Genomic DNA, 106,751 nt, shown 5'->3' with positions numbered 1-106,751 from the left:
AACGGTCATCGGGAGACTTGCTCCGTGACAACGAGGGCGAATTATACGCACAAAATGGGGCAGTACAAGCCCTAAAGTGAAAAAAGATTGAAAAAAGTTCAATAATTTCAAATTGATGCGATCCAGACCAACGAGGTAACAAAACTTCATGTTATGGAGCTTGCTTTCCGGAGCTGAGCTTTTAATCTAGCTACTCCGGTTAACAGTGAGGTTGTTGTGAATCGTATTCTGTTAAAGCTGAAAGAATCAGCGCTTGTTCCTTTATTGCTTCTGTTGATCACCATTCCGGTAGCCCATTTTGGCTACAGCGCTTTCTCGCCAACGGTCAGAGACCTTATCTCTCTGGCCCCTTATATTGTATTTACTGCTGCAGCGACTCTTTGTTTGGTCTATGGCCGTCTTCGGGTATTAATGACGCTTTTGGCACTGGTAACTGCTTACTGGAGCTTTACCACCTTGCTCAGCACCGTTGGTCAAAGCTGGAGCAAGTTCAGTATCGAGATGGTATTTAATGCCGTGACGATTCTCGGCCCCCTTAATATTGTGCTGTTTGCCTTTTGGCAGGAAAAAGGGTCAATGGTCACGGATCTGCCCACCAAGCTGATGGTTTTGGGTGCACAAGTATTCGCAATATGGTTGGTTTGCGAATACCAGCATCAACCTACACTGTATTTTATGACGCAGATGCTATGGCCTGCCCTGCATCCCGACTGGGCCAATATCTCCCCAATCGCTTACTACATTTTCATTCTCTCTTTTTTAGCGATGACCGGCCTGATGCTCTGGCAACCTTCGACGATTAATGCTGCTCTGTTCTCAGCACTTATTATTCTGTTTATTGTTAGTCAGCAACTTCTGGTTCCGGGCTATCTCTCGGTCTTTATGTTCCTTGCGGGTCTGCTTCTTGTCGGCGCGATTATTCATGAAACCTTCAACATGGCCTTTAAGGATGACCTGACCGGCCTCCCGGGACGCCGCGCCCTCAATGAGCAACTGGCCAAACTGGGCCGTAACTACACCATTGCGATGATGGATGTGGATCACTTTAAGAAGTTTAACGACACCTATGGGCACGATATTGGTGACCAGGTACTGAAGATGGTTGCCGCCAAAATCCGCCGGGTAACCGGTGGCGGCAAAGCGTTCCGCTATGGTGGTGAAGAGTTCACAATTCTTTTTCCGAATCGTGATGTCCAATACGCCCTGCCTCACCTTGAAACCGTAAGAGAAACCATTGCGAACTATGCGATGAAGATCCGTGATGATAACCGGCCAAAAGACGACCAGACAGGAAAGAACAAGCGAGGCAAAAATGCCAAACAGGATAGCTCTACCGTTTCCGTGACCATCAGTATCGGCGTATCCCAACGGGAAGGGGCTAATAAGACACCAGAACAGGTAGTGAAAGCTGCGGATGACGCCCTTTATCGTGCCAAGCATGGCGGCCGCAATAAGGTGAGTACCTGATGCCCGGTCGTCTGATTGTCACTCCCTTTAATACTGAAACACTGTTAAACAAACCTTTGATGGTGAGGCAGCCACTGATTACCAGTTACAACCTTCCCCCTAAGGGCTTTGTCAGCATTATTAAGCAAGGGGTTGTGGATAAAGAACTTTGTGAAGGTTATTGGGGTTATAGCCCCCAATGGTTAACGGTATTGGATAACAGCCCTTACTCTGCGCGGGTCGAATCTCTGGATGAGAAAGCGATGTTTAAGGATGCACTGAAAACCCGGTGCCTGGTTCCTGTCTCCGGATACTACGAATGGCAGCAATACACCCGCCACAAGAGACCCTTTGCAATTCGTAGACCTGAGAACCGTACGTTCCTTTTGGCGGGCATCATGACACGCTACGCCACATCAGCCGCCACCGGTTACGATACGTTTGCACTACTAACGCTGCCCAGTAACCAGATGATCGGTAATATCGCGGCACGCATGCCGATCATTATCCCCAGAGAAGAAGCCGACAACTGGTTAAACCCTGCGACAGACCCCGCTCCCTATCTGGTTGCAGCAGAGAACGACTATCTTGACTATTACCCTGTTGCACCGCTGGTCAACAATCCCGCGAACCGCTCTAGAATTGTCTCTGAGCCAAGCGGACACCGCTTCCGCTACACCAATGAGTCTTAATTTCCGTAACAGTCCGAACAAAGAGCCAGATGCACGTATCTTGATCTTCTGCGAACCAGCCCCCACCATCGGGGTCAATAAAAGGACTTAATTGTATCTGTCACCGATCACGGCGGACATTCCGCTTGGACAAAAGCGAGTAACTCATGTCATCAACACGCTTTAAACAATCATTGAATCTGTTTCAGCGCCCCAAAAACTTTTGGCTCAGCTGCACCCTGATCTCTTCACTTTTGCTAACGGCCTGCAACCCTATGTCTTTACAAAGCACGACCGACACCAGCCCCACCAGTGCACAAACAGATGCATCTCAACCATTAATTTCCAGCCAGAACGATCAGCGTAGCTACCGCACTCTGACACTGGACAACCAGCTGAGCGTCATTTTGGTTTCTGATCCCAAAGCCGACAAAGCGGCAGCAGCCATGAACGTGGCAATCGGTAGCGGTCAGGACCCGGAAAACTTTGCCGGCCTTGCTCACTTTCTGGAACACATGCTGTTCCTGGGCACCGAGAAATATCCTGAAGCCGGTGAATATCAGAGCTATATCGGAAAGCACGGTGGCAGCCATAACGCCTTCACCTCATATAAAGACACCAACTATTTCTTTGAAGTCGATAGTAAATATCTTGAGCCAAGCCTTGACCGCTTCGCCCAGTTCTTTATTGCCCCTCTGTTTACAGAAGCCTACGTTAAGCGCGAAAAGAATGCGGTGCATTCGGAATACCAATCTAAGCTGCGGGATGACGGCCGAAAACAGTTTGATATCCTGAAACAAGCATTAAACCCGGATCACCCGTACAGCCGCTTCAGTACCGGCAGCCTTAAAACACTAGCCGATAAAGAGATCAGCGCTCGCGATGCCATGATGGCGTTCTATCGTAAATACTATTCAGCCAATCGTATGTCCCTGGTTATTCTGGGTAATAATTCACTGAATGAACTGGAAACGATGGCTCGGAGCAAATTTGCAGCGGTGGAGAATCACAATGCCGACGCCTTCAATGTTGATAAACCTCTGTTTACCGAGGGCAGCCTGCCCATTCAGCTGGATATCAAACCCCTACAGGCACGTCATGCACTGAAGCTTCAGTTTCCACTACCCGATCCCGCACAATATTTTCGTAAAAAACCAGCATCTTATCTGGCCAGTCTGATCGGCCACGAAGGCGAAGGCAGTCTGCTGTCTTATCTCAAGGCTCAGGGCTGGGCTACCGGTTTGTCCGCTGGAAGTGGTATCAGCACAGGCGAAGAGTCTCTCTTCTCCATCACGATAAACCTGACAGAAACGGGCTTCCAGAACAGCGATGCCGTAACCAATGCGGTTTTCGGCTATATCAATCTGCTGCAGGAAAAAGGGGTTGAGCAATGGCGTTTTGATGAGCAAAAAGCCCTGTCTGAGCAAGCGTTCAACTTTATGGAAGCCAGCTCGCCAATCCATTTTGTCAGTGGACTGGCCTTTAATATGCCGCGGTATCCGGTCCAACAAGTGCTGCATGCGCCTTATGCCATGGAAACATTTGCCCCCCGCCTGATTCATCAGTATCTGGGCTACCTGACACCAGACAACCTGCTACTGACCCGAATCAGCCCGGATGCTTCAACCGACCAGTTCTCCCCATGGTTTGAAGGTCGTTACAGCCTCAACACCTTCGACAGCCAGAAGGTAGCGCCCTTATCAACGGAACACTTTCGTCTGCCGGGGGCCAACCCCTTTATTGCCGATACATTGGGAATGAAGGCTGGCCTGAGCACCATGGATAAACCCGTCAATATAAGCAATACAGAGACCACAACCCTCTGGTACAAAGCTGATAACGAGTTCAATACGCCAAAAGCTCAGCAGTATTTCAGCCTGCAGTCACCGGTAAGTATCGAATCCGCCGAGACAGCAGCTCTGACTCAGCTGCTGGCCAGCTGGCTGAATGAAGCCAGTAACGAGTTTGCCTATCCGGCAAGTCTTGCAGGTCTTGATTACACGGTTTACAAACATGTGCGCGGCATCACCTTCCAGCTGGGTGGTTATGACGACAAGCAGGATGTACTGCTAAAAGAGCTTTTGAGCACCCTCACTGAAGCCAGCATTACGGAAGAGCGCTTCGCACTGGTGAAACAGAGCCTGATCAAGCGCTGGCAAAATGCCGACAAAGCGCCTCTGTACCGCCAGATTATTGGTGAAGTCAGTTCCGTACTGATGCAGCCGGGCTGGAATGAAAAACAGCTGCTGGCAGCTATCGAGCCCCTGACGGCCCAAGACCTGGAGCAGTTCCGCAGCCGCTTCCTGTCAGAACTGCATCTTGAAGCGATGATCGTTGGCAATATGACAGAAGCAGAAGCCAAGCAGAATCTACAGTTGGTAACAGCCACTCTGAAACCCGTGCTGACCGAACAACAGGTTCCACGTCTTACCGAGATGAGCCTTGAAGGTAAAAACCTGCAACACCAGCCGGAACTGAGCCATAACGACAACGCCTGGCTGAAATACTATCAGCCAGCCACCAGCGATGGCGCTGACAGCTATGCCTCTCAGGCACGCTGGATGCTACTGGCCCATATTCTGCAAAGCCCTTATTACCATGAGATGCGCACTCAGCAGCAGTTGGGCTATGTGGTCTTTGCCAGCTATCACCCGACCCTAAAAGTACCGGGGCTGAGCCTGCTGGTGCAGTCACCCAGCCATACACCGGAGCAGATTCAGTCTCTGAGCGATGGGTTTATGGCTAACTTTACCCAGGCTTTTGCCGATATCAGCGAACAGGAATTCACCGAGCAGAAAGCAGGCCTGCTGGCGAAGATACTCGACAGTGACGACCGTCTGCGGGAGCGTGCTCAGCGTCTGTGGCGGGAGATGGCAATGGATAAGACTCACTTTGACCGCCGAGAGCGCCTGGCAGAAGCCGTTAAAAGCCTGACGACTGACGACCTGCGCCAGCTGCTACAAAAGATCGCTGATGATAAAACCGGTGTACTCACCGTGCAGTACCAGTCCGGTAGCAAAACCTTTACCAATGCAGAAAAACTACGCGCGAGCCTTAAGGCCGTTAAGCGTTAAGTCTGACAACTGAAAAACCGGTACAAAAAAGCGATAACACGCCAGTGTTATCGCTTTTTTATTGTCCGGACGCCACAGCCAAATAAACGAGGTTGGAAAAGCGCCGTGGGCGCGCCTTCCGACGCTCTCCTATAAACCAAAAAGCCCCGACCTCATTGAGATCGGGGCTTTGTCAGCGTTAAGCGTCTAACCGGCGATTAAGCCTGCTGTGCTTTCAGCTTCAGACGGCAAGCATGCAGCAGGGGTTCGGTGTAACCACTTGGCTGCTTGGTGCCTTCAAATACCAGTTTGCAGGCCGCTTCGAAAGCAACGCCATCGAAGTTAGGTGCCATTGCTGTATAGGTCGGATCGTTAGCATTCTGACGATCTACAACACCCGCCATGCGCTTCATAGTCTCCATCACCTGCTCTTCAGAGCAGATACCGTGATGCAGCCAGTTAGCGATGTGCTGGCTGGAGATACGCAGAGTTGCGCGGTCTTCCATCAGGCCTACATCGTTGATATCCGGAACCTTGGAGCAGCCAACGCCCTGATCAACCCAGCGTACAACGTAGCCCAGGATACCCTGTGCGTTGTTGTCCAGCTCCTGCTGAATCTCTTCTGCAGACCAGCTTGGGTTTGGCTCAACCGGTACGGTCAGAATGTCGTCCAGATTCGCGCGGCCACGGACTTTGATCTCACCCTGACGGGCAAAAACGTCAACCTTGTGGTAGTGCAGTGCGTGCAGAGTTGCTGCAGTCGGAGACGGAACCCATGCGGTGTTGGCACCGGACATTGGGTGGCCGATCTTAACTTCCAGCATGTTCGCCATCTGATCAGGGATCGGCCACATACCTTTACCGATCTGTGCTTTACCGCTCAGACCACATTCCAGACCTACGTCCACGTTCCAGTTTTCGTAAGCACCGATCCAGGCAGCCGCTTTCATGTCACCTTTGCGGATCATCGGGCCTGCTTCCATAGAGGTGTGAATCTCGTCACCGGTACGGTCAAGGAAGCCGGTGTTGATAAATACGGTACGGTCTTTGGCAGCGCGGATACACTCTTTCAGGTTCACTGTGGTACGACGTTCTTCGTCCATGATGCCCATTTTCAGAGTGAAGCGCTCCAGACCCAGTGCGTCTTCGATGCGGCCAAACAGTTCGTTAGCAAAGGCCACTTCTTCAGGACCGTGCATCTTAGGCTTAACGATGTACATGGAACCTGTGGTGGTGTTGCTGAACTGACCCAGACCTTTCAGATCGTGCAGAGCGATCAGAGAGGTGCACATACCGTCGATGATACCTTCCGGTACTTCGTTACCGTCTTTGTCCAGAATGGCGTTGTTGGTCATCAGGTGGCCAACGTTACGCACGAACATCAGGCTGCGGCCTTTCAGTGCAATCGGAGAACCGTCTTTACCGGTGTACTCGCGGTCACCGTTAATGCGGCGGGTAAAGGTTTTACCACCTTTGGTCACTTCTTCGGTCAGGTCGCCTTTCATCAGACCCAGCCAGTTGCGGTAAACCACAACCTTGTCGTCTGCATCTACGGCAGCAACGGAGTCTTCGCAATCCATAATGGTGGTCAGAGCAGACTCCATCACCACGTCTTTAACGCCAGCCGCGTCGTCTTTACCGATCAGGTGAGTACGGTCAACCTGAATCTCAAAGTGCATGCCGTTGTTCACCAGCAGTACAGACTCAGGTGCATCAGCGGCACCGTTAAAGCCAACAAACTGCTCAGGTTTAGCCAGACCGGTTTCAGAACCGTCTTTCAGAGTCACAACCAGTGCGCCATCTTTAACCGCGTACAGGGTTGCCTGAGTGTGGTCGCCGGAAGCCAGAGGCGCTGCTTCGTTCAGGAAGTTACGGGCAAATTCAATCACTTTTGCGCCCCGCACCGGGTTGTAAGAGGTGCCTTTTTCCGCTCCACCCTCTTCAGAGATCGCATCGGTGCCGTACAGGGCATCGTACAGGCTGCCCCAGCGAGCGTTAGCCGCGTTCAGAGCGAAACGAGCGTTCATCACAGGTACAACCAGCTGAGGACCCGCCATAGTCGCCATTTCCGGATCGACGTTTGCGGTCGTCACGGAGAAGTCTTCACCTTCCGGCAGCAGATAACCGATCTCGCTCAGGAAGGATTTGTATTCGCTCAGGTCGAAGGCCTGGCCTTTACGGGCGCGGTGCCATTCATCAATTTGCGCCTGAAGCTGTTCGCGTTTTTCCAGCAGTTCACGATTACGCGGTGCCAGATCATGGACGATAGCGTCAAACTGAGCCCAGAACTGCTCAACATCAACACCTGTGCCGGGTGCTGCATCGTTGTTGATAAAATCGTAAAGCGTTTTTGCAACACTTAAGTTGCCAATCTGAACGCGTTCAGTCATGGAAAGTGCCTCTACTATCTATAGTTGTGCCTAAAAAGGTCAATGAGGACCTAAAAAGGTGCTGTCATTAGCAGGAATCGATTGCTGACCCATGTGCCGTGGGTAAAGCGGGATTCCTTTGTTATTCCTGTCAGGCTTTTTTGGCCGCCTGTTAGGGGAACTCCGTCTGTCCGATGTGCCGTCTTTCAGTGGAGTAATGTATGACGCAGGTCATACAGTGACCCGTAAAGATACCTGAAAGTGGCGGCATTTGTCCCTAGGTGTACGCCTAATGAATAACATCATTGCGACGGATAGGTCACAAAACATCCCCGTTCTGATGACGTTTTTTTCATAGGAGTTTTTTATAACCCCGGTATCTGAGGTAGGATGCTTTAGCCCGATGTTAACGAACTACCAACTGATCCAGGAAAACCGCTCAATCATGACCGCAAAAAAACTGAATGCTGACCCTTTTGATGCCAGTAATCTGCGCAAAAGCTTACTGGCGGAGGTAGCACCTGAAAAAGCGGTTATTGACGGGATTAAACAAACCTACAGCAGCTTTTACGGCTTAAACCGATTACCGTCAGCGCAACATCTTTGGGGTTGTGTACGCTCAGACAATTACGAGGTGGTCTACCAAACCTTCATTCCCAGGCTTGAAGAGAGCCAACGCGCACAAGGGTGTTTCTACCTGCTACACGGCTACTACGACCATATCGGCCTTTATACCCACCTGATACGCTTTCTGCTGGAAGAAGGCTACGAGGTCGTTGCTGTGGACCTTCCCGGCCACGGCCTGTCATCCGGGCCACGGGCTTCAATTATCTCCTTTGATGAATATAGCCGGGCGCTCTGGCAGGTACTGCAAATCAGTGCTCAGCAACGGACAAAACCTTTGAATCTGGTGGGGCAGAGTACCGGTGGTGCCGTCATTATCGACTGGCTTCTACGCAGTCCGTTTAAAGAAGAATTTGCGATTGAAAAAGCCGTGCTGATGGCACCTTTGATCAAGCCCTGGAGCTGGACGCAAGGCCTTATCAGCTTCTATCTGTTATCGCCTTTTATGAACCGACTAAAACGCCGTTTCTCTAAAAACAGTCACGATGACAATTTTCTGCGATTTCTTAAAGAAGAACCGCTGCAATACAACTATCTTGCGGTCGACTGGGTTCGGGCGCTTTCCCGCTGGATTCCGGCGATTGAAGTCGCTGATCCTGTTTCGGCAAACTGCCTGATTCTTCAGGGGGAAGAGGATCTCACTGTTGACTGGCAAAATAATCTGGCCACCCTGCAAAAAAAACTCCCCAATGCAGACGTCTGTCGGTATCCCGGTATGCGTCACCATATGGTGAACGAGACGGAACCGCTGCGCCTGCAATGGATGACAGACTTTCGCCGCTTTCTTGGTCAGAAATAGCGCAGGCTCCACAAAAGCAGAAGAACGCCAAGTCAAAGTAGTCGTAATTGACCGCTCATCAGACTTTTGCCTGCCCCATAAGCGGGCTAAACTATTTTGCTATTAAAGTTTATTTTCTACTACTTTGTCGGGTTGCCCGGAGCCACCGAAACATCGTGCTGACAGAAGGAATATCGACGTTGTTTAACCGCTTAAAATTCACCTACTACCATATGATGGGGTTTTCTTTACTAACGGTTAAACATCTGCTGGCACTGGCGCTTTTTGGTTTACTGGCTGGCTGCAGCACCTATGGTGACAGTGTTCAGGCTGTCCTGGATGATGTTCGCACCCAAAACTATGCCGCAGCGGATAAAGTCGCTAAAGAAACCCTATCCCCCAAAGGCAGTGATCGCCTGCTTTATTTCCTTGAGCGGGGCATGATTGCCCACCTCGATGGCCGTTATCAGGACAGCAATACGCTGCTGGAAAAAGCTTACCGCATCTCAGATACCCTCTACCGGATCAGTGCTGCAGACTGGCTGGCTTCAGCCATGACTCATCCGGGCAATGCCTCCTACAAAGGCCAGCTCTACGAACGCATCTATCTGCATTACACTAAGATGCTCAACTATCTGATGCTGGCCCAACAGCAAAAAGCCGGTAGCAAACAGGATCAGCTACTCGACAGCGCCCGGGTAGAGAACCGACGCATTCAGATTCTGCTGGATGAGAATGTGTTTAAAACCGGTGATTACAGTCAGGCAAAATCAGAGCAGGAAAAGCTCTTTAGCAAGATCGCCAAGGTGTTCCGACAGCTCAATGGTGACCCGATCAACCCCGATGAACTGAAATTCCGCGACCAGGCCTTCGCGCATTATGTCATGGGCGCACTCTACGAACAGTATGGTGAACTCGATAACGCCCGCATCAGTTATCAGCGGTCTGCCACCCTGTATGAAGAAGGCTATGCCAAGCAATATGGACTGGATCAGACCATGATACGTCAGGCCTGGAGCGATGTAGTGCGGGTCATGCAAAAAGCAGGCGGTTACGAAGACCGCTGGCGGCAGTTGGTCAAAAGCAAAAAACTGAATCAGACGACGGCCCCATCAGACTCAGGTGCTAAGAAGCTCAGGGCTAATAGCGATAATGACAGGACCGAAGCGGGTGAGCTTGTCGCTTCAGCATCCGGTGCCGTTACCGACAGTGGTGCTGTGGCAGCCTATACTTATCAGCCGGAAAAAGCAGAACTGCTGATTCTGCAGCATGTTGACCTGTCACCTCAACGCAAGGTGCTGAATATGCACCTGATGATTAACAGCGACAGTCGTCAGCTGGTCGTACGCCCTGTTCCGGTTGGCAGTAAACAGGATCAGCGTGAACAGGCCGCCTGGTTCTATCTGCTGTATGCCGATAAAGGTTTTTATAACATTGTTCGCGACTTTTCAGACGGCTCTATCCTGAATAGTGAAGGTGTATTATTCAACAGTCAGGCAACAACACTGCAGCCGGTCTGGCCGCTGGTTGAAGACACCGGTCTGGATTATGTACTGGGTAATGGTGGCGTTCGCATCGCCGTGCCTTATTATCCGATTCCCTATGCACCACTTAAGTCGGCGAAGGTCAGTGTTTCAACCGCAGCAGGCAAGATCAGCCGACCGATGATTAAAGCGGATTCCGTGGCAATGCTGGGTTTATTACAGCAGGTACTGGAAGCTCAGGCGGAACTGAACAGCGCCATGGCCCGGGAAACCCTGAGAAATCTGGTGACCCAGCAAGCGGTAAAAGATATGGGAGCCCTGGGTATTCTGGGTGGCAAGTTACTGACCGCAAGCACGACCAATGCCGATACCCGCAACTGGTTGTCCCTGCCCCATCATATCCGTATACAGCGCCTGCAGCTCGAACCCGGTCAACATACGGTGACACTGAACAGCGTTTCCGTTAAAGGGAAGAAAATCCGACAGGAATACACTGTCGACCTGAAAGCCGGGGAGTTGAAGATTCTGACCCTGAGAACGTTTCTGCCGTTTAAGAAAAAAGCGGACTAACTGAAAAAAGTTTAACCGTAGCGAACGATTTAATCCTGAACACTCAAAAAATAATCTTAAGTGTCACCGGGGACGAACCCGGTGACCAATCCAAGCTTTAAGGAGAAAGAATATGCGTATAATGGCTAAACTGGGCGCGGCAGCCCTGATGGGAAGTGCCCTTTTACTGGCCGGTTGTGGCGGCCCGTCCGTTGAGCGTGTGGATGCGAATAAGGAGATCGCTCTGACCGATCGCTGGAACGATGAAGATTCCCGCCTGGTGGCTAAAGAGATGATGCAGGATATGCTCACCTTCCCATGGCTGAGTCGCTACAAGCTAAGTACGAGTGACGATCGCCGTCCAACGGTTGTGATTCAGACCATCCGTAATAAAACCAGCGAGCACATCCCATCCGAAACCTTTATTAATGACATCAAGCGCGAACTGCTGCGCTCCGGTGATGTGGACTTTGTTGTTAGCGGTGATGAGCGTGACGACATCCGCGATGAGCGCCGGGATCAGGAGTTGAATGCCTCCTCTGAAACCCAGGCGCAAATGGGTCAGGAAACCGGTGCAAACTTTGCCCTGTCCGGCAGCATCAACAGCTTTGTTGATCAGCTGGATGATACCCGCGTAACCAGCTATCAGGTGGATTTGAAGCTGATCAACATGACTACCAACCGCGAAGTGTGGAACGGTCAGAAGAAGATCAAGAAAAAAATGAGCCGCTAAGCACTGCGACCCCATTAAGCAGCCCGAACAAACAACCCGCCCGTACAGGGATTCCACAGGAGAGAGACCTTGGCTTCTTTTAAGCAGATCACCGGAAAACAAACCGGCTTACTGTCTCTGCTGTTTGCTGCAGCCGTATTAACCGGCTGCTCATCGGCACCGGAGAAAAAAGAAAGTGGTATGCCCGCCTGGGTGAACACACTACCGGAACGATCCGGCTACGTTTATGGTGTTGGCAGTGCCGATAATACCGGTAGTGAATCCAACGCTATTGAGAACTCAAAAGAGCGTGCCCGTGCCGACCTGATCCGTCAGATGCAGGTGCAGATCAGCAGCGAATTTACCAGCGAGACCCAACTGCAGATGACTGGCGGCAAAACCACCGGCTTTGTCGAACAAGTTAACGATAAAGTTCGCAGCCGCATTCCTGCGATCGAACTTCCGGGACTCAGCTGGAGTGACAGCTGGGTCAATCCGGAAACGAAAACCCATTACACACTGGCAGAGCTGAACCGGCGAGCCGCTGAAGCCAAACTGGCAGAACAACTGTCTGCTATCGATCTGGAACTGGAAGAGAAAGCCCTACCGGCAACAGAGACAAACGATGGTCAGCCGATCAGTCAGATTGATCAGGTAAGGGAAGCGATGCCAGTGCTGGCACTGTTCGCCAAGCGGGACAAGTTGGTGGATCAGCTGAAATTTGTTGCTGAAACGGGCTTCAGTCGTTTTGCACTGGATGAGGATCTGGTGGAGTTACGCCGTGATCTGAACAGTCTGATCAGCTCACTGAAGATCACCCTATCTCCAGGTAACTCAGAAGCCCGTGCTCTTGACGCCTCGCTGGCGGAAGAGATGACAAAGCTGGGCCTTCGCCTGACAACCTCCGGTGATGCCGATGCCGACCTGCGCCTGACCTACTCGCTAACCCTGAGCAGCAAAGAGGTGAACCGCACTCATTATGTGTTTGCCCGTTCACAGGTGCAGATCCGTGACAGCAAAAACCGCATTATGGGCGCGTTTGACCGTGAGGCAAAAGGGGTCTCAGGTATGGAAGACCGTGCGCAGCATCTGGCCGCGAAGCAGTTGGGCAACATCCTGGCAAGAGAAGTGATCGACGCACTCTTTATTGCTGATTACTGATTATTGCCGATTTGCCGACTTCCACACTCTGTGTGGTAGCCGGCAGCTCTTTGCTAACGTCGCGCCATAAAAGCTCAGCCATTAAAAAGCCCGCCTTTCAGTGACTGAAAGGCGGGCTTTTTTGCTGCAGATAACGGAGCTAAAGATCAGCTCATATCGCCAAACGGATTATCAAGCTCAAGGGATACATCCTGAGCGTAACCCGGAATGTGTAATTTCTGATCCGTAATCTGCAGTTCAGGGCCTTCCAGCACGTCACGATCACCAAAGTGATAGACCACAGTGAAGCGACCAGCATCCACTTCTGCCTGATACTCAGCGGCGCGGGCTTTCTGCTGCTGTACCTTGTCTTCCCAGGCGCTGATCGCAGCCTGACCGTGTTTCTTAGCCAGCATCTGCAGCGTCACTTCCGGCGAGAAGATCACACCAGTGGCGTTGTTACCGCCGAAACCTTTAGCGTTGATAAAGGCGGTATCCATCGGACGGTCAGACAGATCAATCGCCTGCTGGGAGAACTCCAGATTGCTCTGGTGAACGTCATCGGCAATTTTATCGGTTGTCGCGATACCCGGAATCATCTTATGCGCCCAGGTGCCCAATGCACTGATGGTCTGATCACCGGCAGCAGTACCCTGAGAGTGGCCCACATAGCATTTGATCGCAGCCACAGGCCAGCTTTTAATATCAAACGCTTTAGCGACTTCGTTCAGCACATGGGATTCGGTAACGCGGTTTTTCGGGGTACTGGTACCGTGAGCATGAACATAGCTGCGCTCACGCAGAGATTCTTCACCCAACACCGAGCGAACCAGTGCGGCAGATTTTGCCAGCGTGACATAGTTACCGATGCCCGGTGCACTGATAGACTTTTTAAAGCCATCGGCATTCACAAACACTTCCGGTACCGAACCGAAGATCTGAGCACCCAGCTCCAGCGCCAGCGTATCGTCGGTCAGCATCAGATACTGAGCACCTTCAGCCATGGTGAAGCCACAGTTTTCCGCAAAGGGCCGACAGGCTTTCTGGTAATCCGCATCGGTCAGTTTTTCCAGTGCATCCAGTGCCATCAGGCTGGCATCGTCGGCCAGCGCACCCATCACACGGAAACCCTCAATCACTTCAGGAGTAACCGGCGCATCACTGGTACCGACAACCGCCAGGCGACGACGGCCCAGACGGATATCCGTTACCGCTGCCTGCAGGTTGTACAGAAAACTCGCACAGGCACCCAGGTGACCGGCAGTAGAGCCAACGCTACCCAACACATAAGCATTGATAAAGTCCGCAGGCATCTGGCCGTAGCCCAGAGGCATCTGCTTGGAGGTGGCACGCTTACCGTTAACAAAGCTCTGCAGCAAACCGCCCCAACCATACTGATCCAGCTGACCGATAGAGTTGCCGGCATACACCGCCATCTGATCCGGACGCAGCATATCTTTCACCGCATCCCAGTCCAGACCGGTATTACCCAGCATGTCAGAGGCGGCAAATACCGCCATCTGCAGACCGCGCGGATGGTGAACCGAGCGGTAGAATTTTCCCGGATTAAAACCGGTTGGTATCTGCGCTGAGGCCTTAACCCCCGCTTCACGACCATCAGGAATCAGGGCTTCGATATCCCCTGTGATGGTGATTTTGTAGTGACCGTTTTCCAGCGCCTCAACCTGCCAGTTATCCGGTGTGGTTTCCGGCATCTGACGGGGGCGCAGCGTAAAGCTGATCGCTTCCTGATCAGGCTTGATGGTGAGCCGTGTATTGGCAGGTATCGCATCCACATCAAACAGATCAGGGTGGGTTTTACGAATCAGGGTGTTGTACAGCACCTGCGAACGAACACGTTCAGCAGCCGTGTTCAGATCAAGGCTTTCACCTTCAGATGTGACCCACTGCCCTGCATTTTCCGTCAGCAGCCCCATCATGCAGGCAAGACTAACCAGCGTTTGGGCCTGTTGCCCATTATCAAGACTGTTTAAAACGGTGCGTCGAAAGCTCTGAAAACCTGAGCTTCGTCCTGCAGCATTAACGCCGCCAAAACCAATAATTACCGGTAACTGTGACAAGCCCCACTCCTCATTACGGTGTCGCAATTCATGCTGCTGCGACGATACTGGATAGCCCGTATGACCCAAAAGTCACGTGATAGCCTAGCTCGTTGGGGATGGCCAAAAGGTGATATACAACCTGGAAGCCAAACTCTGAAGAACCCTGTTTAAAACGAAACACGGCCCTGAAAAATTAAGCGAAGAATGTTATCACTTACCAAACAGCGCGGCTATGGCTGAATACCCGCCAAACGTGGATTTGTGAAGGTTTTTGTGACTTTAACTATCCAATATCGTAGCGGTATCTGTATCACTTTTTTCCAGAGGAATCGGACTCGACCCGCTGCCGGAAAATGAATACACTCAAAGCTTATGTTGCACTGCCGTAATCTTTAACGAGCTTAAATCATTAGTATTAACCTAAACCGATCAGAGCAGAGGGAAGGTCTATGATCCGCGTGATATTCAATCAGAAAGGTGGCGTTGGTAAATCCAGTATTACCTGCAATCTTGCGGCAATCAGTGCCAGTCAGGGACTGAAAACGCTGGTTATTGATCTTGACCCCCAGGGCAACTCCAGTCATTACCTCACCGGAAAAACAGTGCAGGAGATGGATGACACCCTGTTTGATTTCTTCGAACAGTGCCTGATGATCTCTTCTCAGCGCAAGCCGATGGAACAACTGATTCAGCCAACTCAGTGGGAAAACCTGCATCTGTTACCCGCTCACAGTGAGCTGGAGTCCCTGGAAGCCAAACTGGAGTCCCGCTACAAAATCTACAAGCTGAAAGAGATGCTGCTGGAGCAGGCTGACCTTTACGACCAGATCTTTATCGATACGCCGCCAGCGCTCAATTTTTTCTCCCGATCGGCACTGATTGGCGCTGAACGCTGCCTGATTCCCTTTGACTGCGACGCTTTCTCCCGTCAGGCCCTGAGCCAATTACTCAGTAATATTGACGAGATGCGAGCCGATCACAATCCGGATCTTAAGGTGGAAGGTATCGTCGTCAACCAGATGCAGCCCCAAGCCAAATTACCGCAACAGCTGGTGAATGAGCTGGTCGCTGAAGGCCATCCGGTACTCCCGGTCCACCTGATGTCTTCGGTTAAAATGCGCGAATCTCATCAGTTGAGCAAACCTCTTGTGCATTATGTACCCAAGCACAAACTCACAGGGCAGTTTATAGCATTGTTTGAGGCGCTTTCAGCCAAGGGTTAAGCCCCTGACTGAATAGCCTCTGATTCGGACAAGGCTTATTATCGACATCCGGCCTATTGATTATCTGGTCGGTGATGGTCGTTTTAGCCTGATATTTTTCTTTAAATCATCAAGCGTTTAAATATTTCTTTTTGCGCAGTCTTTATCACCCCGCCATAATCACACGCGCGGTTTATCGATACCCAAATAACGTCCGGTGGCAACCCGACCCACAAGGTTATGCTGACCAACCGGCAGGCCGCATGCTAACTGACAGCTCAATACCCTTAAGCAGCTGGCAACCAAAGCGAATCTATCCTGCAAGCTAACAACCTGGACATGAAGATGATTAAACGTCGTACCCTGATGGCTGCACTGGCGACCTGTCTGCTGATCAGCCCTTTCGCTCAGGCGGAATACAAAAAAGAATATACCGTTTCTACCGTACTGCCTTCTGCTTTCCCTTGGGGTCAAGCCGCAGATAAGTGGGTTGAGCTGGTTAAAGAGCGCTCTGAAGGGCGCATCAACATGAAGATCTACAGCAACGCTCAGCTGGTTTCCGGTGATCAGACCAAAGAGTTCTCTGCGATGCGTTCCGGCCTGATCGATATGTCGGTGGGCTCAACCATCAACTGGTCACCGCAGGTTCCGGAACTGAACCTTTTCTCTCTGCCTTTCCTGATGCCGGATCACGCGGCGATTGATGCCATCACTCAGGGTGATGCCGGTAAAGCGGTTTTTAAAGCGATTGAGAAACGCGGTGTAACACCTCTGGCATGGGGTGAAAACGGTTTCCGTCAGCTGTCTAACTCTAAACTGAAAGTGGATGAGCCTTCTGACCTGCAGGGTCTGAAGATCCGTGTTGTGGGTTCACCTCTGTTCCAGGATACCTTCACTGCTCTGGGTGCAAACCCGACTCAAATGAGCTGGGCCGATGCAAAACCGGCTCTGACCACAGGTGCCGTAGATGGCCAGGAAAACCCACTGTCGGTATTTGATGTTGCCCGTATCGATCAGGTTGGCCAGACCAATCTGACTCGCTGGGGCTACATGGCGGACCCTCTGGTATTTGCGATCAGCACCCGTGTGTGGCGCCAGTTCTCTCCGGAAGATCAGCAGCTACTGAAGCAGGCGGCTATCGATGCCGGTCAATGGGAGATCAAAAAGTCCCGCGCGGAGCTGGCGGAAACGCTGGAGAAGATCAAATCCCGTGGCGTTGAAGTGACCGATCTGACGCCTGAGCAGCACGCCGCTTTCGTTGCTGCGACTCAGTCTGTTTACAAAAAATGGACTCCGCGTATCGGTAAAGCGCTGGTAAAACAGGCTCAGGAAGCCGTTGCTAACCGCAACTGATCCCTGAATCTGATTACAAAAGCGGCTGCCTCAAAACGGTTAGCCGCTTTTGCTGTTTTTGGTAACCCAACCCGGTAAAACACCGTGTGGGTTTCACTAGCGTCTGTTGTTGTTTCCGCGGAGCTGTTATGTCCCGTCGTTCCAAATTCCGTCCGGAGGCCTGGCTGGCCAGTGTGGCGCTGATCGCCATCTGCCTGATCAGTCTGGGTAACGTTATTGTGCGTTACGCTACCGATGCCTCCTTTGCCTTCACCGAAGAGTTCTCGGTGTTTTTTCTGGTGCTGTTAACTTTTGCCGGAGCCGCTGTTGCTGCCCGTCATAACCAGCACATTCGTATTGAGCTGATTGAGCACCATCTGCCAAAACCGGCACTGAAGCTGGTGTATACCCTGCAATGGATGGCGGGAATGATCGTAATGGGTATCACCCTCTGGTATGGCGGCATGTTTGCTCTGGAAGAGTATCAGTGGGAGTCCTTGTCACCGGGCCTTGGCCTGCCGAACTGGATCTATGTGATCTGGCTTCCGCTGATGGCAGCGGCAATCATGATACGAACCACTCAAAACCTGATCGACCGTTTACGTGGCAAGCAGGACGAAGAGGTGATCCATGAGTCCTGATCTTCTGATGATTACCAGTTTTCTGCTGGCCTTACTGTTGGGTGCGCCAGTAGCGATTGCACTGGGTTTTGGCGGTGTGATTGGCATTGTGACCGGCTTATCGCCGGATATGCTGGCGACATTGGGTACGAACACCTATAACAGTGTGGCCAAATATCCATTGATTGCGATTCCGCTGTTTATTCTCACCGGTCTGATTTTTGAGCGCGCCGGGGTGGCTGCCAGCCTGGTCCGTTTTGCCCAGGCGATTATCGGTCCCCGCCATGGTGGATTAGCCGTTGTGGCGGTACTGGTTTGCCTGATCATGGGCGGCATGAGTGGCTCCGGCCCGGCTGATGCGGCAGCAGTGGCTATGGTGATGCTGCCGAGTATGCGTAAAGCCGGTTATCCACAACCCTTTTCCGCTACTCTGATTGCAGCGTCGTCATCCACAGCTATTTTGATCCCACCCTCTATTGCACTCATTCTGTACTCTATTGTGGTACCGGGCGTCGATCTGCGGGCACTGTTTGCGGCAGGACTGTTCCCCGGTGTGCTGGCAGGCCTGTCACTACTGGTTCCGGCGTTATGGTTATCCCGCAAACACGGTTGGGAAGACCCGAATGACTCAGAACGGCCACCACTGGGTGAGAGCTTTAAAGCGGCGATTCCGGCCTTACTGGCCCCTGTGATTATTCTGGGCGGCCTGCGCTCTGGATTATTTACCCCCACAGAAGCCGCTGTTGTTGCTGTGGCTTACGGTGTTTTAGTGGGTACATTGGTCTATCGCAATCTGAGCATTAAAGCCCTGTACGAGCTGGTCACAGAGGCCGCAGTTACATCCGGTGTGGTGATGTTTATTATCGCGCTGGCGGGTATTTTTGCCTGGGCAGGCACGACACTGGGCACCTTCCAGCATCTGGCAGAAGCCCTGCTGTCGCTGTCGGATAGCGGTTGGGTGTTGTTGCTTCTGGTGATGCTGCTGGTTCTGCTGGCGGGTATGCTGCTGGATGCCGTCTCCATCTACCTGATTCTGATTCCGATCCTGCTGCCGCTAATGCAGCACTTTGGCTGGAATCCGGTCTGGTTCGGTATCCTGCTGGCGATGAATATCGCCATTGGTCAGTTTACGCCACCGGTGGCGGTTAATCTGATGGTGACCACACGCATTGCGGGTATCCGACTGGAGCATACGATCGGCTGGGCGCTGATCTTTATCGCCGCTATGGCCTGCAGTCTGCTACTGGTGATGCTGGTGCCGGGTATCGCACTCTGGCTACCGGATAAGCTGGGTTATGTGGTGGGGGCCTGGTAAGTCGATAGATAGATTCAGGCCTTGCGGTTATTCGTGTCGGAAGGCGCGCCCACGGCGCTTTTCCAACCTATGGTGGTTTTCCCGGTGTAGGTTGGATAAGCGCCACTCAAAGAGCCTTCAAGATGCGAAGATCTTTAATGGCGCGCCATCCGACAAATGCTGATGGGCTTACACCCAGAGCATGGACGCCGGAATAACCCGTTTGACGCCCTGAAGGACGACCCACAACAAAACAGAGAACCTGTGGGTCGGGCTTTAAGCCCGTCAGACTTGCCTGCCTTCTACTCCCGGCCGGTCTCAATCGGGCGAACACTATCTGTGATCCACTCGCTCCAGGAACCTGCGTATAAACGTGGTTCCGGCAAACCTGCGATGCTTGCCGCCAGAATCAGGTGGCAGGCGGTAACGCCAGAACCACAATAAACCGCTGTCGCCTCGTCGGTATCCAGAACACTAAGCTTTTCTTTCAGCTGATCCGCTGGCAGGAACATACCCTGCTCATCCACCAGCTCAGTGAACGGCATACTTTGCGCTCCCGGAATATGTCCTGCAACCGGATCAATCGGTTCAACCTCACCCGCAAAGCGTTCAACGGCTCTGGCATCCAGTAAAACAGGCTTTTTCAGCAACAATTGCTGGGCGGTGATCTGCCTGTCATCCTGCCAGTTCAGCTCCGGCAGCTCGCTAAGGGCATAATCGCCACTTTGCTCGCCGGTTTCTGTCGCCAGTCCTTCCGCCAGCCAGGCATCAAGACCACCATCAAGCACCTGAACCTGCTCGATACCGGCATAGCGCAGCAACCACCAGGCACGGGCCGCTGCCATAGCCGCATTATTCTGATCGTAAACCACCACAGAACGCTCTGGAGTGATCCCCCAATGCTGCAGCTGACGGGCAAAGTTCTCTTTGGACGGCAGCGGGTGACGCCCCGTCACACCGGCTTCTACCGGAGCTGACAGGTGCTGGTCCAGATCAGCGTATTGAGCCTTAGCGATATGCAACTCCAGAAACGCTTCCTGACCCGCTGCCGGATCCTGCAAATAGGAACGACAGTCCAGCACGACAGGGGCATCAGAGGATTGCAGTTGCTGACACAGTTGTTGAGCATCAATCAGTGAAGGGGTTGTTGCAGACATGTCCAAGTCTCCCGATAAAATTTCTTCTTAGCATACCCTGCTGTTCCTTCTCCGCCTACTGCCTTGGCTCTGCTACGGGAAAAATTCATTAGCCTACTAGCAGGTAGTCTACTATTAACTCATTGTTTATTAGTTGTTTTTTCGATCAACTCCCGCGAATCATCTCGCGCTCCAGCCACAGCTAACAGACCTTTTTGCCCTGCATTGGGCACTAAAAAACAGAGGCCGTTCAGGGCATTGGCGGTGCGACAAGACGGACAATGAAATGGGCTTAAGGTACAATAGGCGCTTTTGCCCTTTCACAGGTCAGCGGGTGAAAAGAAGCGCTGACGACACTTACCGGATAGGTCTTGGCTCGGCTTAAGCTGGGTAGTGTTATAGGGCAGTTTCTCATTGTTTGTTGTCTCAGGAGTTCAGTAATGAAGTATATCGGTGCCCACGTCAGCGCCAGCGGTGGTGTCTTTAATGCCCCCTTGAATGCCAAAGAGATCGGTGCCAATGCTTTTGCCCTGTTCACCAAAAATCAGCGCCGCTGGCAGGCCAAGCCACTGGATGATCTGACCATTCGCAAGTTTAAGCACAACTGCGAAAAACACGGTTTTAAGCCGGACCAGATCCTGCCCCACGACAGCTACCTGATCAATCTGGGCCATCCGGAAGCAGAACCCCTACAGAAATCCCGGGATGCCTTTCTGGATGAGCTTCAGCGCTGCGAGCAGCTGGGGCTGACCTATCTGAATTTCCACCCTGGCAGTCATCTGAAAAAAATTGACGAAGCCGCCTGCCTGAGCCGTATCGCAGAATCCATCGACTGGGCGCTGGCACAGACCGAAAGTGTGATTGCGGTGATCGAGTGTACCGCGGGACAGGGCAGCAACCTGGGTTGGCACTTCGATCAACTGGCGGCCATTATCGATCAGGTTGAGGATAAAAAACGCGTGGGTGTTTGTCTGGATACCTGTCACATGTTTGCGGCAGGCTATGACATACGCACCGCGGAAGCCTGCGACAGCACCTTTACCAATTTTGAACGTACCGTGGGTTTTGAGTACCTGTACGGAATGCACCTGAACGATTCCAAAGGTGGCCTGAACAGCCGCCTGGATCGTCACCACAGTCTGGGCAAAGGTGAAATTGGTCTGGAAGGTTTCTGCTGGATGATGCAGGACAGCCGTTTTGATGGCATTCCTCTGGTGCTGGAAACCATCGAGCCGGAGATCTGGGCAGACGAGATCCAGATGCTGCGCCACTTTGAGCAGGGCCAGACGCCGGCATGAATATGAATTCACAGGTGAAGAAGCCAACAGGCTTCGTGGAGCCACAACGATGAAACATCGCCCCCACGGCAATAAGAGTTTTGGTAACTCCCGTGAAATACATACCACGCAGGATGGCCCCCATGAGGAGCTGGTTGATCGCGTGTTCAAACACTGTCGGGTGCCGTTCAAAAAGCCTTATCAGCAGCACAATCTTGATGCGTTTAACAAGGCTAACAACTGGCTGCGCGGTCAGAATAAACCCCTAATTCTGGACAGCTGTTGCGGTGTCGGTGAAAGCACCCGTCATCTGGCCGAAATGTTCCCGGATCATGCCGTCGTCGGCGTGGATCAGTCAGAAGATCGCCTCAGTCGAAAGCTAGGCGAACTACCGGATAATGCTCTGCTGGTACGGGCCAACCTGCTGGATTTCTGGCGTCTGGCGGTGGATGCCGGATGGCAGCCTGTGCGCCATTATCTGTTGTACCCGAACCCCTACCCGAAGAAGAGTCAGTTCAAGCTTCGCTGGCAGGGTGGCCCTATGCTGCCTTATATCGCTGAACTGGGTGGTCGTTTTGAATGCCGCAGTAACTGGCAGATCTATGTGCAGGAGATGGCGCAGGCGATCAGCCTGTTGCGTTTGCCGACCACGGAAACGCTGGATGAAGATCTGGGGGGAATAAAGGCTTCTATGCTGGAAAACGCAGCCGCGCAGGTTAGCGCAATCGAACCAGACCCAATACTGACGCCCTTTGAGCGTAAATATCTGGGCAGCGGCCAGCAGGTGTATCAGTGGGTGTTTGAACCACAGGACCATGAATAATCCGGCAGAATAAAACAGCAAAGGACAGAGACAATGAGCGGTCAGGATAAAAAACATATTGTGGTGTTAAGTGGTGCCGGTGTCAGTGCGGAAAGCGGTATTAAAACCTTCCGTGATGGCGATGGCCTGTGGGAAAACCATAACGTGCAGGATGTTGCCACCCCTGAAGCCTGGCAGCGAGACCCTGAACTGGTGCTGCGCTTTTATAACGAACGTCGTCAGCAGATCCGCAAGGCCGGGCCCAATGACGCCCATAAAGCGATCGCCCGTCTTGAACAGGGTTTTAAGGTGTCCGTCATCACCCAGAATATTGATGACCTGCACGAGCGCGGTGGCTCATCCGAAGTGCTGCACCTGCATGGCGAGATCGGTAAAGCCCGCAGCACACTGGATGAACGTCTGATAGTGAATCTGGGACAGAGCGATATCCACCCCGGCGATATGTGCGACAAGGGCAGTCAGCTGCGCCCGCATATTGTCTGGTTTGGTGAAGATGTGCCCATGTATCCCGTTGCCCATGAGATCACGCAAACGGCAGATCTGGTGATTGTGGTGGGTACATCGCTGCAGGTACAACCGGCCTCGTTTCTGGCCAGTGCCGCGCCTTATCAGGTGGCGCGTATTGTGGTGGACCCAAAAGCCTCGGCGGATACGCCAGCGTTTTATCTGCGCGAGCCTGCGGGAAGCGCCATGCCGGTGCTGGTGGATTATCTGCTGGAAAATGGCATTGAAGATCTGTCCGGCATTCCCGGTCTGCAGCATTCTTAATTTTCGGGTTTCTCTGTGTTAATTGAGGATGGAGCTAAAGTTGAAATTACTTCTTTGGCTCCTTTTTCAATTAAATCAGCTCTCTCTGTACTTGAGGATGTAAAAAGAATTAATAGACCGTAGAGGAAGATGGACGATAGAAATGCAGCCCAAATTCCAGCAAACCCTGAAATAGTCCAGTCTTTAAACCACGTTAGCTTGGATTTACAGCGGTAATGCTGGTGAACTCTTGCTATTTCATCTTGATGGGCTTTTATAAAATTAGCTTGAGCAGAATCAAACTCAGCTTGAAGAGCATGTTTTACTCGATCTTCCGTAGAGTCGACCAAGTCGTTAAGGATTGTAGAGGCCTTATCCCTATAATCTTGAAGAGCTCTTGGGTTGTTAACAGTTTGATCATGGAATTGTGTGAGGTAAGCATTTATCTCGTCTTCTGTTTTGCCTTCGGAGCGATGAGAATCCGCTAAGTCATGCTTTTGCAGTTTGTAAAAGGTGTAAGCGATAAAGCCAACGAAGTCTTCATCATTTTCCACAAGCTGCTGAAATACCCATTTTTTCTGAGCCATAACGCATCCGTGCGTTGTATTTAGCGTGAGGTTGCTACTCGGAAAGAGCGAGCAAAAATTCTATTGAGTTCCTTCTCATCTCGAGCGGTTGAAGTTTTTTTTGTACTTTTAGATGCAGCGCGAAAAGAAACAGAGCGAGCAATTTCGTTGCTGATCTTCTGTTTTTTTGCTGGTGATATAGAAATCATCATAGTGTTTCGCCTTTCAATCTAGTTAAGCGACAATCTACCACTAATCATATACAACTGGCTAATGAAAGAAATTTCGAAAATATAGCCTTCATTTGAGATTTATAATGTCCAAGCCGTTTTCTCTGCCCATGCCTCCTGCGCCGGATATGCCGCGTAAGCCTTTTTCCGCCCGTGGTTCACGGGTGAACCGCTGTACCGGTTGTCTGATGGCGAAGGATTTCTGCATCTGTGATCTGCGCCCGGAAAACGTCCATTGTCGTGCTCAGGTCTGGCTGATGATGCACCCGGAGGAGATCTACAAACCGACCAACACCGGTCGTTTGCTGGCGGACTGCCTGCCGGAGACTCAGGTGTTTTACTGGTATCGCACCAGCCCTGATCCTAAGTTACTGGCGCTGTTAGAGGATGAGCAATATCAGCCCTTTATTATCTTCCCGGATGATATGGACGATTACGCCCATCGGGTGGTGTCTTTTGAACCGGAGCGGGCAAAGTCACCGGAGAAGATTCCGGTGTTTATCATTCTGGATGGTACCTGGCGACAGGCGCGGCGGATTTTCCGCAAGAGCCCGTATCTGGATAACCTGCCGGTACTGCCGTTAAAAACCGACCGCCTGACCCGTTACGCCCTGCGTAAACCCGCCAGCGATCAGCACCTGTGTACTGTGGAAGTCGGCATCGAGTTGTTAAAACAGGCAGAGGAAAGTGAAGCGGCAGATGCCGTGGAAAACTACTTCGCCGCCTTTAACCGCCGCTATGCGGAATCCCGTGGTCTTCGGGAAGAGGTGGAAGCGCGGTTAAACCGCTGACCGGTTTTATTACGGGTAGCATCAGGTAAAAAACCGGGGAAGCCCCGGTTTAATCCTTTTGCTTCAGCAAAATTGTTTACGCCTCAGTGCTGATCTGGCCAAACTCAAATAAATGTTTCATCAAGACATCGTGCTCAGAGAAATCAAGGTATGCGGCATTGCCTGGGGCTTTTGGATCTGTGCCCTTGTAGTCGATGCTGTAGTATTCCCCATCGGGAAAAAGCTTTGAGCCAACCACCTGGTCAACAGCCTCTTTTTCCTTAAGAAACCAACTGGGCACATCCTGATGATCCATCACAATCTGATGGACATTAAGAGTCATGCCATAACCACCTGCTCCTGATGTTGCGGCAGAGGCTTCACGCACAGCATCCTGAAATGCCTGGAAAATAGCCTCTTTGCTATCCTGATTCAGGCCAAACCCCTTTCCCGACCAAGAGTCATAACCGAACATGTCTGCGACATAATCAACCAGTTCCGGGCCTGATACCATTCGGGGCTGATTCGGATCGGATACTTGGATGTCATTTTTAGCCTCTGAATTATTCATCGGCTTTACAGCACCTGTTTGAAGCGCTGTGTTTGCAGAGTCGATCTTCATAAACACGCCTTGTTTATTGGTATTCAGAAAACAGCGTCTTTACGCCTGTTCACTCAGTGGATTCTGTGCGTAAAGCTCTTTCATCAGTTCGTCCAGCTGACTGGCTTTCAGGCTGGCGGGAGAGAAACCACGGATCGATTCGTCGGTTTCTTTGGGCAATACAACGATGTATTCACCATTGGTAAAATGTTCATCAAAAGGCGTGTTTTTCTTTTCTTCCCGAAACCAATCCGGCACCTCCTGATGATCCATCACAATCTGGTGAGTATTGATATGGGCCGACATGGTTGTTACGGAATGCCCGCTCATCGCTTTATTTGCATCGCCAAAAGCCTGAAAAAGCGCTTCTTTGGTATCCTGAGTCAGTGTTAAGCCTCTGTCTTCCCAGTATGGGTAAGCCAACATACCGACAATCGCTTCAAAGGTTTCCTCTTTTGACATTAAAGGAACCTGTGTTAATGCGGAACTCTGTGAAACCGAGGTCGCTTCCTCACTGCTGGCAGAGGGCTTTACCGGACTGTTATAAACTGCAGGTGTTACCGGGGTTATTTTCATAAACACTCCTTGTTTATTGGTATTCAGAAAACAGCGTCTTTACGCCTGTTCACTCAGTGGATTCTGTGCGTAAAGCTCTTTCATCAGTTCGTCCAGCTGACTGGCTTTCAGGCTGGCGGGAGAGAAACCACGGATCGATTCGCCATCGTGCTCTTCTTTATCGGCATAGTAGTAATACTCACCATTCGGAAATTTCTCACTGCCGTACATTTCATCAATCATCGATTTTTCTTCCCGGAACCAGTCCGGTACCGACTGATGATCCATCACTATCTGGTGTGGGTTGAAAATGATGCCGTGCTTATCCTCAGGCTTGTTTTCAAGGGCGTCTTTAAAGGCAGCATACAGAGCTTCTTTAGTTTCCTGAGTTAATGTCAGGCCTTTTTCCCCCCATTTTTTATCCGCCATGACCTGAGCAAAATGCTCAACGGCCTCCTGACCAAACATAATATGAGGTTGTTCATTACTGACAGTCGAAGCTGGAGTATTTTTTTCCGTTGCGGCAGGGGGAGTTATTGCCGGGCTGTAGGCCGCAGGTGTTACCGGGGTGATTTTCATAAAAATTCCATTTTAGCTTGTCCATGTAGAGTCTTACTGATTCTTCTGTCAGATCAGGCATTGAGACTCAACCCATTTTTTTCGAATAACTGCTTCAGCAGTTCTTCAACGTCGTTAGAAGATAAAGCCGGAGGCGGATAAAGAGCACTGGAATCGACTTTTTGATCCTCAGTACCATAAGAATAATGCTCTCCATTGGGGAAAAGCTGATCCCCGTACAGGTCTCCTACCCTCTCTTTCTCATTCAGAAACCAGTCCGGCACCGGCTGATGATCCATAACGATTTGATGCACATTAATATTCACACTTACACCCGCAGCAGAAAAAGGGTTATTGGTTAATGCCGCATCTATAAAAGTGCTATGGATGGCCTCTTTGGTTTCCTGAGTCAGAGTCAAACCTTTATCTTTCCACTCAGGGTAGGCAAATAACTCCGCAAAGTGCTCAACAGCTTCCTGACCGGTCATGAAATATGGCTGGTCTTTATTTGACGCCTGAGGTGATGCTTCAGCTTTGGCCTGAGTTTTAACCGGGCTGCTGGTCGTGACGGGATGAGTCGGATTGATCTTCATAAAAATTCCATTTTAGCTTGTCCATGTAGGATTTTACTCACTCTACCGCGGGCGGTTGCAGGCAGCAAACAGACGTTGTTGTAAGAGATTGGCCCCCTGCCAAGTCAGCAAATGCGCTGGCTCAGCAGAGGCGGGGCGGGATAAGAAAAAAGGCTGTATCAGATCAGCTTTAGCAGGTTCAGCTGGGTAAACAGCCGGGACTGTTCCTCACCGGATAACTCGCCGATCATCGCCTGCAGAGGGGAGTCGGGCTTAAAGTGGGTTTCCAGCCAGCGGGTCAGCTGCTGCTGTACGGCTTCCTGCGGGGTCATATCACTGTCGGGTTGATCCGAGGTTTTTAATGCCTCACGGCTTTGTCCGGTACCCAGAAGTTTGCCCTCACCCAAGTGGAATGCCGGGGTATGCAGGAACGCCTTATTACCATCGCCGGTTCCGGTAATCTGCTGCATAAAATCCAGATCAAGAACCTGAGATGTCATACGAAGGTTCTTCTCCGGGCTTAAGGCATAATCCAGAAACTCCTGCTCAAACTGAACCACACCGGAGCCATCATTTGAGTAGATCGCCTTGGCCTGCTGTACCAGTTCGTCATCGTAAGCTGGGCGTTTGTCCGGATAATGCAGGCCGGGATATTTGACTGTATCCATACGATACGCCCCCAGCACTGATGCCAGATTATTAACCTGCTCGGTATCCAGATTATTCTCTTTGGCGTGGATATAAACATCGGTCAGGGCCTGAACATCTTTCTCTTTCAAATGATAAAAACTGGTGTTTTCATAAAAGAAGTTCTGCCGATTAGAGCCTTTCAGGGGGTTCTCGGTGGTGATGCCACTGGCTGCAATCAGCTGCTTTTTCAGCGCATCGCCGTCAACCGCTTCGCCATATTTGCTTTGCAAGGCCCCCACCTGCTGGTCAACCAGATACAGGTTGTAGCGACCAATATCAATTTTAGCATTTATACCAAAGTGACCGCGTTCTGGTTGGGTGAAACCTTCAAGCGCCTCTTTTTGCAGCAGGCTCACCGCCTTATCAAACTCATCCGACGCTATCATACCGGTTGAACTCAGATTAACCCCATCGGCTGGGCCGGTTTTATCGGTGGTTGGTGTACTGGTGGATTGCGTATGGGTGGACTGCGTCACCGATGTTGTTTTGGCGGGCTGCGGGTTTGATGTTGTGGCCGATGTTGAACCGGCGGGAAACTGTATATTCATCGGTTTCTTCCTGAGTGTGATGATGAAAGCCTTCATGGCTTTTTGAGTGATGGCGTTGTTTATTTCGCAATCACTAATACTCTATCGGTCACAAGGGGAGGAATGTTAGGTCTGGGAGCGTTATGTTTTGTAAGCCTTCACCGACAGGGGCTTTAAGTGCGGGGGCAGAGGTTTAGGCTGGGGCGTAAAAAAGCCGCTGGCATGAGATGTCAGCGGCTTTTGGTTATTATGGCAAAATCAGATGTTGGCTGATTAGCCCTGGCTGTCCAGGAAGCGTTCTGCGTCCAGTGCCGCCATGCAGCCGGTGCCGGCTGAGGTGATCGCCTGACGGTACACGTGATCCATAACGTCACCGGCAGCATAAACACCTTCGATACTGGTTTGGGTGGCGTTGCCTTCCAGACCGGATTGTACTTTCAGGTAGCCGCCGTTCATCTCCAGCTGACCTTCGAAAATGCCGGTGTTTGGCTTGTGGCCGATGGCGATAAACACGCCCATCACGCTGATCTCTTGGGTGGCATCACCTTCGGTGGCTTTCAGGCGCAGGCCGGTAACACCCATGTCATCACCCAGAACTTCGTCCAGTGTGTGGTTCCAGATCACTTCGATATTGCCGTTGGCAACCTTCTCCATCAGCTTGTCCTGCAGGATCTTCTCAGAACGCAGGCTGTCACGACGGTGGATCAGGGTTACTTTCTTAGCGATGTTGGACAGGTACAGGGCTTCTTCAACAGCGGTGTTACCACCACCCACAACAGCCACTTCCTGATTGCGGTAGAAGAAACCATCACAGGTTGCACAGGCAGAAACACCTTTACCCATAAAGGCTTCTTCGCTTGGCAGACCCAGATACTGTGCGCTTGCGCCGGTAGCGATGATCAGCGCGTCACAGGTGTAAGTGCCGCTGTCGCCTTTCAGGGTGAACGGACGCTGGGTCAGTTCCACTTCGTTGATGTGATCGAAAACGATTTCGGTGTCGAAGCGTTCAGCGTGCTTACGCATATCTTCAACCAGCTGAGGGCCCTGAATACCGTCAAATGCACCCGGCCAGTTATCTACGTCAGTGGTGGTGGTCAGCTGGCCGCCCATCTGCATACCTGAGATGATCACAGGTTTCAGGTTGGCGCGGGCTGCGTAAACGGCTGCGGTGTAACCTGCAGGGCCGGAACCCAGAATAATCAGTTTCTCGTGACGGTTTTCGCTCATGGTGCTCTCCCGGCGAGCCGTGTTTGGCTCTGGTTAATACGTCAATAATCAGGTGATGATCTGTGTCTGCAAGGCTATATGGGGTCAGCGGTGGTAAATTCCAGCTCGGATACCGGATTCCTCCTGCTGATGTCATAGCGTTGCCAGTGTGATGGCGAAATCTTAACAGAGTCTGAAAACAACCGTGATGCTTTCAAACAGATTTTAACCGGGCTTGAGCATCTTGGGCTAATGGGCGCGACAGATGAAGCTGATAGGTAAAAACAATGAATATTCTGTTTTAGACGTAGTCGTTCAGGTAGGCTGGCAGAAATAGGAAAGTCCCGGTACAGAGCGTCAAACCGGGACTTTTTAGTTGATGTGAAACATTTGCATTCTGTGCGGTACAGACTTGTTAGGCTGTACTTTGCTCATGGTGAAACACCGATCATTTAAGAGCGCCGATCAATGTTGATTACCTTGTAAATAGTGCGTCATCAAAAAATATCGTCTCCTCTTTTATACAGCAGTTAAGAGCGTTAACGGATTCTGAGTCTGAATTTCAGATTCCATCGCCATGTCAGTAAAGGATATCGCTTTTTTGATTCTGCTCCCTGTTGTCAGTTATATCGCAGATAACACGGGTTAACCTTTAGAAGGAAATCTCCTTCCGTGATAATGCTTAAGTCCGTTAGCTGGTGTCGAATGTCACAGTAATCACCTCTTTTCATTTCGTGTTGGTCATGTGTTCAGCTAATAGCCCTGAAAACAGTAGCTCCTGAAAACAGTGGCACCGGAATACAGCACCTGAAACAACATGGACAAAACTACGGGTGAAACGTAAAGCTTTGGTTTTTCGTGTCAGACAATCAATAAGAGTGAGTTCAATTTCAATTAAAAGGTTTAACGGTTAAACATTTAACAATCAGGAATCATCTTCCCGTTTTAGTTCAACACTGAGCAATTCTCCCTCCATATTCACGTGTACCTGCATATGTATAGGAGCGCAACAGGTCTGGCAGTCTTCGTAGTAATCCTGATCACCTCCTGTGGTATCAACAGCCGTTTCCAGTGCAGACCCGCAATAGGGACATTGCCCGTAAACTTCAGTGAGCATCGCCTCTAACATAAACGCTCCCTCCGGATCGTTTCCTGCTGCTTTTCTCTTTGAGCACCTAACGCGTATTCAGCACCTGGGAGAAAAGCCTAACGAATAAAAAAGACGTTGTGACGAATAAAGTCATTGTGTGTTCTAAAAACATCGTGTGTTTTAAAAGCATTGTGCACCCTTACCGCTTAACAACCGCTCTGATAACTATCAGAGGTCGCGGCTTGCGTTCACAACCTAACTATAGTCAGGATTGCAGACTGCGCTGTCTTTTTTTCACCATATTTTTCAGGCTAACCCTCGGGTTTTAATGAAAAAAATTCAGCCTGAATCGAGAATTTAGCGCTAGGGCGGCAAGGACTAGTTTTGATTGGGATCTGGCAGATCGACCGAGGCCATATCGGTCAGCTCCTGAGGCAGAGGCTTTTTGATATTGATATCCAGCTCGGCCAGCTGCTGCGCCTGCCCCACAAGACTGCCGCGCCCCTGGCTGAATTTATTCAGGGCGTTGTCGTAGGTCTGATGGGCGCTGCTGAGCTGGTTGCCCAATTTCTGCATATCTTCGGCAAAGCCACGCAGTTTGTCGTACATGCGTCCGGCGCGGCGGGAGATCAGTTGGGCGTTTTCATTCAGGCGCTCGTAACGCCAGATATTCTGAATGGTTCGCAGAGCGACCATCATGCTGGTGGGGCTGACGATCATGATGTTGTGCTCGAAGGCTTCGCGGAACAAATCCGGCTCGGCATCAAAGGCGGTCATAAAGGCGGCTTCCACCGGAATAAACATCAGCACGTAGTCGAGGCTGCGAACCCCTTTCAGCTCGCGGTAGTCTTTGGCAGACAGCCCTTTGATGTGGCTGCGGATGGCGGCAACGTGGGCTTTCAGATACTGCTGGCGTTCGGCTTTATCTTCGCTGTTGTGAAAGGACTCGTAGGCGTTGAGGGAAACCTTGGCATCGATAATGACATCTTTGTTGTCCGGCAGATGTACGATCACATCCGGCTGATAGAGCTGGCGTTCTTCATCCCGTCGGCTGGCCTGCAGTTCGTATTCGTGACCTTCCCGCAGGCCGGATTCCTCCAGCACCCGCTGTAGAATCAGTTCGCCCCAGTTACCCTGGGCTTTTTTGTCGCCTTTCAGAGCCTTGGTCAGGTTGAGGGCTTCCTGACTCATCTGCAGGTTCAGGGCTTTCAGGCTGTGGATCTCCTGCTTGAGCATGGCGCGCTCCTGCGCCTCTTTGCCGTAGCTGTCCTGTACCTGCTGGCGGAACTGGTTAAGTTGATCTTTAAAGGGATTCAGCAGGCTGGTAAGGGTTTGCTGGTGCTGATGGTTCAGGTGTTTGCTCTTGTCATCGAAAATGCGGTTAGCGAGGTTTTCAAACTGCTGGCTGAGTTTCTGTTCCGCGCTGTTCAGGATCTGAATTTTCTCCTGAGAGGCTTTCTGCTCTTCTTCTAAACGGGTGCGGGTGGTCGCGAGTTGTTGTTCCAGTGTCAGCAGTTGCTTCTGTAGCTGGCTGATCTGCTGATCTTTAGCCGCTAGCTGGCTTTGGCTGCGTTCCACCACTTCATGCAGGTTATCCAGCGTGGTTTGCTGAGCCGTGCTGTCCTGTTCCACGCTTTGCCGGCGCTGTTGTTCCTCTTCAAAGCGTTGTTCTATGCGGGCCAGTTTCTGTTGCAGCTCTTTGGTGTAGTGGCTTTGTGCCTGGGCATCGGCGATCTGTTGGCTTTGACTCTGCTGCAGTTGCTGCAGGCGGTTAAGTTCGGCGTCGCTAGTTTGCAGGCGCTGACGCAGGTCGTTGCTGGTTTCCTGTGTGTGTTGCTGCTGCAGCTGCATCTGTTGCATGGCGGACTGATAGCGCTGCTGAAGTTGCTCTGCCTGAACGTCCAGCTCACGCGCCAGCTGTTGCTGGTGACGATTACGCAGGATGGCGACACTGATAAGAGAACCTGCCAATGCAGATATCAGTAACAGTGAAGGTAAAAGAAGATTGGAAAGCGATGACATAGCCGGATGCACCTGATGCAGATAACGATCCGGCTAGTATAAGAAATCAAACTATATTTTTATACAGTATTTATTCGACCGACGGCTTCATTCAACTGCTGCTGACGGCAATCAGGTTTTCCTGCTCCATCTGCAGCTGTTCAATAATCAGCAGCAGCTTGTCCATCGACAACGGCTTGGTGAAGTATTCTGCAAAGCCTGCCTGCAGGTGCTGGTTAACGGTCTCTGGCTGAGTGTCCACCGCGATAGCCACAATAGGAATTGTTGCCGTTTGCGGGCTGGCCTGCAGAATTTCAATCACTTCCAGACCACTCAGGTCGGGCATGTCGGTATTCAGCAAAATCAGATCCAATGGATGCTTCTGCGCTAAGTCCACGGCGTAACTGGCGTTATTTTCGGTAAAGAGACGTATATCGTCCCGGCTAAGCAGGGCGTTTTCCAGCAACTGAAGATGAATAGGGTCGTCATCCACACACAGAATATTAAAGCGATGGCCTTTTTCGTCATTTTCGGGGTTTTTGCGATTATCCGGCAGATCAATCCAGAAGATGCTGCCGCCCTCAGGATTAGGCTTATAGCCAATCTGGCCATGCATCATTTCTGCCAGTCGTTTACAAAGCGCAAGGCCGATACCGGTGCCTTCTACATTGGTGCTTTCGGCCCCCAGACGATTGAAAGCCTGAAAAAGGTCCTGCTGTTTCTCTTCCGGGATGCCAACGCCGCTATCCACAACCTGAATGCGAACAAAGCCTTTATCCGCTGGTTTAAGGCAAATACTGACATGACCACTCTGATGATTATATTTAATGGCATTAGAGAGCAGATTAAACATCACCTGACGTAAGCGAACCCGGTCCGCAAGAATCTCCTGATCCGGGTTGGCGGTCAGATCCACATCAAGCTGCAGATTCTTTTTCTCGGCAAGTGGCTGCACCATTGCGAGACTGCTTTCCAGCTCCTGGGCGACGGAAATAACTTCGGTGTTCAGCCGAACCCGACCGGATTCAATACGGGCAAGGTCAAGGATATCGTTGACCATAGCCAGTAGATGGCGACCTGCGATATGAATTTCGCTGACAGACTCTTTCTGGTGCGATTCCATGGGCTCATCCTGCAGCAACTGAGTAAAACCCAGAATCGCATTCAGAGGGGTGCGCAGTTCATGACTGACACTGGAGAGAAGATTGGACTTAGCCTGACTGGCTTTTTCGGCTTTATCCCGGGCTTCAATTAATGCCTGCTCGGTCAGGCGCTTGTTGATTCCCATCCCCAGGACATGCACGATGCGGTGGATAAAGGTGCGGTTCTCGGTCGTACCCAAAACACGTTCCGGCAGGTAGAGCAACAATACCGAAGGCTGCCCGGCATGTTGCAAAGGCACAGCATAAGCCACGTGATCCTGCTCAATCAGGCAGTGCGTTTGTTCTTCAGGATTCATGGGCAGAATCTGTGGCGAGCCCTGATCAATTACCTTCTGGCACAACTCCAGGGTCATCGGAATTTTGATACAGGGATTGTTGGCACAACCACCGTGCTGAATCTGAGGTTTAAGCCCGATTGAGGTCGGCTGATAAAGAGCCAGAAAGCGCCACTGCCAGTTATGATGATGCATGATTCGAGCCTGAGACTGGCCCAAATATTCATGCATGGACACGCTATCAAGACTCAGCGCCATTAGGATGCTCAGCGAGGACTCTTCCTGCGCTTTACGCTCCAGATAGTGCTGCTGCTCATAGGTGACGGTCAGGTCTTCATAAAAAGCGACATAGTGGGTAAAGCGGTCATGATCATCCCGTACAGCGGTGATATTGACGTGATGGGGAACGTCCCCATTGCGGGTTTTATTCCACATTTCACCTTCCCAGAATCCCTCATCTTTTAGCCCGAGCCAAAGCTCTTTGTAAAAGTGGTCGCTATGCTTCTCTGATCGCAACATACGAATATTGCGCCCAGCCAACTCCCTCAGCGCATAACCGGTCAGATCACCAAAGGCATCATTGGCTTTGATGATAATGCCGGAGCGATCAATGATCGCAATAGGCTGATGTGAATTGAAAGCTGTTGCCAGCAATCTGATCTCTTCCGATGAAATATCCGTATCCGCAACGGCGAACATAGCTGCCTCTGGCTGGGTCATTGTAAGACCTTATATCTTATAGGGACTAAAGCTCTTTTGTCATACTTAAATTACTTGTTATCAGATCACTCAAATCGGGCACCCAAAAAAGCGGTCGCTATTGTGTCTGAAGCTGATGCTCCAGAGCATTGACCAGTGCCGTGTTTTTCTCGCTGTTTACCGAAAAACTGTTTTCATTCTGGTAAAGGCCAAACTCGTTGCCCTTGTAGGAGAAGTACTGATAACCAATATGGCGCTCGTCCAGCAGATCAATCAGGTCGTTGATCCAGCCCAGCGCATTCTTTGAGGAAAAATAGTCATCATTCTTCTGGCCAAACTCACCAATGCTGAAGGGGTATTTCTGAAACAGAGGGCGGTGCTCTTCGATCAGATCAAATAGCCCCTGAACAGATGCCATTCATTGCCATCCACCAGAATTCTGCTGATATCGGTGTAATCCGGCGTTGTACCGGTAATCATTGAAAGGGTGTAGGTTCTGCTCAGGCTTTCACTGGCATCAGGCTGTTTCAGATAGCCACGAATGATGTAGGTTTGCCCCGCCTTAAGCGTAGTATCGGCAGGTTGGTGAAGCAGGTGCTTAGCACCATAATAGTTCGCCTGTCGTTGCGTGATGCCAAGAGATTGACTACCGCTACGGGCATAGTTTGAGCGGGGTGCGGTGGTGACACCGTATGAATACCAGTCCGTATCCGGACTTTCAAAGCCAAAGGAAAAGCTGCCCACAAGCTGTTCACTGTTAAAGGCTGATGAATCCGGATCAGATTCTGAGGTATGCGGCTGGTCATCCCCACCGGAGCTTCCACCGCCATCGGAACCACCACAGCCACTAAGTACCGCGCTAAAGGTGCCGACCAAACAGAAAAACACAACGCCTCTGACAAAATTCTTCACGGAAATCCCTTCCATTTAGCGCTTCAATTCACTCGATGACAGCAACTGTATCATTCAAAAGCCATCATAGAGAGTATCCTTATGTAGCTTTCTGTGATGCAGCTTTTTCTATGTTATCGCTCAATAAGGCCTGCAGTAGCGGGTAAAGGGCCGGATTCGCGACCAGCATCTGATCACCATAGAGAGAAGGGGGAACATTATCCGGACAGCCATCGAGATGGCCCGCCAGAGCTCCCGCCTGAAGGGCAATCAGCCGGGCAGCGGCAAAATCCCACGGTGAAACCGTCTCGTAGTACCCATCTAACCGCCCCGCCGCCACATAACAGATATCGATAGCGGCAGATCCCATACGGCGGATATCCTGACAGTTATTCAGCACCTGATGCAGGCGCGGCAACAGCGTTGGAATCAGAGTCTTGTCGTACGGAAAACCGGTGGCAATCAGAGCTTTCTTCAGCTCGGTGGTTGTACTGACCTGAATCTCTTCTCCGTTGAGTTGGGCGGGCTCGCCTGCGACGGCTGTGAACATCTCATCAAGAAAAGGGTTATAGACCACACCGACTTTCACCTCACCCTGTTCAGCAAAGGCGATGGATATCGCAACCTGCTGCAATCCATGGGCGTAATTTACGGTGCCATCAATGGGGTCGATGATCCAGATGGACCGCTTCAGCGTTTCAGTATCCGAGTAATCCGGTGACGACTCTTCCGAGAGAATACCGTGATCAGGAAAAGACAGCTGTAACAGCGCACGAATCATCTGGTCCGATTTCAGGTCGGCACTGGTCACCAGCTCGTGACCCTCTTTGTAATCCTGCGAGAAGCTTTGCTCCTCTCGGGACCTTCGAATCAGATCACCAGCCTGACGGGCGATGGCAACAGCCTGGCTCAGATATTGCTGTAACTCAGAAGGCTGACTCGCGTTAGATGTTTCCACAATAATGCTCCATCTGCTGGCTTTCGTGTTGTGCGATACAAAGACTCTGCTAACACTGACGCTAATATTAAGTAAATCGCAATAAGACCTAAAGACCGTAAGCTGACAATACTGACAGGAAACAATCAGTTAGCTCAATTATAAGGCTCGATATGCTGCGCTGCATGGTGACCAATCGGTCATATTGTCTTGTCGCAGCAGGATAGGTTTGATAGCGTACCGGGCCAGTAACGCCATAATATTGCGAAGGTTATTCCATTGTTGCGTGCCAGATTAGGGAACGGATAAGCACAATGAGAACCAAAGGAGTGCAGAGGGGAGCGAATGAGGATGTCAAAATTCAGGCATAAAAAAAGCCAGACTCCGAAGAATCTGGCTTTCTCTGAATTTGGTAGCGGGGGCCGGATTTGAACCGACGACCTTCGGGTTATGAGCCCGACGAGCTACCAGGCTGCTCCACCCCGCATCAGATGCAGTGCATTATAGAGCTAAATAACTGAATGTCAAAAGTTTTTACGCCAAAAACCAAAATAAACAATTAAAAGGCGTATTTTGACGATCACATATGGATTTTGCCCATCCGGGCGCAATGCTGACTTAGCTGTCGGTTTGAGGCCCGGATAGTTCGGCAAAACCCTGTTTTGCTGTCACGGTCTTGTCACCGTGTATCCGTAAAACAGGGAATGCGAGAGCGACATCTACAAGCAGAGGGAATGTAAGATGAGTAAAAAGATCGCCTTAGTAACAGGAGGTACCGGAGGTATCGGTACCGCAATTTGCCGTAGTCTGGCCAATGATGGCTATCAGGTTGTGGCGGCCTCGACTAACCAGGAAAAAGCACAGGCTTGGAAGGAATCCGAAAAAGCCGCTGGTTATGACGTCGAGACCGTTCACATCGACGTCGGTGACTTTGAATCCTGTCAGCAGGGCTGCAAGCAAGTTGCTGAAACCATGGGGCCCATTGCGGTGTTGGTTAACAACGCCGGTATCACCCGTGATGGTTTCATGAAGAAGATGAGTTGGGATCAGTGGCATCAGGTACTGCAAACCAACCTGGACAGTGTTTTCAATATGAGCAAAGCCTGTCTCGATAATATGCTGGAAATGAAGTTTGGCCGCATCATCAATATCTCTTCGATTAATGGTCAGAAGGGTCAGATGGGGCAAACCAACTATTCAGCTGCCAAAGCCGGTATGCACGGCTTTACCAAAGCGCTGGCTCAGGAAACCGCCCGAAAAGGAATCACCGTCAACACCATCTCTCCAGGCTATATCGCCACCGATATGATTATGAAAATCGACGAACCGATTCGTAATCAGATTATGGAAGGCATCCCGGTGGGGCGTTTCGGTAAACCGGAAGAGATTGCGCGAACCGTTTCTTTTCTCGCCGCTGAAGACGGTGGCTTTATCACAGGTGCCAATTTAGCTGTTAATGGCGGTCAGCACATGTGTTAACCGCCTGATCCGATGAAAAGCCGGCACCTGCCGGCTTTTTTTGCATCTGTTACCGGATCATCCTGTATAATTATCTTAGTTCACATCTTTTTAAATATTTAACGGCAAATTCAGTGAGTTTTCTGTGCGACCAAATCAGCGGGAACAACAGGCGGCATTTCAGTTTAAAGGGGGTAATCTGACAATTACCACTCTGGAGCTGATGACAACAGACTGTTTAAAAATCGAACAGGAATTAAGCCGTCAGACTCAAAAAGCACCGGCATTTTTCCGTCAAACTCCGGTTCTGCTCTCTTTTGATCAATTGGAAGAACGCCCGATTGCTCTGGAGATGATCGTTGATGCTTGTAAGAGAAACGGCCTGATTCCTATCGCAGTACGCTGTGCTCAGGAAGGGATTAAAAAGTCCGCCTGGGCTTTAGGATTGGGCTGGTTTCCACCGTTAACCGAACGTCGCCTGAAAGAGGTCGAGAAAGAAAAGGGCTGTATTCAACGCCTGCCGACCCGCTTTGTTCGTGGCACCGTTCGCTCTGGTCAGCAGATTTACGCCAGCTGCGCTGATCTGGTCATCATTGGCGCTGTCAATGAGGGGGCTGAAGTGATTGCCGATGGTAATATTCAGATCTGGGGCACACTCCGTGGCCGGGCGATCGCGGGAGCACAGGGCGATACAGAAGCGAAAGTACTCTGTCAGCAGCTCAGAGCGGAACTGGTATCCATTGCCGGTGTCTTTCAGACGTTTGACACCTGTGAATGGCCGAAAAAGAGTGAACGGCCGATTGAACTGCATTTAGAAGATCAGAGCCTTGTTATCCTCTGATCTCAACCTTATTTAACACTGCTTAATAGAACCGATATCTGATGGAAATAAAAAATAATATTAAAGGGGGAAGGACCCGTGGCTAAGGTAGTCGTGGTAACGTCCGGAAAAGGTGGTGTTGGTAAAACCACCAGCTGCGCATCAATCGGAACCGCTCTGGCCATGCAGGGTCATCGCACGGTTCTGATCGATTTTGACGTGGGCCTTCGTAATCTGGACCTGGTGATGGGCTGTGAGCGTCGGGTCGTTTATGATCTGATCAACGTCACCACAGGTGAGGCCAAACTCAGCCAGGCGCTAATCAAAGATAAGCGTTTGGATGGTCTGTTTATGCTACCTGCGTCTCAGACCCGGGATAAAGATGCACTGACCTACGAAGGGGTTGGAGATGTCATCGACGCTCTCAAAGAAGAGTTCGATTTTATTATCTGTGACTCCCCTGCGGGCATTGAGCGCGGTGCTGTTATGGCAATGTATTATGCGGATGAAGCGATTGTAGTCAGTAATCCTGAGGTCTCCTCGGTACGGGATTCTGACCGCATTATTGGTTTGCTGGATTCCAAGACCCGCCGAGCAGAGCAAGGGGAGTCTGTTAAGGCGCATCTTTTGATTACCCGATATGACCCCGAACGCGTTGAGCACTCCGATATGATGTCGGTTCAGGATATTGAAGAGATTCTGGCGATTCCGGTTGTGGGTGTTATTCCTGAGTCACCAGCCGTTCTGCGCGCATCGAATCAGGGGATTCCTGTGGTGCACGATAGTGACAGCGATGCCGGGCAAGCCTATAGTGACACGGTTGCCCGCTTCCTGGGTGAAGAGCTACCAATGCGATTTACAGAGCTTGAAAGAAAAGGGTTGTTCAGCCGGATGTTTGGAGGTCGGCGATGAAGCGTTTGCGTAATTTTTTCCAAAAAGACAGTTGTCAGTCAGCGGATGTTGCCCGGGAACGACTAAAAGTAATGATTTCTCAGGATCGTATGCAGCGAAACCAGCCTGATTTTCTGCCTCGCCTGCAAAGAGAACTGGTTGAAGTCATTCGTCGCTACACCCAATCCGAGCAGGATGAGATTCAGGTAAGCTATCACAGCCTGCCGCAACGTTCTCAGATTGAATTAAATGTATCCTGGCCACGTAACCTGCCCTGATTCAACAACAGAATCTCAGCTCCGGCAGAGTCGGAGCTGATCAGGTTACAGGCAACAGGCCCTGATAAAAGTAAGGACCTGAACCTTGAGTTCTCAGCCCACATTGTTCTGGCACGATTATGAAAGTTTTGGTGCCGATCCCCGCCGCGATCGTCCCTCACAATTCGCCGGTATTCGCACCGACCTGGATCTGAATGAAATAGCAGAGCCGGTTGAATGGTTCTGCCAGCCTGCAGATGATTTTTTGCCTCATCCTGATGCCTGCCTGATTACAGGCATTACGCCACAGGATGCACAGCGAAACGGTATCCCTGAGGCAGAGTTTATAGCCAATATTCATCATGAACTGAGTCAGCCCAACACCTGTGCTCTGGGTTATAACTCACTGCGTTTTGATGATGAGATGACCCGTCATACCCTATACCGTAACTTCTATGATGCTTACGGGCGTGAATGGCAGAACGGCAATTCCCGCTGGGATCTGATCGATGTGGTACGCACCGCCTATGCCCTTCGGCCTGAGGGCATCGAATGGCCATTAAACGACCAGGGCTTACCCAGTTTTAAGCTGGAACATCTGACAGCGGCTAATGGTATTGCCCACGAAGGGGCTCACGATGCGGTTTCTGATGTTCGGGCAACGATTGCTATGGCGCGCCTGATCCGGGACAAACAACCCAAGCTGTATCAGCACCTGTTTGATCTGCGTAACAAACACAAAGTATCTGATCAGCTGGATCTGGTAAGCCGCAAGCCGGTATTGCATATTTCCGGCATGTTTGGTGCTGCCCGGGGCAATGCCGCTGTTGTTGTGCCATTAGCGCAGCATCCGACTAATAAGAACGGCGTTATCTGTTATGACCTGATGGCGGATCCCTCAGAGCTTGGCGGCCTGTCCGCCGAAGAGATTCAGCGTCGTGTCTTTACCGCTCAGAGCGAGCTCGATCAGCCCCGTATTCCTCTTAAGGTTATCCACATTAACCGCTGCCCTGTGGTGCTGCCGGTCAGCATGGTGGATGGAAACGTTGAAGCCCGTACCGGCATCAGCCTGGATACCTGCCGAGGGCACTGGAAGGTGCTGGCTGGATTGGGCGATCTGACTGCGAAACTGCAGGCGGTATTTAGTGCACCTGAGTTTGAAGGCGGTTCTGATGACCCGGATCTGATGCTTTATGGTGGCGGCTTCTTTGGTCATCATGATAAAGATCAGATGGAGATGATTCGGGAGACACCGGCAGAGTCGCTTCATGAGCTTCAGCCAACGTTTCAGGATCCTCGTCTGGAACAGATGTTTTTCCGCTACAAAGCCCGTAACTACAAGGATTGGCTAACCGGTGAAGAACAACAGCAGTGGGATGAGTACCGCTGGCAACGGATCAATGATCCGGCAGTCAGCAGCCTGACACCAGAGCAGTTCAATCAGCGTCTGGTGGAACTGAGCCAGACTGAACTCTCACCGCGGGACCAGAATATTCTGGAAGATGTGGTGCTGTATGTAGAGTCTTTGGTACCGTCGCACCTGTTTTAATCGGTCGCCTCAGAACGGATGTTCTCCGAGGTCGTCAATGATCCTTTTGACGACCTCGAAGGAATGGCTAAACACAGCCAGTAAAACCGTAACGCTAGACAACGGCCCCCTCCAGCACTAACAATTGGCGTTTACGGGCCACACCCCACCGATAACCCGACAGATCTCCGTTTTTCCGCACGACCCGATGACAGGGAATAAGCAACGCCAGCTGATTCGCACCACAGGCACTGGCTACAGCCCGCACAGCACTGGGCATGCCCAGCCTCTCAGCCAGCTGGCTGTAACTCAGGGTTTCACCATAGGGTATTTGCTGCAACATCTGCCAGACCTGCTGCTGAAAAGCGGTTCCGGCCAGATTCAGTGGCAGTTCCGGGAAAGGGGTTTTGTTGACCAGCGCAGAACAGATCTGCGCAAGATATGGCGTCAGATGATCAGACTCTTGCCAGTGCTGATCCGGAAAAGCGGCCTGTGCCGCCTTCATCAAGGACTCAGAAGCATCACCGATATACAGCAAAGACAAACCGGCTCCTGCCTTCTGCTCAGCAAGCATCAGATAACCTAATGACGATTCTGCGAATTGATAGAACATAGAAGCTCCTGACAATGAGTGTCGGAGCAGTAAGGCTGCACTTAAGCAGACTGAACCTGACAACGACCGTTAGCTTTAGCTTTATAGAGGTAGGTGTCAGCGGTAATGATACCTTCCTGCAAGCTACCATCCTGCGCCACCTTAACGACACCCGCGCTAAGGCTGGTGTTTATTTTACGCCCCAGCACAACCAAAGGCTGACCGGTCAGCAAGCTATTCAGGTATTGCAGCTGCTCAATTAACTCATCTTCTTTCATGCTGGATAGCAGGGCGAACTCCTCGCCACCCATGCGCGCCAGCAGCGCTTCAGGCTCAAAGTGATCGGACAGCATTCGGGCGATATGGACCAGAACATGGTCACCAATATCGTGACCATAACGGTCATTGACCTGCTTAAAGAAGTCCAGATCAATGATCACCAGTGTCTGAGATTCAAGCTCAAGACGACGAACGCCTTCTTCAAAAAAGGCGCGGCGATTAGACAGTCCCGTCAGAGTATCCGTGTTAGCCTGAAGGCGAAGATCATGTTCCAGTGAACGACGGCGATGAACCTCACGTTCAAGAATAGAATGCTCTTCAGCAAGGGCTTTAAACAAACGATAGTTAGGAAGTGTAATCAGAGCCGTGATGGACAAAGGCGTCAGTACCGGTAAAGCAAGGGCAACCGGAATATTAAAAGCCCCCGGATTCCAGACCAGATAGAAACCATAACAAAGTACGGTTGAGAAAAGTGTCGGCCAAACTGTTGCCCGCAAAAGATAACTCACCAGTCCTCGCTGGACAGTGCGTCGTGCTTTCTCGATCAGTAGCGCTCGGTTACCACTTGGCATATCGCCGCCTTATACCTGTTTTTATTAGTGCAGCATTATTCATCAATCCGCCCAAGGATGCATCCCTGCATCGGGTAAATGTAGTTCTAAGTCACATTTTTCTTGTATCTTTATCTTTACTAATTAAGTGCTTTTCCAGGTTGATAGACATCAAGCAAAAATGTTTCGTGATCAACCAATATTTCTGGTCATTTTCATACCAGAGCACTGAAACAGGCTATTATCATTAGATAATAAAATAAGTAGCGGGAAAAATAATACAACGTGAACGAACTATCTTCTATTTAACAGGATTCTGACGACTTCCCCACCCTACCGACATAAGGTATAAGCCATGCTGGTGGAGCATTAAGTCATAACTCCGCACCGACTTTTGCTACGAGGCCCCGATGAAACCTATCCTGAACCCACAGTTGGAAAATGAAGCACAGACGGCATCTCTGATCAGTGTCTACGATATTGACCAGATCTGCTCTGCGCTCTACCAGAATGGCTGGGGCGTCATTGAAAATTTTCTCAGCGAACCTTTTGTCGATCTTTTAAAGAGTGACCTTCTGGCACTGGATGAACAGGAAAAGTTCCATAAGGCAGGCATTGGCCGAGAGCTGGATTTTGTCCGCCGGGAGGATATTCGCTCAGACCGCATCTGCTGGCTGGACAATATTAATGAGACTCAGAATCTCTTTATGCAGATGCTCGATCAGCTGATGACCGCTGTAAACCGCCGACTGTTTCTGGGTATGAACCACTACGAAGCCATGTATGCGATCTATGAGCCGGGTCAGTTCTACAAAAAGCATGTGGATAGCTTTAAAGGCCAACGTAACCGCATTATGACGCTGGTGTTCTATCTGAACCATGGCTGGACACCGGAGAAAGGCGGTGAGTTTGTGCTGTATCCCGAGATCGATGAACAGGGTAAAAGCAGCGATGAGCCGATTACCACGCTTCTGCCCAAGGCAGGCACTGTCGCGGCATTTCTGTCGGAAGAGTTTCCCCACGAAGTGCTGACCGCCCACGATACCCGCTACAGTATCGCGGTCTGGTTCCGTATTCGGGAGGGAGAGATCCCACTATGAAATTGAGTTCTTAACGAACTTCAGATAAAACAGGTGAAGTCTATCCAATAAGTGCCTGCTCTTAGTCCGTAATAAGGTTAAGGATAACCATGAAAAAACTTCTCATATCAATTGTCATGTTACTGACTCTGGGGTGCAGTGGGTCTGACAACTCTTCCGGTTCAGATAACAGCCCGGATAATGAGAAAATACGGAAAACCGTTACCCAACATATAAAAATTGACCAATTCGGCTACCAACCTGATCAAACAAAGATAGCCATTATTACCGACCCCAAAATTGGCTTTAATGCCACCAGCACCTATTCACCGGGCAATTCACTGGAAGTGCGAAAAGCATCTGACGACACGCTTGTTTACACAGGAAAAGTCACTGCTTTTAATAATGGATTAACCGATACAGATTCAGGCGATAAGATCTGGCATTTTGACTTCAGCCAGTTCAGCAGCCCCGGTGAATACTACCTCTACGACAAAGCGCAGGAAAAAGCCTCATACACATTCAGGATATCCAATGATGTCTATGCATCGGTCCTGAAGCAGGCCGTCAGAACCTTTTATTACCAACGAGCCGGGTTTACCAAAGCATACCCTTTCGTTGATAGCCAATGGACAGACTCAGCCAGTCACTTAGGGCTGGAACAGGACAGTGATGCGCGCTTAATTTCCAATACCGACATCAGTACAAGCAAAGACCTAAGAGGCGGCTGGTATGATGCCGGCGATTTCAATAAATACGTCAATTTTGCCGATGGGGCTTTGCATAACCTGCTCTTTGCTTACAGTGAAAACCCAGCAATCTGGGGCGACGATTACAATATTGCCGAATCAGGCAACGGTATTCCCGACCTGTTGGATGAAGTTAAGTATGAGCTTGATTGGCTACTCAGAATGCAGAATGCTAACGGCTCTGTTCTACATAAGATTGCCTCTGTGAGCTGGGATGCAACGCCACCACCCAGCAGTGACAGCGTAAAGAGGCGGTACGGCCCGGAGAGTGCGTCAGCGACAATTTCTGCCGCGGGGGCTTTTGCCCACGCCGCGATAATTTTTAAAGAGAACAACCCAACCTACGCTACCACGTTGGAAAATGCCGCCATTAGCGCCTGGAACTGGGTAAGCAACAATGAAAGCACCCTCAGTGACGCCTTTGATAACTCACTTTTTGTAAATGCTGACTCTGAAGATAGCCTTTCGGATAAAAAAGCCAACCGCGTCAATGCCGCCATTTACCTTTTTGCCTTAACCGGGGAAACCGCGTACAAAAACTACATATCCACAAACTATAAAGATATCCCGATGTTTTCAGATGCCGGGGGCTATTTGGACCCGGATGGGATAATTGAAGAAAGTCAGAATGCCGTCAGTTATTACACAACGCTCACAGGTGCAGACAGTACCCTGGTCTCATTAATAAAAGACAAATATTTAGAGCTGCTGGAAAGCCCTTATAACGACTTCGCCCCCCTCCGTCAGTTCAAAACAAAGAAAGATGGCTATCTTAGCTATATAGACACCTATTATTGGGGCAGTAATCGGGTAAAAGCCCAAGCCGGAAACAGTGTTTACAACCCCGTTACGTATCATTTAGGGAGCGCAGACAACACCGAGCTGAAAGCACTTGCAGGAATCTATTTAAACTATTTGCATGGCCTCAACCCCATGTCGATGACCTATCTGTCAAATATGAGCCAGTATGGTGCTGAGAACAGCGTCGATGAGTTCTATCACATGTGGTTTGCGGATGGCTCTGACTGGGATAATGTAAACAGCTCTTACGGCCCGCCTCCGGGGTTTATTGTTGGCGGGGCGAATGAGAATTACAATCAGGCGGGGGTTTACATGGACGATGGTTTTTCACTGATTAGCGAACAGCCCGCCGCTAAATCTTACCGTTCATGGAATGGAGACGAACTCTCGTATGAAATTACAGAAAACTCCATAACGTACCAATCAGCCTACATAAGACTGCTGTCTAAATTTGTAAAGTAGGGAGCCTCTTCCATTATCAGAGATTGGGGATTAGCGTATTCGCCTTGATAAAATGACAGCATAGGGCTGAAGAATAGGCGAGCGACAAGCCCCCCATCCTGCAGAGCCAGCCCTTAGCTAACATCAGGCGTGTATCAGCGGTTCCGGCATCGGTTGGCAGGAAACATCAGCGCTTCCAGCAGGTAATCTTTAAAATCCTGCGGGTAGTCCTTATCTTTCAGTGCTTCCGCCATACATCCCAACCACGCATCACGTTCCTCTATACCGATATCCAGATGGGCATGCGCCTTTGGTATCGCAATGGACCCGTATTTTTCCCGGTACAGTTTAGGGCCTCCCAGCCAACCACAAAGAAAACGGTAGAGCTTGTCGCTGGAAATCGCCAGGTCTTCCTCATGCATACTCAGAATATGCTTCGCTTCAGGCATAGTTTGCATCGCCTGATAAAAATCATCTGCCAGCTTTTTCAAGCCAGTTTCACCACCCGCGGTCAGAAATGATTTATCCCCTTCGCCATAGGCGCGATTATCTTCCGGTTTATTCATAGTGCGGTACTCATAACGTATGAATGCAGCTCAAATAAAGAGAGCTCCTTTTATTAGAGCCTGCTGATAGAAAGCAAAGGCAATTATAAGCAGAGGTTAACCGGGTCGATACTCTTTTACGCCCCCTGCGCTATTTTGCCGCTGTTGGCGTCAAAGGGAATATACCCCTGATCGATCCAGTAAAGCTTGCGATTCCGTGATAACTGCTTAAAAGCATATTCAGCTTTCAATGCCAGACTACGACTGCCCAGCTTTTGCTGATGACGAAGCTGATAAATTTTACGCCCGCGCATAAAGCGCGCGCCCTTGCCGGACTCATGCTCGGCAAAACGGCGCTCAACATCCGTAGTGATACCGGTATAGAGGCGGCCTCCATCGGTTTCGATCACATAGAGAAACCAATCAGCCACCGGCCTTTTTCACCTTAAAGCCTTTATCGGTCAGCAGGGTCATCAGCAGATCCCGCTGATCACCCTGAATCTCAATCACATGATCCTTAACCGCACCGCCAACACCGCAGCGGGTCTTCAGCTCTTTGGCCAGTTTTTTCAGCTCGGCCGGGGTTGCCGGCACACCTTCAATCAGGGTGACGCCCTTGCCTTTACGGCCTTTGGTTTCCCGTTTAAGACGCACAATGCCATCGCCTTCCGGCACCACATCATCCGCCTGCTTGCAGGTGCAGCTATCCACCGGCTGTTCGCAGTCTGGGCACAGGCGGCCAGTTTCCGTTGAATAAACGAGGCTTCGTAACTTATCAAATGACATTGTTTTATCCACAGGCTGAAAAAATGAAACACAGGGCGCAAGTGTACTGAGACGGGGCTGTAAGCTCAATTACGGCTAATGTTCTTCGGCTGCAAACTGCTGGCTGATCTGTCGCACCAAAGCTGCAGGCATTTTCGGATGCGCCGTTGCCGACATCACCAGCGCAACGGAAACCGAGGTCAGCTCTGGCAGCAGTGTCCCCGCTTCGATCAGGGTCAGATCCTCCGGCGCACTGGAGCGAATCATGGCGCTGATCATGCCGTTGCGGCGCACCATCTCAGACAAAAACAACGTGCTGTTAGCCACCGCCAGCACCTGATAATCACGCCCCAGTTTATCCAGCCCATCAAGGGCGGTACTGTGGAATTTACAGTCCGGTTCCGCCAGTGCCAGCGGCAGGCAGTCATAATCCTCAGGGGATTTTCCCACGGGCAGCACCCAAACCCCCTGATCCTGGTACAGCAGATAGCCTTCATCAGATTCCGCACGCCGGGTCATCACCGACAGATCCAGTTCACCGGCATCCAACTGAGGACGCAAACGACTGCTGGAACCGCCAAACACCTGCACCTCAAGCCCCGGCAGGTGCTGATGAATCAGACCGATCAGCTTCGGCATCACGGTAACCAGATAATCATCCGGACAACCGATTCTCAGTGGGCGGCGTTCCGGTTCCTGCTGCAATTTCTGCAGGGCTTCATCATGCAGATTCAGAATCCGGCGAGCGTAACTCACCAGCGCTTTACCGTCGGCGGTTAACTCCAGCGCCCGACCCTCACGGTCAAACAGGGTTTTACCCAGACTCTGCTCCAGTCGTTTCATCTGCTGACTGACCGCCGCCTGAGTACGAAAAATTTGCCGTGCCGCCCGGGTAAAACTGCCGGTATCCACCACGGCGATAAAACTTCGGAGCAGTTCAGTATCCATAAGGTGCGCCTGTTCTGAGCTATCAAAATCATAAAAACAACAAGCCTGAAACCACGGGGCTTCAGCGCAAAAATGAAGCTGGAATAGTGGCAAAAAAAACGAGGCACAGCCAGCAGGATAAGAAAGCCTTATAGCTGAGTTAAATTTTATTCGTTTGTTGGGTAACCAAGGGCGCGGCAAACTCAGTGGCAAGACTCAGACGCTCTTATCAAACAAGGCACGGGTCAAACACTACACTGGCCAAACACTGAAACGGAGATTCCAATGAACAAACCTGTACTTGTCATCGGCAATAAAAACTACTCATCCTGGTCCCTTCGCCCCTGGCTGCTGCTGAAGCAGTTCGGTATCGACTTTGATGAGATCCGCATTCCTCTGTTTACCGAACAGATGCCACAACTGATGGCAGAGCATACCCCCTGCAACAAGGTACCCGTGATTAAAGAGGGTGACTTTGCCGTGTGGGATTCTCTGGCTGTGTGTGAATATATCAACCTGCGCTTTCTGGATGGGAAAGGCTGGCCGGAGGATCTGCAACTGATGGCTCTGGGCCGTTCCGCTGTTGCTGAGATGCACTCAGGTTTCCCGGACCTCCGCCACGAGCTGCCGATGAATGTACGCCGTAGTTACACCGGCTTTAAGGCCAGTGAAAAAGCGCAAAAAGATATCGACCGGATTGTCACCCTCTGGCAGCAGCTGCTGGAACGCTCCGGTGGCCCTTGGTTACTGGGCGAGTTTTCCATTGCGGATGCTTTTTATGCACCGGTGGCCAGTCGCTTTAACACCTACGGTATTGCGCTGCCGGAAGCGTTGCAGCGCTATGTAAAACAGGTACTGGAGCTTGAGGCTTATCAGGAATGGTTGACTGACGCCAAAGCAGAGAAGGAAGTGATTGTTGAGGAAGAAGTGGAGCTTTGATGGGCTGTCTGTGATGGCTGGGCTTTGATGGACTGGTTCAGATCGTAAGCTCTGACACAGGCATAAAGAAAAGCGGCTCAGCGTAGCCGCTTTTTGCGTTCACGCTTACGCTTCTGACTGGCTTTATGCCACTGCTGCATCTTCTGCAGATAAAAGGGGACAACCAAGAGCGCCAGCACCATTACGATGCCATTGATATGGTTGTGGATAAATTCTTCCATACTCGCCCTCGCTATACCTTTCATTATCAGAGCTCAGTTATACCCTGATCCCGGATATGAAAAAACCCGCACCGACTAGGCCGATGCGGGTTTCGGATCTTTCTTTTTTAAGGCCTATCGTTATTAACGATTATTTAACCTTAGGATCCAGCTCACCGGTCAGGTAACGCTGATACATCACTTCCAGAGACTGAGCGTTGATCTTGCTGGCGTTGCCCGCAGTACCGAAAGCTTCGTAACGATCCACACACACCTGAACCATCGCATCCATAGACGCTTTGAAGTATTTACGTGGGTCGAACTCAGACGGGTTTTCTGCCAGGAAGCGACGGATCGCACCGGTAGAGGCCAGACGCAGGTCAGTATCGATGTTGACTTTACGCACACCGTGCTTGATACCTTCAACGATCTCTTCAACCGGTACACCGTAAGTTTCAGGGATTTCGCCACCGAACTCATTGATCACCGCCAGCCACTCCTGAGGTACAGAAGAGGAACCGTGCATCACCAGGTGAGTATCCGGAATACGCTCGTGGATCGCTTTGATGCGGTCGATACGCAGTACGTCACCGGTCGGTTTCTTGGTGAACTTGTAAGCACCGTGAGAAGTACCGATTGCGATAGCCAGTGCATCAACACCGGTTTTCTTAACGAAATCTGCCGCTTCTTCCGGGTCAGTCAGCATCTGGTCCATATCCAGCGTGCCTTCTGCACCAACGCCATCTTCTTCACCGGCCTGACCGGTTTCCAGAGAACCCAGGCAGCCCAGCTCACCTTCTACAGAAACACCACAAGCGTGGGCCATTTCGACAGTGCGGCGGGTGACATCAACGTTGTACTCGTAAGACGCCGGCGTTTTACCGTCGTCCATCAGAGAACCGTCCATCATTACCGAGCTGAAGCCCAGCTGGATAGAACGCTGACAAACGTCAGGGCTGGTGCCATGATCCTGGTGCATACAAACAGGAATATGTGGAAACTCTTCAACCGCTGCCAGAATCAGGTGACGCAGGAAAGGAGCACCTGCGTACTTACGAGCGCCAGCAGAAGCCTGAACGATAACCGGAGAATCGGTTTTGTCTGCTGCGATCATGATCGCACGCATCTGCTCCAGGTTGTTGACGTTAAAGGCTGGTACGCCGTAACCGTGTTCGGCAGCGTGATCCAGCATCTGGCGCATACTAATTAAAGCCATGATTGTTTCCTTTTAAAATCGTCAAAGAATCAATAAAGAATAGCAAAGCGATACCCGGAGAATATGCTCAATTCAACACATTGCAGCTCCGGCGCATGAATGGCGCTAGTGTATCGCGAAAAAGCCGGTCTGGCTCGGTTCTCACCCTGAAAAAAGTCTCAGAATGATCAAAACCCAGCCACCGGCTTCCGTGTTATTTATTTAGGGTTGCGAATTAATCGCAGCAGCCATTGCCACAGCAGGTATCCACATCACCGGCCTGCAGCTTGGCGGCCAGTTCCAGCGCCGCAACTGCTGGCAGCGTTTTACCTTCTACATACTCCAGGAACGCACCGCCACCGGTCGAGATGTAAGACACCTTGTCTTCGATGTCGTACTTGTCGATAGCCGCCAGCGTGTCACCACCACCTGCGATAGAGAAGCCTTCGCTCTCAGCAATCGCCAAAGACAGGGCTTTGGTGCCATTACCGAACTGATCGATCTCAAACACACCAACAGGACCGTTCCACAGAATCGTCTTAGCATCTTTCAGCTGTGCAGCCAGCTGTGCAGCCGTTTCAGGACCGATATCCAGAATCATCTCGTCATCAGCCACTTCGTTAACTTTTTTAACGACCGCTTCTGCTGATTCACTGAACTCTTTCGCGACAACCACATCCACAGGGATCGGGATAGAGGCTTTGGCCATCATACCCTTCGCGACAGGAATCAGGTCTGCCTCGTACAGCGATTTACCGACGTTGTAACCGGCGGCAGCGATAAAGGTATTGGCAATACCGCCACCGACAATCAGCTGATCGCACTTGCCGGACAGGGCATTCAGTACTTCCAGCTTGGTGGATACTTTAGAACCACCCACGATTGCCGCCATTGGCTTAGCAGGGTTTGCCAGCGCTTTTTCCAGCGCATCCAGTTCAGCCGCCAGCAGAGGACCCGCACAGGCAACAGGAGCAAAACGAGCCACACCGTGAGTCGATGCCTGCGCACGGTGTGCCGTACCAAACGCGTCCATCACGAAGATATCGCAAAGTGAACCATAAGCGCGGGACAGATCGTCCTCGTCTTTCTTCTCGCCTTTGTTGAAACGTACGTTCTCCAGAATAACCAGCTCACCGTCGGCAATTTCAACACCGTTCAGGTAATCCTTTTCCAGACGCACTTCACGACCCAGAGCGTCAGACAGGTAGTTAGCAACCGGAGCCAGAGAGAACTCTTCCGCGTACTCGCCTTCGGTCGGGCGACCCAGGTGAGACATCACCAGCACTTTAGCACCCGCTTTCAGAGCACGCTCAATCGTTGGCAGAGATGCGCGGATACGGGCATCAGAAGTTACCTTGCCATCTTTAACCGGTACGTTCAGATCTTCGCGGATCAGTACGCGTTTTCCGGTCAGTTTCAGATCGGTCATTTTTAATACGGTCATGAGTTTGTCCTGCCGTTAGTGTCGTTTCAAAAATAGAGTGTCATTTCAGAAATCGTGGTCTTTGCATGCCACCGGCACCTTTCGGGGTGCCCATGGTTTTCCGGTATTGATCACCGGGAATCTTCTTTGGTTTGCTTTACAGGCAACCTTTAAAAGCCATCTGCGTCAAAACGTGTTAGTTGCTCTTCAGCCAGCTCAGGGCGGTATCCAGCATACGGTTGGCGTAGCCCCATTCGTTATCAAACCAGCATAGAATTTTTACCATGCGCTTGCCGGAAACCCGGGTTTGGGTGCCATCGACAATGCCGGAGCGCGGATCGTGGTTGAAGTCTACCGAGGCATGAGGCTCTTCGGTATAGCCCAATAGCCCAAACAACTGTTTCTGCGCTGCTTCGGCCAACACACGGTTTACCTCTTCAGCACTGGTATCGGTCTGTACACACAAGGTCAGATCCATCGCCGAAACGTTCATCGTTGGCACCCTAAGGTGCAGGGATTCAAACTTACCGGACAGATGCGGTAATAAACGGTCGATCCCTTTCGGCAGGCCGGTATCCACCGGCACGATGGAGCTCATCGCCGCACGGGTCAGACGCAGGTCGGTCTGATGATAAGCATCAATCACCGGCTGATCATTCATCGCGGAGTGAATCGTCGTGGTGACGCCATGGGCGATACCAAAGGCATCATCAATCAGCTTCAGAATCGGAATCACACAGTTGGTGGTACAGGATGCACTGGAAACGATGGTTTGTTGCTGGTTCAGCTCATCCTGATTCAGGCCATACACGATGGTGGCATCCACATCCGCTTCAGCAGGCTGAGAGAACAGCAGCTTTTTCGCTCCACTGTCGATATGGCGCTGAGCGCTGGCTCTGTCTTTAAAAGAACCGGAACACTCCAAAAGCAGATCCACATCCAGCTCACCCCAAGGCAGCTGCTCCGGCTCTGACTGGCTCAAAACGCGGATGGAGTGGTTGTTGATCAGCAGGCCGCGCGCGTCGGAATCCACCGGCACAGGAAATCGACCGTGGGTCGAGTCATAACGGGTCAGGTAGGTAATGGTCTCAAGATCAGACAACTCATTCAGCGCCACTACCTCAACATCGGCGCAATCCTGACGCTCATAACAGGCGCGCAGCACACACTGCCCGATACGCCCGTAACCGTTAATGGCCAATCTGAACTTAGACAAAGCTCCACCTGCATCAATTCAGTATGAGAAATCTCAGCGACTTGCCGGAATATCGTATAAATGACCGCGAACCGCTGAAAAAAGGTGCCGTATTTTCCCGCATATAGCGCTGCAGCGCAAACCCTGTATGGCAACAACCAAGGGACAGGACTATAGGAGCAGAGCAACCCGAACCGGAAAACCTTTTATTCCACCAAGATATAACCCTATAACCACAAGATATCTATGGATTATTGACAGGTGCGACAAAACGTCGTAGGGGATCATCGACTTATCTTCTGGTAGGCTTAGCGGATACGGACTGATCTCGGTCAAGATATGTCGACCCGGCATCAGCACTTTGCGTTTTTTTAAATCTTTCAAAGAGAGGGCTTGCTATGGAGCTTGATCCACTTCTGCTCTCCCGACTTCAGTTCGGGTTTGTGGTCTCATTCCATGCGATTTTCCCGGTGTTCACCATTGGCCTGGCGTCCTATATCGCGCTGCTGGAGGGGGTGTTTTATAAAACCCGCAACCCGCTCTGGGAGCGACTGGCGATTTTCTGGACTCAGGTTTTTGCCGTGGTTTTCGGCATGGGGGTGGTCTCCGGTATTGTGATGTCGTTCCAGTTCGGCACCAACTGGAGTAATTTTTCCTACGCCACGGCCAACTTTCTGGGGCCGGTGCTCAGCTATGAGGTGATTACCGCCTTCTTCCTGGAGGCTGCGTTCCTTGGGGTACTGCTGTTTGGCCGCAACAAGGTGCCGAAAGGGGTTCACCTGTTTGCTGCGGTGATGGTGGCCACGGGCACCTTTATCTCCTCCTACTGGATTCTGGCGGCCAACAGCTGGATGCAGACCCCGGCCGGGGTTGAACTGCGCGATGGCATCTTCTATGTCACCAGCTGGGGCCAGGCGCTGTTTTCAGACTCCTTTATCTGGCGCTTCCTGCACATGGCACTGGCGTCCTTCCTGACCGGTGGTTTTGTCGTAGCCGGGGTCAGCGCCTGGTATCTGCTGCGCAAGCGCGAGGTGGAAGCCAACAAAAAAGCGCTGTCGATGACGCTTTGGCTGCTGCTGATCCTGACGCCGACTCAGGCGCTGATCGGTGATTTCCACGGTCTGAACACGCTGAAACATCAGCCGATCAAGGTCGCGGCGATGGAAGGCAACTGGGAGCGCGGTACCGGTGTCCCGCTGCTGCTGTTTGCCATTCCGGACTCTGAAAATGAAACCAACCACTTTGAGATTGCGATTCCGAAACTGGCCAGCTTTATTCTGACCCACGACTGGGACGGCGAATTGCCGGGACTGAAGGATGTACCCGCGGCAGAGCGGCCACCAGTGGCGGTCGTTTTCTGGGCATTCCGCATTATGGTGGGTATCGGCTTTGTCATGATCGGCTTTGCACTGGTCGGCCTCTGGCTGCGTCGCGGTGACCGTTTCTGGCGTTCGCCACTGTTCCTGAAAGGACTGACCTTTATGAGTGTCTCACCGTTTCTGGCAGTACTGGCCGGCTGGTTTGTCACCGAAACCGGTCGTGCGCCCTGGATGGTCTATGGTCTGATGACACAGGCAGAAGGCCTGACACCATCACTGACCGGCGGCATGGCCCTGTTTACTCTGATCGGCTATATGGCAGTGTATGCCGCAGTCTTCTCCTCCGGTGTTTACTATCTGCTGCGCCTGTTCCAGGCGGGTATTGAAACGCAGGATGACGATCATGAACGGGATTTCGATCACGCGAAGCGCCCTTTCTCGGCAGCACACGTTTCTCTGGAAGAGGGAGGTAAAGCATGAGCACTCCGGTATTTGATTTAACGCTGATTTGGGTCGGCATCATCGGCTTCGGCGTCATCATGTATGTGCTGATGGATGGTTTCGATCTGGGCCAGGGAATTCTTTTCCCCTTCGCCCCGGATGAAGACGCCCGGGATGTCATGATGAACTCTGTGGCCCCCGTCTGGGACGGCAACGAAACCTGGCTGGTACTGGGTGGCGCAGGCCTGCTGGCCGCCTTTCCTCTGGTCTATTCTGTTTTTCTGCCCGCACTTTATATTGGAGTATTTCTGCTATTGGCAGGCCTGATCTTCCGGGGCGTGGCCTTTGAGTTCCGCTTTAAAGCTAAAAGCTCCCGCTATCTGTGGAACTGGGCGTTCGCTGGCGGTTCCATTGTCGCGTCTTTTGCTCAGGGTGCCGTTGTAGGCGCATACATTCAGGGCTTTGCCACTGAGAATATGCGCTATGTGGGCGGTGCGCTGGATTGGCTGACCCCGTTCACTGTACTGACCGGTGTGGGTCTGCTACTGGGTTATGCGCTTCTGGGCAGCACCTGGCTGATTATGAAGTCCGAAGGCTACATTCAGGACTGGGCCTATAAAATTACCCCGCGTCTGCTGTTGGGCGTACTGGTGGTATTCGCCCTGATAGGAATCTGGTCACCCTTTGTGGACGATATGATTCGTGAACGCTGGTTCTCTTCTATCAGCGCGATCTGGATTCTCCCCTTCATCGCCCTGCTGTTTGCTGTCTGGGTTTTCCGGGCGGTACAGAAACGCCAGGAAGGTCTGCCCTTTGTGGCAACGGTCGGCTTGTTCATCGCAACCTATATCTCTCTGTTGGTGAGTAAATGGCCCTATGTGGTTCCCCCTAACTACACCTTCTGGGATGCGGCTTCCGCCCATGAATCTCAGCTGTTCCTGCTTCTGGGTCTGCTGTTCGTGGTGCCCTTTGTCCTGATGTACACCGCCTGGAGCTACTGGGTGTTCCGGGGCAAAGTGAAAGCCGGTGAAGGTTATCACTGATCCCTGAGAGATCCGCCGGAGCTGTCCTGACAGCTCCGGCGTTCTGTTTCCGGCTCCGTTTGTTGCTTTACGCTTTTCCCGTACTCTCTTTTCTCCTTCAGCGCCTCCGGCAGAATGCTCATGTCTTCAGATCCTCTTGATGAAAAAGCCCGTAAATCGCGTAACCGGCAATGGTTGAATCAGCTGGCTACCGGTGAAAAAAAAGCTCTGAACAGCGCCCGTCTCTTTGGTGGTCTGCTGACACTGACCATCATCGGACAGATGGCACTGATCGCCTGGCTGGTGGACCAGTTGGTGGTGGCAAAGCAATCCCTGACCACACTGAGCAGCGGCTTTATCGCCCTGCTGGCTCTGATGCTGCTACGAGCCCTGTTGCAGGGGCTGCAGGAGCAGGCGGGCAACCGGGCCGGAAACCGGCTGCGGCTGAATGTCCGTCGGCAACTGCTGGCTAAAACGGCAGAACTGGGGCCGGTGCATCTGAGCAGTGACTCTCCGGCAGCGCTGAGCAGCCAGTGGTTGGAGCAGGTGGACAGCCTGCAGGCCTACTTCGCCCGCTTTGTGCCGCAAATGACGCTCTCCTGGCTGTCGCCGCTGCTGATTCTGGTGCTGGTGCTGTATCTGGATTGGTTGGCAGCGATTTTTCTTTTGATCTCAGCCCCGTTGATCCCACTGTTTATGGCACTGGTGGGCTGGGGTGCGGAGCGGCTGAATCAACAGCACTTTGTATTGTTGAAACGTCTGTCCGGTAACTTTCTCGATCGGATTCGCGGCCTGAGCACCCTCCAGCTGTTTGGCCAGACCGATAACGCCTGCAACGAAGTCGTCAGCGCCACAGAGGGCTACCGTCGGCTAAACATGAAAACCCTGCGCGTGGCATTTCTCTCCTCTGCGGTACTGGAGTTTTTTGCCTCCGTCGCCATTGCCGCTGTCGCCATCTATATCGGCTTTGGACTGCTGGGTTATATCGATTGGGGCCCGGCGGAAGAGCTGACCCTGTTCAGCGGCCTGCTGATTCTGCTGCTGGCTCCGGAATTTTTTCAGCCATTACGTACGTTGGCCCAGCAGTACCATGACCGGGCCGCAGCCCTTGGAGCTGCCGACAGTCTGGTTGATCTGCTGCAGCGCCAGCCGCCTCAGACACAAGCGCACCCCCAACAAACGCAACACCAGACAGCGCCAGAATCAGCGGCGGAGGCCTCTTCTGAAGCGCTGATTGAGCTGCATCAGGTCTGCCTGAGCTATCCGGGCCGGGGTCAGGTCTTGGGGCCGGTTTCTCTTAGTCTGCCTGCATCGGCTACCCCCCAAGCCCCGGGACAGGCGCTGGTGATCACCGGGCGCACCGGCAGCGGCAAATCCTCTCTGCTGCACCTGCTGGCAAGCTTTATTCAGCCGACACAGGGGCAGATCTGCATCCGGGGGGCCAAGCCCGGTACGGAACCTCTGATCTGGATGCAGCAGCAGGCCTTTATTTTTCAGGGCAGTTGGGCCGAAAACCTGCAACTGGCCGCCCCCGACGCCAGTCGGGAACAGATGCAGCAGGCGATTCAGCAGGTCGGCTTGGCCACTCTGTTAGCCCAGCAGCCGCAAGGGCTGGACTCTCCCCTGCTGGAAGGCGGTAAAAACCTATCCGGCGGGCAGGCGCAACGACTGGCTCTGGCCCGGGCGCTGCTGAGTCCTTCCCGCTTGCTGTTACTGGATGAACCCAGCGCCAGCCTGGATCAGGACGCCACGGCTGAACTGATCGCCCTGCTGCATACGCTGAAACAACAGGGCTGCAGCCTGATCATCGCCAGCCACGACCCGGCCTTTCTGACACTGGCCGATCAGCATCTGGTGCTGCCGGACGCCACGGTTTACTCGTCCGACAATCCACAAGGAGACTGCCATGCACCCGCTTAAACCCTGGCTGGCACTGCTGAAGCAGGAAGCGCCCCGGCTCTGGATGGGCAGTGTCCTGCTGTTGCTGACGCTGCTTTCTGCGCTGGGACTTCTGGGATTGTCCGGCTGGTTTATCACCGCCACTGGTGTTACCGCACTGGCCTGGGCAGCGGGCACTGCCATCGCTCTGGATATCTACACTCCCGGTGGCGGCATCCGCTTTTTTGCCCTCGCCCGAACGGTGACCCGCTACCTTGAGCGGGTGTACAACCATGACACTGTACTGCGCCTGTTAGCCCGACTGCGTCAGCAGCTGTTTGCCGGCATGACCCGCACCGACCCGATGACACTGGCCCGCTGGCGGGCCTCCCAATGGGTCAATCGCCTGATTACCGATGTAGAAACACTGGACAATCTTTACCTGCGCCTGCTGGCTCCGCCACTGGTCGCTGCAGCAGTATCCGCGCTGCTGGTGGCTGTACTGGCGATCTTCTCACCGGCAGCGGCTCTGCTGGCGGGGCTGGTACTGTTACTGCTGCTGGCCTGCGCCACCTTCGGCATGGCGCTGGCCGGGCGCAATCTGAGCGCCCGTCTGGCGGCACTTCAGGAGCAGGAGCGCAGCCAGCTGATTGAACACCTGCAAGCTTTAGGCGAATTGCAGGCCAGCCATAGCCTGACGACTCATCAGCAACAGCGTCTTGCCGCTCAGGAGCAATTGATCCGGAATCAGGCCCGACTGCAACAACTGATCGCCTGGGGACAAAGCTTACAGACCTTGTTACTGCAACTGGTCGTGGCCGGCGTACTGGTGCTTTTGGCTGCAGCCTACCAACAGGATGCGATCAGCGCTCCGGTACTGGTGATGCTGCCGCTGGCGATCATGGCGCTGCAGGAAGCTTATCAGGCTCTGCCGATGGCCTTTGCGAACTGGGGCGGCACCCTTGCAGCCGCTACACGCCTTAACCGGGCAACCGGACTGCAGCAACAGCCCAAACATCAGAGCGATGCAGCCCTTCTGCCTTCAGTGCAGAGCCAATCCTTGCTGCAAAACTGGCGGACGCTTGAGTTCAGCCGGATCTGCCTGAGCTATCAGCAACAGACGGTACTGGATGATTTCAGCCTGACTCTGAACCGGGGCGAAAGCGTTGCGATACTGGCGGCGTCCGGATCCGGCAAGAGTACGCTAGCCGCTCTGATGGCTGGTCAGCTGCAACCGAGCCAGGGACGCATTACACTGCAATCGGCAGACCAAAAGGAAAACTTCAACCTGACACAGCTACCGGATTCTCTCTGGTTGCAGCAGCTGGGCTACCTGACACAGCAGACAGGTCTTTTTGCGACTTCTATCGCAGAAAATCTGCGGCTGGCAAAACCGGATGCCCGCGACGACGAACTCTGGCAGGTGCTGGAACAGGTAGAACTGGCGAATGAGGTAAGGCATTTTGAGGATCAGCTGGAGACCTGGGTCGGTGAAACGGGTCGCCAGCTCTCCGGTGGACAAGCACGACGCCTGGCTATAGCCCGTATCCTGTTAAAAGATGCGCCGCTGGTAATTCTGGACGAGCCGTTCCGCGGTGTGGACCAGACCACCCGGGAGATCATCCGTCCCCGTCTGGAGCAGTGGCTGCAGGGCCGAACCGCGCTACTGCTGGGCCATCAGCAGGATCAGCTTCCCAAGGCTGACCGCAATCTGTCACTGTAAACAGATGTTGTAACCCGACAAAGATGTGTCGGATGGCCCGCCACGGCGCTTATCCGACCTACCGGAGATTGTTATTTATCCGCTACTAAAAACGCAAAAAGGCAGCCCGAGGGCTGCCTTTTTACGCTAAAAAGCGGGATAACGGATCGTTAAACGATTAGTCGTCCAGCTCTTCCAGCAGTTCTTCAACGGTGCCCACCACGTTTTCAGTGGTGAAACCGAACTCTTCAAACAGCAGGTTCGCCGGTGCGGATTCACCGAAGGTTTCCATACCGATGATGGCGCCTTCCAGACCTACATATTTGTACCAGAAGTCTTTGTGAGCCGCCTCAACAGCAACACGGGTGATTACGTCAGCTGGCAGTACAGATTCGCGGTATGCAGCGTCCTGAGCGTCGAAACGATCAGTAGACGGCATGGAAACAACGCGGATCTTCTTGCCTTTAGCAGTCAGCTCTTCAGCGGCAGACAGCGCCAGCGCCACTTCAGAACCGGTGGCGATCAGGATCGCATCGGCGGTGCCTTCGCAATCTTTCAGCACGTATGCACCACGGGCGATATTCGCCAGCTGCTCGTCGTTACGTGGCTGGTGATCCAGATTCTGACGGGACAGAATCAGAGAGCTTGGGCCATCGGTACGCTCAAGGGAGGCTTTCCAGGCTACAGCCGTTTCAACTGCATCACATGGACGCCATACACTCATGTTTGGCGTGCCGCGCAGACTTGGCACCTGCTCAACCGGCTGGTGCGTCGGGCCATCTTCACCCAGACCGATAGAGTCGTGCGTGAATACGTAGATAGCGCGCTGCTTCATCAGCGCCGCCATACGTACGGCGTTACGGGCGTATTCCATAAAGATCAGGAAGGTTGCGCCGTAAGGAACGAAACCGCCGTGCAGAGCAACACCATTCATGATGGCCGCCATACCGAACTCACGTACACCGTAGTGCATGTAGTTACCGGATGCGTCATCAGCAGTGATCGCTTTTGCGCCGTTCCAGAAAGTCAGGTTGGATGGTGCCAGATCCGCAGAACCGCCCAGCAGTTCCGGCAGCTCAGGGCCAAAGGCGTTCAGGCTGTTCAGAGACGCTTTACGGGTGGCAACGGTCTCGCCTTTTTCCTGGCAGGCTTTGATATAAGCATCGGCTTTATCAGCGAAGTCAGCTGGCAGGTCGCCAGACATACGACGCTTCAGCTCCGCTGCCAGTTCAGGGTAAGCCGCTTCATAAGCTGCAAACTGCTCGTTCCACGCGCTTTCTGCTGCGGCACCTTTTTCCTGTGCATTCCAGCCCGCTGCGATATCCGCAGGGATTTCGAATGGCGCGTGAGGCCAGTTCAGGCGCTCGCGGGTCAGTGCGATTTCATCATCACCCAGAGGTGCGCCGTGGCAATCTTCTTTGCCTTCTTTGTTTGGCGAACCAAAACCGATGATGGTTTTACAGATGATCAGGCTTGGCTTACCGGATTCTGCTTTAGCGGCTTCGGTTGCTGCCTTGATCTCGTCAGCGTTGTGACCGTCAACTTTGATCACGTGCCAGCCGTACGCTTCAAAACGCTGCTCAGTGTTGTCGGTGAACCAGCCTTCAACTTCGCCATCGATAGAGATGCCGTTGTCGTCGTAGAAAGCGATCAGTTTGCCCAGACCCAGCGTACCGGCCAGAGAACATACCTCGTGGGAGATACCTTCCATCATGCAGCCATCACCCAGGAAGGTGTAGGTGTAGTGATCGACAATCTCGTGACCGTCACGGTTGAACTGGCCCGCTAAGGCTTTTTCAGCAACCGCCATACCTACCGCGTTAGCGATCCCCTGGCCCAGAGGGCCAGTGGTGGTTTCAACGCCCGGTGCGTAACCGTACTCAGGGTGACCTGCGGTTTTGGCGTGCAGCTGACGGAAGTTTTTCAGATCGTCGATAGACAGATCGTACCCGCTCAGGTGTAGCAGAGAATACAGCAGCATAGAACCGTGGCCGTTAGACAGCACAAAACGGTCGCGGTTAACCCAGTTCGGGTTGCTTGGGTTGTGTTGCAGGAAGTCGTTCCATAGTACTTCAGCAATATCAGCCATCCCCATCGGGGCGCCGGGGTGACCGGACTTGGCTTTCTGAACGGCGTCCATGCTCAGGGCACGGATGGCATTAGCTAAATCAGAACGGGAAGGCATGCTTTCCAGACTCCAGGGTGTGTGGCAGGGCCACAAAAAATGTTTCATGGCCTGCCTGTTTATACAGATATCTGGCTAAGTCTTTGACACTGCTCAATTAATAAGCAGCTTCAGAAAAGAGACTCACCCAGATAGCCACACAATCGAAGCAAACCACCGGAAAATAGGCGCGTATTGTCGCTGATCTGGCCTCAGGCTTCAAACCCAAAGGGCTATTTATCTGCGGGTCAGCTGATTTAACGCCTCAGATGATCGGATAAGGCGGCTATCCGGTAAAGAAAGACCTGAGTTCATGACAAATGAATCCTGCGCAGGTGAATTTTAATAAATTTCACTGTGTATCCGATGAATTCAGTTGCTACAATTACTGACTAACTTTAAGCGCGTCCAACGGAGTGATTCCATCCCACATTTTTGTCTGTCTTTGCGATGTTCTGAGCAGGCCGAAGTGAGCTTCCTAGGTCAAACGCTATTACAGGCAGAACCGGCCAAATGCCGGGACTGCTAAATCAACCGACAGCTAAACGTCGTTAGCTGTTACAGGAGGTCGGGCCGTTTCCCCTTGAATTAACATTCAAACAAAACAGCCTTGGCTAATTCCTTATTTTCAACTCCTTTGAGGGTAATAAGAGAATCATGAGCGAATACTCTTTATTTACGTCTGAATCTGTATCTGAAGGCCATCCGGATAAAATCGCTGACCAGATTTCTGATGCCGTGTTAGATGCAATTCTGGCGGAAGATAAATACGCCCGTGTTGCCTGTGAAACCATGGTGAAAACTGGTGTTGCCATTGTTTCTGGTGAAATTTCTACATCCGCTTGGATCGACCTGGAAGATCTGGTTCGTGGCGTTATTAACGACATTGGCTATACCTCTTCTGATGTAGGCTTTGATGGCAGCACCTGCGGCATCATCAACTTGATTGGTAAACAGTCTGTGGATATTGCACAGGGTGTGGATCGTCAGAAACCGGAAGATCAGGGTGCTGGTGACCAGGGGCTGATGTTCGGCTATGCGTCTAACGAAACCGACGTTCTGATGCCGGCTCCTGTGACCTTTGCTCACCGCCTGGTAGAGCGTCAGGCTGAAGCCCGTAAGAGCGGCCAGCTGAACTGGTTGCGTCCGGATGCAAAATCTCAGGTCACCTGCCGTTATGAAAACGGTAAAGTGTCTGCGATCGATGCGATTGTTCTGTCCACACAGCACAACCCGGAAGTCTCTCAGAAAGACCTGCGTGAAGCGGTAATGGAGCTGATCGTTAAGCAGGAGATCCCTGCTGAGCTGCTGACCAAAGACACTCAGTTCCACATCAACCCAACCGGTAACTTCGTAATCGGTGGTCCTGTGGGCGACTGCGGTCTGACCGGCCGTAAGATCATCGTAGACACTTACGGTGGTATGGCGCGTCACGGTGGTGGTGCGTTCTCCGGTAAAGATCCATCCAAGGTTGACCGTTCTGCCGCGTATGCAGGCCGTTATGTGGCGAAAAATATCGTTGCTGCGGGTCTGGCGGATCGTTGTGAGATTCAGGTGTCCTACGCCATTGGTGTTGCTGAGCCGACGTCTGTATCCATCAACACCTTCGGCACGGGCAAAGTATCTGACGACACCATCATCAAGCTGGTTCGTGAGCACTTCGATCTGCGTCCTTTCGCGATCACCCGTATGCTGGATCTGTTGCACCCTATGTACCGCCTGACTGCGGCCTATGGCCACTTCGGTCGCAACCCGTTTGAGATGACGGTCGGTGATGACACCTTTACCGCCTTCCCTTGGGAAGAAACTGACAAAGCTGATGATCTGAAAGCCGCTGCCGGCCTGTAAGAGATAGACGCTTGTTATTGTGCCCGGGACTTTACGGCTTCGGGCACACCACGAAGCAGGAGCTTGCTCCTGCTTTGCTGTATCTGAATTTTGGTCTGTTGGCTGACTGTTTTCTGAGCAGCTTCCGGCAGATGGTCGCTTTCGGCAATTCCGCAAGCGACACTCACACAGGACTGAGGGGCGCTGCAACGGAGCCTTCTCCGCTACGCTCAGTCCCGTGCCAACTTTAATTGCAAGGGCGCCCATTCACCCGAATGGAGAAACCTATGAGCTTCAATGACTACAAAGTCGCTGATATCACTCTTGCTGACTATGGCCGTAACGAGATCCGCATCGCAGAATCTGAAATGCCTGCACTGATGGCGATCCGTGAAAAGTACCGTGCTGAGCAACCGCTGGCCGGCGCTAAAATCATCGGCTGTATTCACATGACCATTCAGACTGCGGTTCTGATCGAAACACTGGTCGCGCTGGGTGCTGAAGTTCGCTGGTCTTCGTGCAACATCTTCTCCACGCAGGATCATGCTGCTGCGGCTATCGCTGCCGGTGAGATCCCTGTATTTGCCTGGAAAGGTGAGACCGAAGACGAGTACGTTTGGTGTCTGGAGCAGACCATCAATAAAGATGGCAGCCCTTGGGATGCAAACATCCTGCTGGACGACGGTGGTGACCTGACCGCTCTGATCCACGAAAAATACCCGGCAATGCTGGACAGCATCCACGGTGTTTCTGAAGAAACTACCACAGGTGTTCACCGTCTGATCGAAATGATGCAGAAAGGCACCCTGAAGGTTCCTGCGATCAACGTCAACGACGCGGTAACCAAGTCGAAAAACGACAACAAGTACGGCTGCCGTCACTCTCTGAATGACGCGATCAAGCGTGGTACTGACCACCTGCTGTCCGGTAAAAAAGCGCTGGTTATCGGCTACGGTGACGTAGGTAAAGGTTCTGCTGCGTCTCTGCGTCAGGAAGGCATGATCGTATCCGTAACTGAAGTGGACCCTATCTGTGCGATGCAGGCCTGCATGGATGGTTTCGAAGTGGTTTCTCCGTTTATCAATGGCCGGTTCGACGGTACCGATGCGTCTATCAACGCACCGCTGCTGCAGAAAACCGACCTGATCGTGACCACCACAGGTAACTACAACGTGTGTAACGCCAACATGCTGAAAGCCCTGAAAAAAGGTGCTGTGGTATGTAACATCGGTCACTTCGATAACGAGATCGATACCGCTTACATGCGTGAGAACTGGGCGTGGGAAGAAGTTAAGCCGCAGGTACATAAGGTGTTCCGCGACGCTAAGCCGGGCACTGACGTGAATCTGGATAGCAGCGACTACCTGATCCTGCTGTCTGAAGGCCGCCTGGTTAACCTGGGTAACGCAACTGGCCACCCATCGCGCATCATGGATGGCTCTTTCGCCAACCAGGTACTGGCTCAGATCCACCTGTACAAAGCCGGTTTCGCTAACCTGCCTGCAGAAGAGAAAGCGGCGAACATCACCGTTGAAGTTCTGCCGAAGCAGCTGGACGAAGAAGTAGCACGCTACATGGTTGAAGGCTTCAGCGGTGTGATCACCCAGCTATCTGAAGAACAGGCTGGCTACATCGGCGTTCCTGTTGAAGGCCCGTTCAAGCCGGAAAGCTACAAGTACTAATACTCTGCTTCAGACAGTCCGGCCATGCCCTGCACAGCCGGACTGAATGACCAGAATAAAGTATCCAAGCCCCATTTTGCCCCAGGGTAAAACGGGGCTTTTTTATGCCCGAAGATCAGGAAAAATACCCAACACCCTCATCAATTAAGCCGCATCTTAAGTAATTAGTTTTCAACAGTTTTCCTTTTCTATGAGTTTTACTCATAAAGATAGAAAAAACTTTCACTGGCGCACCTGAAGCAAACTCTGTAAAAAGTAATAAGAAATAACGCAAACAAACTTTTTTGGAATATAGCCATGAGCCAGCCAGTCGATATCAGTTTTGAGTTCTTCCCTCCTAAAACCCCACAAGGCCAGGAAAAGCTGCGTGTTGTTCGGGATGAGCTGGCGGCTATGAGTCCTAACTTCTTCTCCGTGACTTATGGCGCTGGTGGCTCCACTCAGGAGCGCACCATCAATACCGTTCAGGAGATGCGTGAAGCCGGTATCAATACCGCACCGCACCTGTCCTGCGTCGGTAGCAGCACCGACAGCCTGCGTGATCTGCTGAACTTCTACATCGACAAAGGCATCGACCGTATCGTGGCCCTGCGCGGTGATCTGCCATCCGGTATGGGTTCTCCGGGTGAACTGCGTTACGCCAATGAGCTGGTGGAGTTTATCCGTAAGGAAACCGGCGATCACTTCCATCTGGAAGTGGCGGCTTATCCTGAGACACATCCTCAGGCAGCCAGCTTTGAAGCGGATCTGCTCAACTTTAAAAAGAAAGTGGATGCCGGTGCCAACAGCGCCATCACTCAGTACTTCTTTAATGCCGACAGCTACTTCTACTATGTTGAACGCTGCCAGAAGCTGGGCATCGAGATTCCGATTATTCCAGGCATTATGCCGATCACTAACTACAGCAGCTTGGCTCGTTTCAGTGATGCTTGCGGCGCTGAAATCCCACGCTGGGTGCGCAAGCAGCTTGAGTCTTACGGTGATGACAGCGCCAGCATCCGTCAGTTTGGTGAAGAGGTGATTACCCGCCTGTGCGAACAACTGATCGCCGGTGGTGCGCCAAGCCTGCACTTCTACACCATGAACCAGACCGAGCCAAACCGCGCGATCTGTAAGAATCTGGGCCTGTAATCAGACAGCGTTAACCCTCTTTCCTTTCATATTTTCTTGTTGTTTTCTGACAACTTTGACCGGTCACACAGAGAAATTTTCTGTTTGGCCGGTTTTTTTATCTCTGTGAAAAGTATTTCCGGAACAATCTCTCAAAAATACATTTAATTTGCCCTATTACTTCTCATTGGCAATATTTCATCTACAATGCTTGTTAAGCAATGTATCCCGCCTGTAACGATAGATAGGGATAAACAAGAGGTATTGATCATGAAAAAGCTACTGAGTGCCTGCCTGTTCCTTTTCAGCAGCCAAATCTTCGCCGCGAATTTAATTCCCCTACCAGAAACCGCTCAGGACAATGGCTGGGACATTCGTTTAGTGGGGGTTCACTATCATCAGTCCAGTGATCAGACCGAATTTTACTATCGCGTACGGGTCGATCAGGGAGCCGCAACCCTAACCAGTTGGCACCTGAAACTGAAAGAACGCTTTGCAGGCCTTGTGATGCTGAATAGCCGTAACCAGCAGCTTCACTGGCATAAAGACCTTAAGCCGGGCACGATTGAGCTGATTAGCTTTAAAGTGAAGGGTGAGCGAACCACCCGAGTATCCAATTACACGGTTCAGGCAGGGGAATTGTTTGCCGAAGGCACGATTGATGCTCCAAGTCTTGCGCCTCTGGCATCAACTCCGATGACAGCGTCTTATCCCTAAGACGCTTTAGCTTGGTCTGAATGACTAAGTCTTTGAATGGCTTGGCTCTGAAGGTGCCTGGGATGCTGAAGCCTGGGCATCTTCTCCCTTTTTCTCCGGTACCGGAAGCTCAGAAAGTCGGTCAACCTGACTTTCAAGCCACGCAGTCACCTCAGCATGCACCTCATTAACGTGTCGGCCTTCGGTCTGTATCAAAGGACCAAATACCACTTTAATCGTACCTGACTTCTTCACCAGAGGACTGGATGTCCAGTGCTCGCCACCATTGTGGGCCACAGGCAAAACCGGAACACCGGAATTCGTAGCCAACATGGCACCACCTTTTTTATGATTCCCCCGGGTTCCCGGTTGAGTTCTTGTCCCCTCAGGGAAGACCAGAACAGACATCCCCTCTTCAAGGCGGGCCTTGCCCTGTTTAAGAACCTGCTTCATCGCTGCGGCAGGTTTACCACGATCAACCGCAATGGGATTCAAAGCTTTCAGTCCCCAGCCAAAGAAAGGGATTTTCAGAAGTTCACGCTTCAGCACAGTACTCATAGGTTGTGCAACAAGCTGCAGGTAGATGGTTTCCCACTCAGACTGATGATTACTCAAAATCACCATTTGCTGCCCCTTAGGCAGCTTTTCCAATCCCTCAACCTCGGTACGAATACCACAGGTAATACGCAGCCAAACCAGGACAAACCAGTTAAAGCGGGTAATCAACCAGGCCCTGATAGTAAAAGGCATAAAGTAACTCAGAGGTGCCGTAATACAGCTGGTGAAGATCAGTGCGAACATATAGCCCACATAGAAAACAATGGCTCTAAGGGCTGTAATCATACTGATGGTTCCTCTTTTTCATCCGCAGCCTGTTGGTCAGCGTCTTTCTGGTCAGCGGCCTGCTCGATAGCCTCCACCAATGCCGGACGCCAGCTACGTTGTTTAATTCCGTAGTGATCCATAATTTTCTGGCAGCTCATCTCACGATGCAAAGCCTGCTTCCCCGCCAACCCCATAGCTGTCGCAGAAACACCACGCACCATTTCAGCACCGGTTAACAAGCCTCGCTCCTGCGCCAACTCAATCACCTGTTCTGCAAAATGAGCCCGGCTGATGGGTTCTACTCCGGCATAGTGATAAGTCCCCCAGCAGTCGGCACCGGCATCAAGCTGCTGAATTATCGCAGTGATAACGCGACTGGCATCAGAGAGAGCCGTTGGCGATAATGTGATATCTGCCGCTTCCTGCATATCCTGTGGTTTCTGAGCCTCATTAAGAATCTGAGAAACCCAGGCACTACCAGCGTCCCCATCGAAGAGCGTGCCAAAACGCAGAATGACATGACGTTTCAGAAGCTGACGGACAGCTTCTTCTCCCTGCCATTTGGTTTCACCGAAGGTATTCAGCGGGTGTACCGTATCTTTTTCGTGAAAAGTACCGTTGCGGACTTCACCAATCACTTCATCGGAAGAGATCTGTATCAAGGCAGCGCCCAGATCCAGACAGATGTGAGCCAAATGGTCCGGAAGAATAGCATTCAGCTGCCAGGCACGGTCGGGAGATTGCTCAACCAGATTCAGATCATCAAACTGCAGGGTATTAACGACAAAATCAGGACCTGCTTCAGTCAACTGACGCTGCAGTTCAACAGCATCATTCGCATCGCCATCAAACACACTGCAACGCAACCCTCGAATCCCCTGAGCATAACTGAGAAAGCCCTTGGCAAGTCCGGACTCTTTCTCCGTCAAAAAGATATGCATGTATCTCTCGCTCCCACAAACCAATGCAAGCGGCTAAGAGTTCACCCCGCCGCCGATTATTCAGATGTATCTCGCGCTATCGTCCGGATTAGAACGGGATATCGTCATCGAAGTCATCAAAGCCTTGAGCCGGAGCACTGGCAGGAGAGCCAAAGTTACCACCCTGTGGCTGCTGTGGTGCCTGCTGCTGAGGAGCAGGACGAGGAGCTTGCTGTTGAGGAGCTTGCTGTTGAGGAGCTTGCTGTTGAGGGGCTGGCTGCTGTTGGGGTGCCGACTGAGAGTAATCCGGCTGCTGATACGGGTTCGCGGCTTGCTGGGGAGCCTGCTGCTGAAAGTTACTCTGCTGAGGCTGCGCTATAGGCTGTGCCGCAGGGTTATTACCATAACCACCCTGATTGCCACCCATACCACCTTGAGCACCACCCATATTAGCACCAGCGTTGTAACCACCGTTGTTGTCACCACCACGGCCATCCAACATTTGCATCTGACCGTTGAAGCCATCTACAACAATTTCAGTGGTGTATTTGTCATTACCACTTTGATCCTGCCATTTCCGGGTCTGTAGCTTGCCTTCAACATACAGCTTAGAGCCCTTCTTCACATACTGACTGACAACATCCGCCAACTTGCCGAAGAAAACGATGCGATGCCATTCTGTCTTTTCCTGACGCTGACCACTATTTTTGTCCATCCAGCTTTCGCTGGTGGCCAGGGTTACGTTAGCGACCGCACCGCCATTTGGCATATAGCGAACTTCCGGATCCTGACCGACATTTCCAACCAGGATGACCTTGTTAATACCACGGGACATAACTTACTCCAGAATGCTGTATTCAGTTTTATCAGGCGATGGCTGCTGCCAGCGCCTGATCATCAAAATGTGCTTTATCAATTTTCATATAGGCTGCTTTCTCGTCAGAGATAACCACAACCTCTTCAACGCCCGGCAGAGCCAAAAGACGTTTTACAAAACCTTCGGTATCCTGCATCCAGTGCTCTGGTAGTGATACAGCTTTACCCGTCAGATGCTTAGGAGGGGCCATAGGGAGAACCACCACAGCCCAAAGTAGCGCCAGCAATCCACAAGCCATCAACACCGCATCAATACCCCACTCGCCATAAACCCAACCACCGGCTGCCCCACCTACGAAAGCCCCCAGAAATTGGCTGCTGGAGTAAACGCCCATAGCAGCGCCTTTCTGACCGGCCGGAGAGATCTTACTCACCAGTGAAGGCAAGCTCGCTTCCAACAGATTAAAGGCCATAAAGTAGAGGAACAACAGGATAAAGAGGGCATTTCGGCTTTCTGCCGTAAGCCCCCCCATCAGCAGCTGCGAAGCGGCAACAAGCGTAATGGCAAAGATAAAGATCGGCTTCATCTTGCGCTTTTTCTCCGCCACGATAATAAAAGGCACCATCGCAAGGAAAGAGAGAATCATTATGGGAAGATAAACCATCCAGTGACTCGCGGTTGCCAAGCCCAGCTCAACCATACGCAATGGCACCACAACAAAGGTCGCGGTCATCACCAGATGCAGAATAAAGATACCGAAGTCGAGACGCAGCAGTTCAGGGTGCCGAACGATCTGTTTCAGCTGCCCTCTCTGCACACCTGTATCCCGATGTTGATCATAGCGCTGAGGCGTTGGTACCCATTTCCAGATAACCGCCAGCCCCAATGAAGCAAGCACTGCGGTAAACCAAAAAAGACCTTCCAGTCCAAATGGCTGAGAGATGACGGGGCCCAACACAAGTGCTACCGAGAAAGAGATACCGATGCTCATACCGACAACCGCCATAGCTCGCATGCGCATCTGTTCACGGGTTAAATCAGACAGAAGCGCCATCAGGCTACTGGCAATCGCACCACTGCCCTGTAGACAGCGACCGATAATAACCCCATAGATGGACTCAGACATGGCAGCAACAACACTGCCTGCGATAAACAGCAGCAAACCAAAAACGATAACCGTCTTACGGCCTATTTTATCAGACAGGAAACCAAACGGGATTTGGAGTAAAGCCTGCGTCAGACCATAACCACCAATCGCCATGCCGATCAGAGCAGGTGTTGCACCTTCCAGGTCTGCACTGTAAATCGACAGTACCGGCAGGACCATAAAAAGACCCAACATCCGCAGCACATATAAGCCCGCCAGTCCGGTAACGGCTCGGCGTTCACCGGTTGTCATCGACTCAATACTCATCCGGCTTGTTTACCCCATAGAAATCGACAAAATGACAGCACCATCAGTTTGTACTGTTTTCGAATAGCCGAACATTTTACTCCTGATCATGGCTGCATTACCACCATGATAAGTTCTATGACAGGAGCCCCCTGTTCTAACATCCAGTGTCTCTCTATAATGCTTAGCCCTGAAACATTGGTGCTCTTCCATTTCATCAATGCTACCTTTTCTCAGATTCAGCGGAAGGTCCATGGATAAAATACTGGTTCGCGGTGCACGTACTCATAACCTGAAAGACGTTAATATTGAGATTCCCCGGGATAAACTGGTGGTAATCACTGGCCTGTCCGGCTCAGGTAAGTCTTCACTCGCCTTTGACACCTTGTATGCTGAAGGCCAACGGCGCTACGTGGAATCTCTTTCAACCTATGCCCGTCAGTTTTTGTCGATGATGGAAAAGCCGGATGTTGATCATATCGAAGGTCTGTCACCGGCAATCTCAATCGAGCAGAAATCCACTTCCCATAACCCACGCTCCACTGTGGGTACCATTACTGAGATTTACGATTACCTTCGCCTGCTGTTTGCTCGAGCCGGTACACCGCACTGTCCGACTCATGCTTTACCCCTGGAGGCTCAGGAGGTGAGCCAGATGGTGGATCATGTACTGGCATTGCCGGAAGGTAGCAAGCTGATGCTTCTGGCACCGGTTGTGCGGGCACGCAAAGGGGAGCACCTTAATCTTTTAGGTGAGCTGAGAAGTCAGGGCTATGTCCGCATCAGAGTCAATGGCACCGTTTATGAGCTTGATGACGTGCCTGCGCTTGATAAGAATAAGAAACACACCCTGGAAGTAGTTGTTGATCGAATCAAGGTACGCCCTGACCAGCAGCAACGACTGGCAGAATCATTTGAAACCGCGCTTCAATTGGCTGATGGCTTGGCCATCGTCCACTTTATGGATGGCGAACAGCCTGATATAAGCTTCTCCTCAAAATTCGCCTGCCCTGAATGCGGCTATGCGATTCAGGATCTTGAGCCTCGCCTTTTCTCTTTCAATAACCCAGCCGGCGCCTGCCCGACCTGTGATGGTCTTGGTACGCATCAGTTCTTTAATCAGGATAAGCTCATCACGAACAATGAGCTCAGCCTGGCAGAGGGTGCAATACGTGGCTGGGATAGAGGCAGCGTCTATTACTTTTCAATGCTCTCCTCAGTTGCCAAACAGTTTGGGTTTAAACTGGAGACACCTTGGAAAGATCTGCCAACAGAACATCAAAAACTGGTTTTAAAGGGAACAGGCAGTACCAAGGTTGAATTTGTCTATATTAATGACCGTGGCGACAAGGTTACCCGATCCCATCCCTTTGAAGGGGTTATTCCCAACATGGAACGCCGCTATCGTGAAACTGAATCACAGATGGTACGGGAGGAACTGGCCAAGTATCTGAGCGTTCAGCCTTGCCCAAGCTGTGACGGAGCGCGGTTGAGGGAAGAAGCCCGGTTTGTCAGTGTTGCTGACAAACATATTCAGGACGTTGTGCAGATGCCAATTGGCGATGCCTTTCATTATTACGGAACACTGCAGTTAGAAGGGCGAAAAGGTGAGATTGCCGATAAAATTCTATCCGAAATCCGCCAGCGCCTGCAGTTTCTCGTTAATGTCGGGCTCGATTATCTGACATTGGAACGCAGTGCCGACACACTGTCCGGCGGTGAAGCTCAAAGGATTCGTCTGGCCAGCCAGATCGGCGCTGGACTTGTTGGTGTTATGTATATTCTTGATGAACCCTCTATTGGACTGCATCAGAGGGATAATGAACGCCTGATACAAACACTGACCCATCTTAGGGATCTGGGCAATACCGTTATCGTGGTTGAGCACGATGAAGATGCAATTCGGTCCGCTGACTATTTGTTGGATATTGGGCCTGGTGCAGGAGTGCATGGTGGCCAAGTGGTTGCTGCCGGCACACCGGAGGAAGTGATCGCTAATAAAGCTTCTGTAACCGGCCAATATCTCAGTGGTGAAAAAGAGATCGCCATACCCAAATTCCGCATCCCAGCCCATCCGGATCAGCAATTGAGGCTTAAAGGCGCTAAGGGAAACAACCTGAGGGATGTAGATCTCACCATTTCAGCAGGACTCCTGACCTGTATCACAGGCGTCTCCGGCTCGGGTAAGTCGACACTGATTAACGGTACGCTTTACCCGCTGTTAGCACGTGAATTGAACCGTAATACGACACTAACGCCTGCGGCCTATGATGATATTGAAGGCTTAGAATTGTTCGATAAGGTCATCGATATCGATCAGAGCCCCATCGGTCGGACGCCACGTTCAAATCCAGCGACCTACACAGGACTCTTTACACCGATTCGTGAACTCTTTGCAGGCACGCAAGAGGCCCGCTCACGTGGATATAAGCCGGGGCGTTTCAGCTTCAACGTCAAAGGTGGACGGTGTGAAGCCTGTCAAGGCGATGGCCTGATCAAAGTTGAGATGCACTTTCTTCCTGATATCTATGTGCCTTGCGATGTCTGTAAAGGGAAGCGCTACAACAGGGAAACACTGGAAGTTCGTTATAAAGGTAAAACGATCCACGAAGTATTGGATATGACAATGGAGGATGCGCTGGAATTTTTCAGTGCTGTTCCTGCTCTTGCCCGAAAACTTCAGACACTGATCGATGTAGGTTTGTCTTATATACGCCTTGGCCAAAGCGCCACTACTCTCTCCGGCGGCGAAGCGCAACGTGTAAAACTCGCGAAGGAATTGTCAAAGAGGGACACTGGCAAAACGATTTATATTCTGGATGAACCGACCACAGGGCTACATTTTGCCGATATTCAACAACTGTTAACTGTCCTTCAGCGCCTACGTGATCACGGCAATACACTTGTTGTGATTGAGCACAACCTGGATGTTATCAAAACAGCAGACTGGCTGATTGATCTTGGCCCGGAAGGAGGCAGCGGAGGGGGACAGATCATCGCTGAAGGCACCCCTGAACAATTGGCAAAAGTAGAACATTCTCATACCGGCCACTTCTTAGCCCCTCTACTCAGAAAGAAATAGATCGAATAAAGCCGCTCAGTGAGCGGCTTTTTATTGATCTGAATTTTGATAACTCAAAATCAAGGCATAAAAAAACCGGCCAATAGGCCGGTTTTTGGTGAAGAAAAGTAAATCTTACTCTTCTTCTGCTGCTACTGGACGATCAACCAGTTCAACGTATGCCATTGGCGCGTTGTCGCCTGCACGGAAGCCGCATTTAAGGATGCGAACATAACCGCCAGGACGATTCTGGTAACGAGGACCCAGATCAGTAAACAGCTTACCTACAGCTGCATCAGAACGAGTACGTGCAAATGCCAGACGGCGGTTTGCTACAGAATCATTCTTAGCCAAAGTGATCAGTGGCTCAATGTGGCCACGCAGTTCTTTAGCTTTCGGCAGTGTAGTTTTAATCAGTTCATGTTCAACCAGCGATACAACCATGTTCTTGAACATAGCCTTGCGGTGTGAACTATTACGATTAAATTTACGACCACTCTTACGATGACGCATTTTTCAGTTCCTTACCAAACCGTGATGACTGAATCAGGCAGAAGCCTTATCGTCACCCTTCAAACTTGCTGGCGGCCAGTTTTCCAACCGCATACCCAGGGACAAACCACGAGACGCCAGAACATCCTTGATCTCAGTCAGAGACTTCTTACCAAGGTTCGGGGTCTTCAGTAGTTCTACTTCAGTGCGCTGAATCAGGTCACCAATGTAGTAGATGTTCTCGGCTTTCAGACAGTTTGCAGAGCGAACAGTTAGTTCCAGATCATCAACCGGACGCAGAAGAATCGGATCAATTTGATCTTCCTCTTCTTCAGGTTCTTGCTCTTTGTCAGTCTCAAGATCAACAAAGGCAGCCAACTGCTCCTGAAGGATGGTCGCCGAGCGACGAATTGCTTCTTCAGGATCTAAAGTGCCATCTGTCTCAAGATCGATAATCAGTTTGTCGAGGTCAGTACGTTGCTCAACGCGCGCGCTTTCAACAACATAAGAAACACGACGTACCGGGCTGAAGGTCGCATCCAGCTGCAGACGGCCGATAGAACGGCTTTCGTCTTCAGGGGATTGACGTGCATCAGCCGGCTCATAACCACGACCACGCTGAACACGAAGCTGCATTTTGATCTCAGCATCCGCATTCAAGTGAGCGATCACGTGCTCTGGATTAACGATTTCAACATCATGATCCAGCTGGATATCACCAGCTGTCACTGCACCAGGACCTTTCTTATTCAGCGTCAGTACCGCTTCATCGCGGCCGTGCAACAGGATTGCAACATCTTTCAGGTTCAGAAGGATCTCGATAACATCTTCCTGAACACCTTCAACCGCACTGTACTCATGCAGAACGCCTTCGATCTCTGCTTCTACTACGGCACAACCCGGCATAGAAGACAAAAGAATACGACGTAGAGCATTACCCAGAGTGTGACCATAGCCACGCTCAAATGGTTCGAGAATTACTTTCGCACGAGTAGCGCTTACTTCTTCGACCTTAATTTCGCGTGGACGTAGAAATTCTGTCACTGAACGCTGCATAGAACTACCTTTACTTAGCTGCCAGATGAATACTCAGAGATTACTTGGAGTACAGCTCAACAATCAGGTTCTCGTTGATATCAGCAGACAGTTCAGAACGCTCAGGTTTAGACTTGAACGTACCTTCCATCTTCTTGCTATCAACATCAACCCACTGTACATCAGTACGCTGAGAAGCCAGTTGCAGTGCGTTCTGGATACGCAGCTGGTTCTTTGCTTTCTCACGAACTGAAACAACATCACCTGCTTTAACTTGGTAAGAAGCGATGTTCACCGTGCGGCCATTTACCTGGATAGCCTTATGGCTAACAAGCTGACGTGCTTCAGCGCGAGTGGAGCCAAAGCCCATACGATAAATAACGTTGTCCAGACGACTTTCCAGAAGCTGCAGCAGGTTTTCACCAGTTGCGCCCTTCAGACGAGCTGCTTCTTTGTAGTAGTTACGGAACTGCTTTTCAAGTACGCCGTACATACGACGAACTTTCTGCTTTTCACGCAGCTGCAGACCATACTCAGACAAACGTCCACGACGCTGACCGTGCTGGCCAGGAGCCGTTTCTGATTTACACTTATTATCAAAAGCGGTCACACCGCTTTTCAGGAATAAGTCTACGCCCTCACGACGTGAAAGCTTGCACTTAGGGCCAATATAACGTGCCATCTAATCCGCCTCCTTACACACGACGTTTCTTGGGTGGGCGACAACCGTTGTGCGGAATAGGTGTCACGTCAGTAATGTTGCCAACTTTAAAGCCAGCAGCGTTAAGTGCACGAACAGCAGACTCACGGCCTGGTCCAGGACCCTTAACTAATACATCAACGTTTTTAACACCATATTCGGCTGCTGCAGCTGCAGCACGCTCACTAGCTACTTGAGCTGCGAACGGGGTACTCTTACGAGAACCACGAAAACCCGAACCACCGGCAGTTGCCCAAGATAGGGTATTGCCCTGGCGGTCAGTAATCGTAACGATCGTATTGTTAAAAGAAGCGTGGATGTGTGCAACACCGTCCACTACTGTCTTTTTAACTTTTTTACGGTTACGTGCTGGGTTAGCCATAATGTATGTTTCCTGTAAAAAGCTTCACAAAATTACTTGCGAATCGGTTTACGCGGACCTTTACGAGTACGCGCGTTAGTCTTGGTGCGCTGACCGCGAACGGGAAGGCTACGACGATGACGCAGACCACGATAGCAACCAAGGTCCATAAGACGCTTGATATTCATGCTAATTTCGCGGCGCAGGTCACCTTCAACAGTGTACTTGCCTACCTCGTTACGAACCTGGTCCAGAACGTCTTCAGACAGTTCAGCAATCTTAGTGGTAGGCTCAACACCTACTGCTGCAAGAATGCTTTTAGCAGTGGTTCCACCAATACCATAGATATAGGTCAGCGAGATCACCGCATGCTTATTGTCGGGAATATTGACACCTGCAATACGGGCCATTCAGCTATCTCCGATATACGAGCAATCGCTCTTTCAGTTTATTGTCCACGAAGGGCGCAAAAGAATACTCCTTGATATCAGAAATATCAAGGAGTATCGCCTTTCGTAACCCAATGTCAGGATTAACCCTGACGTTGTTTGTGCTTAGGCTCAGTGCAGATCACACGCACTGCGCCGCGGCGACGAATGATCTTGCAGTTACGGCAGATCTTTTTTACGGATGCACGAACTTTCATCACCAACTCCAGTTTAAGGCCTTAGCGCAGCATTCCACCGCTACCGTAACCTTTCAAGTTCGATTTTTTCATCAGGGACTCGTACTGATGACTCATTAGATGCGACTGCACCTGAGCCATAAAGTCCATGACCACGACTACAACAATCAGCAGGGAAGTACCACCGAAGTAGAACGGTACACTCCAGGCAACTACCAGGAACTGTGGCATTAAAGACACAGCAGTAATGTACAGCGCACCGAACAAAGTCAGGCGAGACATTACACCATCAATATAGCGAGCTGAGTGCTCCCCGGGGCGGATGCCAGGAATGAACGCACCTGATTTTTTCAGGTTGTCAGCGACATCTTTGGGGTTGAATACCAGTGCTGTATAAAAGTAGCAGAAGAATACAACACTGAGCGCAAAAAGCAAGATATACAACGGCTGACCTGGTGCCAAAGCTAAAGAAGCTTCCTGCAACCATGCCATACTTTCATTTTGTCCGAACCACTGCCCAATAGAAGCAGGGAACAACAAAATACTGGAAGCAAAAATTGGCGGAATAACACCGGCCATGTTTACTTTCAGGGGCAGATGACTGGATTGCGCAGCAAATACCTTTCGGCCTTGCTGGCGTTTGGCGTAATTCACAGTAATGCGACGCTGGCCGCGCTCCATGAAAACAACAAATGCAACAGTCAGTACTGCCAGAACGGCAATCGCTAACAGAGCCAGGATATTGATGTTATCCTGACGCGCCTGTTCGAAGGACTGGCCGATGGCGCTTGGCAAACCAGCAACGATACCGGCGAAAATCAGAATGGAAATACCATTGCCGATACCACGCTCGGTAACTTGCTCACCAAGCCACATCAGGAATATCGCACCTGAAACCAGGGTAACAACTGCTACAAAGTAGAAGCTGAAATCCGCCGCAAAAGCGACGCCCTGACTAGCAAGACCAACTGCCATACCAATCGATTGCACCGTTGCTAACACAACTGTGCCATAGCGGGTGTATTGATTGATTTTGCGACGACCGGCTTCCCCTTCTTTCTTGAGCTGTTCAAGAGTTGGGGAAACCACCGTCAGCAGCTGCATGATAATCGAGGCAGAAATATAAGGCATGATGCCCAGTGCCAAGATCGACATGCGCTCGAGAGCACCACCTGAGAACATGTTAAACAAGCTCAGAATGGTGCCTTCGCTCTGCTGGAATAAAGCAGCCAGTCTCTCAGGATTGATACCAGGGACAGGGATATGAGCGCCAATGCGATAAACTACAATGGCGATAAACACAAAGCGTAAGCGAGACCAAAGTTCCGCTAACCCTTTTTGTGCTCCTGCTGGTACTGATCCTGATTTAGCCATTATTCTTCGACCTTTCCGCCTGCGGCTTCAATTGCTGCACGTGCACCTTTGGTTACTTCCAGGCCACTTACAGTAACTGCCTTGTCAATCTCGCCAGACAGGATAACGCGAACACGTTCAACGTTGTCCTTGATGATATCAGCCTGCTTAAGAGCAGCGATATCGATCACAGCAGCTTCAACTTTAGCCAGTTCGTGCAGACGAACTTCAGCTTTGAAAGCTGCCTGACGCGACGTAAAACCAAATTTCGGCAGACGACGCTGCAGTGGCATCTGACCACCTTCGAAACCTGGTTTAACAGAACCGCCGGAACGGGATTTCTGACCTTTGTGGCCACGACCACCAGTCTTACCCAGACCACTACCGATACCACGGCCAACACGTTTTTTAGCTGGCTTGGAACCCGGAGCCGGGCTCAGAGTATTCAGATTCATGATTACTCTCCCTCAACACTAACAAGGTAGTTAACCTTGTTGATCATACCGCGAACGGATGGTGTATCTTCCAGCTCAACTGTGTGACCGATACGGCGTAGACCCAAACCCTTAACACAAAGCTTGTGCTTAGGCAGGATGCCGATCGGACTACGGGTAAGAGTTACCTTGATTTTTGCCATGATACTTACCCCAGAATTTGCTCAACAGTCTTGCCACGCTTAGCTGCTACATCCTCAGGAGCGTTCATGTTCGCCAGACCTTTAACAGTCGCACGAACAACGTTCACCGGGTTAGTAGAGCCATAGCACTTAGCCAGAACGTTTTGTACACCAGCAAGTTCCAGTACAGCACGCATCGCACCACCAGCAATAACACCGGTACCTTCAGATGCTGGCTGCATGTAAACCTTAGAAGCACCATGACGTGCTTTCACAGGATACTGCAGCGTATTGCCGTCAAGCTGAACCTGCACCATGTTGCGGCGAGCTTGTTCCATTGCCTTTTGAATAGCAACTGGAACTTCGCGAGCTTTACCACGGCCAAAGCCTACACGGCCATTGCCATCACCAACGACAGTCAGAGCTGTGAAGCCGAAGATACGACCACCCTTAACTACCTTGGCGACGCGGTTCACCTGAACTAAACGTTCCTGCAGCTCACCGCCTTTCTGTTCAATATTCGCCATCGCTTTTACCCTTAGAATTCCAGACCGCCTTCACGGGCAGCATCTGCCAGCGCTTTTACACGGCCATGATACTTGTAGCCGGAGCGATCAAATGCAACCTTAGTTACACCTGCTTCTTTTGCGCGTTCAGCAATCAGCTTGCCTACTTTGCCTGCCGCTTCAACGTTGCCCGTTGCGCCATCACGCAGAGATGCATCTACAGTAGATGCAGCAGCCATTACCTGGCCGCCGTCTGGGCTGATGATTTGAGCATAAATGTGACGCGGGGTGCGGTTCACACACAGGCGGTGTACGCCGAGCTCACGCATTTTGGCACGTGCACGACGCGCGCGACGTAAACGAGACTCTTTTTTAGCGCTCATAACCCTGCCTTACTTCTTCTTAGCTTCTTTGCGACGTACTTGCTCGTCCGCATAACGGATACCCTTACCTTTATAAGGCTCAGGTGGACGGTAAGCACGAATCTCTGCAGCAACCTGACCCAGCAGCTGTTTGTCAGCACTTTTCAGTACGATAACAGTATTGCTTGGTGTCTCTGCGCTCACACCTTCTGGCAGACTGTAGTCAACCGGATGTGAGAAACCTAGAGACAGGTTCAGTTCGCTGCCCTTAGCCTGAGCACGGAAACCAACACCAAGGATGTTGAGTGTCTTAGTGAAACCTTCACTAGCACCTACAACCATGTTGTTGATCAAGGCACGAGCGGTACCCACCTGTGCCCATGATGCTTTATCAGACGCCGGGGCAAAGGTCAGCACATTATCGTTTTGTTCAACTACTACGTCTGCGTGCAGATCCAGCTTCAACTCACCCAGTTTACCTTTAACAGTAACCAGCTGACCTTCTTGCTTAAATTCAACACCACTCGGCAGTTCAACAGGACTTTTTGCTACCCTGGACATTTCGATCTCCTAGAATACGGTGCAGATGACTTCGCCACCAACACCGGCCTGGCGTGCAGCGCGATCAGTCATAACACCTTTAGAGGTGGACACGATCGCAACACCCAAACCACCTTCGATCTTCGGCAGAGCATCTACACCTTTATACTGGCGCAGACTCGGCTTACTAACACGCTCGATTTTTTCAATAACCGGCTTGCCTTCGAAGTACTTAAGTTCAACAGTCAGAGAAGGCTTCACGTCACCCTCAACAGAATAATCTGTGATGTAACCTTCTTCCTTCAGCACGCGTGCCAGCTCAACCTTCAGTTTAGAAGAAGGCATGGAGACGGACTCCTTAGCTACCATTTGTGCGTTACGGATACGAGTAAACATATCCGCCAGTGTATCTTGCATGCTCATTAGGTTCGCGCTCCTAAATATACGCGGTTACCAGCTTGCTTTACGCAGGCCAGGAACATCACCACGCATGGCAGCTTCACGCAACTTGATACGGCTCAGGCCGAACTTGTTGTAGAAGCCATGCGGACGACCAGTCACACGACAGCGGTTACGCTGACGTGCTGGGCTGGAGTCACGTGGCAGTTTCTGCAGCTGTTGCTGTGCTTCCCAGCGATCTTCTTCTGAAGTCGCAGGGTTAGCAATCAGAGCTTTTAACTCAGTACGCTTTGCAGCGTACTTCTGTACCAGCTTAGCGCGCTTTGCTTCGCGCTGAACCATACTAACTTTAGCCATGATCCTACCCTTTATTTCTTGAACGGGAACTGTAAAGCACTCAGAAGGGCTAGACCTTCCTCGTTAGTTTCCGCAGTGGTAGTGATAGTGATATCTAAACCGCGGATACGATCCACTTTGTCGTATTCAATTTCAGGGAAGATGATCTGTTCACGAACACCCATACTGTAATTGCCACGACCGTCAAACGACTTCGGGTTCAGACCACGGAAGTCACGAACACGCGGAATAGAAATGTCTACCAGACGATCCAGGAACTCCCACATACGATCAGCGCGCATGGTCACCTTGCAACCGATTGGCCAACCTTCACGAACTTTAAAGCCAGCAACAGATTTGCGTGCCTTAGTTACGATTGGTTTCTGGCCACTCAGTGCTTCAAGGTCTACCAGTGCGTTATCAATCAGCTTTTTGTCGCTGGTTGCATCGCCGATACCCATGTTAAGAGTCACCTTTGTGATGCGAGGAACCTGCATCACATTTTTGTAACCAAACTGCTCCTGCAACTTGGCTACAACTTCTGACTTATATAACTCTTTCAGTCTCGCCATGATGTTACCTGACTCGATTAGGCGTCGATCTCTTTCTGGGTCGACTTGTAAATCCGAACCTTGGAACCATCTTCCAAGACCTTGAAACCAACGCGATCAGCTTTGTTGGTTTCTTTGTTATAAATGGCAACATTTGAGGAATGGATGGGCGCTTCGCGCTCAACAATACCACCTTGTGTGCCTAACATCGGGTTTGGCTTGGTGTGACGTTTAACCATATTCACACCAGAAATAACAATGCGACCATCTTTAAGAACACGCTTAATGGTGCCGCGCTTGCCTTTATCCTTACCCGCAATGACGATTACCTCGTCTTCACGTTTAATTTTACGCATAGCCGGTCTCTCGCTCCCTACAGCACTTCTGGCGCCAAGGAAATAATCTTCATGAACTTTTCGCCACGCAGTTCACGTGTCACAGGGCCGAAGATACGGGTCCCGATCGGGGCATCGTTAGTATTCAGCATTACTGCTGCATTACCATCGAAACGGATCACAGATCCATCCGGACGACGAATACCCTGACGTGTACGAACTACCACAGCCTTCAGGACTTGACCTTTTTTAACCTTACCGCGAGGAATTGCTTCCTTAACAGTAACTTTGATGATGTCACCAACTCGTGCATAACGACGCTTAGAACCACCAAGCACCTTAATACACATTACACGACGAGCGCCGCTGTTGTCGGCCACATCAAGCATGGTTTGCGTTTGAATCATCGGTTCTTCTCCAAACCAAATACGCTAACTAAACTTCGATTTGTGCCAGAGCTTTACAGCTCTACAGCACGCTCATCGATGCTCACCAAAGTCCAGGTCTTAGTCTTAGAAATAGGACGACATTCCTGGATCGTAACTACATCACCCATGTTGGCAGAGTTATCTGCGTCATGAGCGTGCAGCTTGGTTGAACGGCGGACATACTTACCATAGATGGGGTGTGCTACACGACGCTCAACCAGTACAGTGATGGACTTGTCCATCTTGTTGCTTACCACTTTACCGGTAACGGTACGGGTATTTTTTTCTGTATCAGCCATCTTAGTTACCTGCTTTTTCTTTCAGCAAAGTCTTAACGCGAGCGATGTCACGACGAACCTGTTGCAGCAGGTGAGTCTGATTCAGCTGACCAGTCCCTTTCTGCATACGCAGTTGAAACTGATCACGAAGCAGAGTTTCCAGCTGTTCGTTTAGCTCTTGAACAGACTTTTCACGTAGTTCTGCTGCTTTCATTACATCACCGTCCGCTTAACAAAGGTGGTTGACACAGGGAGCTTAGCAGCTGCCAGTGCAAATGCTTCACGAGCCAGCTGTTCAGATACCCCTTCCATCTCGTAAAGGACACGGCCTGGCTGAATCTGGCAAACCCAGTATTCAACGTTACCCTTACCTTTACCCTGACGCACTTCAAGAGGCTTACCAGTGATCGGCTTATCAGGAAAAACGCGGATCCAGATTTTACCACCACGCTTGATGTGACGCGTCATAGTACGACGTGCCGCTTCAATCTGGCGTGCGGTAATACGGCCGCGACCTGTTGCTTTCAGACCGAATTCACCGAAGCTCACATTATGCCCGCGAGCCAGACCGCGGTTGCGGCCCTTCATCATCTTGCGGAACTTGGTACGCTTTGGCTGTAACATTGTCTATCTCCTACTTGCCTTTTTTCTTAGGCGCGTTCTGCTTTGCACGAACTTCTTCGATGCCGCCCAGGATCTCGCCTTTGAAGATCCAGACTTTTACACCGATCACACCGTAAGTGGTGTGCGCTTCAGCAGTCGCGTAGTCAATGTCAGCACGCAGCGTGTGCAGAGGCACACGGCCTTCGCGATACCACTCTGAACGTGCAATTTCAGCACCACCCAGACGACCAGATACCTGGATCTTGATGCCTTTAGCACCAAGGCGCATTGCATTCTGTACCGCACGCTTCATAGCGCGACGGAACATAACACGACGCTCCAGCTGACTGGCTACAGATTCTGCAACCAGCTTACCGTCTAGTTCAGGTTTGCGAACTTCTTCGATATTGATGTGTACAGGCACGCCCATCATCTTAGTGACTTCGTTGCGCAGTTTTTCAACATCTTCGCCTTTCTTACCAATCACGATACCCGGACGAGCAGTGTGAATGGTGATACGAGCATTCTGAGCTGGGCGCTCAATCTGAATACGGCTTACAGAAGCCTGCTTCAGACGATCCTGCAGGAACGCGCGAACCTGAAGATCATTATTCAGGTTGTCAGCGTAGTCACGGCCTTCTGCGAACCACGTAGAAGTGTGATCTTTAACAATACCCAGTCGAATGCCAGTTGGATGTACTTTCTGACCCATCTGGTCGTCTCCTACTTATCTGCTACCTTAACCGTGATATGGCAAGTGCGCTTAAGAATGCGATCAGCACGGCCTTTGGCACGCGGTCTGATACGCTTCATGGTCATACCTTCATCAACAAAAATTGTTGATACGCGCAGCTCATCGATATCCGCACCTTCATTGTGCTCGGCATTGGCAATTGCTGATTCAAGAACTTTCTTAACCAGCGCCGCAGCCTTTTTCGGGCTGAAGGTTAGCAGATTCAGTGCATCTGCTACTGGCAGTCCGCGAACCTGGTCAGCTACCAAACGCGCCTTCTGTGCGGATAAGCGAGCACCCCGTAATTTAGCGGCTACTTCCATCTCTTATTCCCCTCGGCTTAACGCTTGGCTTTCTTGTCTACTACGTGACCACGATAGGTACGAGTAGCAGCGAATTCACCCAGCTTATGGCCTACCATCTCTTCTGAGACAAGTACAGGCACGTGCTGGCGACCGTTATGAACTGCAATGGTCAGACCTACCATCTCTGGCAGGATCATGGAACGACGAGACCAAGTCTTAATAGGACGGCGCTCGTTGTTTTCCAGTGCAGCTTCAACCTTCTTCAACAGATGCAGGTCAATAAATGGACCTTTTTTCAGTGAACGTGGCACAGCTGTATCCTCTTAATAACTGTTACTTAGAACCGCGACGACGGACGATCAGTCGGTCAGTACGCTTGTTCTTACGTGTCTTATGACCTTTAGTCGGCACACCCCATGGGGTTACTGGATGACGACCACCAGAGGTACGACCCTCACCACCACCATGCGGGTGATCAACAGGGTTCATTGCAACACCGCGAACAGTTGGACGAACACCACGCCAGCGTGTAGCACCTGCTTTACCCAGGCGACGCAGACTGTGCTCAGAGTTACCAACTTCACCCAGAGTTGCACGACATTCAACCAGTACTTTACGCATTTCACCGGAACGCAGACGCAGAGTTGCATAAGCACCTTCGCGAGCTACCAGCTGAACTGCAGCACCAGCAGAACGTGCAATTTGTGCACCTTTACCTGGTTTCAGTTCGATACAGTGGATAACGCTACCAACAGGGATGTTACGCAGTGGCAGAGTGTTGCCCGCTTTAATCGGAGCACCAACGCCAGACTGAACCGCATCACCCGCTTTCACACCTTTAGGTGCAATGATGTAACGACGTTCACCGTCCGCATACTTCAGCAGTGCAAGATGCGCAGTACGGTTCGGATCGTATTCGATACGCTCAACAGTTGCAGGGATACCGTCTTTGTTACGACGGAAATCAACCATACGATAGTGTTGGCGATGACCACCACCAATGTGGCGAGTGGTGATACGACCGTTGTTGTTACGTCCGCCAGTCTTTTGTTTCTTAGCCAGCAGTGGTGCATAAGGCGCACCTTTGTGCAGATCACTGTTAACTACTTTAACAACGTGGCGACGACCTGCTGATGTGGGTTTAGATTTAACAATAGCCATTGTCCCAACTCCTCGCTTATTCAGCGCCAGCAAAGTCGATTTCTTGACCTTCCGCTACAGACACATACGCCTTGCGGAAACCTTTACGACGACCAATACCACGGGCAGTACGCTTAGTTTTACCTTTAACGTTTACGGTGCTTACACCAGTAACGCTAACTTCAAACAGAGCTTCTACAGCCTTTTTGATTTCTGGTTTAGTCGCATCAGCAGCTACTTTAAATACGTACTGATTGTTTGTATCAGCTACGACAGCCGCTTTTTCAGAAATATGAGGTCCTAGCAGAACCTTGAAAATGCGCTCTTGGTTCATCCCAGCTTCTCCTCGAACTGACGCAGAGCAGGTACAGTTACCAGCACTTTTTCGTAAGCTACCAAGCTAACCGGGCTAGCGGCTGCAACATCAACAACTTCAACGTTAGGGATGTTACGAGCGGCCAGGAACAAGTTAGTATCAACTTCTGAAGTCACGATCAGAACTTTGTTCAGATCCATGTCTTTCAGCTTGTTCACCAGAATTTTGGTTTTTGGCGCATCTACTGTGAACTCTTCAACTGCAACCAGACGCTCTTGGCGTGCCAGTTCAGACAAGATGCTGCGCATTGCTGCACGATACATCTTCTTGTTCACTTTCTGCTCAAAGTTCTGAGGCTTAGCTGCGAAAGTTGTACCACCGGAACGCCAGATTGGGCTACGGATAGTACCCGCACGAGCTCGACCAGTACCTTTCTGACGAAATGGTTTAGCACCACCACCACTCACTTCTGAGCGGGTTTTCTGTGCACGTGTGCCTTGACGGGCTGCTGCCAGATACGCAGTAACAACCTGGTGTACCAGAGCTTCGTTATACTCTTTACCAAAGGTTGCTTCAGATACTTCTACGGTACCCGCTGCTCCGCCTGCAAGATTCAGATTCATTCTCTTACCCCTTAGCCGCGAGCTTTAACTGCTGGACGAACAATAACCTGACTACCTGGAGCACCAGGTATGCCGCCTTTAACCAGCAGCAGGTTGCGTTCTGCATCAACACGAACAACTTCCAGACTCTGAACAGTTTTACGCTCAGCACCCATATGACCGGCCATTTTCTTACCTTTGAAAACGCGACCTGGGGTCTGACACTGACCAATAGAACCTGGAGCACGATGGGAAAGAGAGTTACCGTGCGTGGCGTCTTGGGTACGGAAGTTCCAGCGCTTAACTGCACCTTGGAAACCTTTACCCTTGGAAGAACCGGTCACGTCAATCAGTTGACCAGCTTCAAAGAGGGATACGTTCAGCTCACCACCAACTTCAGGTGCTTCATCACCTTCAGCCAGACGGAACTCAACAAGACCTTTACCAGCTGCAACACCCGCTTTCGCGAAGTGACCTGCCTCTGCTTTGGTCAGATGCTTTGCTTTACGCTCACCAGTTGTAACCTGGATCGCAGCATAGCCGTCTTTTTCAAGCGTACGCACCTGAGTCACGCGGTTTGGAGAAACCTCGATAACAGTTACAGGTACGGATACACCATCTTCGGTAAATACGCGGGTCATACCGCTTTTCTTACCGACAAGACCGATAGTCATATTTCGACTCCTTAGTGTACGGGGCTGTCACCCGCTATGGCTGCACTTTTCATTGCATTCCACTGATAAATTGTGTGTCGTCTCGCGACGAGCGCCTAATAATAAATTGGCTAATTAGCCAAGACTGATCTGCACATCAACACCAGCAGCCAGATCCAGCTTCATCAGTGCGTCTACTGTCTTCTCTGTAGGCTCAACGATATCAAGAACACGCTTATGAGTACGAACTTCGTACTGATCACGCGCGTCTTTGTTCACGTGAGGAGAAATCAGAACAGTAAAACGCTCTTTGCGGGTCGGCAGCGGGATTGGACCATGCACCTGAGCACCAGTACGCTTAGCAGTATCAACGATCTCCTGCGCGGACTGATCGATCAGACGATGATCGAATGCTTTCAGACGAATTCGAATTTTCTGGTTTTGCATTCCAAAAACCCCAGTTGGAAACGAGCGTAATGAGCTCACCCTTGATAAAAAGGAAGCGCATTGTAAGAGGAGGGAAATCAGATGTCAAGCATAGACGAAAAGGGATCACCGAATTAATCGGGACCCCTTTCCAACCTAATCAAAGAGTAAAATTACTCGATGATCTTAGCAACAACACCAGCACCTACTGTACGACCGCCTTCGCGAATCGCGAAACGCAGACCTTCTTCCATCGCAATCGGAGCGATCAGAGTAGCGCGCAGCTGAACATTGTCACCTGGCATTACCATTTCAACACCTTCTGGAAGCTCACAAGCACCAGTTACGTCAGTAGTACGGAAGTAGAACTGTGGACGATAGCCTTTGAAGAAAGGAGTATGACGACCACCTTCTTCTTTAGACAGTACGTATACTTCTGCTTCAAACTCAGTGTGAGGAGAGATAGAACCAGGCTTACAAAGAACCTGACCACGCTCAACTTCGTCACGCTTAGTACCACGCAGCAGCGCACCAATGTTCTCACCTGCACGACCTTCGTCCAGCAGCTTACGGAACATTTCAACACCAGTACAAGTAGTCTTAGTAGTTTCTTTGATACCTACGATTTCTACTTCTTCACCAGTGTTGATGATGCCGCGCTCTACACGACCGGTTACAACAGTACCACGGCCAGAGATAGAGAATACGTCTTCGATTGGCATCAGGAACGGCTGATCAATAGCACGCTCTGGCTCAGGGATGTAAGAATCCAGTGCTTCAACCAGCTTCTTAACAGCAGTAGTACCCAGCTCGTCAGCATCTTCGCCGTTCAGAGCCATCAGAGCAGAACCTGCGATGATTGGAGTGTCGTCACCTGGGAAGTCATAAGTAGACAGCAGGTCACGGATTTCCATTTCAACCAGCTCCAGCATTTCGTCGTACTCTTCAGTACCAACGCCGCCACAGTCTTCAGCCAGCAGATCCGCTTTGTTCAGGAATACAACGATGTATGGTACACCAACCTGACGAGACAGCAGGATGTGCTCACGAGTCTGAGGCATAGGACCATCAGTTGCGCCACAAACCAGGATAGCACCGTCCATCTGAGCAGCACCAGTGATCATGTTTTTAACATAATCGGCGTGTCCAGGGCAGTCTACGTGCGCGTAGTGACGGTCAGTGGAGTCATACTCAACGTGAGAAGTTGCGATAGTAATACCACGCTCACGCTCTTCAGGAGCATTATCGATACCGTCAAAAGCAACCGCTTCGCCACCGAAAACTTCTGCACATACACGAGTCAGAGCAGCAGTCAGAGTAGTTTTACCGTGGTCAACGTGGCCGATAGTACCAACGTTTACGTGCGGTTTGGAACGTTCAAATTTTTCTTTAGACACAGCTAAAACCTCTTTTCATATTTAGCGGTTATTTATGGTTAATAACAGCTTCAACAATGCTTGAAGGTGCTTCTGCATACTTCTCAAACTCCATGCTGTAGCTGGCACGGCCTTGAGTTGCAGAGCGGAGGTCGGTTGCATAACCGAACATTTCACCTAGCGGTACCAGGGCACGAATGACTTTCCCCGAAACGGTATCATCCATACCTTGAACCAAACCACGACGACGGTTCAGGTCGCCCATCACATCCCCCATATACTCCTCAGGCGTTACCACCTCAACCTTCATTACAGGCTCTAGAAGCACAGGATCTGCGTTGATACAACCTTGTCTGACAGCCATGGAACCTGCAATTTTGAACGCCATTTCATTGGAGTCCACATCGTGGTATGAGCCATCAAACAATGTAACCTTAACGTCGATCATTGGGTAACCGGCCAGAACACCATTCTGCAGCTGCTCAGAGCAGCCTTTGTCTACGGCAGGAATGTATTCTTTAGGCACCACACCACCTACGATTTCACTCTGGAATTCGTAGATTTTTTCGCCGTCTTCACCCTTGTCAGCCAAAGGCTCAATACGAAGCCAAACGTGACCAAACTGACCTCGACCACCGGATTGACGTACAAACTTACCTTCCTGCTCAACGGACGAGCGAATGGTTTCACGGTACGCAACCTGCGGCTTACCAATATTGGCATCCACCTTAAACTCGCGACGCATACGGTCTACGATAATATCCAGGTGAAGCTCACCCATACCCGAAATCAGGGTCTGGCCGGTTTCTTCATCAGTTTGCACACGGAAGGACGGATCCTCCTGAGCAAGCTTACCCAGTGCTACACCCATTTTTTCCTGATCCGCCTGAGTTTTAGGCTCAACAGCAACAGAAATAACAGGCTCTGGGAACTCCATACGCTCAAGGATGATCTTGCCACCCGCATCACATAGGGTGTCACCGGTAGTGACATCTTTCATGCCGATCAAGGCAGCGATATCACCCGCACGAACTTCTTTGATCTCTTCACGGTCATTAGCGTGCATTTGGACCATACGACCAACACGCTCTTTCTTACCTTTAACAGAGTTAAAAACACTGTCACCGGTTTTAAGGACACCGGAATACACACGAACAAAGGTCAGCGCGCCCACAAAGGGATCGGTAGCAATCTTAAAAGCCAAAGCAGAAAAAGGCGCCGAATCATCAGCTTCACGCGTATCAATGGTCTCACCATCATCCAGCGTGCCTTCAATTGCCTTAACTTCTGTAGGAGCTGGCAGATATTCTACTACAGCATCCAAAACCGCCTGCACGCCCTTGTTCTTAAACGCAGAACCACAAAGCGCCAGTACGATCTCATTATTCAGAACACGGGAGCGAAGACCTGACTTAATCTCTTCGATTGTCAGCTCTCCACCTTCGAGATACTTGTCCATCAGCTCTTCAGATGCTTCAGCCGCAGCCTCGATCATCTTTTCGCGGTACTCTTCTGCCTGATCAAGAAGCTCCGACGGAACCTCCTGCAGCTCATAAGTCATACCATTATCGGCCATATTCCAGTAGATAGCCTTCATGCGCATCAGATCGATAACGCCTTCAAACTCATCTTCTGAACCGATATTCAGCTGAATAGGAACCGGAGTTGCATTCAGACGGCTTTCAATCTGGTCGACAACGCGCAGAAAATCCGCACCGGTACGATCCATCTTGTTTACAAATACGATACGGGGAACCTCGTATTTGTTCGCCTGACGCCAAACCGTTTCAGACTGTGGCTCAACACCAGAGGAACCACAGAAAACCACCACAGCACCATCGAGAACACGCAGAGAACGTTCAACTTCAATGGTGAAGTCTACGTGCCCAGGTGTGTCAATAATGTTAATTCTGTGTTGATCAAACTGTTGATCCATACCTGACCAGAAACAGGTGGTAGCCGCAGAAGTGATAGTAATACCACGCTCCTGCTCTTGCTCCATCCAATCCATGGTCGCCGCGCCATCGTGCACCTCGCCTATCTTGTGAGACAGGCCGGTGTAAAAGAGCACACGTTCAGTTGTGGTAGTTTTACCAGCATCAACGTGCGCACAAATACCGATGTTACGGTAGCGGTCAATTGGGGTCTTACGTGCCACGACATATCTCCCGTTATATTAGAAGCGGTAGTGCGAGAACGCCTTGTTCGCTTCTGCCATGCGGTGAACGTCTTCACGCTTCTTAACTGCAGCGCCTTTACCTTCGGCTGCATCAAGAATTTCACCAGCAAGACGCAGATCCATGGATTTTTCACCACGGCTACGTGCAGCATCTACCAACCAACGCATGGCCAGAGCCAAACGACGGGAAGGACGTACTTCAACGGGAACCTGATATGTAGCACCACCCACACGGCGGGATTTTACTTCCACCAGAGGCTGGATTGACTCAAGTGCTTTTTCAAACATATCCAGCGGCTGCTCTTTGCTGCGCTCTTCTACTTTATCCAGAGCACCGTAAACGATTTTTTCAGCAACAGATTTTTTACCGCTAACCATTACATGGTTCATAAACTTAGCCAGGCGCTCATTACCGAACTTAGGATCCGGGATAATTTCACGCTTTGCGGCGACGCGACGTCTAGGCATTGATAAGCCCTCTTCCAGGTCTTCAGGTAAATCCGGAATTTACTCCGGCCTTACTCTTATCAGACAGAGATTAATTTATTAAGACTTAGGACGCTTGGTTCCGTACTTGGAACGGCCCTGTTTACGATCTTGAACACCAGAAGTATCCAAGCTACCACGAACTGTGTGATAACGAACACCAGGCAAATCCTTCACACGACCACCGCGGATCAGAACAACAGAGTGCTCCTGAAGGTTGTGACCTTCACCGCCGATGTATGAAGAAACTTCAAAACCGTTAGTCAAACGTACACGACATACTTTACGAAGCGCTGAGTTAGGCTTCTTAGGAGTAGTTGTGTATACACGAGTACATACACCGCGTTTTTGCGGGCAGCTTTGAAGAGCAGGTACGTCACTCTTCTCAACTTTACGCTTACGAGGTTTGCGTACCAACTGATTGATGGTTGCCATGAAAGCAGACTCCACGTTGTACACAAAAAAAGACAGAGGTTATACCACCGCCATACTAATTTAAGGAGGCGCATTGTATGTTGCCTCCTACATACAGTCAAGGCCGGACATCATCCGGCCTTCACTCACTTCATAACAAAGAATATTTTTATTCTTCGCTATTCAGCATCTCACTCAGTGCTGCTTCAACTTCACTGGCCGTCGGGCCAGAGACCGCTGCTTCAGCATCCAGAAGTTTCTGCTTACGATTGCTGTGATAGGTCAAACCGGTTCCAGCCGGAATCAGACGACCCACAACAACGTTTTCTTTCAGGCCACGCAGCTGATCGCGCTTACCGGTTACGGCTGCTTCGGTCAGTACACGTGTTGTTTCCTGGAAGGATGCCGCAGAGATAAAGGACTCTGTTGCCAGAGATGCTTTAGTAATACCCTGGAGTACTCGATCGTACTTAGCCGGGAATTTATCTGCTTTACCCAGAATCTCGTTTTCTTCCAGAACCTGAGATACCTCGACCTGATCGCCTTGGATAAAGCTGGAATCACCGGATTCAGTGATCTCTGCTTTACGCAGCATCTGACGCGCAATTACTTCGATGTGCTTATCGTTAATGCCTACACCCTGCAGACGATAAACTTCCTGCACCTCGCTGGTAATGTACTCAGCCAGCTTGCTAACACCCAGCAGGCGCAGAATGTCGTGTGGATTAGATGGACCATCAGAGATCACTTCACCACGCTCAACCTTCTCACCTTCGAACACGTTCATCACGCGCCATTTAGGGATCAGTACTTCATAGGTTTCACCATTATCCTGAGTAATCTGGATACGGCGCTTACCTTTTGTTTCTTTACCGAAGGTCACAACACCGGAAACTTCAGCCAGCAGTGCAGGCTCTTTCGGGCGACGTGCTTCGAACAGGTCGGCCACTCGTGGCAGACCACCGGTAATATCTTTGTTACCACTGGATTCCTGAGGAATACGAGCAATAATCTCACCAACACCAACTTCTTTACCGTCTTCTACGGTAACTACCGCATTACCTGGCAGCAGGTATTGCAGAGGCGTCTGTGAGTTAGGCATAGACAGTTCATTGCCAGCCTCATCCAACAGCATAATCATTGGACGCAGATCTTTACCCGCCGCAGGACGCGCAGAAGGATCGATCACCTCAATAGAGGACAGACCGGTCAGTTCATCCTGAGTACGGGTAATTGTGATGCTGTCTTCCATCTGGATAAACTTAGCACGACCCGCCATCTCTACAACGATTGGGTGCGTGTGCGGATCCCATTTAGCCAGAATCTGGCCGGATTCAACCACATCACCTTCACGAACACTGATTTCAGCACCGTATGGAAGCTTGTAGTACTCACGCTCACGACCCGTCTCGTCCGCTACTGCCAGAGCACCGGAACGGGATACAGCAACCAGCTTACCGTCTTTACGCTCTACAACCTTGATGTTGTGGAAGCGAACAGTACCACCGTGCTTAACCTGTACGTTGTCGATAGCAGACGCACGCGATGCCGCACCACCAATGTGGAACGTACGCATCGTCAGCTGGGTACCCGGCTCACCGATGGACTGCGCCGCGATAACACCAACAGCTTCACCCACGTTAACCAGATGACCACGAGCCAGATCACGCCCGTAACAGCTGGAACACACGCCATAACGGGTGTCACATGAGATCGCAGAACGTACAACAATTTCGTCGATACCCATGGTATCCAGACGGTCACACCAGGCTTCATCCAGCAGAGTACCGCGAGGTATCAGAACCTCACCTGTGTCATGCTTGACAACATCCTGTGCAACAACACGACCCAGTACACGCTGCGCCAGAGGAACAACGATGTCACCACCCTCAATCAGAGGATGCATGGTCAGACCGTTTTCGGTGCCACAGTCATGCTCAGTTACAACCAGATCCTGTGCCACATCAACCAGGCGACGGGTCAGGTAACCGGAGTTCGCTGTTTTCAGTGCGGTATCCGCCAGACCTTTACGAGCACCGTGAGTCGAGATGAAGTACTGAAGTACGTTCAGACCTTCACGGAAGTTCGCCACAATTGGCGTCTCAATGATGGAGCCATCCGGCTTAGCCATCAGACCACGCATACCCGCCAGCTGACGAATCTGTGCCGCGCTACCACGAGCGCCCGAGTCAGCCATCATGAATACGGAGTTGAAAGAGTCCTGCTCTTCCTCTTCGCCATCACGGTTAACAACGGTCTCTTTAGAGATACCTTCCATCATCGCCTTAGCAACTTTATCGTTTGCTTTGGACCAGATATCGATAACTTTGTTGTACTTCTCGCCCTGGGTTACCAGACCGGAAGAGAACTGCTGCTCAATCTCTTTAACTTCTGCTTCTGCTGCAGCAACAATCTGTGCTTTTGCCTCAGGAATAACGAAGTCATTCACACCAATAGAGGCACCAGACAGTGTCGCCTGACGGAAGCCGGTGTACATCAGCTGATCCGCAAAGATAACAGTGTCTTTCAGACCAACACGACGATAAGAGTTGTTAATCAGTCGCGAAATAGCCTTTTTAGTCATCGGCTGGTTCACCAGCGTAAACGGCAGACCTTTTGGCAAAACACGATACAGCATAGCGCGGCCGACGGTCGTATCATGAATAGAGGTGGTTTCCTCCATCACATCTTCTTCGCTCAACACGAATTCAGTGATACGAACTTTAACTTTAGCCTGCATGTGCACTTTACCAGCACCCAATGCACGCTCAGCTTCGTCAACACCGCTGAATACCATACCTTCGCCTTTCGCGTTGATACGGTCACGGGTCATGTAGTACAGACCCAGTACAACGTCCTGAGAAGGAACGATAATCGGCTCACCGTTCGCTGGAGACAGTACGTTGTTGGTCGACATCATCAGCGCACGTGCTTCAAGCTGTGCTTCGGTGGTCAGAGGCAGGTGAACCGCCATCTGGTCACCATCGAAGTCGGCGTTGTATGCCGCACAAACCAGCGGGTGCAGCTGAATCGCTTTACCTTCAATCAGCAGAGGTTCGAATGCCTGAATACCCAGACGGTGCAGTGTTGGTGCACGGTTCAGCAGTACCGGGTGTTCACGGATAACCTCAGCCAGAATATCCCATACTTCAGGCAGTTCACGCTCAACCATCTTCTTAGCAGCTTTGATGGTTGTCGCCATGCCTTTTGCTTCCAGACGAGCAAAGATAAACGGCTTGAACAGCTCAAGTGCCATTTTCTTCGGCAGACCGCACTGGTGCAGTTTCAGCTGTGGACCTACGGTAATTACGGAACGACCAGAGTAGTCCACACGCTTACCGAGAAGGTTCTGACGGAAACGACCCTGCTTACCTTTGATCATATCGGCCAAAGATTTCAGAGGACGCTTGTTAGAGCCTGTAATCGCACGACCACGACGACCGTTATCCAGCAGGGCATCAACCGATTCCTGCAGCATACGTTTTTCGTTACGTACGATAATGTCAGGAGCGTTCAGATCCAGCAGACGCTTCAGACGGTTGTTACGGTTGATCACACGACGGTACAGATCGTTCAGGTCTGATGTCGCGAAACGACCACCATCCAGAGGAACCAGTGGACGCAGATCAGGTGGCAGTACCGGCAGTACTTCCATGATCATCCACTCAGGCTTGTTGCCTGACTTAAAGAACGCTTCCAGCAGCTTCAGACGCTTGGACAGTTTCTTAATTTTGGTTTCACTGTTGGTTTGCGGAATCTCTTCACGCAGGTGATTGATCTCTTCTTCGAGCTCGATGTCTTTCATCAGCTCCTGAATCGCTTCAGCACCCATACGGGCGTCGAAGTCATCACCAAATTCTTCCAGTGCTTCGTAGTACTGCTCATCGTTCAGCAGCTGACCACGTTCCAGAGTCGTCATACCCGGATCAATCACTACGAAAGATTCGAAGTACAGTACACGCTCGATATCACGCAGGGTCATATCCAGCAGCAGACCGATACGGGACGGCAGGGACTTCAGGAACCAAATGTGTGCAACAGGTGACGCCAGTTCAATGTGACCCATACGATCACGGCGTACTTTTGCCTGTGTAACCTCTACACCACATTTTTCACAAATAATGCCACGGTGCTTCATGCGCTTATACTTACCGCACAGGCACTCGTAGTCTTTTACCGGACCAAAAATTTTGGCACAGAACAGACCATCACGTTCTGGCTTAAAGGTACGGTAGTTGATGGTCTCTGGCTTTTTAACTTCGCCAAAGGACCAAGCGCGAATCATATCCGGCGATGCCAGAGTGATTTTAATCGAGTCGAATTCGTCGCTTTGTCCCTGTGCTTTCAGCACATTAACTAGATCTTTCATCGGCAACTGCTCCAAATGGAGTTACTGATGCGGGCCGCAGCCCGCATCGGAATTCATCTGCTTTAATCTGTTAAGCGATTAGCTTTCCAGATCAATGTCGATACCCAGAGAACGGATTTCCTTCACCAATACGTTGAAGGATTCTGGCATACCCGGTTCCATGCGATGGTCACCATCAACGATGTTTTTATACATCTTGGTACGACCGTTCACGTCATCCGACTTAACAGTCAGCATCTCCTGAAGGGTATAAGCCGCGCCGTATGCTTCCAGTGCCCACACTTCCATCTCACCGAAACGCTGACCACCGAACTGAGCTTTACCACCCAGAGGCTGCTGCGTTACAAGGCTGTAAGAACCTGTGGAACGGGCGTGCATTTTGTCATCGACCAAGTGGTTCAGTTTCAGCATGTACATGTAACCTACGGTCACAGGACGGTCAAACTGCTCACCGGTACGGCCATCACGCAGCCACACCTGACCACTGTCAGGAATGTCTGCCAGACGCAGAAGCTCTTTAATCTCAGGCTCAGGTGCACCATCGAACACAGGTGTTGCAATAGGAACACCCTTCCGAAGGTTCTGGGCCAGAGCGATAACTTCGTCATCTGTCAGGCTCTCGATATCTTCCTTGTGGTTACCCACCTGGTTGTAAACCTTATCCAGGAATTCACGAATTTCCTGAACCTGGTTATCACGCTGTTCCAGCAGCATTTCATTGATCTTGTCGCCAAGACCTTTCGCTGCCATACCCAGGTGAGTTTCCAGAATCTGCCCCACGTTCATACGGGATGGTACACCCAGTGGGTTCAGAACGATGTCTACCGGTTCACCTTTGGCATCGTATGGCATATCTTCAATCGGCATAATCGCAGAGATTACACCCTTGTTACCGTGACGACCGGCCATTTTATCACCCGGCTGAATGCGACGTTTGATGGCAACATAAACCTTAACAATCTTCAGAACGCCAGGAGCAAGATCATCACCCTGCTGCAGTTTCTTCTTCTTGTCTTCAAACTTCTCATCCATCTCTTTACGACGCTGCTGCAGCTGCTCATCAGCCTGTTGCAGCACTTCGTTCAGAGAATCATCGGCCAGCGACAGCTTGAACCAGTCTTTACGTGGCAACTCAGCCAAATAATCACTGCTCAGCTTGTCGCCTTTCACCAGCTTAGGACCACTCAGTACATCCTGGCCTTCCAGCTGACGCCCTAAACGCTCAAACGTCGCTTCTTCAGCGATACGGTACTCTTCCTGCAGGTCTTTACGGACTTCGTCCAGCTGAGACTGCTCGATAGATCGCGCACGGGCATCTTTCTCAACGCCGTCACGGGTGAATACCTGCACGTCAATTACCGTACCCTTGGTACCGGTCGATACGCGCAGAGAGGTATCTTTAACGTCAGAGGCTTTCTCACCGAAGATTGCACGCAGCAGTTTCTCTTCCGGCGTCAGCTGGGTTTCACCTTTAGGCGTTACTTTACCAACCAGAATGTCGCCTGGGCCTACTTCAGCACCGATGTAAACAATACCGGACTCGTCCAATTTGCCCAGTGCGCTTTCGCCCACGTTCGGGATATCAGACGTGATCTCTTCAGGGCCCAGCTTGGTATCACGGGATACACAGGTCAGTTCCTGAATGTGGATCGTAGTGAAACGGTCTTCCTGAACAACACGCTCAGAAACAAGGATGGAATCCTCAAAGTTGTAACCGTTCCAAGGCATAAACGCGATGCGCATGTTCTGACCCAGAGCCAGATCACCCAGGTCAACAGAAGGGCCATCCGCCAGAATATCACCACGGGCAACCACATCACCAGGACGTACGATGGCACGCTGGTTGATACAGGTATTCTGGTTAGAACGGGTGTACTTAGTCAGATTGTAGATATCTACACCCGCTTCACCCATTTCCGTCTCTTCATCGTTAACACGGATAACAACACGGCTTGCATCAACCGAGTCGATCACACCACCACGACGGGCTACAGCACATACACCGGAGTCACGGGCTACGAAACGCTCCATGCCGGTACCTACCAGCGGCTTATCAGCACGCAGAGTCGGTACAGCCTGACGCTGCATGTTCGACCCCATCAGTGCGCGGTTAGCATCATCGTGTTCCAAGAACGGAATCAGTGCCGCTGCTACGGATACAACCTGACGTGGAGATACATCCATCAGGGTTACCTGATCCGGCGTCATAAAGGTGGTTTCACCTTTGTGACGTACCTGTACCAGCTCATCAACCAGCTGGCCGTCTTTAATGGTCGCAGAAGCCTGTGCAATGATGTACTGGCTTTCTTCGATCGCAGACAGGTAAGCCATCTCGTCCGTTACCATGCCATCAACAACTTTACGGTATGGCGTTTCCAGGAAACCGTAGTCGTTGGTACGGGCATAGGTTGCCAGCGAGTTAATCAGACCAATGTTCGGACCTTCAGGGGTCTCAATCGGACATACACGACCGTAGTGAGTTGGGTGTACGTCACGTACTTCAAAGCCAGCTCGTTCACGGGTCAGACCACCAGGGCCCAATGCAGAAACACGACGCTTGTGAGTTACCTCTGACAGCGGGTTGTTCTGATCCATAAACTGGGACAGCTGAGAAGAACCAAAGAATTCTTTGATTGCTGCAGCAACCGGCTTAGCGTTGATCAGGTCCTGAGGCATCAGGCCTTCGCTTTCTGCCAGAGACAGACGTTCTTTAACCGCACGCTCAACACGAACCAGACCAACACGGAACTGGTTTTCAGCCATTTCACCAACGGAACGGATACGACGGTTACCCAGGTGATCGATATCATCGACTTCACCTTTACCGTTACGGATGTTGATCAGCTCACGCAGCACATCAATGATGTCATCGTGGCTCAGTACGCCGGAACCTGTGTCTTCGGAACGACCCAGACGACGATTGAACTTCATGCGGCCAACAGCGGACAGATCGTAGCGATCTTCGCTGAAGAACAGGTTCTCAAACAGCGCTTCGGCAGATTCTTTGGTTGGTGGCTCACCAGGGCGCATCATACGGTAGATTTCTACCAGAGCTTCAAGCTGGTTACGGGTGCTATCGATACGCAGGGTATCGGAAATGAATGGACCACAGTCCAGATCATTGGTGTACAGGGTTTCAATAACCTTGCAGCCGGCCTGTGCCAGTTTCTCAAGAATCTCGTTGTTGATCTCAGAGTTACATTCGCAGATCAGCTCACCGGTCTTCTCGTCAATCATATCTTTCGCGATCACACGGCCGAAGGTGTACTCAACAGGTACTTTCAGCTTGTCCAGACCAGCTTTTTCGATCTGACGGATATGACGAGGCGTGATACGGCGATCTTTCTCAACGATAACGTTACCGTCATTATCGCAAATATCGAAAGATGCAGTTTCACCGCGTAGACGACTTGGCACCAGCTCCATATACAAACCATCACGTTCAAAGAAGAACTTGTTGGTGTCAAAGAACATGTCCAACATCTGCTCTGAGGTGTAATTCAGGGCACGTAGCAATACGGATGCAGGCAGCTTACGACGACGGTCGATACGCACAAAGACGCTGTCTTTAGGATCGAATTCGAAGTCCAGCCAAGAACCACGGTAAGGAATCACACGGGCTGAGTACAACAGCTTACCGGATGAGTGTGTCTTACCTTTATCGTGATCGAAGAATACACCCGGAGAACGGTGAAGCTGAGATACGATTACACGCTCAGTACCATTGATAACAAAGGTACCGTTCTCAGTCATCAGAGGCATTTCGCCCATGTAGACTTCTTGTTCTTTAATATCCTTGATTGCCTTGTTTGATGACTCTTTGTCATAAATGACAAGACGCACTTTTACGCGCAGAGGTGCTGCGTAAGTAACACCACGCAGTTGACACTCTTTTACATCAAAAACCGGAGCGCCCAGACGATAGCTAACATATTCCAGAGATGCGTTACCGGAATAGCTTTCGATTGGGAATACCGATTTAAACGCAGCGTGAAGGCCTAAATCCTCCCGCTGTTCTATAGTTTTATCTTCTTGCAGGAAGGATCGATAGGAGTCCAGCTGGATGGCCAGCAAATACGGCACATCCATGACATGGGGTAGTTTACCGAAATCCTTGCGGATACGTTTTTTCTCAGTATATGAGTAAGCCATCAGTATTCCCCAGCTTGTTCATCTGATCAGGCCACGACAAGGATCTACAAATTCCCGTTGACCAATGTCGATAAGTCTTCACACCGCTGATTAAGCAGTAACGTTTTTAAAAGCAGTCAAGGATATTATGAACAGAAAAAGGCCGGCGGCGAATCGCCACCAGCCCACTGCAATTTTCAGCAGCGTCTGCTGTACTGCAAAGCTTATTACTTCAGCTCTACAGTTGCACCAGCAGCTTCCAGCTCGGATTTAGCTGCTTCAGCGTCTTCTTTAGAAACGCCTTCTTTAACAACAGCAGGAGCACCGTCAACCATAGCCTTAGCTTCTTTCAGACCCAGACCAGTGATTGCACGTACTGCTTTAATTACGTTTACTTTCTTGTCGCCAGCACCAGCCAGAACAACATCAAATTCAGTCTGCTCAGCCGCAGCAGCTTCGCCACCAGCAGCACCACCAGCAACCACTGCAGCAGCAGCAGATACACCGAATTTTTCTTCCATTGCTTCAATCAGTTCAACAACGTCCATTACGGACATTTCTGCAACTGCATTGATGATATCTTCTTTAGTCAGAGCCATTATCTTAGCTTCCCAACGTTGTAGAGCAATTGTCGCTCGTTAAAACCAAAATTCTTTATCGATAGAACAAGAAACACAATTAAGCGGCTTCTTCTTCCTTCTGATCGCGAATAGCTGCCAGAGTACGAGCCAGTTTGCCAGCAGATGCTTCTTTCATAGTCATCATCAGGCTTGCAATAGCTTCGTCGTAAGTCGGCAGTTTTGCCAAACGGTCAATATCCGCAGCTGCGATCAGCTCTCCTTCGTACGCCAGAGCTTTAACTTCGAACGCTTCTTCTTCTTTAGAGAAATCTTTAAGAAGACGCGCTGCCGCACCTGGATGCTCCATAGAGAAAGCGATCAGGGTTGGGCCTACGAAGCTCTCTTTCAGGCACTCAAAAGAAGTACCTTCAACAGCTAGGCGAGCCAGCGTGTTACGAACAACACGCAGCTGTACACCAGACTCACGAGCTTCTTTACGCAGGGCTGTCATAGCACCCACAGTAACGCCACGAGAATCGGCTACTACTACAGAAAGAGCAGAATTGGCAGCTTCGTTGACTTCAGCAACAATTGCTTTTTTGTCTTCGAGACGTAGTGCCACTTTGTTTGCTCCTAAGCTTAAAACTCAATAAGAGTTTAATTACCACCACCCCTTTTCAGGGAAGTAACGATGGTTGGGCACCAGAAAATCTGGCGGGCCATTCCATCTGCGCAGGACTCAGATCGAAATCTAAAATTAAGCCTAAGCTCCTGCGGTCTTTGACGAAACTCCTGCACCAGGCCAATAACAGCCCGGCACCGAAGCCCCGCAAAGTTCAGTTTCTATCTTAAACCGCCAGATCAGACATATCGATTGTCAGACCAGGACCCATGGTTGAAGACAGAGTAATTTTCTTCAGGTAAACACCTTTAGAAGAAGACGGCTTCAGTTTCTTCAGATCAGAAACCAGCGCTTCCAGGTTACCTTTGATAGCATCGGCAGTGAAATCAACCTTACCAATACCAGCATGGATAATACCATTCTTGTCAGTACGGTAGCGAACCTGACCAGACTTAGCGTTTTTAACCGCATTAGCCACATCAGGAGTTACAGTACCAACTTTAGGGTTTGGCATCAGACCACGAGGACCCAGGATCTGACCCAGCTGACCCACAACGCGCATCGCATCAGGAGAAGCAATAACAACGTCATAGTTCAGATCACCGCCTTTCATTTCAGCAGCCAGTTCGTCCATACCTACTACGTCCGCACCAGCTTCTTTAGCAGCTTCAACGTTAGCACCCTGCGTAAACACAGCAACGCGAACATCTTTACCGGTACCATTAGGCATAACCGTTGCGCTACGTACAACCTGGTCAGATTTACGTGGATCAACACCCAGGTTAACCGCTACTTCTACGGACTCTTTAAACTTAACAGTTGAAAGCTCAGCCAGCAGGTCTACAGCTTCAGCAACTGTATAGGCTTTCTCAGCATCAATCTTTTCACGGATCAGCTTAGCGCGCTTAGTTAACTTAGCCATCTTACAGACCCTCCACGTTCAGGCCCATACTACGGGCAGTACCAGCGATTGTACGAACTGCTGCATCCATATCAGCTGCAGTCAGGTCAGGCTGTTTAGTGGTAGCGATCTCTTCAAGCTGAGCGCGAGTCACAGTACCAACTTTCTGAGTGTTAGGACGTGGACTACCGCTCTTCAGACCAGCGGCTTTCAGCAGCAATACTGCAGCTGGAGGCGTCTTGGTTACAAAAGTAAAGCTGCGGTCAGCATATACAGTAATAACAACAGGAATCGGCAGACCCGCTTCTACTTCTTGAGTAGCAGCGTTGAACGCTTTACAGAACTCCATGATGTTAACACCGTGTTGACCCAGAGCAGGACCAACTGGTGGACTTGGATTTGCTTTACCTGCACCTACCTGCAGCTTAATATAGGCTTCAACTTTCTTAGCCATTTTACTCTCCTGTATGGGTATAACGCCTTACGGCTTCCCGTTATGGTGCTTAGCACCTGAAATCACTTAGTCTTTTTCTACCTGACCGAACTCAAGCTCGACCGGCGTAGAACGACCGAAGATAAGCACAGAAACCTGTAGCTTACTCTTCTCATAATTCACTTCTTCGACAACACCATTGAAGTCCGCAAATGGACCGTCAATAACACGAACCACCTCACCGGGTTCAAACAACGTCTTAGGACGCGGCTTGTCGGTACGATCGGCAACTCGCTGAAGAATCGCGTCTGCCTCTCGTTCAGTAATCGGTGCAGGACGCTCAGCGGTGCCGCCAATAAAGCCCAGAACTCGAGGCGTCTCTTTTACCAGGTGCCATGCAGAGTCATTCATTTCCATCTGCACCAGAACATAACCTGGATAGAACTTACGCTCACTCTTACGCTTCTTGCCGTCACGCATCTCAACGACTTCTTCTGTCGGCACAAGAATCTCACCAAACAGATCTTCAACACCATGAAGCTTGACCCGCTCCTGCAGAGAGCGCATTACATGCTTCTCGTAACCTGAATAGGCATGTACCACATACCAACGCTTCGACATGTCTATTCCTCGATTAATTAACTACCATAGAGACCAACCAGCCAAGAAGGGTATCAACCCCCCAAAGCACCAGCCCCATAAACAGAACTGCAGCCAGAACAATCAAGGTTGTCTGAGTTGTTTCCTGACGACTAGGCCAAACAACTTTGCGAATCTCTGCACGAGACTCCGCTGCCATATCGACAAAACGGCGCCCCTTGTCTGTCTTAAGGGCGACAAAACCAGCGATTGCAGCAACAACCAGGACACCAAGTACACGATATAAGGGCGAATACTCTTTAAAATAAAGATTTCCCGCCACTGCAACAGAGACAAGCAGAACAACCAAACCCCATTTCACACCATCAAAATTAGATGACTGGGCTTCCGCGTTGCTTTTCATGATGAACTCCTCAGATTTCGGCGGCTGCCGAGAAGGATATACCAGACGGGGAGATACTGGCAGGCCAGGAGGGACTCGAACCCCCAACAGCCGGTTTTGGAAACCGGTGCTCTACCAATTGAACTACTGGCCTAACACTTGCTCGCTGAGCCAAAAAAACAGCCCGAGCATTCTACTCTTGAGCAAATCGACTTGCAAGCCGAAATGCTAAAAGCTACACAGAAAAAAACAGACGGATAAACCGTCTGCTTTTTAGAACTGGAGCTCATGACCGGATTTGAACCGGTGACCTCTTCCTTACCAAGGAAGTGCTCTACCGACTGAGCTACATGAGCCTTGGAGCGGGCAGCGGGAATCGAACCCGCATCATCAGCTTGGAAGGCTGAGGTTCTACCACTAAACTATGCCCGCAAGAAAAATGGTGGAGGGGGAAGGATTCGAACCTTCGAAGGCGAACCGGCAGATTTACAGTCTGCTCCCTTTGGCCACTCGGGAACCCCTCCGAGCTTAAACCTTATTGACAACCCAAACAGTTATCAGGTTTTTCGCTTGTGCCTCTTGCGGCAACGGGGCGTACTATACCAACCCCATTACCCTCTGGCAAACCTTTTTTTAACTTTTTTTCCTTTTTTATTCAAAGCAGTAGCGCAGGCCGCGTAGCACAAGGGTTTCGTCAATAATCAGATTGCCCTTTGAAATAAAACGACTGCTTCTCTCCGCATCACCACCCGTTAATACCAGCGGTATTTCCCCTTGCAACTCTTGTTCAATATTATTCAGCAGGGAAAGCACCATGCGGTTTATGCCATGATCGACACAATCTTCTGTCTTTAGTCCCGGTTCAATATTTTCTGAATTACCCCCGAAGCCTACCTGATCCGTACGAACACCCAGCGCCTGCTTCATCAATCCAAAGCCCGGAATGATATACCCACCCTGATGCAGGCCTTCATGGGAGACATAATCAACGGTTATAGCTGTACCCAGATCCACAACACAGAAGCCAGACTGTCTCTCTTCCCACAGAGCCAACATTGCTAACCAGCGATCCACCCCCAACCTTTGCTCATCTTCATAAGCCACCGTTAAGCCCCTGTGCTGCCTGATCACCCTAGCAATGCGTACAGGGTGGCCTACAGAGGTCGACCAGCGTGCGATCTCATCCTTTCTGGATACCGTTGCAACCTTTATCTCGGCTACCTGATCCATAGGGATAGACTCAAAGCTTTCGACAGCTCTGATACTGTCATCCACAGAGTCGGCGAGATACTTTATCCGGGTATTGCCCACATCGACTAAGAGGGTTCTATTTTGCTCTGACACTGACTTCCCCACCAGCAAAACTCTTTACCGTGCCGTCACTGAGTTTTATTTGGATATTACCACGATCATCGAGCCCCAGAGCCACGCCTTCAATCTCATTACTGCCCAAGAGCAGAGTGACCGGTTTATCTCTGAGAAAGTCGTACTCTCCCCAGCACTCAAGCGCTGCGACTGAATCCCCCAAAACAATATTGTTTAGACAGTTGTAGATGTGGACCGAGAGCTGCGAGGCAATCACCTCACGCCTGACATCGGCATACTGATCAACGGCAGTATATGCCTGATTAATCTCATCGTCTGCCAGACTGTTTTTAATAAAGTTGATGCCTGTGCCAATCACCACATTGCAATGACTCGAGAGATCACCGTCAACCTCAATAAGGATGCCTGCAATCTTTTTACCCTGGACATAGATATCGTTCGGCCATTTGACTTTCACATCAGGTAATCCACAGCGCTCAAGCACCTTTGCCAGGCCTAGCCCGACCTCAAGACTCAAAGTCTCAAGAGATGCAGCTCCAACAGGAAGTGCAGCGGCGCATGACATATACAGATTCGCGCCATAGGGGCTCATCCAGGATTTTCCACGACGCCCCCGCCCTGCTGTTTGCTGCTCGGCAAGCACAACCGAAAAGTTTTCCGGCCAACCGCTGTTTTTTTCTACAACGGCCGCCTGAGCATCACTGTTTGTACTGCCGGTAATCGAATTTACCCGGATGTCAAAACCTGACTCGCTGAGCTCTGATTCATCCAGCGGACTAAAGCCATAACCTAAGCGATAACCTTTGCTCTGCTCTCTTTCAATCCGCAGGCCCAAGGCTTCCAGCTTCTGAAGACGCTTCCAGATGGCGGCTCGACTCACCCCAAGCAGTTCAGCAAGCTCAACACCACTGTGCCACTCACCATCTGCAAAAAAATTGATTAATGCTGAATTATCCACACGCTTCCCTCTGAACAAACTCTGCTTACTATGTCGGCTTGCCGCTCAACCCGCATCCGAGTACCGCAATCATCTCCATTCTACCTGATAGCTCTGCTCCAGACCTTCCGGTGCACACTAATTTCTCCCCGTCCTTTTCTTCCGGGCATAAAAAAACCCCGCTTCGACTGAAGCGG

General features: G+C 50.9%; 106 protein-coding genes, 5 tRNA genes and 1 riboswitch. Of the genes, 32 read left to right on the top strand and 79 right to left on the bottom strand.

What is annotated here, in order from left to right:
* Positions 1 to 216 precede the first annotated feature (216 nt).
* From AC4GL5_RS07995 to AC4GL5_RS07985, 3 genes are all read left to right on the top strand, one after another.
* Positions 217 to 1,467 (top strand): GGDEF domain-containing protein, encoded by a 1,251-nt coding sequence (locus AC4GL5_RS07995; protein WP_490382250.1) that lies wholly within the window; start codon positions 217 to 219, stop codon positions 1,465 to 1,467.
* Positions 1,467 to 2,138, top strand: a complete 672-nt coding sequence (locus AC4GL5_RS07990; protein ID WP_490382249.1) for an SOS response-associated peptidase — start codon at positions 1,467 to 1,469, stop codon at positions 2,136 to 2,138. The genes AC4GL5_RS07995 and AC4GL5_RS07990 overlap by 1 nt, the downstream gene beginning before the upstream one ends.
* Positions 2,139 to 2,392: 254 nt before the next feature.
* A complete protein-coding gene (locus AC4GL5_RS07985) occupies positions 2,393 to 5,191 on the top strand; it encodes an insulinase family protein (protein ID WP_490382248.1) in 2,799 nt (932 codons plus the stop codon).
* 197 nt (positions 5,192 to 5,388) lie between these two features.
* On the opposite strand, the gene AC4GL5_RS07980 is transcribed toward AC4GL5_RS07985, so the two are convergent.
* Entirely contained in the window at positions 5,389 to 7,560 is a 2,172-nt protein-coding gene (locus AC4GL5_RS07980; RefSeq protein WP_490382247.1) for a malate synthase G, read from the bottom strand.
* 424 nt (positions 7,561 to 7,984) lie between these two features.
* On the opposite strand from AC4GL5_RS07980, the gene AC4GL5_RS07975 reads away from it, so the two are divergent.
* The 4 genes from AC4GL5_RS07975 (at position 7,985) to AC4GL5_RS07960 (ending at position 12,847) form a co-directional block, all read left to right on the top strand.
* Positions 7,985 to 8,962, top strand: coding sequence for an alpha/beta hydrolase (locus AC4GL5_RS07975; RefSeq protein WP_490382246.1), 978 nt, complete (start codon positions 7,985 to 7,987; stop codon positions 8,960 to 8,962).
* Between the two features lie 179 nt (positions 8,963 to 9,141).
* Entirely contained in the window at positions 9,142 to 10,995 is a 1,854-nt protein-coding gene (locus tag AC4GL5_RS07970; RefSeq protein WP_490382245.1) for a COG3014 family protein, read from the top strand.
* Between the two features lie 112 nt (positions 10,996 to 11,107).
* Positions 11,108 to 11,707 (top strand): penicillin-binding protein activator LpoB, encoded by a 600-nt coding sequence (locus AC4GL5_RS07965; protein ID WP_490382244.1) that lies wholly within the window; start codon positions 11,108 to 11,110, stop codon positions 11,705 to 11,707.
* Between the two features lie 69 nt (positions 11,708 to 11,776).
* Positions 11,777 to 12,847: an LPP20 family lipoprotein gene (locus tag AC4GL5_RS07960; RefSeq protein WP_490382243.1), complete on the top strand. Its 1,071-nt coding sequence runs from the start codon at positions 11,777 to 11,779 to the stop codon at positions 12,845 to 12,847.
* Between the two features lie 146 nt (positions 12,848 to 12,993).
* On the opposite strand, the gene AC4GL5_RS07955 is transcribed toward AC4GL5_RS07960, so the two are convergent.
* On the bottom strand, positions 12,994 to 14,907 hold the full coding sequence (locus tag AC4GL5_RS07955; RefSeq protein WP_490382242.1) for a beta-ketoacyl synthase: 1,914 nt from the start codon (positions 14,905 to 14,907) through the stop codon (positions 12,994 to 12,996).
* 431 nt (positions 14,908 to 15,338) lie between these two features.
* Here AC4GL5_RS07955 and AC4GL5_RS07950 point away from each other — a divergent pair, with 431 nt between their 5' ends.
* The 4 genes from AC4GL5_RS07950 (at position 15,339) to AC4GL5_RS07935 (ending at position 19,358) form a co-directional block, all read left to right on the top strand.
* Positions 15,339 to 16,112: a ParA family protein gene (locus AC4GL5_RS07950; RefSeq protein ID WP_490382241.1), complete on the top strand. Its 774-nt coding sequence runs from the start codon at positions 15,339 to 15,341 to the stop codon at positions 16,110 to 16,112.
* A 324-nt stretch (positions 16,113 to 16,436) separates the two neighbouring features.
* Entirely contained in the window at positions 16,437 to 17,444 is a 1,008-nt protein-coding gene (locus AC4GL5_RS07945; RefSeq protein WP_490382240.1) for a DctP family TRAP transporter solute-binding subunit, read from the top strand.
* Between the two features lie 128 nt (positions 17,445 to 17,572).
* A complete protein-coding gene (locus tag AC4GL5_RS07940; protein WP_490382239.1) occupies positions 17,573 to 18,064 on the top strand; it encodes a TRAP transporter small permease in 492 nt (163 codons plus the stop codon).
* On the top strand, positions 18,054 to 19,358 hold the full coding sequence (locus AC4GL5_RS07935; RefSeq protein ID WP_490382238.1) for a TRAP transporter large permease: 1,305 nt from the start codon (positions 18,054 to 18,056) through the stop codon (positions 19,356 to 19,358). The genes AC4GL5_RS07940 and AC4GL5_RS07935 overlap by 11 nt, the downstream gene beginning before the upstream one ends.
* A gap of 281 nt (positions 19,359 to 19,639) precedes the next feature.
* Here the strand turns inward: AC4GL5_RS07935 and AC4GL5_RS07930 are convergent, their stop codons facing one another.
* Positions 19,640 to 20,494, bottom strand: a complete 855-nt coding sequence (locus AC4GL5_RS07930; RefSeq protein ID WP_490382237.1) for a sulfurtransferase — start codon at positions 20,492 to 20,494, stop codon at positions 19,640 to 19,642.
* Positions 20,495 to 20,913: 419 nt separating this feature from the next.
* Here AC4GL5_RS07930 and nfo point away from each other — a divergent pair, with 419 nt between their 5' ends.
* From nfo to AC4GL5_RS07915, 3 genes are read left to right on the top strand one after another with little or no spacing between them, the layout of a single operon-like run.
* Positions 20,914 to 21,771, top strand: coding sequence for a deoxyribonuclease IV (gene nfo, locus AC4GL5_RS07925; protein ID WP_490382236.1), 858 nt, complete (start codon positions 20,914 to 20,916; stop codon positions 21,769 to 21,771).
* Between the two features lie 49 nt (positions 21,772 to 21,820).
* Entirely contained in the window at positions 21,821 to 22,573 is a 753-nt protein-coding gene (trmB, locus tag AC4GL5_RS07920) for a tRNA (guanine(46)-N(7))-methyltransferase TrmB (RefSeq protein WP_490382235.1), read from the top strand.
* Between the two features lie 33 nt (positions 22,574 to 22,606).
* Positions 22,607 to 23,341: an SIR2 family NAD-dependent protein deacylase gene (locus tag AC4GL5_RS07915; RefSeq protein WP_490382234.1), complete on the top strand. Its 735-nt coding sequence runs from the start codon at positions 22,607 to 22,609 to the stop codon at positions 23,339 to 23,341.
* Here AC4GL5_RS07915 and AC4GL5_RS07910 read toward each other — a convergent pair.
* On the bottom strand, positions 23,338 to 23,907 hold the full coding sequence (locus AC4GL5_RS07910) for a hypothetical protein (RefSeq protein WP_490382233.1): 570 nt from the start codon (positions 23,905 to 23,907) through the stop codon (positions 23,338 to 23,340). The two genes, AC4GL5_RS07915 and AC4GL5_RS07910, sit on opposite strands and share 4 nt — an antisense overlap.
* 20 nt (positions 23,908 to 23,927) lie before the next feature.
* Complete coding sequence (locus AC4GL5_RS07905) at positions 23,928 to 24,098, bottom strand: hypothetical protein (protein WP_490382232.1); 171 nt, start codon at positions 24,096 to 24,098, stop codon at positions 23,928 to 23,930.
* 104 nt (positions 24,099 to 24,202) lie between these two features.
* On the opposite strand from AC4GL5_RS07905, the gene AC4GL5_RS07900 reads away from it, so the two are divergent.
* Complete coding sequence (locus AC4GL5_RS07900) at positions 24,203 to 24,907, top strand: tRNA-uridine aminocarboxypropyltransferase (RefSeq protein ID WP_490382231.1); 705 nt, start codon at positions 24,203 to 24,205, stop codon at positions 24,905 to 24,907.
* 76 nt (positions 24,908 to 24,983) lie between these two features.
* Here AC4GL5_RS07900 and AC4GL5_RS07895 read toward each other — a convergent pair whose 3' ends face one another.
* The 13 genes from AC4GL5_RS07895 to AC4GL5_RS07835 form a co-directional block, all read right to left on the bottom strand.
* Positions 24,984 to 25,508, bottom strand: a complete 525-nt coding sequence (locus AC4GL5_RS07895; RefSeq protein WP_490382230.1) for a hypothetical protein — start codon at positions 25,506 to 25,508, stop codon at positions 24,984 to 24,986.
* A gap of 39 nt (positions 25,509 to 25,547) precedes the next feature.
* The gene (locus AC4GL5_RS07890; RefSeq protein WP_490382229.1) at positions 25,548 to 26,063 is read right to left on the bottom strand and encodes a hypothetical protein; all 516 of its coding nucleotides are present in this window, start codon (positions 26,061 to 26,063) and stop codon (positions 25,548 to 25,550) included.
* Positions 26,064 to 26,102: 39 nt separating this feature from the next.
* Complete coding sequence (locus AC4GL5_RS07885; protein ID WP_490382228.1) at positions 26,103 to 26,621, bottom strand: hypothetical protein; 519 nt, start codon at positions 26,619 to 26,621, stop codon at positions 26,103 to 26,105.
* 53 nt (positions 26,622 to 26,674) lie between these two features.
* Positions 26,675 to 27,193, bottom strand: a complete 519-nt coding sequence (locus AC4GL5_RS07880; RefSeq protein ID WP_490382227.1) for a hypothetical protein — start codon at positions 27,191 to 27,193, stop codon at positions 26,675 to 26,677.
* 158 nt (positions 27,194 to 27,351) lie between these two features.
* Entirely contained in the window at positions 27,352 to 28,410 is a 1,059-nt protein-coding gene (locus AC4GL5_RS07875; protein ID WP_490382226.1) for a hypothetical protein, read from the bottom strand.
* Positions 28,411 to 28,662: 252 nt separating this feature from the next.
* Positions 28,663 to 29,616, bottom strand: coding sequence for a thioredoxin-disulfide reductase (gene trxB, locus AC4GL5_RS07870; protein ID WP_028304474.1), 954 nt, complete (start codon positions 29,614 to 29,616; stop codon positions 28,663 to 28,665).
* A gap of 904 nt (positions 29,617 to 30,520) precedes the next feature.
* Positions 30,521 to 30,724, bottom strand: coding sequence for a CPXCG motif-containing cysteine-rich protein (locus AC4GL5_RS07865; RefSeq protein WP_490382225.1), 204 nt, complete (start codon positions 30,722 to 30,724; stop codon positions 30,521 to 30,523).
* Positions 30,725 to 31,063: 339 nt separating this feature from the next.
* Positions 31,064 to 32,707 carry a DNA recombination protein RmuC gene (locus AC4GL5_RS07860; RefSeq protein ID WP_490382224.1) on the bottom strand — a complete coding sequence of 548 codons (1,644 nt, stop codon included), beginning with the start codon at positions 32,705 to 32,707 and terminating at the stop codon, positions 31,064 to 31,066.
* Positions 32,708 to 32,798: 91 nt separating this feature from the next.
* Positions 32,799 to 34,844 (bottom strand): ATP-binding protein, encoded by a 2,046-nt coding sequence (locus AC4GL5_RS07855; RefSeq protein ID WP_490382223.1) that lies wholly within the window; start codon positions 34,842 to 34,844, stop codon positions 32,799 to 32,801.
* Positions 34,845 to 34,941: 97 nt separating this feature from the next.
* Positions 34,942 to 35,241, bottom strand: a complete 300-nt coding sequence (locus tag AC4GL5_RS07850) for a hypothetical protein (protein WP_490382222.1) — start codon at positions 35,239 to 35,241, stop codon at positions 34,942 to 34,944.
* Positions 35,211 to 35,750 carry a hypothetical protein gene (locus tag AC4GL5_RS07845; protein ID WP_490382221.1) on the bottom strand — a complete coding sequence of 180 codons (540 nt, stop codon included), beginning with the start codon at positions 35,748 to 35,750 and terminating at the stop codon, positions 35,211 to 35,213. Before AC4GL5_RS07845 ends, AC4GL5_RS07850 begins: the two co-directional genes overlap by 31 nt.
* 64 nt (positions 35,751 to 35,814) lie before the next feature.
* Entirely contained in the window at positions 35,815 to 36,672 is an 858-nt protein-coding gene (locus AC4GL5_RS07840; protein WP_490382220.1) for an inositol monophosphatase family protein, read from the bottom strand.
* A gap of 389 nt (positions 36,673 to 37,061) precedes the next feature.
* Positions 37,062 to 37,138, bottom strand: a tRNA-Met gene (locus tag AC4GL5_RS07835).
* A 254-nt stretch (positions 37,139 to 37,392) separates the two neighbouring features.
* On the opposite strand from AC4GL5_RS07835, the gene phbB reads away from it, so the two are divergent.
* From phbB to sbcB, 5 genes are all read left to right on the top strand, one after another.
* Complete coding sequence (phbB, locus tag AC4GL5_RS07830) at positions 37,393 to 38,130, top strand: acetoacetyl-CoA reductase (protein ID WP_490382219.1); 738 nt, start codon at positions 37,393 to 37,395, stop codon at positions 38,128 to 38,130.
* 124 nt (positions 38,131 to 38,254) lie between these two features.
* Positions 38,255 to 38,950, top strand: a complete 696-nt coding sequence (minC, locus tag AC4GL5_RS07825; RefSeq protein WP_490382218.1) for a septum site-determining protein MinC — start codon at positions 38,255 to 38,257, stop codon at positions 38,948 to 38,950.
* A 78-nt stretch (positions 38,951 to 39,028) separates the two neighbouring features.
* Entirely contained in the window at positions 39,029 to 39,841 is an 813-nt protein-coding gene (minD, locus tag AC4GL5_RS07820; RefSeq protein WP_490382217.1) for a septum site-determining protein MinD, read from the top strand.
* Complete coding sequence (gene minE, locus AC4GL5_RS07815; protein WP_490382216.1) at positions 39,838 to 40,098, top strand: cell division topological specificity factor MinE; 261 nt, start codon at positions 39,838 to 39,840, stop codon at positions 40,096 to 40,098. Before minD ends, minE begins: the two co-directional genes overlap by 4 nt.
* An 85-nt stretch (positions 40,099 to 40,183) precedes the next feature.
* Positions 40,184 to 41,626, top strand: a complete 1,443-nt coding sequence (sbcB, locus tag AC4GL5_RS07810; protein ID WP_490382215.1) for an exodeoxyribonuclease I — start codon at positions 40,184 to 40,186, stop codon at positions 41,624 to 41,626.
* Between the two features lie 94 nt (positions 41,627 to 41,720).
* On the opposite strand, the gene AC4GL5_RS07805 is transcribed toward sbcB, so the two are convergent.
* Positions 41,721 to 42,218 (bottom strand): methylated-DNA--[protein]-cysteine S-methyltransferase, encoded by a 498-nt coding sequence (locus AC4GL5_RS07805; protein WP_490382214.1) that lies wholly within the window; start codon positions 42,216 to 42,218, stop codon positions 41,721 to 41,723.
* 41 nt (positions 42,219 to 42,259) lie between these two features.
* A complete protein-coding gene (locus tag AC4GL5_RS07800; RefSeq protein WP_490382213.1) occupies positions 42,260 to 43,048 on the bottom strand; it encodes a GGDEF domain-containing protein in 789 nt (262 codons plus the stop codon).
* A 389-nt stretch (positions 43,049 to 43,437) separates the two neighbouring features.
* Between AC4GL5_RS07800 and AC4GL5_RS07795 the strand changes: the two genes are divergently transcribed.
* Both AC4GL5_RS07795 and AC4GL5_RS07790 read left to right on the top strand, forming a co-directional pair.
* A complete protein-coding gene (locus AC4GL5_RS07795) occupies positions 43,438 to 44,127 on the top strand; it encodes a 2OG-Fe(II) oxygenase (RefSeq protein ID WP_490382212.1) in 690 nt (229 codons plus the stop codon).
* Between the two features lie 89 nt (positions 44,128 to 44,216).
* Positions 44,217 to 46,118, top strand: a complete 1,902-nt coding sequence (locus AC4GL5_RS07790) for a glycoside hydrolase family 9 protein (RefSeq protein ID WP_490382211.1) — start codon at positions 44,217 to 44,219, stop codon at positions 46,116 to 46,118.
* A 134-nt stretch (positions 46,119 to 46,252) separates the two neighbouring features.
* Here AC4GL5_RS07790 and AC4GL5_RS07785 read toward each other — a convergent pair whose 3' ends face one another.
* From AC4GL5_RS07785 to AC4GL5_RS07770, 4 genes are all read right to left on the bottom strand, one after another.
* Positions 46,253 to 46,663: a group II truncated hemoglobin gene (locus tag AC4GL5_RS07785; RefSeq protein WP_490382210.1), complete on the bottom strand. Its 411-nt coding sequence runs from the start codon at positions 46,661 to 46,663 to the stop codon at positions 46,253 to 46,255.
* A gap of 116 nt (positions 46,664 to 46,779) precedes the next feature.
* The gene (locus tag AC4GL5_RS07780) at positions 46,780 to 47,073 is read right to left on the bottom strand and encodes a GIY-YIG nuclease family protein (RefSeq protein WP_490382209.1); all 294 of its coding nucleotides are present in this window, start codon (positions 47,071 to 47,073) and stop codon (positions 46,780 to 46,782) included.
* Positions 47,066 to 47,428, bottom strand: coding sequence for a translation initiation factor Sui1 (locus AC4GL5_RS07775; RefSeq protein WP_490382208.1), 363 nt, complete (start codon positions 47,426 to 47,428; stop codon positions 47,066 to 47,068). The genes AC4GL5_RS07780 and AC4GL5_RS07775 overlap by 8 nt, the downstream gene beginning before the upstream one ends.
* A 75-nt stretch (positions 47,429 to 47,503) precedes the next feature.
* Positions 47,504 to 48,355 (bottom strand): LysR family transcriptional regulator, encoded by an 852-nt coding sequence (locus AC4GL5_RS07770; protein ID WP_490382207.1) that lies wholly within the window; start codon positions 48,353 to 48,355, stop codon positions 47,504 to 47,506.
* A gap of 264 nt (positions 48,356 to 48,619) precedes the next feature.
* Here AC4GL5_RS07770 and AC4GL5_RS07765 point away from each other — a divergent pair, with 264 nt between their 5' ends.
* Positions 48,620 to 49,273 (top strand): glutathione S-transferase family protein, encoded by a 654-nt coding sequence (locus AC4GL5_RS07765; protein ID WP_490382206.1) that lies wholly within the window; start codon positions 48,620 to 48,622, stop codon positions 49,271 to 49,273.
* A 77-nt stretch (positions 49,274 to 49,350) separates the two neighbouring features.
* Here AC4GL5_RS07765 and AC4GL5_RS07760 read toward each other — a convergent pair whose 3' ends face one another.
* The 4 genes from AC4GL5_RS07760 to AC4GL5_RS07745 form a co-directional block, all read right to left on the bottom strand.
* A complete protein-coding gene (locus tag AC4GL5_RS07760; RefSeq protein WP_490382205.1) occupies positions 49,351 to 49,494 on the bottom strand; it encodes a hypothetical protein in 144 nt (47 codons plus the stop codon).
* A 130-nt stretch (positions 49,495 to 49,624) separates the two neighbouring features.
* A complete protein-coding gene (gene fba, locus AC4GL5_RS07755; RefSeq protein ID WP_490382204.1) occupies positions 49,625 to 50,689 on the bottom strand; it encodes a class II fructose-bisphosphate aldolase in 1,065 nt (354 codons plus the stop codon).
* A gap of 214 nt (positions 50,690 to 50,903) precedes the next feature.
* On the bottom strand, positions 50,904 to 52,112 hold the full coding sequence (locus AC4GL5_RS07750; RefSeq protein ID WP_490382203.1) for a phosphoglycerate kinase: 1,209 nt from the start codon (positions 52,110 to 52,112) through the stop codon (positions 50,904 to 50,906).
* Between the two features lie 175 nt (positions 52,113 to 52,287).
* A complete protein-coding gene (locus tag AC4GL5_RS07745; protein ID WP_490382202.1) occupies positions 52,288 to 53,307 on the bottom strand; it encodes a type I glyceraldehyde-3-phosphate dehydrogenase in 1,020 nt (339 codons plus the stop codon).
* A gap of 377 nt (positions 53,308 to 53,684) precedes the next feature.
* Here AC4GL5_RS07745 and AC4GL5_RS07740 point away from each other — a divergent pair, with 377 nt between their 5' ends.
* From AC4GL5_RS07740 to cydC, 4 genes are all read left to right on the top strand, one after another.
* Positions 53,685 to 55,085 (top strand): cytochrome ubiquinol oxidase subunit I, encoded by a 1,401-nt coding sequence (locus AC4GL5_RS07740; protein ID WP_490382201.1) that lies wholly within the window; start codon positions 53,685 to 53,687, stop codon positions 55,083 to 55,085.
* Complete coding sequence (gene cydB, locus AC4GL5_RS07735) at positions 55,082 to 56,089, top strand: cytochrome d ubiquinol oxidase subunit II (RefSeq protein WP_490382200.1); 1,008 nt, start codon at positions 55,082 to 55,084, stop codon at positions 56,087 to 56,089. Before AC4GL5_RS07740 ends, cydB begins: the two co-directional genes overlap by 4 nt.
* Positions 56,090 to 56,209: 120 nt before the next feature.
* On the top strand, positions 56,210 to 57,988 hold the full coding sequence (gene cydD, locus AC4GL5_RS07730; protein WP_490382199.1) for a thiol reductant ABC exporter subunit CydD: 1,779 nt from the start codon (positions 56,210 to 56,212) through the stop codon (positions 57,986 to 57,988).
* Complete coding sequence (gene cydC / locus AC4GL5_RS07725; RefSeq protein ID WP_490382198.1) at positions 57,975 to 59,669, top strand: thiol reductant ABC exporter subunit CydC; 1,695 nt, start codon at positions 57,975 to 57,977, stop codon at positions 59,667 to 59,669. The genes cydD and cydC overlap by 14 nt, the downstream gene beginning before the upstream one ends.
* 157 nt (positions 59,670 to 59,826) lie before the next feature.
* On the opposite strand, the gene tkt is transcribed toward cydC, so the two are convergent.
* Positions 59,827 to 61,833, bottom strand: a complete 2,007-nt coding sequence (tkt, locus tag AC4GL5_RS07720) for a transketolase (protein WP_490382251.1) — start codon at positions 61,831 to 61,833, stop codon at positions 59,827 to 59,829.
* A gap of 636 nt (positions 61,834 to 62,469) precedes the next feature.
* Between tkt and metK the strand changes: the two genes are divergently transcribed.
* From metK to AC4GL5_RS07700, 4 genes are all read left to right on the top strand, one after another.
* Entirely contained in the window at positions 62,470 to 63,660 is a 1,191-nt protein-coding gene (metK, locus tag AC4GL5_RS07715) for a methionine adenosyltransferase (RefSeq protein ID WP_490382197.1), read from the top strand.
* A 169-nt stretch (positions 63,661 to 63,829) separates the two neighbouring features.
* Positions 63,830 to 63,911: riboswitch (S-adenosyl-L-homocysteine riboswitch) on the top strand.
* A gap of 15 nt (positions 63,912 to 63,926) precedes the next feature.
* Positions 63,927 to 65,321: an adenosylhomocysteinase gene (gene ahcY / locus AC4GL5_RS07710; RefSeq protein WP_490382196.1), complete on the top strand. Its 1,395-nt coding sequence runs from the start codon at positions 63,927 to 63,929 to the stop codon at positions 65,319 to 65,321.
* 297 nt (positions 65,322 to 65,618) lie between these two features.
* The gene (gene metF, locus AC4GL5_RS07705; protein ID WP_490382195.1) at positions 65,619 to 66,452 is read left to right on the top strand and encodes a methylenetetrahydrofolate reductase [NAD(P)H]; all 834 of its coding nucleotides are present in this window, start codon (positions 65,619 to 65,621) and stop codon (positions 66,450 to 66,452) included.
* A 249-nt stretch (positions 66,453 to 66,701) separates the two neighbouring features.
* A complete protein-coding gene (locus AC4GL5_RS07700; protein ID WP_490382194.1) occupies positions 66,702 to 67,148 on the top strand; it encodes a hypothetical protein in 447 nt (148 codons plus the stop codon).
* 24 nt (positions 67,149 to 67,172) lie between these two features.
* On the opposite strand, the gene AC4GL5_RS07695 is transcribed toward AC4GL5_RS07700, so the two are convergent.
* From AC4GL5_RS07695 to AC4GL5_RS07680, 4 genes are all read right to left on the bottom strand, one after another.
* Positions 67,173 to 67,970, bottom strand: coding sequence for a lysophospholipid acyltransferase family protein (locus AC4GL5_RS07695; protein WP_490382193.1), 798 nt, complete (start codon positions 67,968 to 67,970; stop codon positions 67,173 to 67,175).
* A complete protein-coding gene (locus AC4GL5_RS07690) occupies positions 67,967 to 68,893 on the bottom strand; it encodes a sugar nucleotide-binding protein (RefSeq protein WP_490382192.1) in 927 nt (308 codons plus the stop codon). The genes AC4GL5_RS07695 and AC4GL5_RS07690 overlap by 4 nt, the downstream gene beginning before the upstream one ends.
* Before the next feature lie 88 nt (positions 68,894 to 68,981).
* Positions 68,982 to 69,707: a single-stranded DNA-binding protein gene (gene ssb, locus AC4GL5_RS07685; protein ID WP_490382191.1), complete on the bottom strand. Its 726-nt coding sequence runs from the start codon at positions 69,705 to 69,707 to the stop codon at positions 68,982 to 68,984.
* 31 nt (positions 69,708 to 69,738) lie between these two features.
* Positions 69,739 to 71,103 (bottom strand): MFS transporter, encoded by a 1,365-nt coding sequence (locus tag AC4GL5_RS07680; RefSeq protein WP_490382190.1) that lies wholly within the window; start codon positions 71,101 to 71,103, stop codon positions 69,739 to 69,741.
* Between the two features lie 232 nt (positions 71,104 to 71,335).
* On the opposite strand from AC4GL5_RS07680, the gene uvrA reads away from it, so the two are divergent.
* Positions 71,336 to 74,164: an excinuclease ABC subunit UvrA gene (gene uvrA / locus AC4GL5_RS07675; RefSeq protein WP_490382189.1), complete on the top strand. Its 2,829-nt coding sequence runs from the start codon at positions 71,336 to 71,338 to the stop codon at positions 74,162 to 74,164.
* Between the two features lie 114 nt (positions 74,165 to 74,278).
* Here uvrA and rplQ read toward each other — a convergent pair whose 3' ends face one another.
* The 46 genes from rplQ to AC4GL5_RS07445 all read right to left on the bottom strand — a co-directional run bounded on the left by rplQ (position 74,279) and on the right by AC4GL5_RS07445 (position 106,575).
* Complete coding sequence (gene rplQ, locus AC4GL5_RS07670; protein WP_078320650.1) at positions 74,279 to 74,656, bottom strand: 50S ribosomal protein L17; 378 nt, start codon at positions 74,654 to 74,656, stop codon at positions 74,279 to 74,281.
* Between the two features lie 33 nt (positions 74,657 to 74,689).
* Positions 74,690 to 75,691 carry a DNA-directed RNA polymerase subunit alpha gene (locus tag AC4GL5_RS07665; protein ID WP_086481850.1) on the bottom strand — a complete coding sequence of 334 codons (1,002 nt, stop codon included), beginning with the start codon at positions 75,689 to 75,691 and terminating at the stop codon, positions 74,690 to 74,692.
* A gap of 40 nt (positions 75,692 to 75,731) precedes the next feature.
* Complete coding sequence (rpsD, locus tag AC4GL5_RS07660; protein WP_490382188.1) at positions 75,732 to 76,352, bottom strand: 30S ribosomal protein S4; 621 nt, start codon at positions 76,350 to 76,352, stop codon at positions 75,732 to 75,734.
* 13 nt (positions 76,353 to 76,365) lie between these two features.
* Positions 76,366 to 76,752, bottom strand: coding sequence for a 30S ribosomal protein S11 (gene rpsK / locus AC4GL5_RS07655; RefSeq protein ID WP_086481852.1), 387 nt, complete (start codon positions 76,750 to 76,752; stop codon positions 76,366 to 76,368).
* A gap of 32 nt (positions 76,753 to 76,784) precedes the next feature.
* Entirely contained in the window at positions 76,785 to 77,141 is a 357-nt protein-coding gene (gene rpsM / locus AC4GL5_RS07650; protein ID WP_078320647.1) for a 30S ribosomal protein S13, read from the bottom strand.
* A gap of 122 nt (positions 77,142 to 77,263) precedes the next feature.
* On the bottom strand, positions 77,264 to 77,377 hold the full coding sequence (gene rpmJ / locus AC4GL5_RS07645; protein ID WP_028304221.1) for a 50S ribosomal protein L36: 114 nt from the start codon (positions 77,375 to 77,377) through the stop codon (positions 77,264 to 77,266).
* A 21-nt stretch (positions 77,378 to 77,398) separates the two neighbouring features.
* Positions 77,399 to 78,730 (bottom strand): preprotein translocase subunit SecY, encoded by a 1,332-nt coding sequence (gene secY / locus AC4GL5_RS07640; RefSeq protein ID WP_490382187.1) that lies wholly within the window; start codon positions 78,728 to 78,730, stop codon positions 77,399 to 77,401.
* A complete protein-coding gene (rplO, locus tag AC4GL5_RS07635; protein WP_490382186.1) occupies positions 78,730 to 79,164 on the bottom strand; it encodes a 50S ribosomal protein L15 in 435 nt (144 codons plus the stop codon). The genes secY and rplO overlap by 1 nt, the downstream gene beginning before the upstream one ends.
* 2 nt (positions 79,165 to 79,166) lie before the next feature.
* Positions 79,167 to 79,349 (bottom strand): 50S ribosomal protein L30, encoded by a 183-nt coding sequence (gene rpmD, locus AC4GL5_RS07630; RefSeq protein WP_086481853.1) that lies wholly within the window; start codon positions 79,347 to 79,349, stop codon positions 79,167 to 79,169.
* Positions 79,350 to 79,351: 2 nt separating this feature from the next.
* A complete protein-coding gene (rpsE, locus tag AC4GL5_RS07625; RefSeq protein WP_490382185.1) occupies positions 79,352 to 79,852 on the bottom strand; it encodes a 30S ribosomal protein S5 in 501 nt (166 codons plus the stop codon).
* An 11-nt stretch (positions 79,853 to 79,863) separates the two neighbouring features.
* Entirely contained in the window at positions 79,864 to 80,214 is a 351-nt protein-coding gene (gene rplR, locus AC4GL5_RS07620; RefSeq protein ID WP_490382184.1) for a 50S ribosomal protein L18, read from the bottom strand.
* 9 nt (positions 80,215 to 80,223) lie between these two features.
* Entirely contained in the window at positions 80,224 to 80,754 is a 531-nt protein-coding gene (gene rplF / locus AC4GL5_RS07615; protein ID WP_490382183.1) for a 50S ribosomal protein L6, read from the bottom strand.
* Positions 80,755 to 80,763: 9 nt separating this feature from the next.
* Entirely contained in the window at positions 80,764 to 81,156 is a 393-nt protein-coding gene (gene rpsH, locus AC4GL5_RS07610) for a 30S ribosomal protein S8 (protein WP_490382182.1), read from the bottom strand.
* A gap of 27 nt (positions 81,157 to 81,183) precedes the next feature.
* Positions 81,184 to 81,489 carry a 30S ribosomal protein S14 gene (gene rpsN, locus AC4GL5_RS07605; RefSeq protein ID WP_490382181.1) on the bottom strand — a complete coding sequence of 102 codons (306 nt, stop codon included), beginning with the start codon at positions 81,487 to 81,489 and terminating at the stop codon, positions 81,184 to 81,186.
* Between the two features lie 11 nt (positions 81,490 to 81,500).
* On the bottom strand, positions 81,501 to 82,040 hold the full coding sequence (gene rplE, locus AC4GL5_RS07600) for a 50S ribosomal protein L5 (RefSeq protein ID WP_086481859.1): 540 nt from the start codon (positions 82,038 to 82,040) through the stop codon (positions 81,501 to 81,503).
* Between the two features lie 17 nt (positions 82,041 to 82,057).
* Positions 82,058 to 82,375 carry a 50S ribosomal protein L24 gene (gene rplX, locus AC4GL5_RS07595; protein WP_078320638.1) on the bottom strand — a complete coding sequence of 106 codons (318 nt, stop codon included), beginning with the start codon at positions 82,373 to 82,375 and terminating at the stop codon, positions 82,058 to 82,060.
* 17 nt (positions 82,376 to 82,392) lie between these two features.
* A complete protein-coding gene (gene rplN / locus AC4GL5_RS07590; RefSeq protein WP_078320637.1) occupies positions 82,393 to 82,761 on the bottom strand; it encodes a 50S ribosomal protein L14 in 369 nt (122 codons plus the stop codon).
* A gap of 53 nt (positions 82,762 to 82,814) precedes the next feature.
* Positions 82,815 to 83,081: a 30S ribosomal protein S17 gene (gene rpsQ, locus AC4GL5_RS07585; protein ID WP_086481860.1), complete on the bottom strand. Its 267-nt coding sequence runs from the start codon at positions 83,079 to 83,081 to the stop codon at positions 82,815 to 82,817.
* 1 nt (position 83,082) lies between these two features.
* Positions 83,083 to 83,274: a 50S ribosomal protein L29 gene (gene rpmC / locus AC4GL5_RS07580; protein WP_086481861.1), complete on the bottom strand. Its 192-nt coding sequence runs from the start codon at positions 83,272 to 83,274 to the stop codon at positions 83,083 to 83,085.
* Complete coding sequence (rplP, locus tag AC4GL5_RS07575) at positions 83,274 to 83,684, bottom strand: 50S ribosomal protein L16 (protein ID WP_490382180.1); 411 nt, start codon at positions 83,682 to 83,684, stop codon at positions 83,274 to 83,276. The genes rpmC and rplP overlap by 1 nt, the downstream gene beginning before the upstream one ends.
* A gap of 10 nt (positions 83,685 to 83,694) precedes the next feature.
* Entirely contained in the window at positions 83,695 to 84,375 is a 681-nt protein-coding gene (gene rpsC / locus AC4GL5_RS07570) for a 30S ribosomal protein S3 (protein ID WP_086481863.1), read from the bottom strand.
* A gap of 11 nt (positions 84,376 to 84,386) precedes the next feature.
* Positions 84,387 to 84,719, bottom strand: a complete 333-nt coding sequence (gene rplV, locus AC4GL5_RS07565; protein WP_490382179.1) for a 50S ribosomal protein L22 — start codon at positions 84,717 to 84,719, stop codon at positions 84,387 to 84,389.
* A gap of 17 nt (positions 84,720 to 84,736) precedes the next feature.
* Positions 84,737 to 85,012 (bottom strand): 30S ribosomal protein S19, encoded by a 276-nt coding sequence (gene rpsS / locus AC4GL5_RS07560; protein ID WP_078320631.1) that lies wholly within the window; start codon positions 85,010 to 85,012, stop codon positions 84,737 to 84,739.
* A 22-nt stretch (positions 85,013 to 85,034) separates the two neighbouring features.
* Complete coding sequence (rplB, locus tag AC4GL5_RS07555) at positions 85,035 to 85,862, bottom strand: 50S ribosomal protein L2 (protein WP_490382178.1); 828 nt, start codon at positions 85,860 to 85,862, stop codon at positions 85,035 to 85,037.
* A gap of 16 nt (positions 85,863 to 85,878) precedes the next feature.
* A complete protein-coding gene (gene rplW / locus AC4GL5_RS07550) occupies positions 85,879 to 86,175 on the bottom strand; it encodes a 50S ribosomal protein L23 (RefSeq protein WP_490382177.1) in 297 nt (98 codons plus the stop codon).
* Entirely contained in the window at positions 86,172 to 86,780 is a 609-nt protein-coding gene (gene rplD, locus AC4GL5_RS07545; RefSeq protein ID WP_490382176.1) for a 50S ribosomal protein L4, read from the bottom strand. Before rplD ends, rplW begins: the two co-directional genes overlap by 4 nt.
* A gap of 11 nt (positions 86,781 to 86,791) precedes the next feature.
* Positions 86,792 to 87,433 (bottom strand): 50S ribosomal protein L3, encoded by a 642-nt coding sequence (rplC, locus tag AC4GL5_RS07540; RefSeq protein WP_490382175.1) that lies wholly within the window; start codon positions 87,431 to 87,433, stop codon positions 86,792 to 86,794.
* Positions 87,434 to 87,547: 114 nt separating this feature from the next.
* Complete coding sequence (rpsJ, locus tag AC4GL5_RS07535; protein ID WP_028301416.1) at positions 87,548 to 87,859, bottom strand: 30S ribosomal protein S10; 312 nt, start codon at positions 87,857 to 87,859, stop codon at positions 87,548 to 87,550.
* Positions 87,860 to 88,011: 152 nt separating this feature from the next.
* Positions 88,012 to 89,235, bottom strand: coding sequence for an elongation factor Tu (gene tuf, locus AC4GL5_RS07530; protein ID WP_490382174.1), 1,224 nt, complete (start codon positions 89,233 to 89,235; stop codon positions 88,012 to 88,014).
* Positions 89,236 to 89,263: 28 nt separating this feature from the next.
* Positions 89,264 to 91,372, bottom strand: a complete 2,109-nt coding sequence (gene fusA / locus AC4GL5_RS07525) for an elongation factor G (protein ID WP_490382173.1) — start codon at positions 91,370 to 91,372, stop codon at positions 89,264 to 89,266.
* 18 nt (positions 91,373 to 91,390) lie between these two features.
* On the bottom strand, positions 91,391 to 91,861 hold the full coding sequence (gene rpsG, locus AC4GL5_RS07520; RefSeq protein WP_490382172.1) for a 30S ribosomal protein S7: 471 nt from the start codon (positions 91,859 to 91,861) through the stop codon (positions 91,391 to 91,393).
* A gap of 78 nt (positions 91,862 to 91,939) precedes the next feature.
* The gene (gene rpsL, locus AC4GL5_RS07515) at positions 91,940 to 92,314 is read right to left on the bottom strand and encodes a 30S ribosomal protein S12 (protein ID WP_028304195.1); all 375 of its coding nucleotides are present in this window, start codon (positions 92,312 to 92,314) and stop codon (positions 91,940 to 91,942) included.
* Positions 92,315 to 92,462: 148 nt separating this feature from the next.
* On the bottom strand, positions 92,463 to 96,662 hold the full coding sequence (rpoC, locus tag AC4GL5_RS07510) for a DNA-directed RNA polymerase subunit beta' (RefSeq protein WP_490382171.1): 4,200 nt from the start codon (positions 96,660 to 96,662) through the stop codon (positions 92,463 to 92,465).
* A 78-nt stretch (positions 96,663 to 96,740) separates the two neighbouring features.
* On the bottom strand, positions 96,741 to 100,814 hold the full coding sequence (rpoB, locus tag AC4GL5_RS07505; RefSeq protein ID WP_490382170.1) for a DNA-directed RNA polymerase subunit beta: 4,074 nt from the start codon (positions 100,812 to 100,814) through the stop codon (positions 96,741 to 96,743).
* 206 nt (positions 100,815 to 101,020) lie between these two features.
* Positions 101,021 to 101,392 carry a 50S ribosomal protein L7/L12 gene (gene rplL, locus AC4GL5_RS07500; RefSeq protein ID WP_490382169.1) on the bottom strand — a complete coding sequence of 124 codons (372 nt, stop codon included), beginning with the start codon at positions 101,390 to 101,392 and terminating at the stop codon, positions 101,021 to 101,023.
* 79 nt (positions 101,393 to 101,471) lie between these two features.
* Positions 101,472 to 101,975: a 50S ribosomal protein L10 gene (gene rplJ, locus AC4GL5_RS07495; protein WP_490382168.1), complete on the bottom strand. Its 504-nt coding sequence runs from the start codon at positions 101,973 to 101,975 to the stop codon at positions 101,472 to 101,474.
* Positions 101,976 to 102,201: 226 nt separating this feature from the next.
* Positions 102,202 to 102,897 carry a 50S ribosomal protein L1 gene (gene rplA / locus AC4GL5_RS07490; RefSeq protein ID WP_490382167.1) on the bottom strand — a complete coding sequence of 232 codons (696 nt, stop codon included), beginning with the start codon at positions 102,895 to 102,897 and terminating at the stop codon, positions 102,202 to 102,204.
* A 1-nt stretch (position 102,898) separates the two neighbouring features.
* On the bottom strand, positions 102,899 to 103,330 hold the full coding sequence (rplK, locus tag AC4GL5_RS07485) for a 50S ribosomal protein L11 (RefSeq protein WP_490382166.1): 432 nt from the start codon (positions 103,328 to 103,330) through the stop codon (positions 102,899 to 102,901).
* Between the two features lie 66 nt (positions 103,331 to 103,396).
* The gene (gene nusG, locus AC4GL5_RS07480; protein ID WP_490382165.1) at positions 103,397 to 103,930 is read right to left on the bottom strand and encodes a transcription termination/antitermination protein NusG; all 534 of its coding nucleotides are present in this window, start codon (positions 103,928 to 103,930) and stop codon (positions 103,397 to 103,399) included.
* Between the two features lie 13 nt (positions 103,931 to 103,943).
* Positions 103,944 to 104,312 carry a preprotein translocase subunit SecE gene (gene secE / locus AC4GL5_RS07475; RefSeq protein WP_490382164.1) on the bottom strand — a complete coding sequence of 123 codons (369 nt, stop codon included), beginning with the start codon at positions 104,310 to 104,312 and terminating at the stop codon, positions 103,944 to 103,946.
* A 57-nt stretch (positions 104,313 to 104,369) separates the two neighbouring features.
* A tRNA-Trp gene (locus AC4GL5_RS07470) sits at positions 104,370 to 104,445 on the bottom strand.
* Positions 104,446 to 104,571: 126 nt separating this feature from the next.
* A tRNA-Thr gene (locus AC4GL5_RS07465) sits at positions 104,572 to 104,647 on the bottom strand.
* 2 nt (positions 104,648 to 104,649) lie between these two features.
* Positions 104,650 to 104,723, bottom strand: a tRNA-Gly gene (locus AC4GL5_RS07460).
* 8 nt (positions 104,724 to 104,731) lie between these two features.
* A tRNA-Tyr gene (locus AC4GL5_RS07455) sits at positions 104,732 to 104,815 on the bottom strand.
* Between the two features lie 127 nt (positions 104,816 to 104,942).
* A complete protein-coding gene (locus AC4GL5_RS07450) occupies positions 104,943 to 105,635 on the bottom strand; it encodes a type III pantothenate kinase (protein WP_490382163.1) in 693 nt (230 codons plus the stop codon).
* On the bottom strand, positions 105,619 to 106,575 hold the full coding sequence (locus AC4GL5_RS07445) for a biotin--[acetyl-CoA-carboxylase] ligase (RefSeq protein WP_490382162.1): 957 nt from the start codon (positions 106,573 to 106,575) through the stop codon (positions 105,619 to 105,621). Before AC4GL5_RS07445 ends, AC4GL5_RS07450 begins: the two co-directional genes overlap by 17 nt.
* Positions 106,576 to 106,751 lie beyond the last annotated feature (176 nt).

Source organism: Oceanospirillum sp. (genome assembly GCF_982874595.1).
This window is presented reverse-complemented; position numbering and strand designations above follow the sequence as displayed.

What these genes read in the sequence shown, in the direction of transcription:
- ahcY (WP_490382196.1), top strand. Translation starts at nt 63,927, where the DNA reads ATGAGCTTCAATGACTACAAAGTCGCTGATATCACTCTTGCTGACTAT.
- AC4GL5_RS07985 (WP_490382248.1), top strand. Translation starts at nt 2,393, where the DNA reads ATGTCTTTACAAAGCACGACCGACACCAGCCCCACCAGTGCACAAACA.
- ssb (WP_490382191.1), bottom strand. Translation starts at nt 69,707, where the DNA reads ATGTCCCGTGGTATTAACAAGGTCATCCTGGTTGGAAATGTCGGTCAG.
- AC4GL5_RS07845 (WP_490382221.1), bottom strand. Translation starts at nt 35,750, where the DNA reads ATGGAAGGGATTTCCGTGAAGAATTTTGTCAGAGGCGTTGTGTTTTTC.
- rplV (WP_490382179.1), bottom strand. Translation starts at nt 84,719, where the DNA reads ATGGAAGTAGCCGCTAAATTACGGGGTGCTCGCTTATCCGCACAGAAG.
- rplW (WP_490382177.1), bottom strand. Translation starts at nt 86,175, where the DNA reads ATGAACCAAGAGCGCATTTTCAAGGTTCTGCTAGGACCTCATATTTCT.
- metF (WP_490382195.1), top strand. Translation starts at nt 65,619, where the DNA reads ATGAGCCAGCCAGTCGATATCAGTTTTGAGTTCTTCCCTCCTAAAACC.
- AC4GL5_RS07865 (WP_490382225.1), bottom strand. Translation starts at nt 30,724, where the DNA reads ATGTTAGAGGCGATGCTCACTGAAGTTTACGGGCAATGTCCCTATTGC.
- trxB (WP_028304474.1), bottom strand. Translation starts at nt 29,616, where the DNA reads ATGAGCGAAAACCGTCACGAGAAACTGATTATTCTGGGTTCCGGCCCT.
- AC4GL5_RS07770 (WP_490382207.1), bottom strand. Translation starts at nt 48,355, where the DNA reads ATGGATACTGAACTGCTCCGAAGTTTTATCGCCGTGGTGGATACCGGC.
- phbB (WP_490382219.1), top strand. Translation starts at nt 37,393, where the DNA reads ATGAGTAAAAAGATCGCCTTAGTAACAGGAGGTACCGGAGGTATCGGT.
- rplC (WP_490382175.1), bottom strand. Translation starts at nt 87,433, where the DNA reads ATGACTATCGGTCTTGTCGGTAAGAAAAGCGGTATGACCCGCGTATTT.
- AC4GL5_RS07680 (WP_490382190.1), bottom strand. Translation starts at nt 71,103, where the DNA reads ATGAGTATTGAGTCGATGACAACCGGTGAACGCCGAGCCGTTACCGGA.
- AC4GL5_RS07665 (WP_086481850.1), bottom strand. Translation starts at nt 75,691, where the DNA reads ATGCAGCGTTCAGTGACAGAATTTCTACGTCCACGCGAAATTAAGGTC.
- rpsN (WP_490382181.1), bottom strand. Translation starts at nt 81,489, where the DNA reads ATGGCTAAAGTTAGTATGGTTCAGCGCGAAGCAAAGCGCGCTAAGCTG.
- rplX (WP_078320638.1), bottom strand. Translation starts at nt 82,375, where the DNA reads ATGCGTAAAATTAAACGTGAAGACGAGGTAATCGTCATTGCGGGTAAG.
- rpsJ (WP_028301416.1), bottom strand. Translation starts at nt 87,859, where the DNA reads ATGCAAAACCAGAAAATTCGAATTCGTCTGAAAGCATTCGATCATCGT.
- fba (WP_490382204.1), bottom strand. Translation starts at nt 50,689, where the DNA reads ATGGCTTTAATTAGTATGCGCCAGATGCTGGATCACGCTGCCGAACAC.
- rplE (WP_086481859.1), bottom strand. Translation starts at nt 82,040, where the DNA reads ATGGCGAGACTGAAAGAGTTATATAAGTCAGAAGTTGTAGCCAAGTTG.
- rplQ (WP_078320650.1), bottom strand. Translation starts at nt 74,656, where the DNA reads ATGCGTCATCGTAAGAGTGGTCGTAAATTTAATCGTAATAGTTCACAC.
- AC4GL5_RS07940 (WP_490382239.1), top strand. Translation starts at nt 17,573, where the DNA reads ATGTCCCGTCGTTCCAAATTCCGTCCGGAGGCCTGGCTGGCCAGTGTG.
- rplR (WP_490382184.1), bottom strand. Translation starts at nt 80,214, where the DNA reads ATGAGCGCTAAAAAAGAGTCTCGTTTACGTCGCGCGCGTCGTGCACGT.
- AC4GL5_RS07775 (WP_490382208.1), bottom strand. Translation starts at nt 47,428, where the DNA reads ATGTCATTTGATAAGTTACGAAGCCTCGTTTATTCAACGGAAACTGGC.
- AC4GL5_RS07790 (WP_490382211.1), top strand. Translation starts at nt 44,217, where the DNA reads ATGAAAAAACTTCTCATATCAATTGTCATGTTACTGACTCTGGGGTGC.
- rpsC (WP_086481863.1), bottom strand. Translation starts at nt 84,375, where the DNA reads ATGGGTCAGAAAGTACATCCAACTGGCATTCGACTGGGTATTGTTAAA.
- cydB (WP_490382200.1), top strand. Translation starts at nt 55,082, where the DNA reads ATGAGCACTCCGGTATTTGATTTAACGCTGATTTGGGTCGGCATCATC.
- AC4GL5_RS07885 (WP_490382228.1), bottom strand. Translation starts at nt 26,621, where the DNA reads ATGAAAATCACCCCGGTAACACCTGCGGCCTACAGCCCGGCAATAACT.
- rpoC (WP_490382171.1), bottom strand. Translation starts at nt 96,662, where the DNA reads ATGAAAGATCTAGTTAATGTGCTGAAAGCACAGGGACAAAGCGACGAA.
- AC4GL5_RS07795 (WP_490382212.1), top strand. Translation starts at nt 43,438, where the DNA reads ATGAAACCTATCCTGAACCCACAGTTGGAAAATGAAGCACAGACGGCA.
- AC4GL5_RS07900 (WP_490382231.1), top strand. Translation starts at nt 24,203, where the DNA reads ATGTCCAAGCCGTTTTCTCTGCCCATGCCTCCTGCGCCGGATATGCCG.
- AC4GL5_RS07895 (WP_490382230.1), bottom strand. Translation starts at nt 25,508, where the DNA reads ATGAAGATCGACTCTGCAAACACAGCGCTTCAAACAGGTGCTGTAAAG.
- AC4GL5_RS07785 (WP_490382210.1), bottom strand. Translation starts at nt 46,663, where the DNA reads ATGAATAAACCGGAAGATAATCGCGCCTATGGCGAAGGGGATAAATCA.
- rpsM (WP_078320647.1), bottom strand. Translation starts at nt 77,141, where the DNA reads ATGGCCCGTATTGCAGGTGTCAATATTCCCGACAATAAGCATGCGGTG.
- AC4GL5_RS07700 (WP_490382194.1), top strand. Translation starts at nt 66,702, where the DNA reads ATGAAAAAGCTACTGAGTGCCTGCCTGTTCCTTTTCAGCAGCCAAATC.
- rpoB (WP_490382170.1), bottom strand. Translation starts at nt 100,814, where the DNA reads ATGGCTTACTCATATACTGAGAAAAAACGTATCCGCAAGGATTTCGGT.
- cydD (WP_490382199.1), top strand. Translation starts at nt 56,210, where the DNA reads ATGTCTTCAGATCCTCTTGATGAAAAAGCCCGTAAATCGCGTAACCGG.
- rplD (WP_490382176.1), bottom strand. Translation starts at nt 86,780, where the DNA reads ATGAATCTGAATCTTGCAGGCGGAGCAGCGGGTACCGTAGAAGTATCT.
- tkt (WP_490382251.1), bottom strand. Translation starts at nt 61,833, where the DNA reads ATGCCTTCCCGTTCTGATTTAGCTAATGCCATCCGTGCCCTGAGCATG.
- rpsG (WP_490382172.1), bottom strand. Translation starts at nt 91,861, where the DNA reads ATGCCTAGACGTCGCGTCGCCGCAAAGCGTGAAATTATCCCGGATCCT.
- AC4GL5_RS07875 (WP_490382226.1), bottom strand. Translation starts at nt 28,410, where the DNA reads ATGAATATACAGTTTCCCGCCGGTTCAACATCGGCCACAACATCAAAC.
- AC4GL5_RS07915 (WP_490382234.1), top strand. Translation starts at nt 22,607, where the DNA reads ATGAGCGGTCAGGATAAAAAACATATTGTGGTGTTAAGTGGTGCCGGT.
- AC4GL5_RS07930 (WP_490382237.1), bottom strand. Translation starts at nt 20,494, where the DNA reads ATGTCTGCAACAACCCCTTCACTGATTGATGCTCAACAACTGTGTCAG.
- nusG (WP_490382165.1), bottom strand. Translation starts at nt 103,930, where the DNA reads ATGTCGAAGCGTTGGTATGTGGTACATGCCTATTCAGGTTACGAGAAG.
- secY (WP_490382187.1), bottom strand. Translation starts at nt 78,730, where the DNA reads ATGGCTAAATCAGGATCAGTACCAGCAGGAGCACAAAAAGGGTTAGCG.
- AC4GL5_RS07740 (WP_490382201.1), top strand. Translation starts at nt 53,685, where the DNA reads ATGGAGCTTGATCCACTTCTGCTCTCCCGACTTCAGTTCGGGTTTGTG.
- minE (WP_490382216.1), top strand. Translation starts at nt 39,838, where the DNA reads ATGAAGCGTTTGCGTAATTTTTTCCAAAAAGACAGTTGTCAGTCAGCG.
- AC4GL5_RS07890 (WP_490382229.1), bottom strand. Translation starts at nt 26,063, where the DNA reads ATGAAAATAACCCCGGTAACACCTGCAGTTTATAACAGTCCGGTAAAG.
- AC4GL5_RS07850 (WP_490382222.1), bottom strand. Translation starts at nt 35,241, where the DNA reads ATGGCATCTGTTCAGGGGCTATTTGATCTGATCGAAGAGCACCGCCCT.
- AC4GL5_RS07905 (WP_490382232.1), bottom strand. Translation starts at nt 24,098, where the DNA reads ATGATGATTTCTATATCACCAGCAAAAAAACAGAAGATCAGCAACGAA.
- rpmC (WP_086481861.1), bottom strand. Translation starts at nt 83,274, where the DNA reads ATGAAAGCAGCAGAACTACGTGAAAAGTCTGTTCAAGAGCTAAACGAA.
- rpsE (WP_490382185.1), bottom strand. Translation starts at nt 79,852, where the DNA reads ATGGCGAATATTGAACAGAAAGGCGGTGAGCTGCAGGAACGTTTAGTT.
- metK (WP_490382197.1), top strand. Translation starts at nt 62,470, where the DNA reads ATGAGCGAATACTCTTTATTTACGTCTGAATCTGTATCTGAAGGCCAT.
- rplO (WP_490382186.1), bottom strand. Translation starts at nt 79,164, where the DNA reads ATGAATCTGAATACTCTGAGCCCGGCTCCGGGTTCCAAGCCAGCTAAA.
- AC4GL5_RS07860 (WP_490382224.1), bottom strand. Translation starts at nt 32,707, where the DNA reads ATGTCATCGCTTTCCAATCTTCTTTTACCTTCACTGTTACTGATATCT.
- rpsK (WP_086481852.1), bottom strand. Translation starts at nt 76,752, where the DNA reads ATGGCTAACCCAGCACGTAACCGTAAAAAAGTTAAAAAGACAGTAGTG.
- rplF (WP_490382183.1), bottom strand. Translation starts at nt 80,754, where the DNA reads ATGTCCAGGGTAGCAAAAAGTCCTGTTGAACTGCCGAGTGGTGTTGAA.
- rplA (WP_490382167.1), bottom strand. Translation starts at nt 102,897, where the DNA reads ATGGCTAAGTTAACTAAGCGCGCTAAGCTGATCCGTGAAAAGATTGAT.
- rplN (WP_078320637.1), bottom strand. Translation starts at nt 82,761, where the DNA reads ATGATTCAAACGCAAACCATGCTTGATGTGGCCGACAACAGCGGCGCT.
- AC4GL5_RS07990 (WP_490382249.1), top strand. Translation starts at nt 1,467, where the DNA reads ATGCCCGGTCGTCTGATTGTCACTCCCTTTAATACTGAAACACTGTTA.
- AC4GL5_RS07975 (WP_490382246.1), top strand. Translation starts at nt 7,985, where the DNA reads ATGACCGCAAAAAAACTGAATGCTGACCCTTTTGATGCCAGTAATCTG.
- cydC (WP_490382198.1), top strand. Translation starts at nt 57,975, where the DNA reads ATGCACCCGCTTAAACCCTGGCTGGCACTGCTGAAGCAGGAAGCGCCC.
- secE (WP_490382164.1), bottom strand. Translation starts at nt 104,312, where the DNA reads ATGAAAAGCAACGCGGAAGCCCAGTCATCTAATTTTGATGGTGTGAAA.
- rpsQ (WP_086481860.1), bottom strand. Translation starts at nt 83,081, where the DNA reads ATGGCTGATACAGAAAAAAATACCCGTACCGTTACCGGTAAAGTGGTA.
- rpsL (WP_028304195.1), bottom strand. Translation starts at nt 92,314, where the DNA reads ATGGCAACCATCAATCAGTTGGTACGCAAACCTCGTAAGCGTAAAGTT.
- AC4GL5_RS07965 (WP_490382244.1), top strand. Translation starts at nt 11,108, where the DNA reads ATGCGTATAATGGCTAAACTGGGCGCGGCAGCCCTGATGGGAAGTGCC.
- AC4GL5_RS07910 (WP_490382233.1), bottom strand. Translation starts at nt 23,907, where the DNA reads ATGGCTCAGAAAAAATGGGTATTTCAGCAGCTTGTGGAAAATGATGAA.
- rplK (WP_490382166.1), bottom strand. Translation starts at nt 103,330, where the DNA reads ATGGCTAAGAAAGTTGAAGCCTATATTAAGCTGCAGGTAGGTGCAGGT.
- AC4GL5_RS07760 (WP_490382205.1), bottom strand. Translation starts at nt 49,494, where the DNA reads ATGGAAGAATTTATCCACAACCATATCAATGGCATCGTAATGGTGCTG.
- uvrA (WP_490382189.1), top strand. Translation starts at nt 71,336, where the DNA reads ATGGATAAAATACTGGTTCGCGGTGCACGTACTCATAACCTGAAAGAC.
- AC4GL5_RS07950 (WP_490382241.1), top strand. Translation starts at nt 15,339, where the DNA reads ATGATCCGCGTGATATTCAATCAGAAAGGTGGCGTTGGTAAATCCAGT.
- AC4GL5_RS07765 (WP_490382206.1), top strand. Translation starts at nt 48,620, where the DNA reads ATGAACAAACCTGTACTTGTCATCGGCAATAAAAACTACTCATCCTGG.
- AC4GL5_RS07855 (WP_490382223.1), bottom strand. Translation starts at nt 34,844, where the DNA reads ATGACCCAGCCAGAGGCAGCTATGTTCGCCGTTGCGGATACGGATATT.
- rpsD (WP_490382188.1), bottom strand. Translation starts at nt 76,352, where the DNA reads ATGGCACGTTATATTGGCCCTAAGTGCAAGCTTTCACGTCGTGAGGGC.
- AC4GL5_RS07935 (WP_490382238.1), top strand. Translation starts at nt 18,054, where the DNA reads ATGAGTCCTGATCTTCTGATGATTACCAGTTTTCTGCTGGCCTTACTG.
- AC4GL5_RS07980 (WP_490382247.1), bottom strand. Translation starts at nt 7,560, where the DNA reads ATGACTGAACGCGTTCAGATTGGCAACTTAAGTGTTGCAAAAACGCTT.
- rplL (WP_490382169.1), bottom strand. Translation starts at nt 101,392, where the DNA reads ATGGCTCTGACTAAAGAAGATATCATCAATGCAGTTGCAGAAATGTCC.
- AC4GL5_RS07880 (WP_490382227.1), bottom strand. Translation starts at nt 27,193, where the DNA reads ATGAAGATCAATCCGACTCATCCCGTCACGACCAGCAGCCCGGTTAAA.
- rpsH (WP_490382182.1), bottom strand. Translation starts at nt 81,156, where the DNA reads ATGAGCATGCAAGATACACTGGCGGATATGTTTACTCGTATCCGTAAC.
- nfo (WP_490382236.1), top strand. Translation starts at nt 20,914, where the DNA reads ATGAAGTATATCGGTGCCCACGTCAGCGCCAGCGGTGGTGTCTTTAAT.
- AC4GL5_RS07800 (WP_490382213.1), bottom strand. Translation starts at nt 43,048, where the DNA reads ATGCCAAGTGGTAACCGAGCGCTACTGATCGAGAAAGCACGACGCACT.
- rpmJ (WP_028304221.1), bottom strand. Translation starts at nt 77,377, where the DNA reads ATGAAAGTTCGTGCATCCGTAAAAAAGATCTGCCGTAACTGCAAGATC.
- AC4GL5_RS07695 (WP_490382193.1), bottom strand. Translation starts at nt 67,970, where the DNA reads ATGATTACAGCCCTTAGAGCCATTGTTTTCTATGTGGGCTATATGTTC.
- trmB (WP_490382235.1), top strand. Translation starts at nt 21,821, where the DNA reads ATGAAACATCGCCCCCACGGCAATAAGAGTTTTGGTAACTCCCGTGAA.
- AC4GL5_RS07750 (WP_490382203.1), bottom strand. Translation starts at nt 52,112, where the DNA reads ATGACCGTATTAAAAATGACCGATCTGAAACTGACCGGAAAACGCGTA.
- AC4GL5_RS07805 (WP_490382214.1), bottom strand. Translation starts at nt 42,218, where the DNA reads ATGTTCTATCAATTCGCAGAATCGTCATTAGGTTATCTGATGCTTGCT.
- rplP (WP_490382180.1), bottom strand. Translation starts at nt 83,684, where the DNA reads ATGTTACAGCCAAAGCGTACCAAGTTCCGCAAGATGATGAAGGGCCGC.
- AC4GL5_RS07945 (WP_490382240.1), top strand. Translation starts at nt 16,437, where the DNA reads ATGATTAAACGTCGTACCCTGATGGCTGCACTGGCGACCTGTCTGCTG.
- rplB (WP_490382178.1), bottom strand. Translation starts at nt 85,862, where the DNA reads ATGGCTATTGTTAAATCTAAACCCACATCAGCAGGTCGTCGCCACGTT.
- AC4GL5_RS07690 (WP_490382192.1), bottom strand. Translation starts at nt 68,893, where the DNA reads ATGCATATCTTTTTGACGGAGAAAGAGTCCGGACTTGCCAAGGGCTTT.